At 47.0% G+C, this 115,343-nt stretch carries 116 protein-coding genes and 1 rRNA gene (1 of these 117 running past the window's edge); 56 read left to right on the top strand and 61 right to left on the bottom strand.

Annotated features, from left to right (window positions below):
- From F458_RS0104740 to proB, 3 genes are all read right to left on the bottom strand, one after another.
- Positions 1-809, bottom strand: the 5' portion of a protein-coding gene (locus F458_RS0104740) for a D-2-hydroxyacid dehydrogenase (RefSeq protein WP_018982236.1). It extends 127 nt beyond the left edge of the window; only the first 809 of its 936 coding nucleotides appear in the window; it begins with the start codon at positions 807-809; the stop codon falls past the left edge of the window.
- Positions 806-1,246, bottom strand: a complete 441-nt coding sequence (locus F458_RS0104735) for an acyl-CoA thioesterase (RefSeq protein WP_018982235.1) — start codon at positions 1,244-1,246, stop codon at positions 806-808. The genes F458_RS0104740 and F458_RS0104735 overlap by 4 nt, the downstream gene beginning before the upstream one ends.
- A 65-nt stretch (positions 1,247-1,311) precedes the next feature.
- Entirely contained in the window at positions 1,312-2,436 is a 1,125-nt protein-coding gene (proB, locus tag F458_RS0104730) for a glutamate 5-kinase (protein WP_018982234.1), read from the bottom strand.
- A 205-nt stretch (positions 2,437-2,641) separates the two neighbouring features.
- On the opposite strand from proB, the gene F458_RS0104725 reads away from it, so the two are divergent.
- The 3 genes from F458_RS0104725 to F458_RS0104715 all read left to right on the top strand — a co-directional run bounded on the left by F458_RS0104725 (position 2,642) and on the right by F458_RS0104715 (position 5,978).
- Positions 2,642-5,116 (top strand): M1 family metallopeptidase, encoded by a 2,475-nt coding sequence (locus F458_RS0104725; protein ID WP_018982233.1) that lies wholly within the window; start codon positions 2,642-2,644, stop codon positions 5,114-5,116.
- Positions 5,097-5,636: a DUF6702 family protein gene (locus tag F458_RS0104720; RefSeq protein ID WP_018982232.1), complete on the top strand. Its 540-nt coding sequence runs from the start codon at positions 5,097-5,099 to the stop codon at positions 5,634-5,636. The genes F458_RS0104725 and F458_RS0104720 overlap by 20 nt, the downstream gene beginning before the upstream one ends.
- 78 nt (positions 5,637-5,714) lie before the next feature.
- Positions 5,715-5,978 carry a hypothetical protein gene (locus F458_RS0104715; protein WP_018982231.1) on the top strand — a complete coding sequence of 88 codons (264 nt, stop codon included), beginning with the start codon at positions 5,715-5,717 and terminating at the stop codon, positions 5,976-5,978.
- 6 nt (positions 5,979-5,984) lie between these two features.
- Here F458_RS0104715 and F458_RS0104710 read toward each other — a convergent pair whose 3' ends face one another.
- Positions 5,985-6,293, bottom strand: a complete 309-nt coding sequence (locus F458_RS0104710; RefSeq protein ID WP_018982230.1) for a DUF6482 family protein — start codon at positions 6,291-6,293, stop codon at positions 5,985-5,987.
- A gap of 300 nt (positions 6,294-6,593) precedes the next feature.
- Here F458_RS0104710 and F458_RS0104705 point away from each other — a divergent pair, with 300 nt between their 5' ends.
- From F458_RS0104705 to F458_RS0104675, 7 genes are all read left to right on the top strand, one after another.
- Entirely contained in the window at positions 6,594-7,466 is an 873-nt protein-coding gene (locus F458_RS0104705) for a DUF3014 domain-containing protein (RefSeq protein ID WP_018982229.1), read from the top strand.
- Positions 7,456-8,025: a DUF1285 domain-containing protein gene (locus tag F458_RS0104700; protein ID WP_018982228.1), complete on the top strand. Its 570-nt coding sequence runs from the start codon at positions 7,456-7,458 to the stop codon at positions 8,023-8,025. Before F458_RS0104705 ends, F458_RS0104700 begins: the two co-directional genes overlap by 11 nt.
- Positions 8,026-8,128: 103 nt before the next feature.
- Positions 8,129-9,418, top strand: a complete 1,290-nt coding sequence (locus tag F458_RS0104695; protein ID WP_018982227.1) for a metal-dependent hydrolase family protein — start codon at positions 8,129-8,131, stop codon at positions 9,416-9,418.
- 6 nt (positions 9,419-9,424) lie between these two features.
- On the top strand, positions 9,425-10,009 hold the full coding sequence (locus tag F458_RS0104690) for a YqaA family protein (protein WP_018982226.1): 585 nt from the start codon (positions 9,425-9,427) through the stop codon (positions 10,007-10,009).
- A 95-nt stretch (positions 10,010-10,104) separates the two neighbouring features.
- Positions 10,105-10,560 carry a hypothetical protein gene (locus tag F458_RS0104685; RefSeq protein WP_156824166.1) on the top strand — a complete coding sequence of 152 codons (456 nt, stop codon included), beginning with the start codon at positions 10,105-10,107 and terminating at the stop codon, positions 10,558-10,560.
- An 8-nt stretch (positions 10,561-10,568) separates the two neighbouring features.
- Positions 10,569-10,742 (top strand): hypothetical protein, encoded by a 174-nt coding sequence (locus F458_RS20640; protein WP_018982224.1) that lies wholly within the window; start codon positions 10,569-10,571, stop codon positions 10,740-10,742.
- Positions 10,743-10,829: 87 nt separating this feature from the next.
- Positions 10,830-11,627, top strand: coding sequence for a DUF1206 domain-containing protein (locus F458_RS0104675; RefSeq protein ID WP_156824165.1), 798 nt, complete (start codon positions 10,830-10,832; stop codon positions 11,625-11,627).
- A 73-nt stretch (positions 11,628-11,700) separates the two neighbouring features.
- Here F458_RS0104675 and tusA read toward each other — a convergent pair whose 3' ends face one another.
- The 3 genes from tusA to rph are packed head-to-tail and all read right to left on the bottom strand — an operon-like array spanning position 11,701 to position 13,320.
- Entirely contained in the window at positions 11,701-11,952 is a 252-nt protein-coding gene (tusA, locus tag F458_RS0104670) for a sulfurtransferase TusA (protein WP_018982222.1), read from the bottom strand.
- A gap of 2 nt (positions 11,953-11,954) precedes the next feature.
- On the bottom strand, positions 11,955-12,596 hold the full coding sequence (gene pyrE, locus F458_RS0104665; RefSeq protein ID WP_018982221.1) for an orotate phosphoribosyltransferase: 642 nt from the start codon (positions 12,594-12,596) through the stop codon (positions 11,955-11,957).
- A 10-nt stretch (positions 12,597-12,606) separates the two neighbouring features.
- Entirely contained in the window at positions 12,607-13,320 is a 714-nt protein-coding gene (rph, locus tag F458_RS0104660; protein ID WP_018982220.1) for a ribonuclease PH, read from the bottom strand.
- 188 nt (positions 13,321-13,508) lie between these two features.
- Between rph and F458_RS0104655 the strand changes: the two genes are divergently transcribed.
- Together F458_RS0104655 and F458_RS0104650 are read left to right on the top strand one after the other, a co-directional pair.
- Positions 13,509-14,372: a YicC/YloC family endoribonuclease gene (locus F458_RS0104655; protein ID WP_018982219.1), complete on the top strand. Its 864-nt coding sequence runs from the start codon at positions 13,509-13,511 to the stop codon at positions 14,370-14,372.
- Between the two features lie 255 nt (positions 14,373-14,627).
- The gene (locus F458_RS0104650; protein ID WP_018982218.1) at positions 14,628-15,524 is read left to right on the top strand and encodes a homocysteine S-methyltransferase family protein; all 897 of its coding nucleotides are present in this window, start codon (positions 14,628-14,630) and stop codon (positions 15,522-15,524) included.
- A gap of 75 nt (positions 15,525-15,599) precedes the next feature.
- Here the strand turns inward: F458_RS0104650 and F458_RS0104645 are convergent, their stop codons facing one another.
- The 4 genes from F458_RS0104645 to F458_RS0104630 form a co-directional block, all read right to left on the bottom strand.
- Positions 15,600-16,157 (bottom strand): DUF1439 domain-containing protein, encoded by a 558-nt coding sequence (locus F458_RS0104645; RefSeq protein WP_026294495.1) that lies wholly within the window; start codon positions 16,155-16,157, stop codon positions 15,600-15,602.
- 217 nt (positions 16,158-16,374) lie between these two features.
- Positions 16,375-17,016 (bottom strand): OmpA family protein, encoded by a 642-nt coding sequence (locus tag F458_RS0104640; protein WP_018982216.1) that lies wholly within the window; start codon positions 17,014-17,016, stop codon positions 16,375-16,377.
- Between the two features lie 170 nt (positions 17,017-17,186).
- Positions 17,187-18,362, bottom strand: a complete 1,176-nt coding sequence (locus F458_RS0104635) for an HD-GYP domain-containing protein (protein WP_018982215.1) — start codon at positions 18,360-18,362, stop codon at positions 17,187-17,189.
- 56 nt (positions 18,363-18,418) lie between these two features.
- Positions 18,419-18,757 carry an MGMT family protein gene (locus tag F458_RS0104630; RefSeq protein ID WP_018982214.1) on the bottom strand — a complete coding sequence of 113 codons (339 nt, stop codon included), beginning with the start codon at positions 18,755-18,757 and terminating at the stop codon, positions 18,419-18,421.
- A gap of 31 nt (positions 18,758-18,788) precedes the next feature.
- Here F458_RS0104630 and F458_RS0104625 point away from each other — a divergent pair, with 31 nt between their 5' ends.
- Positions 18,789-19,370 carry a tRNA-uridine aminocarboxypropyltransferase gene (locus F458_RS0104625; RefSeq protein ID WP_026294493.1) on the top strand — a complete coding sequence of 194 codons (582 nt, stop codon included), beginning with the start codon at positions 18,789-18,791 and terminating at the stop codon, positions 19,368-19,370.
- Here F458_RS0104625 and F458_RS0104620 read toward each other — a convergent pair.
- From F458_RS0104620 to F458_RS0104535, 18 genes are all read right to left on the bottom strand, one after another.
- The gene (locus tag F458_RS0104620; protein WP_018982212.1) at positions 19,365-20,306 is read right to left on the bottom strand and encodes a hypothetical protein; all 942 of its coding nucleotides are present in this window, start codon (positions 20,304-20,306) and stop codon (positions 19,365-19,367) included. The two genes, F458_RS0104625 and F458_RS0104620, sit on opposite strands and share 6 nt — an antisense overlap.
- Positions 20,307-20,531: 225 nt before the next feature.
- Positions 20,532-20,948 (bottom strand): F0F1 ATP synthase subunit epsilon, encoded by a 417-nt coding sequence (locus tag F458_RS0104615; RefSeq protein WP_018982211.1) that lies wholly within the window; start codon positions 20,946-20,948, stop codon positions 20,532-20,534.
- Positions 20,949-21,013: 65 nt separating this feature from the next.
- Complete coding sequence (gene atpD / locus F458_RS0104610; RefSeq protein ID WP_018982210.1) at positions 21,014-22,399, bottom strand: F0F1 ATP synthase subunit beta; 1,386 nt, start codon at positions 22,397-22,399, stop codon at positions 21,014-21,016.
- Positions 22,400-22,432: 33 nt separating this feature from the next.
- Complete coding sequence (atpG, locus tag F458_RS0104605; RefSeq protein WP_018982209.1) at positions 22,433-23,293, bottom strand: F0F1 ATP synthase subunit gamma; 861 nt, start codon at positions 23,291-23,293, stop codon at positions 22,433-22,435.
- Positions 23,294-23,346: 53 nt separating this feature from the next.
- Positions 23,347-24,888 (bottom strand): F0F1 ATP synthase subunit alpha, encoded by a 1,542-nt coding sequence (gene atpA, locus F458_RS0104600; protein ID WP_018982208.1) that lies wholly within the window; start codon positions 24,886-24,888, stop codon positions 23,347-23,349.
- A gap of 13 nt (positions 24,889-24,901) precedes the next feature.
- Complete coding sequence (atpH, locus tag F458_RS0104595; RefSeq protein WP_018982207.1) at positions 24,902-25,435, bottom strand: F0F1 ATP synthase subunit delta; 534 nt, start codon at positions 25,433-25,435, stop codon at positions 24,902-24,904.
- Between the two features lie 14 nt (positions 25,436-25,449).
- Entirely contained in the window at positions 25,450-25,920 is a 471-nt protein-coding gene (gene atpF, locus F458_RS0104590) for a F0F1 ATP synthase subunit B (protein WP_018982206.1), read from the bottom strand.
- Positions 25,921-25,968: 48 nt separating this feature from the next.
- Entirely contained in the window at positions 25,969-26,190 is a 222-nt protein-coding gene (gene atpE, locus F458_RS0104585; protein WP_012520222.1) for a F0F1 ATP synthase subunit C, read from the bottom strand.
- A gap of 88 nt (positions 26,191-26,278) precedes the next feature.
- On the bottom strand, positions 26,279-27,139 hold the full coding sequence (atpB, locus tag F458_RS0104580) for a F0F1 ATP synthase subunit A (protein ID WP_018982205.1): 861 nt from the start codon (positions 27,137-27,139) through the stop codon (positions 26,279-26,281).
- Between the two features lie 71 nt (positions 27,140-27,210).
- Positions 27,211-27,594, bottom strand: a complete 384-nt coding sequence (locus F458_RS0104575) for an ATP synthase subunit I (protein ID WP_018982204.1) — start codon at positions 27,592-27,594, stop codon at positions 27,211-27,213.
- Between the two features lie 194 nt (positions 27,595-27,788).
- Positions 27,789-28,673 (bottom strand): ParB/RepB/Spo0J family partition protein, encoded by an 885-nt coding sequence (locus tag F458_RS0104570; protein WP_018982203.1) that lies wholly within the window; start codon positions 28,671-28,673, stop codon positions 27,789-27,791.
- Between the two features lie 49 nt (positions 28,674-28,722).
- Entirely contained in the window at positions 28,723-29,517 is a 795-nt protein-coding gene (locus F458_RS0104565; protein ID WP_018982202.1) for a ParA family protein, read from the bottom strand.
- A gap of 13 nt (positions 29,518-29,530) precedes the next feature.
- Positions 29,531-30,115 (bottom strand): 16S rRNA (guanine(527)-N(7))-methyltransferase RsmG, encoded by a 585-nt coding sequence (gene rsmG / locus F458_RS0104560; protein WP_051085001.1) that lies wholly within the window; start codon positions 30,113-30,115, stop codon positions 29,531-29,533.
- A gap of 56 nt (positions 30,116-30,171) precedes the next feature.
- Positions 30,172-32,073 (bottom strand): tRNA uridine-5-carboxymethylaminomethyl(34) synthesis enzyme MnmG, encoded by a 1,902-nt coding sequence (gene mnmG, locus F458_RS0104555; RefSeq protein WP_018982200.1) that lies wholly within the window; start codon positions 32,071-32,073, stop codon positions 30,172-30,174.
- A gap of 488 nt (positions 32,074-32,561) precedes the next feature.
- Positions 32,562-33,335, bottom strand: coding sequence for a DUF4097 family beta strand repeat-containing protein (locus F458_RS0104550; RefSeq protein ID WP_018982199.1), 774 nt, complete (start codon positions 33,333-33,335; stop codon positions 32,562-32,564).
- A gap of 69 nt (positions 33,336-33,404) precedes the next feature.
- The gene (locus tag F458_RS0104545; RefSeq protein WP_026294492.1) at positions 33,405-34,229 is read right to left on the bottom strand and encodes an ATP-binding protein; all 825 of its coding nucleotides are present in this window, start codon (positions 34,227-34,229) and stop codon (positions 33,405-33,407) included.
- Positions 34,230-34,233: 4 nt separating this feature from the next.
- Entirely contained in the window at positions 34,234-34,896 is a 663-nt protein-coding gene (locus F458_RS0104540) for a DnaT-like ssDNA-binding domain-containing protein (protein ID WP_018982197.1), read from the bottom strand.
- Positions 34,897-34,899: 3 nt separating this feature from the next.
- Positions 34,900-35,337 carry a flavodoxin domain-containing protein gene (locus tag F458_RS0104535; protein ID WP_026294491.1) on the bottom strand — a complete coding sequence of 146 codons (438 nt, stop codon included), beginning with the start codon at positions 35,335-35,337 and terminating at the stop codon, positions 34,900-34,902.
- 274 nt (positions 35,338-35,611) lie between these two features.
- Between F458_RS0104535 and F458_RS0104530 the strand changes: the two genes are divergently transcribed.
- From F458_RS0104530 to F458_RS19030, 7 genes are all read left to right on the top strand, one after another.
- Entirely contained in the window at positions 35,612-36,112 is a 501-nt protein-coding gene (locus F458_RS0104530) for a hypothetical protein (RefSeq protein ID WP_018982195.1), read from the top strand.
- Positions 36,113-36,190: 78 nt separating this feature from the next.
- Positions 36,191-36,688, top strand: coding sequence for a hypothetical protein (locus tag F458_RS0104525; protein WP_018982194.1), 498 nt, complete (start codon positions 36,191-36,193; stop codon positions 36,686-36,688).
- Positions 36,689-36,759: 71 nt separating this feature from the next.
- On the top strand, positions 36,760-37,461 hold the full coding sequence (locus tag F458_RS0104520; RefSeq protein ID WP_018982193.1) for a fimbrial biogenesis chaperone: 702 nt from the start codon (positions 36,760-36,762) through the stop codon (positions 37,459-37,461).
- A gap of 3 nt (positions 37,462-37,464) precedes the next feature.
- Entirely contained in the window at positions 37,465-38,157 is a 693-nt protein-coding gene (locus F458_RS0104515) for a fimbrial biogenesis chaperone (RefSeq protein WP_018982192.1), read from the top strand.
- A 136-nt stretch (positions 38,158-38,293) separates the two neighbouring features.
- Complete coding sequence (locus tag F458_RS0104510; RefSeq protein WP_018982191.1) at positions 38,294-40,642, top strand: fimbria/pilus outer membrane usher protein; 2,349 nt, start codon at positions 38,294-38,296, stop codon at positions 40,640-40,642.
- Positions 40,632-41,516, top strand: a complete 885-nt coding sequence (locus F458_RS0104505; RefSeq protein ID WP_018982190.1) for a hypothetical protein — start codon at positions 40,632-40,634, stop codon at positions 41,514-41,516. The genes F458_RS0104510 and F458_RS0104505 overlap by 11 nt, the downstream gene beginning before the upstream one ends.
- A 332-nt stretch (positions 41,517-41,848) precedes the next feature.
- The gene (locus tag F458_RS19030) at positions 41,849-42,586 is read left to right on the top strand and encodes a helix-turn-helix transcriptional regulator (protein WP_018982189.1); all 738 of its coding nucleotides are present in this window, start codon (positions 41,849-41,851) and stop codon (positions 42,584-42,586) included.
- Between the two features lie 114 nt (positions 42,587-42,700).
- Here F458_RS19030 and F458_RS0104495 read toward each other — a convergent pair whose 3' ends face one another.
- Positions 42,701-44,902, bottom strand: a complete 2,202-nt coding sequence (locus F458_RS0104495) for an AAA family ATPase (protein ID WP_018982188.1) — start codon at positions 44,900-44,902, stop codon at positions 42,701-42,703.
- Positions 44,903-45,222: 320 nt separating this feature from the next.
- On the opposite strand from F458_RS0104495, the gene F458_RS0104490 reads away from it, so the two are divergent.
- The 5 genes from F458_RS0104490 (at position 45,223) to F458_RS0104470 (ending at position 50,391) form a co-directional block, all read left to right on the top strand.
- Complete coding sequence (locus tag F458_RS0104490) at positions 45,223-45,807, top strand: recombinase family protein (protein WP_018982187.1); 585 nt, start codon at positions 45,223-45,225, stop codon at positions 45,805-45,807.
- Entirely contained in the window at positions 45,804-47,633 is a 1,830-nt protein-coding gene (locus F458_RS0104485; RefSeq protein WP_018982186.1) for an HsdM family class I SAM-dependent methyltransferase, read from the top strand. Before F458_RS0104490 ends, F458_RS0104485 begins: the two co-directional genes overlap by 4 nt.
- Complete coding sequence (locus tag F458_RS0104480; RefSeq protein WP_018982185.1) at positions 47,578-48,669, top strand: BsuBI/PstI family type II restriction endonuclease; 1,092 nt, start codon at positions 47,578-47,580, stop codon at positions 48,667-48,669. Before F458_RS0104485 ends, F458_RS0104480 begins: the two co-directional genes overlap by 56 nt.
- A 251-nt stretch (positions 48,670-48,920) precedes the next feature.
- On the top strand, positions 48,921-49,994 hold the full coding sequence (locus tag F458_RS0104475; RefSeq protein WP_232362635.1) for a hypothetical protein: 1,074 nt from the start codon (positions 48,921-48,923) through the stop codon (positions 49,992-49,994).
- Positions 49,995-50,004: 10 nt separating this feature from the next.
- Positions 50,005-50,391 (top strand): hypothetical protein, encoded by a 387-nt coding sequence (locus F458_RS0104470; RefSeq protein WP_018982183.1) that lies wholly within the window; start codon positions 50,005-50,007, stop codon positions 50,389-50,391.
- Between the two features lie 50 nt (positions 50,392-50,441).
- Here F458_RS0104470 and F458_RS0104465 read toward each other — a convergent pair whose 3' ends face one another.
- From F458_RS0104465 to F458_RS0104425, 8 genes are all read right to left on the bottom strand, one after another.
- The gene (locus tag F458_RS0104465) at positions 50,442-51,275 is read right to left on the bottom strand and encodes a hypothetical protein (protein WP_018982182.1); all 834 of its coding nucleotides are present in this window, start codon (positions 51,273-51,275) and stop codon (positions 50,442-50,444) included.
- 13 nt (positions 51,276-51,288) lie between these two features.
- Positions 51,289-51,513 carry a hypothetical protein gene (locus tag F458_RS0104460; protein ID WP_018982181.1) on the bottom strand — a complete coding sequence of 75 codons (225 nt, stop codon included), beginning with the start codon at positions 51,511-51,513 and terminating at the stop codon, positions 51,289-51,291.
- Between the two features lie 27 nt (positions 51,514-51,540).
- Positions 51,541-52,047 (bottom strand): hypothetical protein, encoded by a 507-nt coding sequence (locus F458_RS0104455; protein WP_018982180.1) that lies wholly within the window; start codon positions 52,045-52,047, stop codon positions 51,541-51,543.
- 130 nt (positions 52,048-52,177) lie between these two features.
- Positions 52,178-53,605 carry a hypothetical protein gene (locus F458_RS0104450; RefSeq protein WP_018982179.1) on the bottom strand — a complete coding sequence of 476 codons (1,428 nt, stop codon included), beginning with the start codon at positions 53,603-53,605 and terminating at the stop codon, positions 52,178-52,180.
- Between the two features lie 201 nt (positions 53,606-53,806).
- Positions 53,807-56,917: a MobF family relaxase gene (gene mobF, locus F458_RS0104445; protein WP_018982178.1), complete on the bottom strand. Its 3,111-nt coding sequence runs from the start codon at positions 56,915-56,917 to the stop codon at positions 53,807-53,809.
- Positions 56,914-58,890 carry a type IV secretion system DNA-binding domain-containing protein gene (locus F458_RS0104440; RefSeq protein WP_018982177.1) on the bottom strand — a complete coding sequence of 659 codons (1,977 nt, stop codon included), beginning with the start codon at positions 58,888-58,890 and terminating at the stop codon, positions 56,914-56,916. The genes mobF and F458_RS0104440 overlap by 4 nt, the downstream gene beginning before the upstream one ends.
- On the bottom strand, positions 58,877-59,233 hold the full coding sequence (locus F458_RS0104435) for a hypothetical protein (protein WP_018982176.1): 357 nt from the start codon (positions 59,231-59,233) through the stop codon (positions 58,877-58,879). The genes F458_RS0104440 and F458_RS0104435 overlap by 14 nt, the downstream gene beginning before the upstream one ends.
- A gap of 430 nt (positions 59,234-59,663) precedes the next feature.
- Complete coding sequence (locus F458_RS0104425) at positions 59,664-60,209, bottom strand: hypothetical protein (protein ID WP_018982174.1); 546 nt, start codon at positions 60,207-60,209, stop codon at positions 59,664-59,666.
- Positions 60,210-60,406: 197 nt separating this feature from the next.
- Here F458_RS0104425 and F458_RS0104420 point away from each other — a divergent pair, with 197 nt between their 5' ends.
- The 5 genes from F458_RS0104420 (at position 60,407) to F458_RS0104400 (ending at position 63,877) form a co-directional block, all read left to right on the top strand.
- A complete protein-coding gene (locus F458_RS0104420) occupies positions 60,407-60,727 on the top strand; it encodes a hypothetical protein (protein WP_018982173.1) in 321 nt (106 codons plus the stop codon).
- 158 nt (positions 60,728-60,885) lie between these two features.
- Positions 60,886-61,236, top strand: coding sequence for a hypothetical protein (locus tag F458_RS19025; protein ID WP_018982172.1), 351 nt, complete (start codon positions 60,886-60,888; stop codon positions 61,234-61,236).
- 320 nt (positions 61,237-61,556) lie between these two features.
- Positions 61,557-61,691 carry a hypothetical protein gene (locus tag F458_RS21145; RefSeq protein WP_018982171.1) on the top strand — a complete coding sequence of 45 codons (135 nt, stop codon included), beginning with the start codon at positions 61,557-61,559 and terminating at the stop codon, positions 61,689-61,691.
- Positions 61,692-62,223: 532 nt separating this feature from the next.
- A complete protein-coding gene (locus F458_RS0104405) occupies positions 62,224-63,126 on the top strand; it encodes a helicase RepA family protein (RefSeq protein ID WP_332307918.1) in 903 nt (300 codons plus the stop codon).
- Positions 63,113-63,877, top strand: coding sequence for a hypothetical protein (locus F458_RS0104400; RefSeq protein ID WP_018982169.1), 765 nt, complete (start codon positions 63,113-63,115; stop codon positions 63,875-63,877). The genes F458_RS0104405 and F458_RS0104400 overlap by 14 nt, the downstream gene beginning before the upstream one ends.
- Before the next feature lie 339 nt (positions 63,878-64,216).
- Here the strand turns inward: F458_RS0104400 and F458_RS19020 are convergent, their stop codons facing one another.
- Entirely contained in the window at positions 64,217-64,858 is a 642-nt protein-coding gene (locus tag F458_RS19020; protein ID WP_018982168.1) for a hypothetical protein, read from the bottom strand.
- A 238-nt stretch (positions 64,859-65,096) separates the two neighbouring features.
- On the opposite strand from F458_RS19020, the gene F458_RS0104390 reads away from it, so the two are divergent.
- The 5 genes from F458_RS0104390 (at position 65,097) to F458_RS0104365 (ending at position 69,718) form a co-directional block, all read left to right on the top strand.
- Positions 65,097-65,543 carry a DUF7673 family protein gene (locus tag F458_RS0104390; protein ID WP_018982167.1) on the top strand — a complete coding sequence of 149 codons (447 nt, stop codon included), beginning with the start codon at positions 65,097-65,099 and terminating at the stop codon, positions 65,541-65,543.
- Between the two features lie 276 nt (positions 65,544-65,819).
- The gene (locus F458_RS0104385) at positions 65,820-66,431 is read left to right on the top strand and encodes a hypothetical protein (RefSeq protein ID WP_018982166.1); all 612 of its coding nucleotides are present in this window, start codon (positions 65,820-65,822) and stop codon (positions 66,429-66,431) included.
- A gap of 433 nt (positions 66,432-66,864) precedes the next feature.
- Positions 66,865-68,964 carry a fimbria/pilus outer membrane usher protein gene (locus F458_RS0104375; RefSeq protein ID WP_018982164.1) on the top strand — a complete coding sequence of 700 codons (2,100 nt, stop codon included), beginning with the start codon at positions 66,865-66,867 and terminating at the stop codon, positions 68,962-68,964.
- A 125-nt stretch (positions 68,965-69,089) separates the two neighbouring features.
- Positions 69,090-69,317, top strand: coding sequence for a YgiT-type zinc finger protein (locus F458_RS20635; protein ID WP_156824164.1), 228 nt, complete (start codon positions 69,090-69,092; stop codon positions 69,315-69,317).
- A gap of 2 nt (positions 69,318-69,319) precedes the next feature.
- Complete coding sequence (locus tag F458_RS0104365) at positions 69,320-69,718, top strand: hypothetical protein (RefSeq protein ID WP_018982162.1); 399 nt, start codon at positions 69,320-69,322, stop codon at positions 69,716-69,718.
- On the opposite strand, the gene F458_RS21140 is transcribed toward F458_RS0104365, so the two are convergent.
- Positions 69,703-69,837, bottom strand: a complete 135-nt coding sequence (locus tag F458_RS21140) for a hypothetical protein (protein ID WP_018982161.1) — start codon at positions 69,835-69,837, stop codon at positions 69,703-69,705. The genes F458_RS0104365 and F458_RS21140 overlap by 16 nt on opposite strands.
- A 155-nt stretch (positions 69,838-69,992) precedes the next feature.
- On the opposite strand from F458_RS21140, the gene F458_RS0104355 reads away from it, so the two are divergent.
- Positions 69,993-70,364 carry a helix-turn-helix domain-containing protein gene (locus F458_RS0104355; RefSeq protein ID WP_026294483.1) on the top strand — a complete coding sequence of 124 codons (372 nt, stop codon included), beginning with the start codon at positions 69,993-69,995 and terminating at the stop codon, positions 70,362-70,364.
- Here the strand turns inward: F458_RS0104355 and F458_RS0104350 are convergent.
- The 7 genes from F458_RS0104350 to rpmH form a co-directional block, all read right to left on the bottom strand.
- Entirely contained in the window at positions 70,354-71,574 is a 1,221-nt protein-coding gene (locus F458_RS0104350; RefSeq protein ID WP_018982159.1) for a site-specific integrase, read from the bottom strand. The two genes, F458_RS0104355 and F458_RS0104350, sit on opposite strands and share 11 nt — an antisense overlap.
- 204 nt (positions 71,575-71,778) lie before the next feature.
- Positions 71,779-73,173 carry a tRNA uridine-5-carboxymethylaminomethyl(34) synthesis GTPase MnmE gene (gene mnmE / locus F458_RS0104345; protein ID WP_018982158.1) on the bottom strand — a complete coding sequence of 465 codons (1,395 nt, stop codon included), beginning with the start codon at positions 73,171-73,173 and terminating at the stop codon, positions 71,779-71,781.
- 2 nt (positions 73,174-73,175) lie between these two features.
- Positions 73,176-73,658, bottom strand: coding sequence for a YajQ family cyclic di-GMP-binding protein (locus tag F458_RS0104340; RefSeq protein ID WP_018982157.1), 483 nt, complete (start codon positions 73,656-73,658; stop codon positions 73,176-73,178).
- Positions 73,659-73,709: 51 nt separating this feature from the next.
- Positions 73,710-75,365: a membrane protein insertase YidC gene (gene yidC, locus F458_RS0104335; protein ID WP_018982156.1), complete on the bottom strand. Its 1,656-nt coding sequence runs from the start codon at positions 75,363-75,365 to the stop codon at positions 73,710-73,712.
- Positions 75,366-75,375: 10 nt separating this feature from the next.
- The gene (yidD, locus tag F458_RS20385; protein WP_211213189.1) at positions 75,376-75,624 is read right to left on the bottom strand and encodes a membrane protein insertion efficiency factor YidD; all 249 of its coding nucleotides are present in this window, start codon (positions 75,622-75,624) and stop codon (positions 75,376-75,378) included.
- Positions 75,612-75,968 carry a ribonuclease P protein component gene (gene rnpA / locus F458_RS0104330; RefSeq protein WP_018982155.1) on the bottom strand — a complete coding sequence of 119 codons (357 nt, stop codon included), beginning with the start codon at positions 75,966-75,968 and terminating at the stop codon, positions 75,612-75,614. Before rnpA ends, yidD begins: the two co-directional genes overlap by 13 nt.
- 18 nt (positions 75,969-75,986) lie before the next feature.
- Positions 75,987-76,121, bottom strand: a complete 135-nt coding sequence (rpmH, locus tag F458_RS20380) for a 50S ribosomal protein L34 (RefSeq protein WP_049791785.1) — start codon at positions 76,119-76,121, stop codon at positions 75,987-75,989.
- Between the two features lie 622 nt (positions 76,122-76,743).
- On the opposite strand from rpmH, the gene dnaA reads away from it, so the two are divergent.
- The 6 genes from dnaA to F458_RS0104295 all read left to right on the top strand — a co-directional run bounded on the left by dnaA (position 76,744) and on the right by F458_RS0104295 (position 88,250).
- A complete protein-coding gene (dnaA, locus tag F458_RS0104325) occupies positions 76,744-78,300 on the top strand; it encodes a chromosomal replication initiator protein DnaA (RefSeq protein ID WP_026294482.1) in 1,557 nt (518 codons plus the stop codon).
- Between the two features lie 34 nt (positions 78,301-78,334).
- Positions 78,335-79,438, top strand: coding sequence for a DNA polymerase III subunit beta (gene dnaN, locus F458_RS0104320; RefSeq protein ID WP_018982153.1), 1,104 nt, complete (start codon positions 78,335-78,337; stop codon positions 79,436-79,438).
- Between the two features lie 74 nt (positions 79,439-79,512).
- Entirely contained in the window at positions 79,513-80,601 is a 1,089-nt protein-coding gene (gene recF, locus F458_RS0104315) for a DNA replication/repair protein RecF (RefSeq protein ID WP_018982152.1), read from the top strand.
- 9 nt (positions 80,602-80,610) lie between these two features.
- Positions 80,611-83,031: a DNA topoisomerase (ATP-hydrolyzing) subunit B gene (gene gyrB / locus F458_RS0104310; RefSeq protein ID WP_018982151.1), complete on the top strand. Its 2,421-nt coding sequence runs from the start codon at positions 80,611-80,613 to the stop codon at positions 83,029-83,031.
- 1,541 nt (positions 83,032-84,572) lie between these two features.
- Complete coding sequence (locus F458_RS0104300) at positions 84,573-87,074, top strand: excinuclease ABC subunit UvrA (RefSeq protein ID WP_018982149.1); 2,502 nt, start codon at positions 84,573-84,575, stop codon at positions 87,072-87,074.
- A 135-nt stretch (positions 87,075-87,209) separates the two neighbouring features.
- Positions 87,210-88,250, top strand: coding sequence for a hypothetical protein (locus tag F458_RS0104295; protein ID WP_018982148.1), 1,041 nt, complete (start codon positions 87,210-87,212; stop codon positions 88,248-88,250).
- A gap of 90 nt (positions 88,251-88,340) precedes the next feature.
- Here the strand turns inward: F458_RS0104295 and F458_RS0104290 are convergent, their stop codons facing one another.
- The 3 genes from F458_RS0104290 to glyQ form a co-directional block, all read right to left on the bottom strand.
- Positions 88,341-88,793, bottom strand: coding sequence for a hypothetical protein (locus F458_RS0104290; RefSeq protein WP_232362634.1), 453 nt, complete (start codon positions 88,791-88,793; stop codon positions 88,341-88,343).
- Between the two features lie 70 nt (positions 88,794-88,863).
- On the bottom strand, positions 88,864-90,936 hold the full coding sequence (gene glyS, locus F458_RS0104285) for a glycine--tRNA ligase subunit beta (RefSeq protein WP_018982146.1): 2,073 nt from the start codon (positions 90,934-90,936) through the stop codon (positions 88,864-88,866).
- Between the two features lies 1 nt (position 90,937).
- Positions 90,938-91,843 (bottom strand): glycine--tRNA ligase subunit alpha, encoded by a 906-nt coding sequence (gene glyQ, locus F458_RS0104280; protein WP_018982145.1) that lies wholly within the window; start codon positions 91,841-91,843, stop codon positions 90,938-90,940.
- A 122-nt stretch (positions 91,844-91,965) separates the two neighbouring features.
- Here glyQ and F458_RS0104275 point away from each other — a divergent pair, with 122 nt between their 5' ends.
- The gene (locus F458_RS0104275; RefSeq protein ID WP_018982144.1) at positions 91,966-92,550 is read left to right on the top strand and encodes a DNA-3-methyladenine glycosylase I; all 585 of its coding nucleotides are present in this window, start codon (positions 91,966-91,968) and stop codon (positions 92,548-92,550) included.
- A 2-nt stretch (positions 92,551-92,552) separates the two neighbouring features.
- On the opposite strand, the gene F458_RS0104270 is transcribed toward F458_RS0104275, so the two are convergent.
- The 4 genes from F458_RS0104270 to F458_RS0104255 form a co-directional block, all read right to left on the bottom strand.
- Positions 92,553-93,005, bottom strand: coding sequence for a DUF2489 domain-containing protein (locus F458_RS0104270; protein WP_018982143.1), 453 nt, complete (start codon positions 93,003-93,005; stop codon positions 92,553-92,555).
- A gap of 11 nt (positions 93,006-93,016) precedes the next feature.
- Complete coding sequence (yihI, locus tag F458_RS0104265) at positions 93,017-93,490, bottom strand: Der GTPase-activating protein YihI (RefSeq protein ID WP_018982142.1); 474 nt, start codon at positions 93,488-93,490, stop codon at positions 93,017-93,019.
- A gap of 24 nt (positions 93,491-93,514) precedes the next feature.
- On the bottom strand, positions 93,515-94,075 hold the full coding sequence (locus F458_RS0104260; RefSeq protein WP_018982141.1) for a class I SAM-dependent methyltransferase: 561 nt from the start codon (positions 94,073-94,075) through the stop codon (positions 93,515-93,517).
- 432 nt (positions 94,076-94,507) lie between these two features.
- The gene (locus F458_RS0104255; RefSeq protein WP_018982140.1) at positions 94,508-95,134 is read right to left on the bottom strand and encodes a c-type cytochrome; all 627 of its coding nucleotides are present in this window, start codon (positions 95,132-95,134) and stop codon (positions 94,508-94,510) included.
- 172 nt (positions 95,135-95,306) lie between these two features.
- On the opposite strand from F458_RS0104255, the gene yihA reads away from it, so the two are divergent.
- Positions 95,307-95,909 carry a ribosome biogenesis GTP-binding protein YihA/YsxC gene (yihA, locus tag F458_RS0104250; protein WP_018982139.1) on the top strand — a complete coding sequence of 201 codons (603 nt, stop codon included), beginning with the start codon at positions 95,307-95,309 and terminating at the stop codon, positions 95,907-95,909.
- Between the two features lie 376 nt (positions 95,910-96,285).
- On the opposite strand, the gene polA is transcribed toward yihA, so the two are convergent.
- Positions 96,286-99,036, bottom strand: coding sequence for a DNA polymerase I (polA, locus tag F458_RS0104245; protein ID WP_018982138.1), 2,751 nt, complete (start codon positions 99,034-99,036; stop codon positions 96,286-96,288).
- Between the two features lie 413 nt (positions 99,037-99,449).
- On the opposite strand from polA, the gene elbB reads away from it, so the two are divergent.
- Both elbB and F458_RS0104235 read left to right on the top strand, forming a co-directional pair.
- Positions 99,450-100,103 (top strand): isoprenoid biosynthesis glyoxalase ElbB, encoded by a 654-nt coding sequence (gene elbB / locus F458_RS0104240; protein WP_018982137.1) that lies wholly within the window; start codon positions 99,450-99,452, stop codon positions 100,101-100,103.
- A 122-nt stretch (positions 100,104-100,225) separates the two neighbouring features.
- On the top strand, positions 100,226-101,677 hold the full coding sequence (locus tag F458_RS0104235; RefSeq protein WP_018982136.1) for a TrkH family potassium uptake protein: 1,452 nt from the start codon (positions 100,226-100,228) through the stop codon (positions 101,675-101,677).
- 11 nt (positions 101,678-101,688) lie between these two features.
- On the opposite strand, the gene trkA is transcribed toward F458_RS0104235, so the two are convergent.
- Genes trkA through def form a run of 4 tightly spaced genes read right to left on the bottom strand, consistent with a single transcriptional unit; the run spans position 101,689 to position 105,883 of the window.
- Complete coding sequence (gene trkA / locus F458_RS0104230) at positions 101,689-103,068, bottom strand: Trk system potassium transporter TrkA (protein ID WP_018982135.1); 1,380 nt, start codon at positions 103,066-103,068, stop codon at positions 101,689-101,691.
- A 9-nt stretch (positions 103,069-103,077) separates the two neighbouring features.
- Positions 103,078-104,412 carry a 16S rRNA (cytosine(967)-C(5))-methyltransferase RsmB gene (rsmB, locus tag F458_RS0104225; protein ID WP_018982134.1) on the bottom strand — a complete coding sequence of 445 codons (1,335 nt, stop codon included), beginning with the start codon at positions 104,410-104,412 and terminating at the stop codon, positions 103,078-103,080.
- A complete protein-coding gene (gene fmt / locus F458_RS0104220) occupies positions 104,409-105,365 on the bottom strand; it encodes a methionyl-tRNA formyltransferase (protein ID WP_018982133.1) in 957 nt (318 codons plus the stop codon). The genes rsmB and fmt overlap by 4 nt, the downstream gene beginning before the upstream one ends.
- Before the next feature lie 8 nt (positions 105,366-105,373).
- Positions 105,374-105,883 (bottom strand): peptide deformylase, encoded by a 510-nt coding sequence (def, locus tag F458_RS0104215; RefSeq protein WP_018982132.1) that lies wholly within the window; start codon positions 105,881-105,883, stop codon positions 105,374-105,376.
- A gap of 195 nt (positions 105,884-106,078) precedes the next feature.
- On the opposite strand from def, the gene F458_RS0104210 reads away from it, so the two are divergent.
- The 7 genes from F458_RS0104210 to F458_RS0104180 all read left to right on the top strand — a co-directional run bounded on the left by F458_RS0104210 (position 106,079) and on the right by F458_RS0104180 (position 111,703).
- Entirely contained in the window at positions 106,079-107,167 is a 1,089-nt protein-coding gene (locus tag F458_RS0104210) for a LysM peptidoglycan-binding domain-containing protein (RefSeq protein ID WP_018982131.1), read from the top strand.
- A 57-nt stretch (positions 107,168-107,224) separates the two neighbouring features.
- Positions 107,225-108,352, top strand: a complete 1,128-nt coding sequence (dprA, locus tag F458_RS0104205) for a DNA-processing protein DprA (RefSeq protein WP_018982130.1) — start codon at positions 107,225-107,227, stop codon at positions 108,350-108,352.
- A 1-nt stretch (position 108,353) separates the two neighbouring features.
- On the top strand, positions 108,354-108,830 hold the full coding sequence (locus F458_RS0104200; RefSeq protein WP_026294480.1) for a DUF494 family protein: 477 nt from the start codon (positions 108,354-108,356) through the stop codon (positions 108,828-108,830).
- Positions 108,831-108,854: 24 nt separating this feature from the next.
- Complete coding sequence (locus tag F458_RS21135; RefSeq protein WP_018982128.1) at positions 108,855-109,391, top strand: DNA topoisomerase family protein; 537 nt, start codon at positions 108,855-108,857, stop codon at positions 109,389-109,391.
- Between the two features lie 19 nt (positions 109,392-109,410).
- Complete coding sequence (locus F458_RS0104190; protein ID WP_018982127.1) at positions 109,411-109,974, top strand: Sua5/YciO/YrdC/YwlC family protein; 564 nt, start codon at positions 109,411-109,413, stop codon at positions 109,972-109,974.
- A gap of 1 nt (position 109,975) precedes the next feature.
- Positions 109,976-110,890 carry an oxygen-dependent coproporphyrinogen oxidase gene (gene hemF / locus F458_RS0104185; RefSeq protein WP_018982126.1) on the top strand — a complete coding sequence of 305 codons (915 nt, stop codon included), beginning with the start codon at positions 109,976-109,978 and terminating at the stop codon, positions 110,888-110,890.
- A gap of 138 nt (positions 110,891-111,028) precedes the next feature.
- Positions 111,029-111,703 (top strand): OmpW family outer membrane protein, encoded by a 675-nt coding sequence (locus F458_RS0104180; RefSeq protein WP_018982125.1) that lies wholly within the window; start codon positions 111,029-111,031, stop codon positions 111,701-111,703.
- Positions 111,704-111,759: 56 nt separating this feature from the next.
- On the opposite strand, the gene F458_RS0104175 is transcribed toward F458_RS0104180, so the two are convergent.
- The gene (locus tag F458_RS0104175; RefSeq protein ID WP_018982124.1) at positions 111,760-112,194 is read right to left on the bottom strand and encodes a group II truncated hemoglobin; all 435 of its coding nucleotides are present in this window, start codon (positions 112,192-112,194) and stop codon (positions 111,760-111,762) included.
- Between F458_RS0104175 and aroE the strand changes: the two genes are divergently transcribed.
- Positions 112,193-113,005 carry a shikimate dehydrogenase gene (gene aroE, locus F458_RS0104170; protein ID WP_018982123.1) on the top strand — a complete coding sequence of 271 codons (813 nt, stop codon included), beginning with the start codon at positions 112,193-112,195 and terminating at the stop codon, positions 113,003-113,005. The two genes, F458_RS0104175 and aroE, sit on opposite strands and share 2 nt — an antisense overlap.
- Before the next feature lies 1 nt (position 113,006).
- Here aroE and F458_RS0104165 read toward each other — a convergent pair whose 3' ends face one another.
- A complete protein-coding gene (locus F458_RS0104165; RefSeq protein WP_018982122.1) occupies positions 113,007-113,543 on the bottom strand; it encodes a gamma carbonic anhydrase family protein in 537 nt (178 codons plus the stop codon).
- A gap of 277 nt (positions 113,544-113,820) precedes the next feature.
- Between F458_RS0104165 and F458_RS0104160 the strand changes: the two genes are divergently transcribed.
- Both F458_RS0104160 and F458_RS0104155 read left to right on the top strand, forming a co-directional pair.
- Positions 113,821-114,777: a CDP-glycerol glycerophosphotransferase family protein gene (locus tag F458_RS0104160; RefSeq protein ID WP_018982121.1), complete on the top strand. Its 957-nt coding sequence runs from the start codon at positions 113,821-113,823 to the stop codon at positions 114,775-114,777.
- 427 nt (positions 114,778-115,204) lie between these two features.
- Positions 115,205-115,343 (top strand): 16S ribosomal RNA (locus F458_RS0104155); the annotation flags it as partial.

The following is a 115,343-nucleotide window of genomic DNA, read 5'->3' as shown; positions in this document are numbered from 1 at the left end:
AGTAGCGGATTATCGGCGCTGGGCGGCTCTTCGCTCAATACATCCAGGCCGGCACCGGCAATGGTGCCGTTTTTCAGTGCAGTTGCCAATGCTGGCTCATCTACCAGTGCGCCCCTGGCTGTATTGATTAAAAAAGCTGTGGGCTTCATGTTCGCCAGTGCTTTAGCATCAATGAGGTTTTCGGTCTCTGGTGTAGCCGGACAATGCAGGCTGAGCACATCAGCCTGCGGCAACAGTTCTTCCAGCGGCGGTCGAGGGTCATCGGTGCTGCCGGGCCGGGCGCTGAAAGTAACCCGCATGCCCAGCGCCTGGCAGACTCGCGCAAAGCCTGTGCCCAACTGGCCGCTACCCACAACGACCAGCTGTTTACCGCGCAATTCGCGTATCGGATAGTCAAGCAGGCTAAAGTGTTCCGACTGTTGCCAGTCGCCATTTCGTACCGCGTTATCATAGTGACGAAACGATGTGGTCAGTGTCAAAAGCAATGTCAGGGCATGCTGAACCACAGAGCCGGTGCCATATCCTTCTACGTTGTTAACGGTAATATTGTGCGCGTCGCAGTATTGGATATCGACATTATTTATACCGGTTGCCAGCACCCCGACATAGGCGCAGTGACTGTCGCGAAGCGACGGTGCATCAAGAACCACTTTGTTCGTCAGCACGATATCTGCCTGTTGAATGCGCGACGCTGTCTCCCTGGCAGCCGTGGTATCATAATATGTCCAGGAAACTGGCAATGCCTCCAGCGCCGAAAGATCCAGATCATCAGGCTTCAGAGTGCTCATATCAAGAATAACGCCTTTCATGTTAACTCCCCGGCTAGTTTGTCCAGCTCTGTTTTGATATGCCCGGGTATGGGCACGGCTTTGTCGGTACTGCGCTCTACAAAAACCTGCATGAGCTGGCCGTGGGCGGCACGCCTGCCGTTTTCACCGGCATAAACCGAAACACCAAATGTCACAGTGCTGCGTGCAATCTTTATCACCCGTAACCCGACAAAGACCGATTCAGGATAACTGACCTTTGACATATACTGGCATTGTGAACTGGTGACAAACGGAACAATGGTATCTGAGGCCACAGACAGATTGCAGCGCTCATTTAAGAACTGATTTACCACTGTGTCGAAAAAACTGTAGAAAACCACGTTACCGATATGACCCAGCGCGTCGCAATCTTGCGCCCGAGTGGTTAGCTCGATGTGATAAGGATAATCGGCCAGAGAAGGCGCAAAATCAGTCATAATCAGTCTCTGTCAAATAAATACAGCATACGTCGGCCAGGTCTTAATTCCCACCCTGTAACGCATCAATCTGATTTTTTTTTAAGTGATATTCCGGTCAGCGCCATATCATCGCGGTGAACTACCTCGGCCCCCCGACTGAACCCAAGCGCCGCTTCAAAATCACCACTCGAAAGACCTTTTATAGTAAGTAAGTCTTTACTTGTGTAATTTGTCAATCCTTTCCCAAGCAGTTTTCCCGACGCATAGATTTCTACCGCGTCGCCGCTTTGAAAATCGCCGGTCACACCCACAACCCCTTTAGCAAGCAGCGATGCCCCATGCTGAACCAGCGCATCCATTGCCCCTGAATCAATGTGCAGCGCGCCTCTGACCGTTACGGTATGCTGCAGCCAGAGTTTGCGGGCCTGCGCAGGCGAGCCGCTGGCAGAAAATAACGTGCCATCGGGATTATTGGTCAACAGCGTATTAAAAACTGCCTGCCGGCGACCATTAACGATACAGGTAGTAATACCGCTACTGGTGCAAATACGGGCCGCCTGTAGTTTGGTTACCATGCCGCCGGTACCTACAGATGAGCCAGCGCCTCCAGCCAGCTTCATGATCGCCTCACTGATATGGTCAACCCGCTCAATTCGCGTTGCGCCAGAATGTTTACGTGGATCAGCTGTATACAATCCATCGATATCAGAGCAGATAATCAGTGTATCTGCCTGTGCCACCAAAGCGGTGTACGCAGCCAGGTTGTCATTGTCACCCACCTTCAGTTCATCGACGGATACCGTATCGTTCTCATTTACAATAGGAATCGCTCCGTGTTTTAACAGCTGGTTCAGTGTATTTTTTATATTTACATACCGGGTTCGGTTACGCAGATCGTCGGCGGTTAATAGTACCTGGGCACAGGGTCTGCAAAATAACTGCTGCCAGTTAGCCATCATTTTCATTTGACCAATCGCTGCCATGGCCTGTTTTTCTGCAATGGTCGGGCGGTGAGCCACCGGGATGTGTTGGCGCCCGGCAGCAACACTGCCGGAAGACACCAGAATGATTTCTTTACCAACTTGCTGACACTGACTAATAAACTGCGCCACAGGGGCCAGAAACTCTGTGCTGCATGTTCTTCCGTCCGGAGCTATTAAAGCGCTGCCAATCTTTATGACAGCCCGTTGCCAGGTATGTTGGTTCATATTCGTACGATCAGATCTGCGGGGTGTAACCAGAATACGCCAAAACAGCACTGCTTAAAAAGTATTCATCAAGTTTTTTACTGGCAGTAAGGGTTTGCGGTGAATTTTTAACTTATTGCGGCTAAAACCTGCAAAATTAATTCAAGTAACGATAGAATGGCATATTCGATGCCTCTAACTTAGCAAATATTAGCAAGGAATCTGCATGAGTAAACGACATAACCGTCTGTTCTGGTTGGTGTCTGCCGTATCAGTGATGCTGCATTTACCGGTTGCTGCCAGTTCAGCGATACAACAAACAAAAGGCGACTTCGAAGACAAGTTCCGGCAATTGGATGAAACTTTCCCAACGCCTAACGTTTACCGCAATGCAGCGGGAGCGCCAGGTTATCAATACTGGCAACAACAAGTTGACTACAAAATTGATGTCAGACTCAATGAAAGCGAGCGCCGGATTGAGGCCTCGGAGAAAATTTCTTATAAAAACAATTCTCCGGATACGCTGACTTACTTATGGATTCAGCTTGACCAGAATAAATACCGTGATGACTCCATGTCAGCGCTGACCACCACATTCGGTGGTATCGGCAACCGCGGACCGGCCACCCAGTCAGCTTCTGCAGATGCCCCGGCCAAGCTAAGTATGGGCGCATTACGCCGCCAGCAGTTTGTAGATGATAACGAACTGGGTTACGAGATTAAGCGAATCGCCAACGGTAATGGCCAAAAACTTCACCATGTCGTGGTGGGCACCCTGATGCGGGTGGATCTGGACAAGCCGCTTAAGCCAGGTCAGCGTACCGACCTGGAAATTGATTTTGCATTTAATATTGTCGAGGAAGATGCTGTCAGAGCCCGGGCGGGATATGAACATTTCCCGGATGATGAACGTGAAGGCGGCAATGATATTTTTCTGCTGGCACAATGGTTCCCACGTCTGGCTGCCTACACAGACTATGAAGCATGGACAAATAAAGAGTTCATCGGCCGCGGCGAGTTTACCCTGGAGTTCGGTAACTATGATGTGAATATCACTGTCCCGGCTGATCATATTGTCTCTTCTACGGGAACACTGCAAAACCCTCAGAAGGTTTTAACGAAAACGCAGCGTGACCGTTTGAAAAAAGCAGAAAGTGCTGATCGTCCGGTCTTCGTAGTTACCGCGGAAGAAGCATTAGAAAACGAAAAAGCTGGCACCTCAGACACCAAAACCTGGCGCTTCAAAGCCGAGAATATCCGTGACTTTGCCTGGGCATCTTCGCGCAAATTCATGTGGGATGCACGGGGCTTCAAACAGGACAACGAAGACACGCCACTGGTTATGGCAATGTCTTTCTATCCCAAAGAAGGTGGCGATCTGTGGAAAAAATACTCCACAGAATCAGTGATTCATACACTTGATGTGTATAACCGCTTCACTTTCGATTACCCCTATCCTACTGCGCAGTCTGTCAATGGCCCTGTCGGCGGTATGGAATACCCCATGATTTCATTTAACGGCCCGCGTACTGAACTTCAGGACGATGGCTCACGGACGTATTCTCTGGCAGAAAAACGCTTCTTGATTGGCGTGGTTATTCATGAGGTAGGTCATAACTATTTCCCCATGATTGTGAACTCTGATGAGCGCCAGTGGACCTGGATGGATGAAGGCTTAAACAGCTTTCTTGACGGTGTTGCAGGTCGTGAATGGGATCCTAATATTCCATGGGGTGTAGAGCCTCGGGATATCGTCGGCTATATGAAGTCATCTTCACAGGTGCCAATTATGACACAGTCCGATTCGGTACTGCATTTAGGCCCTAATGCGTATACCAAACCAGCTGTTGCGCTAAACATCCTTCGCGAGACCATTTTAGGCCGTGAGCTGTTTGATTTTGCATTTCGTGAATATGCCCAACGCTGGATGTTCAAACGTCCTACCCCAGCAGATTTTTTCCGCACGATGGAAGAAGCATCAGGGGTCGATCTCGACTGGTTCTGGCGCGGCTGGTTTTACAGCACAGACCACGTAGATATTGCGTTGGAGCGCGTTTATAAACTGCGCCTGGATACAGAAGATCCGGATATCGATTTGCAGCGTCGCCGCGAGGCGGAAATGGAAAAACCGATGTCATTAACCGTAGAGCGTAACGAGCAGGAAGGTCGTAAGCTGTGGGTTGATCGTTTTGACGATATCAAAGATTTCTACGACGAAAATGATCAGTACACGCCGAACAATAAAGATCGCAACAGTTATCGCAAGTTCCTCAAAGACCTGGAGCCGTGGGAACGCAAAGCGTTTGAGCGAGCGGTGCGGGAGGATAAAAATTACTACGTGATGGAGTTTGCTAATAAAGGTGGCCTGGTCATGCCCATTATTCTTGAAATGGAATTTGCCGACGGCACCAAAGAAACCATGCGCATCCCTGCTGAAATCTGGCGCCGGACCCCTAAGTCAGTCTCCAAGCTAATTGTTACCGATAAGGACAAAGAGCTGGTAAGCGCTGTGGTTGACCCGCGTTGGGAAACGGCTGATGTTGATGTAGAAAATAATTACTATCCGCGTCGTATCATTCCTTCGCGCATTGAGGCTTATAAGTCGAAGAAAAGCAGCAGCCGCGTCTCCAGAGATCTGATGCAGGAAAGCAAAACTGAGCTGAAAACCGACGATGACGACGATGACAGCGAAGATGACTAAGAGGTTGTTTAAGCGTACCAAGCAGTGGAGCCTTCTGGCTCTGCTGCTAAGTGTCTGTGCCCAGGCGCAGGCGCATCAGATAAAGGCAGCTATCACTACGGTGCTGTTTAATCCACGCACTGAAAATATCGAAGTGATGCACCGGTTCAACCTGCATGATGCAGAACATGCGGTTAAACGCCTGTTTGATAAGCAGGCTGATATCCTGGACAGTAAGGACACGCAGCTCAAGTTCGCCGAATATGTGGCAAAGCGCTTTGCAGTGCTCAATGCTCAGGGCGAAAAACTGACTTTGAATACTGTGGGTTTTGAAACAGAAGGTAAATTTTTCTGGGTCTATCAGGAAACTGATCAGCCACCGGCTCTAAAAGGTCTGCAAATTCGCCATGATGCATTAAGAGACTTGTGGCCTTCTCAGGTAAACACCCTGAATGTAGAAGGCAAAGGCGATATCCAGACACTGCGATTTGAAGGTAATACTACTCTGCTTAAAGTTGAATTTAACGGGCATCACCACTAAAGTCTTATATTAACATGATTGCAACATCAGCCCGCATTAGCCATGATATCTTTATTATGGCTAACGGGCTGATTTTTTATGAGTGAAGCTGATAGTTTTTCTAACCGAAAAAATGTTATCTGGGTGTATTTATCCGGCGCAATGGCACTGACATTTGTGGTAATGCTGTTTTTGCCGGAGACAGGGACCGGTGGCGCGACCTTATCGCTGTATTCTGCAATGCTGTGGTGCGGAATTTTCGGCGCAGCACTGTTTCGGTATTTGCTGAAAAATACCTGGGTTGGCTTTGCCATTGGCAGCGCAACCGGAATGGTCATTCAGATTATTTCACAACTTTTTTAATATCGATTAGTACGGAAGCTGCATGGTGAACGGCAGCGCCATTTTGCTCTCGGATTTCGGAGGATTGCCGATCATCTCTTCATAAGGTGTATCATGCACCATCACTGACTGGGCAACGACGCATTCTGCAAAAGCCTCGCGGATATGTCCGGCGCTGAAGAAGCGCATAGGGCGGTCTTTTTCGTCATACACAAAGCCGCACTTTTCGCCAATAGTTATTTGTACCAGATAGATATTCATTTCAAACGACTGAACTTCCAGATAGTCAATCGCCGGTGTTCGTTGCATCAAATCCTTATACATAAACTTGTGCATGCTTTATTCCGCCCAAATAATGTTTTGCGTGCTTAAAATATACACAAAGACAGGTGATCCTCGCCATTAAATCTGTGCAACAGTATAGGTAACCTAAGCAAAAGATGTTACGACTGAGAAACCGGGCCCAAAAGAATTTTGACGGTAAAACGATCAAATTCTTCAATTTCTATGTAGGAAAATGAATCAATTATGGAAATTTGCGTTTGTTCGCCCGGCGCTCTTTCGCAACAAGCGCATAGCAAGTATGATTCTTATAAGACATTGTTCTGAGGATTAATTTTATATGGTGGATATGTTATGAGTGACCCGTCAGAAAAACGCAAGGTAGCCCCGCACATTGTGCTGATAGCCATTATTGTCATCGTTATTTTGGCAGTGTTATTCTGGCCTTCTGATGATTCTTCAGATGAAGCAGATGATGCACAAGCCACTGTTGAGCCACAGGAAGCAGCGCCCCCCGTAGCAGATGGCTCGCTGGATGATGAGACCGAAGAATTTGAAGGCGCGCCGGAACCTGAGCCGGTGCAGATCGACCCCGATGCTGAACCTGAGCCAATGCCCGAGCAGGAAGCGCCCGCACCAGAACCAATGGATAGCAGTGATACAGGTATCAAAGAATCAGTTGCCTCGCTGAGCGAGCAGGAAGATATTAATACGTTTCTAGTGGATGAAGGTCTTCTACAACGTTTTGTCGTGTCGGTTACTAATATTGGCAATGAGGAGATGGCTAATCAACAGCCACTGAAAGCCCCTGAGCAGACATTCCGCGTCTATGAACAGGCTGGTAAAGAATGGATTGATGCGGCCAGTTACAAGCGGTACACACCTTATGTAAATATGCTTGAATCCATGGAGAACCAGGAGCTTATTGAGTTGTACCAAAACTATAAACCGCAGATTCAGGAAAAGTATCAGGAAATTGGTAACCCGGATATGCCGTTTGATGAAGTGGCCGTTAAGGCAATCAATGAGTTACTGGATACGCCTGAAGTGCCTGTACCGGTAGAAGTTTACAGTGACTCGGTCGCCTACAAGTATGCAGACCCGCAGCTGGAGAACCTCAGTGCGCCGCAAAAACAATTACTGCGGACCGGCCCTGACAATATGCGTCGTATAAAAGCCAAATTACGGGAAATAAAAGCGATGCTTGAGGATGGTAATGGATCTTAACAGGTTCAGTCAGCAAATTTCGGAGGCTACGGGCGATAAAGCCCGGGCCATCCCTCCGGTCGATAAGTGGGATCCGGAATATTGTGGCGATATGAATATGACTATCAAGCTGGATGGTAGCTGGCATTATGAAGGCAGTCCAATCGGCCGGCAGGCACTGGTCAGGTTGTTTGCTTCTGTTATCAAAAAAGAAGACGACAGCTATTTTCTGGTAACGCCGGGTGAAAAGCTGGGTATTACGGTGGAAGACGTGCCGTTTCTGGTGACTCAGTGGGCAGAAGAAGATGACAGTATTATCTTCACCACTAATGTCGGTGACAGATTTGCGTTATCCTCTAATCATCCCCTTGAGTTACGGGAGCCTCCGGCTGAGCTTGGCGCGCCAGACAGCACACCCATCCCGTACGTTTGTGTCAGAACAAACCTGTGGGCACGCTTAAACCACAATGTTTACTATCAGCTGGTAGAACATGCTCAGCGTCGGCATAAAGACGGAAAACAACAACTTTATGTTACCAGCGAATTTGAACCGTTCGTTATTGGTGAATTGCCCGAATAAATCGTTTTGAGGCGGCTGACCAGTCCGCCTGATCACAATATCTTTACATCTTCCCTGTCTCTCACCTATTGTATCACTACACTCACAACCGGATTATGCATCTATGAAACGTAACCTTTCTCGTCTTTGCCTGTGTTTTGGCAGCCTGATAAGCAGCTGTGTTTATGCAGATACCTTCATCCACGCTGGCCACTTGTTTGACGGTACCAGTGAAAAGCTTCGCAGCGATGTCACCATTGTAGTTGACGATAATAAGATTGTTGAAATCAGAGATGGCTTTGCCCGGCCTGGGGATGAGGACGAGGTTATTGATTTGAAAAACAGTACCGTGCTACCGGGGCTGATGGATATGCACGTTCATCTTTCCTCACAGAGCGAGCAGGGTGCTTATTTAGACCGCTACACCAAAAATGAAGCTGATTATGCTCTGACAGCGGCTAACTACGCTAAGAAAACGTTGCATGCAGGCTTTACCACGGTAAGAAACTTAGGCGACAGCTACAACGAAACCGTAGCTTTGAGAAATGCTATTGATAAGGGGTTGCTGGAAGGCCCGCGTATTTTCACCGCGGCCAAGTCAATCGCCACTACGGGCGGTCACGCGGACCCCAGTAACGGGATGGCTCGCGCTATCAGACCTGATACAGGTCCCACCCAGGGTGTGGTAAATGGCACAGCAGAAGCGCGCAGGGCTGTTCGTCAACGCTATCAGGATGGCGCTGATGTTATAAAGATCACAGCAACCGGCGGCGTACTAAGCGTGGCTAAGAGTGGGCAAAACCCGCAGTTTATGAATGATGAATTATCAGCCATTGTCGAGACAGCCAATGATTACGGTATGACAGTGGCAGTACATGCTCACGGAAAAGAGGGCATGGACCGTGCTATTAAGGCGGGCGTGACTTCCATTGAGCATGGTACATATATGGACGATGAAACCATGCAACTTATGCAGGAGCATGGTACTTACTATGTGCCGACCATCATGGCAGGAAAGTTTGTTGCCGAAAAAGCAAAAATCGATGGTTACTTTCCTGAGCTGGTTCGCCCTAAAGCTCAGAAAATTGGACCACTGATTCAAAATACGTTTGAAAAAGCACACAAAGCAGGTGTAAAAATCGCGTTTGGCACCGACTCAGGCGTTTCCGCCCATGGTGATAATGCCGAAGAGTTTGTTTACATGGTAGAGGCAGGTATGTCACCGGCTGATGCGTTACTCAGCGCGACCCGACATGCCGCAGCACTGCTCAATGTTGAAGACACACTGGGCAGTATTGAAAAAGACAAACTTGCAGATATTGTTGCAGTGCCTGGAAACCCTCTGGAAGATATCAGCGTAATGAAGTCTGTTACCTTCGTAATGAAGGATGGAAAAATCATAAAACAGAAGTAGGAAAAAATGGGAATCAGCGCGCGCTTAAAAGAAAGAACCCGGAAGCTAAAGAATTCAGAGAATATGCTTTCTGGTGTCACTATTGCGTCCATGCTCGAATCTACAATAGTGCCTATTCCTTTAGAAGCAGTGCTGGTTCCATTGATGCAGGTCAGGCGCGACAAGCTTTGGCTTATCGCGCTCATGGCGACTCTGGGTTGCTTGCTGGGTGCTATTATCGGATATGGTATCGGCTATTTTCTGTTCGATCTGCTGGGCGACTGGGTCATAGAGACATTTTCAGACCAACAGCAGTTTGAAATGGTGAAAGAAAAAATGCAAAACCAGGGGTTTTGGTTTGTCTTAACGCTGGGAATTGCACCGATCCCTTTTCAAATTGCGATGTTGGCAGCTGGGGCCACCAAGTATTCAATATTCATGTTTGTGCTGGCTACTGTTATTGCCCGTTCAATTCGTTATTTTGGTCTGGCCATTGTGGTGTATGTTGCCGGTAACCAGGCTGAGGCGCTTATCAGACAATATAAGACGGCAGCGATAGCCACGCTGACAGCCCTTGTACTGCTGCTATGGTATTTAAGTACATTGTTCTAAGCAGTATCTGAAGGTTGTGTTGACTGGAGACTGAAACCACCCTATTATTGATAATAATTCTCATTTACATATAGCGTAATTAAGGAGAGGGGGCAGTGCGGTCGAGTTTCTTAAGTAATAAATACAAGCAGTGGTTGCAGGCACACCCTGACGATGCCCGAGTGCAAAGAACACAAATGCAACAGACTGCCAACCGTTTTTCAGAAGAAGGTGATGAAGCCAGTGCCCTTCACTGTAGCGGCCAGGCGCTTGAAATTGCACAAGCGATTATTCAGGCTCTGCGTGCGCCAGGTGAAAGTACAAATTTGATATCTCAGGACTTTATCGCATATGGCGCACTGGCCATTTATATGGCTAATCATTATAAAGCCACTGGCGAAAAACAGGCTGCTGTACAGATAATTGATGATGCCCAACAACAGCTGATGGCACTTACCCCCCTATATGCCTGTGAGCCGAAAATCGCCCGCTTAATTCAGGCGATTGTACAATCCCTGGGTGACGACCACCAAATACCAGTCACCGGCCCCGACGGACACTATCTGCATTAGGGGGAGATATGGAAGCGCCAGCAAAAAACACCCCGGAAAATGTTGTCCATATCGCCATTGGACTGGAAACTATTCAAGCGCTTTTGGCGCGCCACGCCCTGCATGTCAGTGACTTCTCCTGCGATTCAGAACAGTCAAAAGCGCTCATTCATGAAGCACTTCTTAAGTCTTTAAGAAGTTAATTTATACTTATTGAATATAAAGTAATCATGAAAAGCTAATGCGCCGTAAGTAATTATCTAACGACAATAACTTAACGGAGTATTATTTTGAAAGATAACTGGAAATCCATGCTGGTTTTTGGTGGCTACGCGGCCAAGACCGTCGTGTATTGCTTGCTCGGTCTGCTTATTTTGCAAGCAGCCATCGGCGCCGTAGGATCAAGTACTCCTTCTCAGAAAAATGTGTTTACATCGATTCTTGAGCAACCGTTTGGCCGTATCATGCTTGGCTGCGTCATCGTTGGGATGGTGTGCTACGTAATATGGCGCTTTGTTCAGGGCGCCACCAATATTGATCATCTTGATATGAGTTCAGCCAAAGATGTCATTACCCGCATCTTCTATTTTGTATCAGGTGTTATTTATGCGTTTGGTACCTATCTGGCAATTAAGGTTTTTCAGGGCGTGGGGGGCTCATCAAGTGGTGGTCAGAGCAACAGCGAGCAAATGTCGTCAAGCCTCATGCAACAGCAATGGGGAATCTATCTGGTAGGTGCCGTCGGCCTGATTATTATTGCTTTTGCGTTTATTCAGTTCAAACATGCCATCAAAACTGATTTTATGGATAAGTTTGATGTGCATCGGATGTCAGCAAAAGTCAAAAAAACAGCCCAGGTGGTTGGACGTTTAGGTTTTCTGGCCAGAGGCATTGTTTATATTCTGGTGGGAGGATTCTTTGTGCAGGCGGCTATACAAGCTGATCCACAAGAAGCTGGCGGCTTACAGGAAGCGCTTAGCACTATCACACAGCAAAGCTACGGGCAGATTGGGCTCATGGTCGTAGGCGCCGGCATATTCTTATTCGGTATATTCTGCGCCATTGAAAGCCGCTACCATAAAACCTGAGAGAAAAATGCGTAGCGACAGTTTTGGTACTACGCACTAAGGTTTTGAAGTTTACTTAAATAAAAAAAGGGGCTCATGCCCCTTTTTTTATCAGATACTCGTACGGCAGCTCATCGGTCTGGGCTTTTAGCAGGGTATGCTGCATAAACCGGCAGAAACTGGGCACATCCCGTGAGGTAGAAGGATCATCAGCAGTTATGTAAACCGTTTCACCGTCGGCCATTTTACGAACCTTCAGCCGAATCATCATCACCGGCTCAGGACAGCGCAGGCCTTGTGCATCCAGTTGATAGTCAGCCTGTTGAAAATCGTTGTTTTCGGTCACGCTCAGATTCCATACTCTTCACGATACGCATTTATCGTATTGATACGGGTTTGTTGGGCTGGCTGCTCAGTCAGGTAGCTTACTACATCGGCGAGTGTCACTATCGATATAACTTGGGTAGTAAAATCACGCTCTACTTCCTGAATTGCCGATAACTCGCCCTGCCCGCGCTCCTGCCGATCAAGAGCAATTAACACGCCAGCCAGAGACGCATTGTTCTGCTCGATAAGTTGCATTGATTCACGAATAGCCGTACCAGCGGTAATTACATCATCCACCAGCATAATGCGACCTTCAAGGGCGCTGCCCACCAGATTTCCGCCTTCACCATGAGCTTTGGCTTCCTTACGGTTAAAACAGTAAGGAACATCCAGATCATGGTGGTCAGCTAATGCAACAGCGGTCGTGGTGGCAATAGGAATACCTTTATAAGCCGGCCCAAAGAGCACATCAAACTCAACACCAGCATCGGTCAATGCTGCAGCATAAAACCGGCCCAGCTTAGCCAGATCGCGACCACGATTAAATAAGCCGGCATTGAAAAAATAAGGGCTTTTACGCCCGGATTTTAACGTAAACTCACCAAATTTGAGTACACCACGGGCAATCGCAAACTCGATGAATTCTCGCTGAAACGGTTTCATGCGCATCTCCTTATGCCAGGGCAGCTTTTTGCGCGTCGAACAGTTCACGCAAACCGTGCCTGGCTATCTCAAGCATTTCGTTCATCTCTTCAAAAGAGAATGGTTCACCTTCGGCTGTTCCCTGCACTTCGATCAGTTTGCCGGTTTCTGTCATGACAATATTCATGTCAGTTTCGGCAGTCGAGTCTTCGGTATATTCCAGATCGGCGATAGCAACGCCATTGTGAATACCGACTGAAAGCGCAGCAATCATATGCTTTAGCGGGTTCGCTTTGATGATGCCCTTGGTACGCATATAGGTAAGCGCGTCGACCAGCGCCACACAGGCACCAGTGATAGAGGCAGTCCGCGTACCACCATCAGCCTGAATCACATCGCAATCCAGAGTGATGGTATTCTCACCCAGCAGCTTTAAGTCAAGGGCAGCACGCAGTGAGCGGGCGATGAGACGTTGAATTTCCAGGGTTCGACCACCTTGCTTTCCTCTGGCTGCTTCACGTTGACTACGAGTATGTGTAGAGCGAGGCAGCATGCTGTACTCAGCGGTAACCCAGCCTTTTCCCTGCCCTTTCATAAACCGCGGCACACCCTCTTCCACCGTTGCATTACAAAGTACTTTGGTATTGCCAAACTCAATCAGCACAGAGCCTTCGGCATGACAGGTAAAGTTACGGGTAATGGTAACCGGGCGGATTTGACTGGCAGTTCTGCCACTTGGACGCATAATGTTCTCCTAAGGACGGGCGCAATAAGGCGATAAATTGAGTTGTTAATCAGCGCGAAGTATAACGTATTTGTACCTCAGAGTTGAATGAAAGAAGCGCTAAGTCTATTAAATGCTGGGCAGAAATTGATAACTTCGCGTATGATCAGGATAATCACTTATGCATCAACCAACCATGGATGTCATCTATGATCTACAGTATGACCGCGTTCGCCCGTAAGGAAATTAAACAGGACTGGGGTTCCGTTGTGTGGGAAATCCGCTCGGTAAACCAGCGCTTTCTGGAAACCTATTTTCGCTTACCCGAACAGTTCAGATCATTAGAGCCGATGCTAAGAGAGCGTTTTCGTAAACGTTTGAACCGCGGCAAAGTAGAGTGCAGCTTGCGCTTTACTCCTGCCGACAATGCAGAAGCCACTTTGACTCTGAATGAACAGCTAGCTAAACAGGTTTTGCACGCCGCTGACTGGGTTCAGTCACATGGCCAGTCGACCGGTGTAAATCCAATGGATGTACTGCGCTGGCCAGGTATTATCGCCTCTGAAGAAACAGATATGGATGCGATTCATAATGACAGTCTAAGTGGCTTTGATACGGCGTTGGACGAATTTATCGAAGCCCGCGAAGCCGAAGGTAAGACGTTGAAAAGCCTTATTGAACAGCGCCTGGATAGTATTGAAAGTGAGGTCTCATCGGTAAAGGAAAAAATGCCCGAGATTCTTCAATGGCAACGTGAGCGCATTCAAACCCGCTTTGAAGAAGCGCAGATCGAGCTTGATGAAGGTCGCTTCGAGCAGGAAATGATTATGCTGGCGCAAAAAGTAGATGTGGCCGAAGAAATTGATCGGCTTAACTCACACGTTCAGGAAACCCGCAATATACTTAAAAAAGGTGGCGCTTGTGGTCGCAGGCTCGACTTTATGATGCAAGAGTTCAACCGTGAATCTAACACGCTAGGCTCAAAATCAATCAGCACCGCCATCACCCAGTCAGCAGTAGAGTTAAAAGTGCTTATTGAACAAATGCGCGAGCAGATCCAGAATATCGAGTAAGTCGCGATTATCTCAAGGTAACGTTTAGCTTTTAAAACAATAAGCAGGTAGCCGATACCAACTATCTGACTTTTTATCTGATATTGCTGTTGGAGCTGTTTTCGCAGTCCAATAGCAATATCCACGCTCCATGTTCTCTTCTTAGTATTTTTTGTCCATTTTGCATACCTTATTGCCAATTTATAGGTGTATATACATTTTCAGCGCAGCCGGTTTGTTCTATGGTGAGCGGATAGTGTTACCATCGAGAAGCTAATGCCAAAATTTACTTTGCTGGATGGCGGAATGGGCCGTGAACTGAAACGTTCTGGTGCACCGTTTTGTCATCCTTACTGGAGCGCTCAGGCGCTCATGGAAGCGCCTCAAACCGTCATGGCTACCCATCAGCGGTTTGTGGATGCTGGCGCTGAAGTAATCATAACTAACAGTTATGCATGCGTTCCTTTCCACTTGGGCGAAAACTTGTATAACCAACGTGGTTCTGCACTGACAAGACTCGCTGGCAAGCTTGCTCGCGAGGTGGCAGATAGCGCGTCTTACAACATTAAAGTGGCAGGTTCATTACCGCCGCCAATGGGTAGTTACCGCCCTGATTTATTTGACTCAGCGCGCGCGGTAGAGATTTATCAGATGTTATTGGATGAACAGGCTCCGTATGTTGATCTATGGATAGCAGAAACGATTGCCAGTCTGGAGGAGCTTAGAGCCATTATTCCGGTCGTGACGCAATCCGCCCGACCCTGTCATTATGCATTCACACTTTCAGATAATGCTGAGAAGGACCCACAGTTGCGCTCCGGCCAGTCAGTAGAAAGCGCTGTGGCGCTGGCGTGTGCAGCTGGGGCTGCCGGTATTATGTTCAACTGCTCGGTACCTGAGGTCATGCATAAGGCAATAGAGAAAACGCTCGCCTATTGCCAGGATGAAAGGTCGAACATCGTAGTGGGCGTTTATGCCAATAATTTTGCACCTATTGGTAAAACTCACAGAGCCAACTCTGATGATCTTGCCACTCGCGAACTGAGCCCCCAGGAGTATCTGCATTATGCAAAGCAATGGTATGCTCTTGGTGCTCGTTTTATAGGCGGCTGTTGTGGTATAGGTCCTGAACATATCAAGGTACTGGCAGACTGGAAAAAATCGAACATATAAGCTCACCGTTCAAGTCGATGAGTTAACGCGTTGATATTTAATCATAAACATCTCTTTTTTTAACAGTCAACCTATTCAGGACTTAGGTTGTAACACCAGACGGCCTTGTTCAACCATAAGCTGGAGCGGTACGGTAGAAAGAAAATTGATGGCTTTGTTAGTAGTATCCAGTTCATAAACCGGGTTAGTGCTCAGGTAACTGTTAATCAGCTGCATAAATTCACTGCTTATTGGGGCCAGATTACCTTTGTAGCCACCCGCATTGATGGTGCTGTCGAGTAAAGAAAGCGAGCGCACAAAAATCGCTTTTTTCTCACTGTCATAATAAGGTGTACCTTGTAATTGCAGACTTATTTTTGCCGGGTAACTAAAACCAAAAGCACTCACACTCGCCGTTGCTTTGGTCCCCAGGCGAACAACATCTTTCCCATCTGGCCCGACAGCTACAGTCATCTCATCGACATTGAGGACTAAAGGGATCCCTGCCAGGGATGATTTTTTCTGCAATTTGCTCACCTGTTCATTCAATACCTTCTCAAGCTCGGCATCAGAGACGGTGTAGGATGACAATTGTGAAAGCGTAGCACAGCCACTCAACAGAAAAGCCAGTAATCCGGCAACAATAAATCTCATAGTCATTACTCACTTGGTGTGATTTACACCACAGTGTAACCTGAGGTTAAAGATCAAGTAAAAGCCTTGATGGCTGCTATTTCTAAACGGTATTTATTGGCGTCATCAGGACGCTTACAAATTGTTCTTTCTGGAGGCGAAAGATAGGATTGCACATACAAAATAGTATTCATTATGCAAATAACAAAAAGGGCGGTAGTAGACCGCCCGACTCTGCTTACGTGTTGTTTTGTGTTAATGGTTGAATCTGTAGCTCTACGCGGCGATTTTGCTGACGATTTTCAGCGCTCGTATTAGGTACTTTGGGCTGAAACTCACCCATTCCCACGGTGGTAATTCGCTGTGGGTTGACATTGAATGAAGTCAGCAGATTTTTAACTGACTGAGCACGCCGTTCTGACAAAGCCTGGTTATACTGTTCGGCACCGGTATCATCGGTGTGCCCCTTGATCATCAGTACAGTTTTTTCGTATTCGTTGATAACCTTGGCAACATCCCTTAGTACCGGGTTGAACTGACCTTTAATCGCAGAGCTGTCAGTGGCAAAGGTAATATCACCGGGCATTATAAGATTTAGGTTATCGCCCTGGCGTTCCACTTGTACGCCGGTGTCAGAAAGCTCTTCACGCAGCGCTTCTTCCTGGCGGTCCATATAGTTACCAATAGCACCACCGGCTATTGCACCTACCGCCGCACCCCAGGCGTAGCGACTTTTATCATTATCGCCGGTTGCTTTACCAAGTAAAGCGCCGGCAACAGCACCAATTGCTGCACCTTTTTGTGTATTAGAAGGGCTGGTTGCACATCCTGATAACGTTACTGCGGCAGCGACTACGCCGGCGATCAATGTTTTTTTCATAACTTCCTCGTTTTTTCACCGTGAAATAATTACCTTAAAAAAAGGGTAACATATTGTATTTCTTAGTAAGTGCAAAAGCTGTTCCATACCACAGACCCGGGTATGGGTGTAGATACCCGGTTTAGTCTCGGTTAAATCCGGGTTGATGCATTATGAGCGTAGGTGATTAGTTACACTGTGACTGAACGTTGGAAAAATGCGTTGAAATCGATATCGTAATCACTGGCGAGTGCTGCACTTTCTATACTGACACGATCATCCTGCGATAAATCGATATCTTTTGGCTCCAGAAAGTGACCGCCACCCAGTGAGTAAAATACTTTGACAACGGGCTTTGCCAGCGACGCATTTTGTTTAACCACCATGGCCAGCTTTTTATTGGAAAGTTTAACCAGACTGCCCACCGGGAAAATACCCATGCATTTAACAAAATTTTCCAGCAAATTTTTATCAAGTTTTTCCGGCGCCTCGCTTAATAAGATTTTTATGGCCTTCTGGGAGGTCATACCGGGTTTATAGCATCTGTCTGCTGTGAGCGCATCGTACATATCAGCAATGGCAAGCATTCGCCCATGCTGGGAAATCTCAGCGGCAGTCTTACCATGTGGATAGCCCAATCCATCTAAACGTTCATGGTGCTCACTCACAATTCGAATGAGGTGGCCGTCCATGTTCGCTTCTTCCAATACGTCAATGCCATACTTCACATGATTTTTCATTTCATCCATTTCTGCATCAGTGAGTTTTCCCCGCTTGTGCAAAATCTCATCCGCCACCTGAATTTTACCCAGATCATGAAGAAAACCTGCGTGAGCAAGGGCTACCACCTCTTCGTCATTCATTCCCAAATAGCGAGCGAAATGCGCCAGTATAATCGCCACGTTTAACGAATGTTCCAGCAGATAATCATCTTTTTCTTTAATTTTTGTTAAACACAGCAAGGCGTCAGGATTTCTGTTGATAGAAGCAACAAGCTTTTGTGAAAACTCTCTAGGAATTTGTTCATCAAAAGAAAGCCCATTGCCTACTGCTTCCAATAGTTCCGACTGGAGTGTTTTGCCCTGCCGATGCAGTTTTTCCGCTGTAATTATCTCGGTGTTGAAGGACGTTTTGTCATGCTTATGTGTGTGGGGGGCAGCCGCGGGTTCAGACTCTGGAGGGTCAACCGGAACGCTGACACGAAGTTTTTTAACGCCCTTTGCCTTTAGGCTATCTACCATGGACTGGGAAGTAACCCGGCCACTGGACGTTACTTTGACAGCACCGGATTGCTCGATAATTTCGATAACCACCATACCCGGACGAAGACCGTTGATTGTGATTGTTTTAGTTATTGACTGATTCATTTACTACACATGTTCACAATGAATAAATTCCCATCAGGCAGAGTAGCTCAACTTACTTAGCCAGACAATTCATGCAGCATTAAATATAACGAAGGTTGCCATTGATACTTGCTCATTTTCACTCGCATACCTTCCACCACCACACCCTCACTGACCAGACGTAAACGCTGTTGCTCACCCTGTTGACCCTGTATGGCGATATGTCCGCTGGCACGCAGTATCCGATGCCAGGGAAGGTGTTGTGAAGCATCTGCTGCTTTTAGCACTTTCGCCACCAGACGCGCCCGCCCGGGTAAGCCTGCCAGATCAGCAACCTGACCATATGATGCGACCTGCCCGGCAGGGATAAGTGAAGCCACCCGATAAATTTGCTGCCACTGTGGATTTTCCTGCATACTTAATCGCTTTGTGTTGGGAGAAAAACTCATGCGACAATATTGCAACGTTTGCAGCTACCCTACATCAACCTGTTTGTGTGAATTTGTAAATTCACAACAAGCGCCGGCTGATATCATTATTTTACAACACGAGCGCGAGACGCTGCATGCAAAAAATACTGCAAGACTGGTCTTGCTTACGCTCAGTAATAGCACGATGGTAAGTGGCAAAACAGCCAGCGATTTTGATAAGATAGCAGAGACGGTGACAAACTCGAAGGCAGCGCTGATTTATCCCGGTGACAATAGTCAGCCGTTGGAAAGCACAGCATTTACTGCTGGCCAGTTTAATACACTCATTTTTTTGGATGGCTCATGGCGTCAGGCCTATGCATTATATTCAATGCTTCCCTGGCTTTGGAATCTGCCTCAATGGCATTTTCGCCACGCGCCGCAATCTGAATATCTGATCCGTCATACCTCGGTGGATAACAGCTTATCTACGCTTGAAGCCGTTGCCTACTCGCTGCAAGCGGGTTACAACGCGCAGACAAAAAATCTTCTAAGCTTACAAAACGCCATGCAGGCCAACTGGCAGGGTCCGACACAGCATCGCCGCAATAGGTTATAACGCCCAATACCAAACCATCGCCAGACCACCAGATGTCGTGACCAATATTTTCATGACGGTATGGCTCAGCACTTCGCAGTTGCAGTCCAGTAACATTCTGCGCTGATCTACCAGCTTATTTATCGCAACCTGCAACGCCTGCTCAGGATATCTTGCGCTGTGTTTTAAAAAGTGCAGCTTGCGCTTATTGCTTTTTAAAGCCTCAGCTTTATAGCGCTGCATTTGCACCGACACTTTAAAATGTCCGATAAACTGATAAAACAGTACCACCAGACAAAGAACAGTCGCTAGCAAAAAAAACAAGGTAAAACGTGGCAGGAAAACAGCACCGACGCTAAATGCTAAAAGCGCGGCACAAATCATACCAATACTTAAGGTATGAATTTGGTAAAAATGGCAGGCAGCATGTAACGAGCTGGCAGAAAATTCACTCTCACTGAAAAAATGGCTGCGCAAAAATCCCGGCACCGTGGCAGATTGCACGATAAAAACTATCGCCACTATAATAAAAGTCAGCAGGACAAGATTAAATCCAGGCTCATCGGGATAGAGCGCTAGCTGAGGGTTCTGTAAACCAGCGATTAGCAGGCAAAGTGCTATTAGCGCGGCAACGCTTGCCTGGTTGCGCAATTGTACGAGTGCTTTTCTGCGATAATAGTTAAGTTTGCACAGCTGACTAACACTTAAAAGGTAACTTACTAAGGCTCGATGTGCTCTACCATGCACATATCGGAGCCCCGTCCACAGCAGGGCTGTGGTTACAAGTAGTACTAACGGCTCTTGTAAGGCACGCAAATGGTCAATACCAGGGATTGAGGGACGGCTATAGATAAATTGCACACTTGCCTGGATGACAAATCCAACAATAAGATAGCAGAAGGGCGGCATCCAGATCCGACTGGTTGCCGGTTGAGGAAGCGGTATTGAAAAATTCATAAGGGCATATTCTACAAACTACGTGAAAATCCCTGATTTTTACGTCGAACTACTTGTGTCCCGTAAGTAGCCTTTACCCGTTGGGCCTGAGCGTGCTGAGATATTTTAGTACGCCCTATAAACTAGCGCCAGGTAATCTAACCTTTTTTTATGACAATTAAGTGATTTTTGGGTAATAAAAAACCCGGCGGACGCCGGGTTTTTCTACTAATCATACTTGCTGACTTACTTTCGCAACTTTTTAAGTAAGCGTAATTGCGCAATGGCCTCGGCCAGTTCCTGCGCAGCTTCTGCGTAGTTGAAATCAGCGCCTGGGTTGGCGATGTGCTCTTCAGCACGACGTTTTGCTTCTTCTGCGGCTTGCTCATCCAAATCTTCTGCACGAACAGCCGTGTCTGCCAGCACGGTTACGTTACCAGGCTGTACCTCTAGTACACCACCTGCCACGTATATGACTTCTTCATCACCGTGTTGTTTTACCAAACGCACCATACCAGGTTTAATTGCAGTGATCAGAGGCGCGTGACCCGGGTGGATACCCAGTTCACCTTCGCTGCCTGTCACCTGTATAGTTTCTACGCGACCAGAAAATATCTCTTCTTCTGCGCTTACTACATCCAGATGAACTGTCATTGCTGCCATTTAAACCTCCAAAGTCGGTAGTCAACGTAATCGAATCAGGCGGCCTTTACAAACCGCCGATCAATTTACGCTTTCTTGGCTTTCTCTGCAGCTTCTTCAATCGAGCCAACCATATAAAAGGCTTGCTCTGGAAGCTCGTCGTACTCACCATCCAGGATTGCTTTAAAGCCACTAATTGTGTCTTTAAGCGGTACATATTTACCTGGTGCACCTGTGAATACTTCTGCTACGAAGAATGGCTGTGACAAGAAACGTTGAATTTTACGAGCACGGGTAACAACCAGTTTGTCTTCTTCTGACAATTCGTCCATACCCAGAATCGCGATGATGTCTTTCAGTTCTTTATAACGCTGAAGAACCGTCTGAACACCGCGAGCAACATCGTAATGTTCCTGACCAATTACCAATGGATCCAACTGACGTGATGTAGAATCAAGAGGGTCTACCGCAGGGTAGATACCAAGAGACGCGATATCACGTGAAAGAACTACCGTTGCATCCAAGTGAGCAAAGGTTGTCGCTGGTGAAGGGTCAGTCAAGTCATCGGCAGGTACATAGACCGCCTGGATTGACGTGATTGAGCCCGTCTTGGTTGATGTAATGCGCTCTTGAAGTACGCCCATTTCTTCAGCCAGTGTAGGCTGATAACCTACCGCTGATGGCATACGTCCTAAAAGTGCTGATACTTCGGTACCGGCCAGAGTATAACGGTAGATGTTATCAACGAAGAACAATACGTCACGTCCTTCGTCACGGAATTTCTCCGCCATCGTCAGACCGGTCAGTGCTACACGCAGACGGTTGCCTGGTGGCTCGTTCATCTGACCGTATACCAGAGATACTTTATCCAGTACGTTGGAGTCATTCATCTCGTGATAAAAATCGTTACCCTCACGGGTACGCTCACCAACACCAGCAAACACGGAATAACCACTATGCTCGATGGCGATGTTACGGATAAGCTCCATCATGTTGACGGTCTTACCTACACCGGCACCACCGAACAGACCAACTTTACCACCTTTTGCGAAGGGGCAAACCAGGTCAATAACTTTAATCCCGGTTTCCAGAATTTCCTGGCTGTTGGACTGCTCTTCGTAACTGGGTGCGGCGCGGTGAATAGACATACGCTCTTCTTCACCGATGGGGCCCGCTTCATCGATAGGGTTACCCAACACATCCATGATGCGGCCAAGCGTTTTGGTGCCTACCGGAACCATGATAGGTCCATTGGTATTTTCAACCGCTAAACCACGCTTAAGCCCGTCGGTGGTACCCATTGCGATTGCCCGCACGATGCCACCGCCTAATTGCTGTTGCACTTCCAGGGTCAGCCCGGATAAGTCACCTTCGGTAACTCGTAGTGCGTCGTATACACCAGGAACCGCATCTTGTGGAAATTCGATATCCACAACGGCGCCGATGATTTGGACGACCTTACCTTGACTCATAATTTGTCCTCATTATCTCTTATAAACCTTTGCCTACACCGCTGCGGCGCCGCTAACAATCTCACTGATTTCTTGTGTGATTGCAGCCTGGCGTGCTTTGTTGTATACCAGTTGTAGATCGTCAATAAGATTGCCGGCATTATCTGTCGCGGCTTTCATTGCTACCATTCGGGCAGCTTGTTCTGACGCAACGTTTTCAACAACGCCCTGATATACCTGAGACTCAACATAGCGAACCATGAGTGATTCCAAAATTTCTTTTGGATCAGGCTCGTAGATATAATCCCAACGGTGCTTATATTCATCGTTTTCTGACTTTGGCAAAGGCAGTAGCTGATTGACCACAGGCGTCTGTGTCATCGTGTTCACAAAGTCATTAAACACTAAATAAACTTTATCCAGCTTACCTTCGTCAAATGCTCTGAGCATGACACGAACAACACCAACAACGTCGCTCACAGATGGTTTGTCGCCCAGCCCCGATTCCGCTGCAAGCAAATTGCCGCCGAACCGATTGAAAAAGGCACATGCCTTAGAGCCCAAGGCTGCAAAATCCACCTCGACCCCTTCATCACGCCATTTTTTGACGTCCTGGGTAACACGCTTAAATTCATTAGTATTTAAGCCACCGCAAAGACCGCGGTCTGTGGAGATCACAATATAGCCAACCCGTTTTACCTCGCGCTCCTCAAGGTAAGGATGACGATATTCCAGGTTACCATTTGCGATATGACCAATCACTTTAAGCATGTTGTGTGCATATGGACGGCCAGTAGCCATTCGTTCCTGCGCCTTTTTCATTTTAGACGCAGCAACCATTTCCATAGCACTGGTAATCTTTTGAGTATTTTTGATACTCCCAATCTTACCTTTTATCTCTTTACCGCTAGCCATGACTATCTCCCGTTAACCCAACAATGTGCTGACTTAACAGTCAGCACCCGTGATTACCACGTTTGTGTCTCTTTGAATTTCTTCAAAGCTTCATCTAACTTGGTAGCAATCTCGTCGTTGTAGTTACCAGATTCATTGATAGTCTTCATCAGGTCAGCGTGCTCACTGTTCATATATGAATGCAGTGCTGCTTCGAAGTCCAGAATCTTGTTAAGCTCAACGCCCTTCAGGAAGCCTTTTTCAACAGCAAACAGTGATACACCCATGTCAGCAATTGACAATGGTGTATATTGCTTTTGTTTCATCAGCTCTGTTACGCGCTCACCGTGCTCCAATTGTTCACGGGTCGCATCGTCAAGGTCAGAAGCAAACTGTGAGAAAGCCGCCAGCTCACGATACTGTGCAAGGGCAAGACGAATACCACCGCCCAGCTTTTTGATGATCTTTGTTTGCGCAGAACCACCAACACGTGATACTGAAACACCGGCGTTAACAGCAGGACGAATACCTGCGTTAAACAAGTCAGTTTCTAAGAAGATCTGACCATCGGTAATTGAGATTACGTTAGTTGGTACGAACGCCGAAACGTCACCAGCCTGGGTTTCAATGATAGGTAACGCGGTTAATGAACCGGTTTTGCCTTTAATCTCACCATCTGTCAGACGCTCAACATAGTGTTCGTTAACACGTGCCGCACGCTCTAGCAAACGAGAGTGTAGATAGAAAACATCACCCGGATAAGCTTCTCGGCCCGGTGGACGCTTTAATAGCAATGAGATTTGACGATAGGCTACTGCCTGCTTAGACAAATCATCATATACAATAAGCGCGTCTTCACCACGGTCACGGAAGTACTCACCCATAGTACAACCAGAGTAAGGTGCAAGGTACTGCAGCGCCGCAGACTCTGATGCAGACGCAGCAACTACAATGGTATGCTCCATCGCACCATGCTCTTGCAGCTTGCGTACTACGTTAGAGATAGTCGATGCTTTCTGACCGATCGCTACATAGACACACTTAATGCCGGTGCCTTTCTGGTTAATAATGGCATCGACAGCCATCGCCGTTTTACCAGTTTGACGGTCACCGATAATAAGTTCCCGCTGACCACGACCAACTGGGATCATTGAATCAACAGACTTATAACCTGTTTGTACTGGCTGATCGACTGATTGACGGTCGATAACGCCAGGTGCAATTTTTTCAACAGGTTCAAAAGTTGCTGCATCAATAGCACCTTTGCCATCGATAGGCTCACCCAGTGTGTTTACAACACGACCCAGCAAACCATTACCAACCGGTACTTCAAGGATACGTCCTGATGATTGTACCTTAGTGCCTTCTGTCAGGTCCGCGTAAGGACCCATTACAACTGCACCAACTGAGTCGCGCTCAAGGTTTAGTGCAATCGCATAACGACCGCCAGGAAGCTCAATCATTTCACCCTGCATGACATCTGCAAGGCCATGGATACGGATAATACCGTCTGTAACAGCAACGATTGTTCCTTCGTTGCGTGCTTCACTGCTTACATTGAACTGTTCAATTCTTTTCTTGATCAGTTCTGCAATTTCAGTGGAATTAAGTTGCATGCTCTTATCCCCGTTATGCTTGCAACGTGTCTGCCAGACGTTCCAGTTTTGCTTTCACTGAGCCGTCGATAACTGTATCGCCGGCCTGGACTACAAAACCGGCAATCAGGGCAGGATTCACATTGCAATTAAGCTTCACTTTACGTGCCAAACGTTCTTCTAATGTTGCCTTAATGTGTGTCTGTTGCTGCGCGTTCAACTCTGTAGCCGAGGTTAAGTCAACCTCTACTTCTTTGTCGTATTCCGCTTTAAACGCAGTAAACATCTCACTAATTTCAGGTAAGGCAAGCAAACGTTCATTTTCTGCCAGAACCTGTAAAAAGTTCTGACCATGTTGATCGAGTTGTTCACCGCAGATGTTGATAAACATCTCTGCTACAGTCTCTGCCGCAACGGCACCAGTTAAGTACTGATGCATTTCATCGTTGCTGGCTACCTGACCGGCAAAACTCAACATCTCATGCCACTTAGGCACGGCGTTGTGCTCGACCGCAAAATCGAAAGCAGCTTTAGCGTATGGACGAGCAACGGTTGTCAATTCAGACATGGCTCATCTCCTCTTTAAAGCTCAGCGACAAGTTTTTCAACAATGTCGTTTTGTGCTTGAGCATCGATTTCACGTTGAAGAATGCGCTCAGCACCGCGCACTGCCAAAGCAGCGACCTGTTTGCGTAATTCTTCTTTGGCACGATTGCGTTCAGCTTCAATTTCGGCATAACCGGCAGCGACAATTTTTTCGCGCTCGGCCTGACCCTTTTGCGTTTCTTCATCAACAAGTTGATTACCACGCTTCTTGGCCTGTTCGATAATTTCAGCTGCTTGCGCTTTCGCCTCTTTTAATTGCTCGGTGGCTTTTTCCCGGGCAAGTTCAAGGTCTTTCTCAGCACGATCAGAAGCCTCCAGGCCATCGGCAATCTTCTTCTGACGTTCTTCGATCGCGCTCAGCAATGGTGGCCATACGTACTTCATGCAGAACCACACAAAGACGATGAACGCGATTAATTGACCTATTAGAGTGGCGTTAATATTCACAACCGCTCCTCCTCATAATGTTCGCTAATAGACTGTAAGTTTAAGAAATTAAGCACCAACAGCGAACAGAAGGTAAAGAGCGATACCAACACCAATCATCGCGATGGCGTCAATAAGACCCGCTACGATGAACATCTTAACTTGCAGTTGAGGAGCCAGCTCTGGTTGACGTGCAGCAGATTCTAAGAATTTACCACCCAGCAAACCAAAACCAATAGCAGTACCCAGGGCACCCAGACCGATTAATAGTGCAACAGCGATGTATAACATTTACGTCTCCGATTTAAGTTAAATTTAAAGTTGAAAGTTAAACTTGATGGTAACAGCAGGCAATTATCCCGCTGTTACCGCTACTTCTTTAATGATCTTCGTGAGCCAGACTCAGATACACGATGGTTAACATCATGAAAATAAAGGCCTGGAGAACGATAACCAAAATATGGAACACCGCCCACGGGAAGTGCAGTGGTAATTGCCAAAGACCCAGGGTCGCGATAAGAATAAAAATAAGTTCGCCGGCATACAGGTTGCCAAATAAACGCAGAGCCAAAGAGAACGGTCGTGCTAACAGGGTAACAGTCTCTAGCACAAAGTTTACCGGAATAAACGCCCAATGATTAAACGGTTGCATGGTAAGCTCTTTAGTAAAGCCACCAATACCTTTAATCTTAATGGAATAAAAGAGAATTAGCGCAAATACACCTAAACCTAACGCCAGTGGCAGGTTGAGATCTGTAGTGGGAACCACTTTCATATATACATGGTGGGGATCGACGCCGGTAGTTGCCGCACCAATCTGACCCGCTGCCCACGGCAAGAAGTCAACTGGCACCAAGTCCATGAGGTTCATCAAAAACACCCAGACAAAGATGGTGAGGCCCAGTGGCGCTACCATTTTACTTTTACCATGAAAAGAATCACGCACGTTGTCATTGACAAATTCTACTGTCATTTCAACAAATGCCTGTGTTTTGCTTGGTACTCCGGTAGTTGCATTCTTACCTACGCGACGGAAGAACCACAAAAAAATCACGCCTAATAGAATAGACCAGGCCAGGGTATCAATATGCCATACCCAAAACCCGGCTTCCTGACACGCAGTCGCTGCTTCTTCCAATGCCATACCATAGTTTGTCTGCAGACCATCGTCTGTCATACACATGGTGGCATTGGTCAAGTGATGGACAATATACTCTTGTGTTGTTTGCTCAGATGCCATGTTTTAACCCAAAGTTGAAAGTGTAAAATTGGTTCAGCGCTTCATGGCCTTATCGGGCCGGCAACTTTTTTTTATTGTTTGTGCTGCTGAAGCAAAGCCAGCCAATAGCTGACAGTTGCTATTGCAAAGCCGCCGAATAAGGCGAGGGGGGCGACATTTAGCCCTTTAAATGCAATAACAAACAAAATAAAACTTATAGCCAGTTTGATCTTCGCTCCCTGACTAAAACTCCGGGCAACCTGTTGATTTTGTCGGGCCCCGGCGTATCTAAATGCAAATACGGCAAAAATACTATTTGGCAGAATACTTATTAACGCCCCCATCATCAGCGAAAGTGCCTGATGTGAACCACTTGCCAGCCAGACGAGCATCGCCATTATCGTTGATACCAGAAGCTGCGCCGCAAATGCTTTTTTGGCCAGGTTTTTACCCTCTCGGGCCAAGTCATTTTGCACGGCGAATCTCTTTTGCTTCTGCTCAACCGAAAAGCGTCAGAAGTATACTGTTTTACCGATATTTTTCAACAGCACATCGCATTTTGAAAGTGATTATGAAAATTTTCTGTCTGAATTTCGTTACGCAGTTCAACAACGCATAATTTTTTGTTCACTTTACATACAGATAATTAAACATTGTTGCGCACTGGATACTAGTGGATTTTTGATAAAATTCCGTCCAGCTGTTCCAGGTCACTGAAACTAATAGTTATTTTTCCTTTGCCCCGGGCGTTGTGGTCGATGTTTACCGGTGTGCCCAAATTCTCAGACAATTTGGTCATCAGATTCTTTACATCGGGGTCTATTTTCTTTTCTGGTTTCGGTGCGACGGGTTCTAAATACCTGCGCACCAGTTTTTCAGTATCACGCACGGTGAGTGCTTTTCCTGAGACTACCTGCGCAGCTTCGGTTTGCTGTTCACCGTCAAGAGCAAGCAGAGCTCGCGCATGACCCATCTCAATATCACCATGTTCAAGTAACAGTTTCACATCATCATTGAGATTATTTAAGCGCAACAGATTGGTAACCGACGTGCGGGATTTACCTACCGCTTCAGCAACTTCGGCATGGGTTAGTTCGAACTCTTTCATGAGCCGGCTAAGAGCCTGGGCTTCTTCCATTGCATTAAGATCTTCGCGCTGAATGTTTTCAATCAGTGCAATTGCTACGGCCGCTTCGTCAGGTACATCTTTAATCAGACAGGGCACCGTGTCGAGCTGTGCCATCTGCGCAGCGCGCCAGCGTCGTTCACCGGCAATTATTTCGTAACTGTTAGTATCTAGCTGACGCGCAACAATAGGCTGAATAACACCCTGAGAGCGAATCGATGAGGCCAATTCTTCCAAAGCATCCGGTGACATATCTTTGCGAGGCTGATATTTGCCCGGTTTGAAATATTCAATGGGCAATTTTCTCAGTTCTGATTCCACGGATGTCAGGTCTGACGCTTCTTGCTGTTGGTGTTTCTGTGTTGAAGACTGACTGGTCGCCAACAGGGCATCCAGTCCTCGCCCAAGTCCTCTTTTTTTCGCTGACATAGTTTCCTCAATAACTCACAAAATACCGCCAGTGGCTGACAGTATCAAATCAACAGGCCTTGGCGGCCTGCATACCAGCTTTGTCCCGCCGCCGAAGTATTTCTCCGGCTAGCGCCAGATAGGCTTTTGCACCCGTTGACGATTTATCATAATACATTGCTGGTGCGCCGAAACTCGGCGCTTCAGCAAGCCGGACATTGCGTGGAATTACAGTACGGTAGACCTGCTCACCGAAATGCCGTTTCAACTGTTCTGACACATCGTTGGCCAACCGGTTACGGGGGTCATACATGGTTCTTAACACCCCCTCTATTTTCAAATCCGGATTGACCACCGAAGCCAGCTTGGAAATTGTATCCATCAATGCGGTCAGGCCTTCCAGGGCATAATACTCACATTGCATAGGTACCAGCACTGAATCGGCTGCGGCCAATGCATTGACGGTTAACTGGTTTAACGAAGGGGGACAATCAATGAAAATAAAATCATAATAATCCATGACCGGTTTCAGTGAGTTTCGCAACCGCACTTCCCGTGCAAACATCTCCATCAGCTTTATCTCAGCCGCGGTGACATCCCCATTGGCCGGAATAATATCGTACTTACCAGTTGTATCTTTAACGATGACCTCTTCAGCAGGACGTTCTTCAATCAAGAGTTCAAAACAGGTTGCAGGTACATCGTATTTGTCGACGCCACTACCCATGGTGGCATTGCCTTGTGGATCGAGATCGATAAGCAACACTTTGCGCTTTGTTGCTGCCATAGACGCTGCAACATTGACTGCCGTAGTGGTTTTCCCCACGCCGCCTTTTTGATTCGCTATTGCGATAACCTTAGCCACACTTAAATCCTGTTTATGCTTTTTGAATCATCACCAAATGGCGCTCGCCCACAAGATCCGGCACTTCCAGCGACAACACAGATTCAATACGAAAGTGATCACTCACTTCATCAATCTCATTTTGCGGGAATTGACCTTTCAGCGCAAAGTATTTGCCCTCTGAATCTACCAGATGTTCGCACCAGTGCAACATATCTTTCAACGATGCGAAGGCACGGCTTAATACAATATCATATGGCGCATGATCTGTGTGTGCTTCCACACGTTCATGCACACATTCTACATTTTCAAGCTTAAGCTCGTGAACACATTGCTTCATAAATCGAACGCGTTTACCAAGACTATCCAGCAGCGTAAAACGGGTTTCTGGCAGCACTATAGCAAGTGGCATTCCCGGCAGACCGGGGCCCGTTCCCACATCAATGACAGAATGAGCAGTGATATGCGGCATAATACTCAGTGAATCCAGTAAGTGTTTAACCACCATCTGCTCAGGATCGCGAACTGAGGTTAAGTTATACGCCCTGTTCCACTTATGCATAAGTACTACATAATCAATAAGTTTTTGCTGACGGGGCTGAGGGATAACCAACCCCATACTTTTAATGCCGCCAGCCAGAATGCGGGCAAGTTTATCAGTATCTACGGCTGTACTCACGCGCTGATACGCTCCTGTTTACGCAATAATCCATGTTTTTTGAGATAAACCAGCAACAGTGAAATAGCCGCTGGCGTAATGCCAGAAATCCGCGATGCTTTACCAATCGTTTCAGGGCGGGCTTCCGTTAGCTTAGAAACCACCTCATTGGAAAGACCGGATATTTTGCTGTAATCAAAATCACGGGGCAGCAAGGTGCTTTCATGACGTTGTGCTTTGGCAATTTCATCCAGCTGGCGGGCAATATAACCGGCATATTTGATCTGGATTTCCACTTGTTGCGCGGCAATCGGATCCTCAATCCCCGGACCAAGCTGCTGGATTTGCATGAGCTTTTCATAGGTCATTTCAGGCCGACGAATAAGCTCTTCAAGGGAATGTTCGCGGCTTACCGGATTTTTAAGCATTGTGTTTAGCTCCTGAACAGCCGGATGCTCAGGATATACCCACTGACCGCGTAGCCGTTGCTGTTCAGTCTGGACTGCTTCCATTTTTTGATTAAACGACGCCCAGCGAGCATCATCCACCAGCCCGATCTCACGACCTAACGCTGTAAGACGCATATCTGCGTTATCTTCACGCAATAGCAGACGATACTCTGCACGGCTGGTAAACATCCGATATGGTTCCTTGGTGCCCATGGTCGCCAGATCGTCAATCAACACCCCCATGTAAGCCTGATCCCGTCGCAAAATCAGTGGATCTTTACCCGCCACCTGAAGTGCTGCATTAGCGCCGGCGACAAGCCCCTGGGCACCTGCTTCCTCGTAGCCCGTAGTACCATTTATCTGTCCGGCAAAAAACAAGCCGTTGATATATTTTGTTTCCAGTGTTTGTTTCAAATCACGGGGATCGAAAAAGTCATACTCAATGGCATAGCCGGGTCTGACAATATGCGCATTTTCAAAGCCCCTGATAGATCTGACAAGCTCGATTTGAACATCAAAAGGCAAACTGGTGGAAATCCCATTGGGATAAACCTCCATACTGTTTAGTCCTTCTGGTTCCACGAAGATCTGATGCGAATTCTTGTCAGCAAAACGGGTAATCTTATCTTCGATACTTGGACAATAACGCGGGCCGGTTCCTTCGATAACACCGGTAAACATCGGGGAACGATCTAAGCCACCGCGGATTATGTCATGGGTTTTTTCATTGGTATGCGTGATGTAACACGGGATCTGAGTAGGGTGCATTGCCCGATTTCCCATAAAGGAAACCACGGGCACCGGATCATCACCCGGTTGTGCCTGCATTTGCGAAAAATCCAGGCTGCGCGCATCTAAACGTGCCGGGGTACCGGTTTTAAGACGATCCACTCGAAACGGCAGTGCCCGTAAGCGATCAGCAAGCGCGATGGAAGGCGGATCCCCGGCCCGGCCGCCGCGATAGTTTTCAAGTCCGATATGGATCGTGCCACCCAGGAACGTGCCGACTGTAAGTACCACCGATTTAGCCTTAAACTTCAGGCCCATCTGAGTAACCACACCGGTGACCTGATCATTCTCAACAATCAGATCATCGCAGCTTTGCTGAAATAGTGTGAGGTTGGGTTGTTGTTCAACCATGGTTCTGATCGCCTGACGGTATAGCGTCCGATCAGCCTGAGCTCGGGTGGCACGTACTGCCGGACCCTTGCTTGAATTTAACGTTCTGAACTGGATACCCGCCTGATCAGTTGCCAGCCCCATAACGCCGCCCAGAGCATCGATCTCTTTTACCAAATGTCCTTTACCAATGCCGCCGATCGCCGGATTGCAGGACATTTGTCCGATCGTTTCGATATTGTGAGTCAGCAACAGGGTATTTGTCCCCATGCGTGCAGATGCCATAGCGGCTTCCGTGCCTGCATGACCGCCACCAACTACGATGACGTCAAATTCTTGCTGATAAAACATGATAAACCTCACAGATGCAAAGGATATAAATAGATCCGGACCTTTGGTAAAAAGGGCGCGTATTTTAGCTGACTTGGAGCATAAAGAAAACGCTTAAATTTTCCTCACGGCAATGTGAAAAGTGAGATGGGGCAAGGCTTATATATAATATGATCTTTTAAGATCTTATTTATTTTTATTACTATTAGGATCGACAAGATCTGTTGATAAGCGATCATTCTTCATAGATCACAGGATCTTACGCCAAGGATAACTCATGTATGGGATCGATCATAACGGGTCTGGATCTTGTGTATAAACCCCCTATTTATCCACACCCGGGATTTTCAAAAATTTTGTTCCTGTTGCGATCAGAGCTTATACACAGGGCTTTTGGGGATCATATCCACAACCGTGATCAAAGTGTGATCGACATGGGGATAAGTTGTCAATGAGATCGGGATAATGATCAAAAAAAGGCCGCTTTTAACGGCCTGTAGAGCGATCGGTCAAAACCTCTGGATCTTTTCCACATAGATCGAACCGCCCGAGGTATTTAGATCTACTTCTGGTCCACCGTCATTAATTTTTCCGGCTATTTGTTGTTCAGATTGTGACCCATCAACCTGCCACTGACTGCTAACTCGACCGCCACTAGTATTCGCTTTCAGATCTATACGGCTATTTTCCGCAAATTTTGCCATTATTGAACCACCTGAAGTATGTAAACGGATAGCTTGATCAGGCTGACTATGAAGCAGAAGATCTATGTTGCCACCTGATGTATGTCCATCGATCCGGCCTTGAACATTTACGAGCTCCAGCGAACCGCCTGAAGTTTTTATATTAATGTTTCCTGTTATGTCTTTTGTACTAATTTTGCCGCCGGATGTGCGGGCTTCTACCTGGCCATTAAGGTTGGCTATCTGAATATCACCGCCTGCGGTATCAAGATCAACGTTATATTGACTGGGCAGGGTGATTTGATACTGAACATCCAGAGAGCTGCTGTGCCAATTGCCATCACGTTCACCCTCAATGGAAAGGCCGTCGTCGTTATTCTCGAATGATACCGAAAATTCGTTATCGGTATTATGTATATCAATCTCAATGTTTATCGTGTTTTCGGCGTGTGTAGTAACTTCAACGGACCCCGCTTCAGTGCGTAGTGTCAACGTGCCATTGGGACGGGTATCAAACGTTTTTGAAATGTGTTCGGCAAGCACATTTGTGCTTAATAATGAAAGGCCTAATGCTGTGCAAAAAGAGCGTCGTGTGATCATAGTGTTTACTCCATCAAGGTTATAAACACTATGTCGTATACAAACGGGAAAAGGTTTAAACGAGCAAAATTATCTAACCTGATTTGGCTGATAACGTGAGCCGGATGCGCTGGAAGGTTCCGCATCTTCTGCTACAAGTCCTTTGCGTCGGCTGGGCCCGGAAAAACGTACCCGGTAAGTATCGTACTCACGAATACTTTCAAAACAGTAGCGGCCAACGGCATGCTCCAGCTCCGCGAGATTGTGGTTGGTTATTAAAATACAATTCTTTTTGTTCACCAGTCGCTGTCTAAGCAAGTTCCCCAGCCAGCTTTGCGTGTTCTTTTTAAGCACGGTTTCATTTACACAGACTTCATCCAGAATGAGTAGGTCGACTTCTAACAGCTCCTGATGCGCTTCCCTGAATTTTTGACCGACATTATCTTTTGCGCTGAAATCGTAAGAAAAGTAACGCATCTCAAGCAGCGTAGATAACTGGCGATAGAGCACACTGATTTCATACTGCTCGATAAGCTGATGGGCAATAGCGCCGGCGATATGAGACTTGCCACGCCCGTAATCACCATAAAATAACATCATGTGCGAACCCGCCTGGCGCCAGGACGGATCATCATGAGCAGCAATGAAAGAATGAGCAATGCTGACAGCCTCAATAACATCCTCACTGTCTTCTACTAAGTTAGCGAATGTCCAGTGAGGGTTTAAATCAGAGCGTCCGTGAATGGCCGCGATCCGATCTTTCTTTGAAGCGCTTTGCAACTGACGGATCTCCGCATTTGCTTGTTGCTCATATTGTTTTCGCAGCGTTTTATAGTCAATATATTCACTTTCCTGAACAGCTGCTTTGCCCATCGCGCGGGCGAGATTATTTATACGATCTTTTATCGATTCCATAAGGTCAGGACTTCTTTTGGCCGTGATATTTTTCAACCAGTTTGCGGGCATTATCGTCTGCTTCAATACCCGGTGCAACTGGCACCTGTTGATTACCTACCCGAGCCTTAGGTGCAGCGCCACCCGCCAGTCGTTTAAAACGCATAGCGTAAGCAAATTTCTGGGTCCACTGAAAATGACTAAATACTGTATTGGGGCGACCCAGCCAGTAAGCGATAAACTCCCCAACATCATCTTCATCATAGCTTTTGTCTATTAAACCGAGCAGGCTGGCCATCTGCTCGAACAGCGCTTTATCCGGTTTCCAGGAAGGTTTCATTGGCTGATGCTGACGATGAAGGTGGGCAAAGTCATCCTGGGCCTCATTACATAGCGGCAAAAGAATTGTCTGACCGTTGAGTGTTTGCTCAAAACTAAGATGCTGGGGCAGAGCGACGAGGCCCGCTTGTTCTAAGTGCCGCAAAAGGCTGTTTATCTGCCGGCCTCGGGTAAACACTTTTTCTTCCTGATTATCAGCATTTAACAGCAACAATAAAAATTTATAATTGAGTGGATCACTGGTGGTAGTGGCCAGATTTGCTGTGGGTCTGAGTCCCAGACAGTATAGTACTCTGGCCTCGTTATTGAGCCCCGAGCAAAGTGCATGATATTCGGCCTGGGTAAACACGGATTATTGATCTGCCAGAATATTTTCAAACCATACCACCGCCTCATCTTCAGGAATGGGATGGTTTAATACATCTATATGAAGTGGTGGAGCCAACAGCGATGCGCCTGCCTCCAGAATAATCTTTTCCATCTCGATGGCGCCGTAGCAATAAGTGTCATAGCTACTGTCACCGAGCCCTATGATATAGGCCTGGGTTTGGTCTAAATTAGCCTGTTTGACCTGCCTTGCAAATGTCTGGATATTGTCTGGCAGTTCGCCAGCACCATGGGTCGAGGTACAAATTACCCATCTGCTGTCTACAGGGATTTCAGCCAGATCCGGCTCCAGATGAATAACTACCGTATATCCGGCTCGTTTGGCCACATCCTCTAAGGCGTCAGCGACATATTCCGCCGCGCCAAGCATTGAACCTACGATTACGGAGAGATGCTTAGACATAAACTTACATTCCAGGTTAGAAGCCGGGCGTTGCCAACAGCTAGCCCATAAGAAGATGATAAAATACCACGAGGTGAAATACGGGTACAGCGCGGTACTCTTTTCTTCCTGCTTCTGTCGCTACCAAAAGTGTATTTTCACCTAGATTATTACTTACAACTTTTCTACTACTTATCCTCCTCACTTTAAGACTTCAATTACTACTCTGACATCTGATTTAGCGACTACAATCTTTCTACCTTGAAGATTAAAAATAATTTATTGATCAATTAATATGGTTCTTCAAACAGGAAGATATTTTTGCTTTATTTTTCTTCTCTCAGTTATAGAAAATGTTACTTGTTTTGCCAACTCACTGACATTGGATATATCAGGAAAAATAAACGACCAGTGTCAAATTAATCTCTCTGCGGGAAATGAAATAGATTTATCTAATGTGAAAGAAAAATCGCTACCTATGGATATCTACTGTAATCAGCCAATGAATATACGAGTTTCATCTGTAAATGGTGGTCTTGCTATAAAAGGAAGAGAAGACATAGAACCTCATATCTACACATTAGAAATTGATATTGGCGATTTAAATTTAAATTATAAGAATAAAAGCGATGCATTAACTATTGCTAAAGAAGTAAAGAGTTCAGGTGTCATTCCTTTTTCTACGTCAGGAACGCTAAGGGTGACGCTGGAAGAAAGCCTGCTTTTCGCAGGTTATTATGAAGATGTTGTTCAAATAGATGTTTTTCCATCTATTCACAATATCTCAACACAATGATCTGTCATCAGACAGATTAACAGCTCAGCGGTTTCGGGCAAACTTAATGTTGTAAAATGATAAACAAGGAATATTAAGATGAGAAAGTTAACACTTTGTGCAGCAGCAGTCACCGCGCTTGTAGCATCAGCTTCACACGCCGGACCGGGTGATGTACAGCTGGTTGGTTATGTCTCTCCCGTATGCGAAGTAAGTGGTCTGAATACCCAGTTACTTGATTTTGGGGATGTTACATCATCGCATCAATCAGTTAACATTGGAATGCATTTTAAGTGTAATGATGTGGATGGTGCCACCGTTACACTTATCAGTGCTGAAGGCGGTCTGGAGTCAGATGACGATGAAGATTTTGCCCTAACTTATGACGCGGTATTTACGCCAACTGGCCTAACGCCCTTAACACTGAATGCGCCAGGCGGCCCCGGCCAAAATGATGTACCTGCCTCACAGATATACGGGGGCTCTAGTGCTCTGGCTTCCGGAGTTGGAGCTTCATTAGTTGTTACTACAACAGAAGCAGCCACCTGGGCTGGAGGGTATTCTGATACACTGACTGTCAATGTAACCTCTAACTAATTACCATATAAAAAGGTGATTAACGAAGGTCTTATTTAAAATAATAATTAATGTAAAAGATGGAGCTTAAGATGGTTCGCTACTTATATTTGATCGCAACTATTATGTTTTGTCACAATGCACTTGCGTATAAAGTAGAGCCAATGGTTGCAGAATTAGAGCCTATTGGTAATCGCTCGCAAATGACCATGCGTATTGATAATACATCAAATAAAGTGCTGACCGTCGAGCTCTATCCTTTTTCTATGACAATGGATGAATATGGAAAAGAAACCCGAGAACCCGCTGACGGTGAATTATTAGTTATTCCGGTTACCGCTGTTATTCAGCCCGGTCGCTCTCAGTCTGTTATCGTTCGTTATTTAGGTGATCCTTCTATCACCCAGTCAAAAGCATATCGTATCTCCGTAAAAGAAGTTCAGTTAGAAAGCAAAAAAAATAATAGTGGGATGATGGGGCTACTATTTCAATTCAACACACTTATAAATGTAAAGCCAAAAAATACATTTTCTGAACTTAATGTCGAAAAAATATCACAAAAAGATGATAAATGGTTGCTGGAAGTTATTAATTCTGGCGATAGTTATGGTCGTCTTACACAAACAAGATGGCAGGTTTCTGATGGCGCGAACTCTTTGATGCTCAAGGGTTCCGATATTAGTAAATATATTGCTGGTACATTAGTATTGCCACAATCTAAACGTGTGTTTGAGATGACACCTATTGAGAACTACAACGCATCGACTGTATCTATAGATATCCTGCAGGATTAAGATATGGACCGGGTAAAGTGGTTCCTGCTGTGTTGGTTATTGGTTAGCTATCCACTTACAGCAAACAGTGTAATTATATCTCCCACCGTGCTAACGCTTAATACACAAAGTCATCGCGTAGCTCAGCTGGTTGTGACAAATAATTCCACTCAGCGTTTGCCTCTGGAAGCCCTAGTCATGAACCTGGTTTTTCAGGATGACGGCAATTATAAGACGCAAGTAGCATCCGACAGCCCGCTAAAAATTTTTCCACCAGCGGCCATTCTGGCGCCGGGCAGCAAGCAGACATTTCGGGTTCAATGGTTAACGGATAGCTCGCTGGATGAATCAAAAAGCTATTTTGTTCGATTTGCACAACTTCAATTAGCGAAGAACAACTATGATCCTGTTAATCAGTCTGGAATCAGCAGCGGTGTGAGTGTCCAGGTCAACTATAACGCTCTGATTCATGTTTATAACAGCGCTCAAGAGCCCGGTGTCCTTTTGATAGTTGATGATGACGGGCAGGGTATTCTCAAAAATAAAGGAACCCGCTTCACTTACTCCAGTTTGCTGCACTTTAATGGTATAGCAGCGGAGACTCAGGAAGCAGTGTTAAGCACTATCGGCGATATATTTATACCCCCAAACTCATCGCGGGATATTATTGTCGGCAGGTTGTTACCCGCAGGTGAGTATCATGGGCAGGAAAGATAATGGACAGATTTTTCAATTACATTGCCTGACATGGACAATCCAAACTTGCTTAGTATTAAGCTTGTTACTTATTTATTGTCAAAGTTCGATGGGGCAGGAGGTCACACTTAACCCCACGGGGCGGGATATACAACTCATGTCGTTACTTAAGATAAGCGATACGGTGCTGGGCGAGGCTGAAGTAACCATCACCGCCGAGAATAAGATACTGTTACCTAAAGCCAGTACGCTTGCGTTGCTTTCTGATGTGATAATAGAGGAAAAAGTTTCAGAGCTTCGCGATACTGGTGGAGAAGCGATGCTGTCTCGCAATGATTTCAAGCAGGCGGGCCTAGAACTTATTTTTGATATGTCCACATTAGAATGTATTGTTAAGGTGCCGCGCGAATACAGTCGTATCCATCGACTTTCACTGGGTAACGATGAAGACCATAGCAATTACACCAGCGCCAGTCCCATCAGCGGTTTTATAAATTTAAATGTCGCTGCCAATGATAATCAAACCATATCTGAACAGGATAATACTTCCAGAGTGTATGGCGCGAGAATAGCTTCTGCGCTGAATTTGGGATGGGCCAACTTTGAATACGAATCAAGATACGAAAAATCAGACGACCAAACCGGCAGTTATTTACGCGAAGGTACTCGATTAAATATAGATTTTGCAGAACAGGGTACCCGTTTAACTGTGGGGGATATGTTTAATATTGGTGACAGTTTTCAAAACAGCGCTGATATTCTGGGGATCGGCGTGACCCGGGACTTTATCAGTATTCCTACCCGCAATGTCAGGCCCCGGGCAAACCAAATATTTACTCTGATGCGAGGCTCAAATGTTGACGTGGTCATAGATGGTGCGGTGGTACAGCGGCTTTCCCTGGGCGCCGGTACTTATGATCTCAGCGATATTCCGTTGGCACAGGGTACCAACGATATTCAGTTAGTCATTACCGATTCGGCAGGCGCTGAGGAAATTATACAGTTTTCCGTAGCAACAGGTAATGATCTGCTGGATGCCGGAGAGTTCGAATACTCGGCGATGTATGGAATCCCCCGAGAGTTTGGCACCGATGAAATAGACTACGTATCAGATGAACGTGTTGTAAGCGGTTATTTGAATGTAGGCGTCGCGCCCTGGCTTACGCTTGGTATCAACGGGCAAAAGCGGGAAGATATTTATCAATACGGCGGCACCGTACTATTTGCCAATGCCATCGGTGTGATGGAATTATCAGCAACAAAAAGCGCTCATCCCCTGCTGGGAAAAGGAGAAGCCTATCGGCTGGCGTTGGATGCGGATTTTGATAACAACAATATCTGGCAACCGCAACTGAGTGCGATTTACGAATATTCGTCTGATAATTTTTCAGGTATTCAGGATGGCGTCACAGACATTGTTCAATTAAGTACTACTGAGCATTTTTTTTCAGCATTTGGTTCTGTTTACATCAATGATACTTTGCGCGCTGCCATGACTATTGATCACCGTTCAGGTAGTGATAAAGATGCAAATTACTGGCGTTTCAGTCCTGGTTTATCAGGCCGCTTTTTCAGTACTCCAGCTACCTGGAGTGTGCGTGTTGGTTTCCAGTTAAATGAAACTCAGGATAATGAGTGGAATACCTCCCTAACCCTGAGCTGGCCTTTTAGTAGAAGTACCAGAGCAATTGGTCGTTACGATTCTCAGCTCAATCAATACGCTGTAGATACCACTTATCAGGACAATATCGGTAATACCGGTGGGTTGTCAGCGTATGCATCAGTTGTCACCAATAAAGAAATTGATACGGATGTAGACGCGGGCGTAAGTTATACGGGAAATCGGTTCGAAGCCCTGGCAGGGCATACCACACGTTTGGAAGACATCAATGACGATATTCGTAGTCATAACACTCGTGTACAGTTAAGTAGTGCAGTTGCCTTTGCTGGCGATAAAGTCGCTATTGGACGACCGGTACGCGAAGCGTTTGCGCTGGTTTCTCAGCATAAAAGCCTGAAAGACAATAAAGTCGCCATTTCACCTGCCGCAGAACAAGGCTACGCCCGTGCATATGGGTATGGTGCAATGCCCGCCCTGGTGCCTGATTTAGTGGCTTATAATCCACAAATGCTTAGTTATGAGGTTGAAAATCTTCCTCCAGGCTATGATCTGGGTGATGGCGCATTCTGGGTCAATCCGGCATATCGACGCGGCTATGACTTACAAATTGGTTCTGATTCTGTTTATACGGTTATTGGCACGCTGCTGGATACAAGCTCTGACGAACCTATTTCGTTAGTCGCTGGCGTGGCCAGATACCTTGGCGATGAATCTCAAAAAGAGGTTGAATTTTTCACTAACCGCAATGGTCTTTTTGCTATTTCCGGGGTGCGACCGGGCGACTATGAGCTGGTGTTGGAAAATAAAGCCCAACAGAAAACAACACTAACGTTAGCTGAACAAGATGATTTGCTTATTCGGTTAGGGAACATTTATGTGGACTAAACCGGCTTTTTATTGTTGCGGCGTGCTTTTTTTGTTAGCCAGCAATACTGCTATCGCGCAGTCCTGTGAGTTCGGCTCAATTCACCTACAACCGCTATCTGGGCAATCAGGCTATGATGTACTTGCCGACGGTAATTACGCGCTCACAATGAGTTACAGGCTCGGTGTGCAGATCTCGGGTGAAGATTGTCAAACTGCAATTCGCTTACGATTAAAAGACGGAGGGCAGGCGTTACAGGGACAGGGTAATGGTGTTTTAGAATTCGACTGGCACGGAAGTAGCGGCTATGCGCAGACTGACAGTTGGATAGCGACCCTTTCGACCCAGCAACCTATGACTACTATCGCGTTGCGCTTCAGGACTAAGCAATGGCTTTCTGCCGGCCCATATGCTGGTCAGCTGGAGGCAACGATGGATGATGATGCATTGGTTTATAACGCAGCTGCATTACCTGAAACCAGGGATATACAGGTGAATGTTCTACCTATAGCGCAAATCCAGTTTTATGGCATGACCCAGCAACATTATGATTTTGATATGGGGGTATTAACCTCTAATAAGCAAATTTCCGGCGCCCCGCGGCTTTGGGTTCAAAGTAATACGGGTTACACCATTCGCGTGGCCTCCGGTCATCATGGCAGGCTGCGACACCAGTCAATGAACGAAAAGTGGGATATTTTTTATCAGATGCTGTTGGACAATAATTTTCTGGATATTACGAATCCGGTTGCTGAAGTTGCCTATGACAGTCTGTCTACGGGTCATATTATCCCTATCGGTTTTGTCATTGGCGATACTGCACACAAGCCAGGTGGTATTTACAGTGATTCCCTGCAGATTTCGGTGGAACCAGATTTAGCTATAAAACCTTAAGCTTACACGTTCGTTAGTATGAATTTGCTGACAAGAGTGACTAATAATGGAAAAAAGCAGGTTTTCTGTTACTATTTGTGTAAATTTTAATCAATTCGGAGCAGTTACTGTTCATTAGAGGGAAAGTTTCACTACTTCCGCAGCAGGGTTGAATGAGGTTCTTTGCTTTAACGATTTATGCAATAGACAGCGCGTTATTCCAGTCTTTGATAGTTGCAGAGATGTCATCGCTTTTGTTTGTTTTTGGTATCAGCGGGGCTAGTTGACAGGGTGTCAGCAAAACCTGATGTGGTTTACACGTGCTTTATGGAAAAATAAAAACAGGACTATTTATGCATAACGCGACAGATGATAAGTCCACTTGCACCTCTATTTTGCTAGTGGGCGAGTATTGTATACAAACACAGTTTATTCAGCGGGAATTGGAAAAAGCGGGCTACGCATTTACCTGCCGTTCAGTATTGCAGGCTTGCGAATCAGCATTTGATTTTTCTTCCTTTAGGGTCATTTTAACCTCTTACCGTATTGCACAAACCAGCGCCCTGCGAGAGCGGCTAAACCATACAGAAAACCCCATCGACATCGTTATTTATGATGTTCCTGAAACGACTACTAATGCTTTGCTTTTATCGTTGCAGAATTTAAAGGGTATGCTTTATGAACATGCCCCTATAGAACATCTGACCTGTTGCCTGGAACATGTGGTAAGCGGAGACTACTGGCTACCGCGCAAACTGATGGCCGAACTCCTGTCCAGTTATCAACCCTATGCAAAAAACACCCACAAGAAAACAAATGTTTTACACAACCTCACTAAACGAGAGCAACAAATTATCGAGCGTGTGGTTCAGGGCAAAAGCAATCTGGAGATAGCAGAGGAACTATTTGTCGCTGAAAGTACGGTAAAAACCCATATCTACCGCTTGTATAAAAAGTTGAATGTAAGCAGTCGAAAAGAGGCAATCAGCAAATTTGGCCATAGTTCTATTGTCTATAGCCCTAAAAAGATTAACAACCACCACAATCCAGTTACCATACCGGTAAGTAAACGGGACGCCCTGGAGCGGTAGACGGTCATTTCCCGATGCAGAATGTGAAATATAATTATAAAACAAAAGGTTACGATGCTTAGGGAGTAAATGTGGATCAAGTTTATTAAGATCCAGGACTCACAGTACCCAGCCTTAAGCACCAGTGAACGTGAGCGCTTTAACATCTTTAAACAGCGCAATTAGATGGTCCATGGCTAAATCAATTAGGGGCTCGTACATGAACGAATTAAGGTGAATATTTTCAGGTGTCATTAATGTAACCTGAGATAGCACCCTTTCTAATTGCTCAAAATCACTGTTGCCTGACTGCTCGTTCACAATTCTATTGAACAGCCGCCCGGTTTGTGAACCCTTGATGGGAGTTTTATCGTTCACATGATCCCACATAAACTCCTCCGCTTTTAGGCGTATAGCTATGGAAAGCGCTATTTTTCGCTCTAAAGCTATTGTGTCTGTAGGAACTTGAGCATTTGCTAAATCATCAGCAGTTCTATAAATAAGATCTAGGACCGGCTCATCTTTATCGAAGTTTTGGCTAACATCTCTTCTTTGTACGACCTTGGCAATAATATTTTCTAAATCCTCTACTTTTAATGATCTTGTTTTATAATCGGGCTCATCATCATTGTCTTTGATATGAAGCATTGATGTTAGCTTTTTGTAATCTGGCGAAAACCCATCTCGGTACTCGATAAGATTTCTTACAAAGGGTATCATTGAAATTAACATTTCAGCATTTGAATCGTAACTCTTTTTCCAGAGATCAAATGGGCTGGATACATCTTTACTTCCCCCTTTAAGAAGTAAAATCTTCCCCTCGCTCTTTTGAGCTATGAAAGAGTTGTCCCATTGAGCCGTATCGAGGACTCGTCCTTGAACTGTCCTGTAAAAATCAAAGTTATGCGTCAGTATAATTAATCTAAACAGGTCCTCTCCGGCCATCTCCCTCAGATACTCGACAATCGCATACTTATTTTTATAATCAAACGAATCTGCAATATCATCAATAATGATTACTGACCTTTGACCTGATTTTAATCTTGCTTTGAACTCGAAAATCACATAAAGCAAGTACATAGCTCTCCGCTCACCTAGTGAGAGACAATCAAGAGAATCTAGTTGACCTCTGTCGAATCTCACCGGTTCACCATTTTCCCTTGGAAAGGTGAAAACCATGTTTGGTGCTGATGTTCCTAGAATTACATTTTTATGATCTTCAATATCGACTCCAAAGGGAACGTAAAAGCGCCTTTTAAAAACTTCTTTTGATTCGTGCCACAATGTGTTTTCTAAGCTTGCCTGCCTTTCTATTTCTGCAAGCTCTGATTTTTTGCTTTGGAATAAGCTAAGTAAGCTGTCAAATCCTGACTTGTCAGTCGCATAATAAGACGACCAGAGCAATTTTTTAAGGTGCGCTAGGTCTCCTAAATACGCGGTTACTGTTGGGCTACTCTCAATGATCTCTTGAAATGCTTTAACTGGTGCGACGCCAGAAATTATTTTATTTGATATGGTTTGTAGTTGACCGTCGCCAAGAATAGACTCACTTTCTTTTTTTAGCAGCTCATCGAGACTCTTTTGATCACATATAGGTTCATCATTCCCCTTCATCAAAAGTTTATGCTCGGCATTAAAGAACTTCTCTTTCTTAAGAGACTTCGAAACTGACGCGGCATTTATTGGGTTGAATTTACCCCTAGAAAATAAAGGAGATTTATCGACGAGTTCATTATAGCGAGTGCTGTATTCATCTATATTATCGCGAATAGACTCATCATTTAGCAACTCAATAACTTTCGGGTCGAATATCTTTGAATATGGAATTTTTGAGAGTTCTGAATTTCCTTGATCAAAATTTTGGACGGCTTCAATCGCTTCAAAAATATTATCAACTTCGAAATCGTCAATTAATTGCTGTTCGACTTTGTCCTGGGAGACTTTTGATAGCTTATTCAACCCTTTTGAGAGTTGATTTCGTGCGCTTAATATTTCTTTATAAATAGAATCATAAGTGGCTTTTTGCTCGCTATTAACAAGCAATGTAGATAAATTATCTGAGTCAAACTCTGCATCAAAGGGCTTAACTACCAATATCTCATCTGGCAGTATTTCTTGGTCATCAATCTTAATGCTCCATTCAGGCTCAAGATTATAGAGAACTTCCTTTGGCTTTCCGCCGTCCACACTAAGGCAATCAAATGTTTTAGCTAAAGAAGTTTTCATGACCCCATTAGGAGCATATATTAAGTGTGCGTTCGATTTTTCAAAGCTGAACGTCTCATTAAAATCCGATATACCAAAGCAATTTTTCAACTTAATAGATAGCTTTTCCATAACCCGTTCCCCTGAACCTACAATTCGCTTTGGCGAATCCTCTTTCTATGTAATGAGCTGAGAGGATTACCTTAAATTTTTACTAAATTTAATAACTTAGTCTGCCTTAGCTAGGAGCTTGCAGCAAGTACAGGAGAGTCTGCTTTCTTGCGACCAGATCGATAGGCAATATCTATGATATGCGAACTTATCAATTAATATTGTCTACGTCCATAAAACCACCGTTTTATGAACACCTTCAGAAGGTGCCATTTCGCATGGATTCTCGGTGTGCAATTTGTTAAAATACTTGTATATTTTTCTATGTAAATTAATTGTGCATGAATCAACGTATTGGCTATGCCCGCGTTTCAACGGATGATCAAAACCTGCACCTCCAAAGGGACGCTTTGGAGAAAGCGGGCTGTCAGGTCATCTATGAAGACAAAGCCAGTGGGAAGAACACTGAAAGGCCGGAGCTTGAGGTTTGCCTGAAAGCTCTGCGTTCAGGCGACACGTTGGTGGTTTGGAGGCTGGACCGTCTGGGACGAAGCTTGGGTGATTTGGTCAAACTCGTGACGACCCTGGAAGAACAGAAAATCGGATTTGAGAGTCTTCAAGAAAAGATCGAAACGACAAGTGCCTCTGGAAAGCTGGTTTTTCACGTATTTGCTGCACTTGCTGAATTTGAGAGAAACCTAATCAGCGAGAGAACACGAGCTGGATTGAAGGCTGCGCGGGCGCGTGGCCGACTTGGTGGGCGTAAACCAAAGCTGAAACAGAAAGACATTCGCGAGATTAAAGCTCTACTCAAGGATCCAAATATACCCGTCTCTGATATTGCCAAGCGATTTGGAGTCTCAAGAACAACTATTTACAACAGGGTCGGGGTAGTTAAACCTGACCGCGAGGGTACGAAGGCATGAATGCGTATCACTTTCAGGATATTTTAAGCGAATCGGAAGAGCCCCTTGTCAGGTATGACGCATGTAAAAGCATGGCACGAGGGTATGCCAGCTCTATCTCAGATGATGAGCATCGTCTGGCTGTAGCTCGATCATATTGTGCCGTTCTGGTGACTTCATATTGGAATGAGGTTAATTTGCGCCACGGCTCTAAGCTTAAAATTTTTCCGGTTCCCCATGATACATTTCTCGCTGATGTTGCATCAGACGCTGAAGACGTTGCAAAAAGTACAGGGCGAGTAATCGCTCAGTTTCCCGATATTGATGCGGGATTTTTGATTGGCTCAATCTATACAGCGATGTTACCAGTGGCTTTCCGCTCAAAGCTGGGAGCTTACTATACGCCGCCTCCTTTAGTTTCCCGTCTACTTGATTTATCCGAAGATGCTGGGGTTGATTTCAGTAAAGCGTCCATAATAGACCCGGCCTGTGGTGGAGGGGCATTCTTAGCACCTGTAGCAACAAGAATGCTTGAAAAATCGAAAAACACATCAGCAGAATGGAAGATTCGGCAGATAGGTAAGCGATTGAAAGGGGTAGAGATAGATCCCTTTGCCGCCTGGATGACGCATGTCCTTCTTGAATCGGTACTCATTGATTTGTGCATTAAAGCGCGGAAGAGGTTACCAAAAGACGTAATAACTGTTGGTGACGCACTCGCATATGAGTCATCGACAAAATTTGATTTGGTAATTGGCAATCCTCCATATGGGAAAGTTACGCTTGATGCAACGTTAAGAGACAAGTACGCACGTTCATTGTTCGGTCACGCCAATCTTTATGGCTTGTTTACCGATCTTGCATTGAGAACTGCCAAGGAAGATGGAGTCATCGCCTACCTCACGCCGACATCATTTCTGGGCGGTCAGTATTTCAAGGCGCTACGAGAATTGCTACTTACTGAAGCAGCACCACGAGCTTTCGACTTCATCTCTAACCGAGAAGGGGTATTTGATGATGTGCTCCAAGAAACATTGTTGACAACGTTTAAGAGGGGAGCGCGACGCAGCCCCTCTAAAGTGTCACTTCTCGTTCCACAGGGGCTTAATGAAGCCAAAGTAGAGCACATTGGTAAAGTGGGCATAGTTAAGGGCGATGGGCCTTGGCTAATCCCTAGGGTGTCAAAGGACGCAGCTTTACTTAACCGCATTAAGAAGATGCAAACACGGCTTCCTGACCTTGGATATGTAGTATCCACTGGAAAGTTGGTTTGGAACCGGCATAAAACTCAGCTCAAATCAGAAAAGACGAAAGATTCGTTACCGTTGATATGGGCCGAGTCAGTTACAGCTCAAGGATTTAAATTCTCAGCAGTGAAACGGAATCATGTCCCCTATATCGAGGTGAAAAGCAACCAACAACACCTTATTACACGGGAGTCATGTGTTTTAGTCCAGAGGACTACATCAAAAGAACAGAGTCGTCGGGTTTTGGGCGCAGTCATCCCCCAAGACTTTATCGACCGAAACAACGGCGTTGTAGTTGAGAATCATTTGAATATTGTTTACTCCGACGGTCTGATCAGAGAGGTGACTGTCGAAACGATTAACGCTCTCCTCAATTCAGAGGTCTTCGACCGCATATATCGCTGTATAAGCGGTAGTGTTGCGGTCTCTGCCTATGAGCTGATGTCGGTTCCTCTACCTACGATTGAAGGCTTGACAAAGCTGCAGAAGATCATTTTGGCCGGTTCTGATAGACTCACCATCGAGAAATGTGTAGCCAAACTGTATGGAGAGAACAAAGTTGAGCTGGCCGAAAGTACCAAAACTGGAGGTAATCGCTGAGCGATTGCCACAGATCTTCCCAGATGGGACAGAAAATCGTAACTACGTTACCCGCGAAATGGCGGCCCGCACGCTTTATGTAATGTTCTATGCAGGAGCGATTGACGGACAGGAGCGCTGGATTCGTCCGAGCCAAGTTACTGACATGTCGGATGAGCAAGCAGTGCTGCTGTCGGACGAAGAGCGCAACGCTTGGGTCGAACAAGCCCTCTCCAGCAAGAAGGAACGTCCAGCTAACACTTGGTACGCTCCGAACTCACGAGAACCCGTCAGGGATGAGACTATACGATACGGGTTCATAGCTTTGGGGGCGGTTTTGGAGAGAGCTGGCCTGCCAGTTACTACGCCACTTCCAAAGTATGCGATGACTCAAAAATTTGCGGCTCTTTTTGATGAGACCTTAGTCGGCCAGCAATTGGAGGATGCGATTCTTGCCTGGCAGAAAGCACACCTCAATCCGGCGGCACTCAGCCGGATAAGATTGTTGGGAGCGAACGCGGCAGCGGCCAACTCCGATACCATCACAGCCACGTTACCCAACGCCGGTGTGGTAACCCTTGAATCAGGGCCTTCTGGCGTCATTGGAAAGTGCGTTATCGAGGATTTTGCGCCCAAGTTCCTCAAGAATCCCGCTGTCTTGTGGTTATCACAATCCGGTGAAAAAGTGGGGATTGATCTCGCCAGTAGGCTGAAACTGAAGATCGACCCATCAAAGACACTACCAGATGTCATATTGGTTGACTTGGGGACTAAGACAGATGGCAGCGATATGCTTTTCGTATTCATTGAGATCGTAGCCTCTGATGGTCCAGTAAACTCTGTGCGTAAAAAGAAATTAACTGAGATTGCGGTGGAAGCGGGATTTAGCCCTGAGCATTTGGCCTTTGTTACTGCCTTCCAGGATCGCTCCGCACCAGCATTCAAAAAAGCGATGTCAGAGCTAGCATGGGGAACATATGCTTGGTTTTGCTCAGAGCCAGATAATATTATTAGTCTGAAAGACGGAAAGTCCCTTAGTCTATCTGAGATAGTCTAGTCCGTAGGAAAATAAGTTTATAAGAAACTTCTCTTCCATACGCGCTCTAGCAATTATCCTCAAAGATACCTCTTTGCGCCCAAAACGGGCAAGAACACACCCTCCGATTTGACTGGTTCCAGGAGAGAATATCCTGGAATCGTTCAGCTATGGAGGTGTGTATGAATGTAAAAAGTCGATCCATTGGGATGCTCATTGGCATCGTTGCCCTAGCGGTCGGCAATCAAGCCGTCGCTCAGCAAAGCGCAAGTGTGAGCGAGAAATCCGCCCGGGAAAACCGCTCTCAGCTCGAAAAATCCATCAACGAAGAAAACTCTAAAGAGATTCAGCGACAGAACGGCCAAGAAGAGCGTACCGGTCAGGAATCTCGAACGACAGAAACGGATTCCCAAAGGGATGCCACGGAACTATCGAATCGCAAGCAGGCGCAAGATACTGACCGGTTGTCGGTAAAGACAGCGCCGCTCGCACTTATGAATGAGCTATTTGCCTATGTTGAGCAGGGCCGCTCAACGCATGGACCCACCGCGTCTGCCATTAAGAGTTGTTCTCTTGTCACAAAGCCCCGCGCGCCTCAGTTTCCCCGTAGGGAGCCGAAACCGGTTTTAACCAGTGCTCAAGCTTGTATGGCCTGGAACAAAGAAAAAACGCTTGGTCAGTGTCAGCTTGAGGTAGAACAAGCTGCCTACAACTGGGCAACTACCGGCATGCCCTCGACGATGCGTATCCCAGCACAGTACCTCCTCGATGATGGGGCTTGCTGGGCATTATATGGCTTGGTCGCTGAGGCAACTATGGATGAGCTCGCCTCGGGGCAGTCCATTCCTATAGGACAGAGCGTGAAAGTTGGACTTGCGCAGGCTATGAGCCATCAACTAGGTCGCGAGGACCTCCCTGAAGCAGCTCGAAAGATAGCCAAGAGGCAGTTTGGAGAGAATTGTGTTGTCCCTACCAGCAGGGGCTATCGCTACGAGGGAAAGTATGACTGGAGCTGTGGAGCGTTCAGTGTGGACCCTAAGAGCTTAACCGCGTCGGTTGGCGAATTAACGGTTTACGGTCGGGGCAATTCTATTTTCGGTCAAACCTGGGATCTAGAAACATCACGGTCACAAGATGTGCTTTATTCACGATCCCGCTCAATTACTGATAGCTCTGAGCAGTCCGCGTCCGACGCACAGTACGCAAGCCTAGATAACCGGCAGAGTCAGTCTAAGAACCTTTCTATGCGCATTTCTGAGCGCCTTCAGACTGAACGTGCGGCCAATGTAACGAATTCGGCTGAAACCGGATTCTCGGTTTCTCAACCAGGTATTAAAAATAACTAAGGGGACTACTATGAAATCTATACTCTACGGCATCGCTATTTCTATGCCACTTACCGCAATAATTGTGTATTTTGCTTTATCTGGACGGCAAGAGGTCGTGGTTCAACAGAAAGCCCACGAGGTGCAGCAGCAGATCCAGTCTGAAGAATTCAGACGCGATTTCGCGCAAGCGTGGCATGATTTCGACAATCCGCCAACCGCTGAAGAGCAAGCAGCGCAAGAGAAGACCTTTGCTGCTCGGCAAGCTGAACGAGAAGCTAGAATTTCGCGCTTGGAACAGCAGCGAGAAGCACTTTCTGGTGATATGGATTTGATGTTTGAGCAGCTCGATAGCGACATGGAGGACATGCGAGCCGCCTTGCGTGAGGCTGAAGTCAATCCTCCTAAATCAAACTAATCATAAAAAAGCCCCGGATGTACCGGGGCTCTCTGATACCAGACTGACTGCTACAAGCTCAACCCTTTGTCCCGGTCACGTTCTTTCTGGTGACCAATAGTCGCATCTTGGGCTTTTTCTGCGAGTTTTGCTCGCTCCTTCTCCCGACCCTCGGCCTGCGATACTACCTTCCGATGCTCTGGGCTTGGTTCGTAGTGCATGAACTGCTTTCGAGCGCTTTGAGTTAGCTTGTTATGGGTTTGAACAATGAGCTTGTCTGCTTTTTGCTCCTGCCCGCTTTTCCAAAGCTCACGAGCCTGAGATATTGCATGGGACATAACCTGATTCCGCTCCGCTGCCGCATCCCTGATATGACTATGAGCAAGCTGCTTCTCAGCGGCTTTGCTAATTTTCGTGAGCTCACCTTTGATTTCGGAGACTAGTTCGCTCTTCAGGTCAGTTTTTTGCTCCTTGTCAGGGCTTATAAAAGCTTTCTCGACTAGCTTCGCGGCCATCCAAACGAGACCTACAGCAGCCTCTGTGAAAATGTCATTCTGTAGGTATCCTCGTTGATGGTTGTTCAGCATTTCGCTGACCCAGTTTTCCTTTTCTGGTCGTTGAAATCCAGCCGATTCGAGCCGGTGAACCAGTTCCGCAGTTTTCTCGATGGCCTCTAGTTGCTCTCTCGGTAGAGCGGACTCCTCGCTGAGCTTGCTAATATCGAGAGAAGATTGCTTCAGCGTTGGTTCGGGCTGACTATTCGCAAATTGCTTTATATTGGCTTGATCTAGGGAAGATTCTGCCGCCTTGTTTATCTCAGACAAAAACTTATGCGGGTCCGACTGATCTGACCTAGATAATGAGTCCAAAATACTGACTACTCGTGCTTTATCTTTAGTATCCATAGTTTATTCCTTATCAATATCGGTGAGTTACCGTCAGGATGCCGTTCTCTAAGTTGGCGCTGACATAGTTATCCGGATGAAGGATATGTTCGAGATGCGCTAGCGTTTCCCGCATGTTTTTGTCATGCTGATCAATAGCTTCCCGAGCGGACGCTAGCTGTTTTTTTAGCATCCGGTCGGCGTTTTCTGCATCGGTGTTAATAGAGTGGCGATGAAGTAAACGTTTTAAGATTCCCATGGTGAAACTCCTTGATTAGTTTCTTTGTTACACAATACTGCTTTGGTACTGAGGGCTGACGATTGATCGAAGACTGTTCGCCTCATTCCAATCGGAAAGCTCGGTCCTGGTGAGAAAGTGGGCCGTGGATTCGCCTGAAATAACCTTTGCCCGGCAGACTGTCTTATCTTCTAGCTCATGACACCCAATTCGAAATCTTACTTTTTTGTATGATTCGCTGTGCTTATTCGACAAATCGGTTTCCAGATATACAGACTCTTTAAGAGTTATTTCGGATAATCCTTGATGATAGATTGACGTAGCTCGTACTTTGTCGTTTTCTCCCTTTCTTCCAAAGTGATCAACTTCGCTGTAGCCGTCTGGCAGAAAGACTTGGCTGATCGCCTGAGAGGAAGCAAGGGACTTCCCAGTGGGGACGGTAATCTCATATCCTTGTACGACCAGGGGAACTTCTTCGGACGGCCCCATAAGCGTTTGACAGCCAGAAACCGATGCTACCGAAAGAATCGAAAATAAAAGTACTGATTTGTTCATGAGTCATCTCCTGTATAAATATGTTCATGCAAGAGACATTATTTCGCGTTTTTTATTATGAGCAGCGGTCGCTAATTGCCCGTTTGGGGCGCAACAGTCAAAAAAAGGGGCCAATAGGCCCCGAGGTAGACTAAAAGGAAGTAACTTTATGTATTCCGCTCTCCATAGAAGAACGAGGGAATACTGAAGGGCATTTTGATACATCTGGTGCGTACGAGCTGGCAGTGAGGTCGCGGGAGCATGTAAAAGCATCAGCTCGGCCTGCGGCGCGCATCAACTCAGCCCTGTTGTCGAAGGCATTTGCTAGGTCTTCGAGGGTACTGCAAGCCGGATACAACCAGGTCATGAGGTTGGAGTTCTTCGCTGCATAAGTGTTACAGGTCTCGCGTTCGTGAACGGTTGACTGTGAACTCATGCCGCTGTCCCGCTTCAGATCCCGACGACGCGTATAGAATTTCTGATCTTTCTGATTCGGCCCAGGATAAGCCCAGCTCGGAACGGAGTACCCGTTTGAAATGGCCGAATACTCGATCATGTATTCCCTGAGTAGCTTGGACTCATTCAAGACCAATTCAGCTACCTGTTCCCAGTTATAGTCGGACCACGTGAGGCAATGCCAGCCTCCGTCTGCTGGGCGAGGCTCAAAGCCGAGGGCTACCGCGATTTCATCGACTGGCACAGGTTCATTGTTCCGAGACCTGGAGCCGAAAGGTGAGCACATGCCGCCCAAGTGCCATGGCAGGATTCCCTCAGAACGACCAACAAAGGCTGGCAAAGGCGCAGTGGGAGTGCGCCATTCACCTTCATCTGATAGCTTCCAAAGTGCTTTGGTGACCTCATTCATCGAGCCAACCTGCTGTTGCATGGCTTTAGTGGCCATTTCCAGCGCTCTATGCGCACCTACACGGTCAATAGCCGCCGCGAATAAGGAACCCTTTACATCGGCGAAATGTACGTTTAGAACATAGTGAGCATGGTGTGTTGGTGTCCCGATGGTGCATTTACTACCATACTCCCTAAGCGCTCTCTGACGATGCTGTTCGAGAACTTCGTCATTTTCTCGCGCAATCTGCCACTCCACAAAGTCATCGAAGTCCATCTTCTTACCCGCTTCCAGTTCGGCTCTCTGCCATTCCCCGTTCTGTAGATCCGGGGTACTTGCATAGGTAACCCGGCGCTTAACCTCTTCATCAGCGTACTGGGAGTAGGTCAGGAGGTTTCCAGATTCTCCAAAGCATTCTGAGAAACCGATTTTTCCTTTGAGTTCGGCCTGGCGCTCGAAAAGCTCTTCTGTCCATGCATTAAATGCCTGCCATTCCTCACCTAGGGCTGACAGCATGACTGCGGCAGAGCGCATCGCTGCTGGTGAACCAAAATCACTTTCCACGAAGCCGACTGATTGCAGGGTAGTTAGCGCTCCTCCAGTGTCTATTGCAGTGGCTTGTGCTTCAGGGTGAGGGGCTTCACCGGTTAGGCTAGAGACAGGGTTGGACATAGACGCGCAACCGCCTAGAAGCGCGACACAAACAGCCGTCGCAAATGGTTTGATATTTTTCATGGGTTATCCTCCGTATTAATGAAACGGAGGTATTGTCGCGCGTGTAACGTGGGACTCGCCCATGTGTTTCTGCCCATTTGGGGCGCGTAGGGGAATTGACTGTGAAAAACTTTCACATGTGAAAGAGATGGGATTTCCGATTACCGTAATTATGATAATTGCAGTTATGAGGTTCACCGCCGTCCGTGGCAGTTATCGTTGTCAGCGAGACAATTCTATCCCTCCACGGTCGCGACCTTGACCTTGATGCTGCTGTGAGGATTTCTGCCGCTTCTGTTGTTCCCTCTGAGGTGTTACGGGATCCCAGAGCTTGTCCATCAGGTGGTCTAGCGGTGCAAGATTCTGGAATCGGCTTTCCTTAGCTGCCTGCTTCTGACCTGTGCGTTGCTCTACGGCCTTGATAAGACCCTCTCGGGAATCCGTATAGAGGTAAACTCCATTCCGTGTCCGTGAGATCTGGACATAGAACTGCTCGGTATTCAGTAGTGTCTTTCTGTTGGTCTCAGCATGTACAAATACGTTTTCCGCTGTTTTACCTTGGGCTGCGTTGACTGTCATTGCATAGCCATGATCCCAAAGAGAGTTCCTCAATTGCGACATATCAAATTTTTCAACCTTTCCATTGGCTAGCGTGAATGTGACAACCGTACCTTCAATATTTTTAACAGTGGCAGTTTCACTGTTAAACCGACCTGTCGCATGATCGTTATCACGCCAAACTACTTTTTCGCCAACGGCTAACTCGCTCTCCGTCAGACCGAAGATCTGGACATTGTTGGCAGAATAGCGCTCAGGAGTGAAGCGAATTAAGGTTGCCTGATCATCCGAACCGTGTAGCTTCAATAGGACACTCTGGTCCTCACGACCAACGACCTCGTAGTACGCTCCTTGCTTGATACCCTCTCGCTTAAAGTTGCGGGCAAACCTGACGATCTGACCATCCTGGTAAGTCTCTACAAGTCGCCGTTCGGCTTCAGTTGAATCGACAGGCGACAACCGATGAACCCAAATTTCGTCGCCAAGGGTGCCTTCTTCCTTCAACGCACTACGAACCAGTTCATTGGTACGCCCCCTTCCTTCGCGGCTAGGCTCTAGGATGATGCTTTTGGCCCTCTCTTCTGGTGCGAGAGCCATGTAATCCTTCACAAGCTCTTTCCTACGCAGTTCACCGCTTTTCTCAAGATCGATTTTGCCATTTGCTTTATGGGCAACCATTTCCTTGATTACACTACCGCTCTCTTGGATTCGGTCGAGTGCCTGCTTGGCTTTTTTCATCAAAGAGAGGTAAACCGCATCCCGAGTGCCTCGGTTCGCCTGCCGAACGATTTCTTCTAAATGGTAGGTTTCCATCCCCTGGTTTTGAAGTTGCCGGAAGGCGGCTCCAGCCTCGACCGAAGCTAGCTGACGAACATCACCGGTCAGCACGACACGAGCCCCCGATTGTCCTGCACGTTGCAAGAGATCTCGCATTATTCTGGTGCCGACCATGCTGGCCTCATCCACGATCCAAAGTTGGGGTGTTTTTTTCAACATTTTTCCAAGGCTTTCACGCTCTCCCTGCAACTCCGCTTTTTCATAACGGAGTTCGTCTAGCCGTCTCTGATATAGTGGAGAGCTCTCAGGAATCCGAACCCCCGTTTTTTTGTCCACACACGGATTGGAGAGGGCTTTTTCAACTAGCTCTAACCGCTTATCAATTTTGTCGATCTGGGCACGGTTTTTCCGTTCTTGAACCCACTCGTTTCGGCTTTGTGCTAGAAAAGACTGAATGGTTCCAGACTGAATTACAGCACCATCAGTCAGGCTCTGACCGGCAGTGTTCGTAGGAGTAAGCCCCCTCACCTCATAGCCCATCTCCCTAGCTGTCTCGGCTAGGGTTCGTAGGACGGAGGTAGTTTTAGCTGTTCCGGCGAAGCCCTGAACACCAATAATCCGGCTTTTCGAGGTGAGAATTCCCTCGGCAGCACGCTTCTGGTCAGAGTTCCACTCGTAACCGGCGGCATTGGCCTTCTCCTCTGCCTTGGCGATGGCCTCTGTCGCTCTCTCCTTACTGCAAAGAGACCCGGCGCGATTTCTGCCGATGTACTCCTCCTTCAGCATTTCGTCTTCGATTACGATGGCCGCTTTTGAGGTGTAACCTCGGACATCTATCTCCTGCTGACTCACCTTGTCGTACATGCGGACGGACTTTTCTTGAAGCAATCCATCACTTGCCGCTGCGTCGATGGCGTTCTGGACATCAGTAAGAACAACCCGAGAACCAGCGTAACGGCTGGCTTCTTTGAGAAGCTCCTGACGAGACCAAGAGGTGTCGCGTTCGCCAAGGTGTTCGGCAGCCCACATCACAGCCTCGTTAGCGATCTGAACTCGTTCTAACAGTGCCTCTGTTGTCTTTTCGAGTGATGGGCGGTTTGCTTTTGATTGGGTAACGGTCTTATTTAGTTCGGCCAGCTTTTCTTGGCCTATTTCGGAGTGCCACCGTTCAAGAAGTTCTCCGCGCTCTGCATGAACCTTTCGATCTCGTGTGTCGAGGGTTGCAGTCTCTTTCTCGGCGGCTGTTGCTGTGTCGCGGTTTTTCCCCCGCGCCTCTAAAGCATCACCGACAGCCTCTGAACGCTTTGAAAACTCACGGATGACTCCTTTATCAAGAGCGGCAATTTCCCAAGTTCCATCTTTTCCATGGTCGAGCCGGTATCCCAATGACTGCACTTCTTCGGCCAAATATTGCCTATAAACAAGGCCCAAGTGCTTCTGATCAATAAAAAGGGACTTGTTCTCGGTAGAACGCCACTGTCCATCTGCTCTCTGAGTCAGGTTCATGATCACTGAGTGCGTATGGAGCTGGGGGTCAAGAGCGCGGCTAGTTGTGTGCTTGAAAGTTGCCGCCACCATCGAGCCTGTTTTCTCGTACTCAACAGTATTCTCGGTCTGGTTACGGTTCCTGGTAACAATATACTCCTGCTCTATATAGCGCAGAGCAGCCTGCACGGCCTTGTCGTGGGCGTTTAGTAGTCGCTGGTCACCCGCGACCTCGGCCAGAACAGAAACGCTCTTGGGAGCAGAAAAGGTTATATCAGTACCCGGCTGATGCTTCCACTCGCCGTCTCTTACGGTTCCAACTCGCTGACCATCCGGCAGTTCACCTTCAAGAAGAGACTTGAAGGTTTCTCGATCCACGTCTCCTGACAGACCTAGCGCTGTCGCACCCGAGCCGACCCAATCGGAAGGCGAGAGGCCATCCACATAATAATCGTCATGCTCAAAATAGTGGCCTGCTGCCCCGGCACTTTTTATAGCTGATACTGACATCATGACTTTTTATCTCCCAACATACTCAAATAAAGGGAATCGTTATCCATCCCTACGGAGTCAAGAATCTTCTGAACTTCTTGTTGGGCATTGCCAGAAGGTTCTTCCTGCGATTCTTCACGAGCCCCTAAACCTTCGGTTTCGATGGTTTGTTCGTTAGGTGCAGACTCAGTTGGCACCGTGCCCTTCGAGGCGCGAGCCGCATTCAGGAGGCGCATACCTACTGTTTCGTTCTCATCACCCTGGATAAAACCTTCAGAAATCGGTGGTAAAGGCAGGAACGGAACGTCGATACGAGCTTTACCCTCTACCCCCCAAATCTTTGCGTAGCAGGACAGATCCGGAAGGTCCATGATCTCGCTGGGCAGCACGATCTTTCTGCTTTGGCGTTTGGACGAGACTCTCACGCCATCGCGGATGTCGTCAGCGGAGTAATTGAGATCTTCGTCTATCTCCTCTCGCTCAGCCTCGCCAAGCACCTTGGAAACCCATTCAGCAGTATCTGCGTTGTTTAGACGGAAGTGGAGCTGGGTAGAGCACAGACCAAGAATGGTTCTGGACGTATTCTTCCCAAACTCCTCTTCGAGCTGATTAATTTCCTGAATACCTAAGACAACTGCTGCCCCAAATCCACGCCCCTCAGCCATAAGCATGGAGAGAGCTGGAATTCTCTTCAACGAAGGCAATTCATCCACAATGAGCCAGAGAGTTCGGTCGTTATTAACTCCACGAGCCATCAGTCCCTTAGCCACTGACTGGATCCACGTTGAAATCAGAGGCTTCTGAATCTCAATGTCAGATTCTCGTACCGGCAGGAACAACCATGAATCGTCAGCACCTTGTTCGTCGCCTTGAGCAATCCAATCTCGGATTGAGAAAAATCCACGGGAGTCCGACTCTTTCAGTAATCGGAGTGGCAAGACACCATTTACGAGAGTTGACCGAATACTCGCCAATGTCTTTTCATTGCCTTCAGAAAAGTGGGTTTCAGCCGGTGTCCCCGCGACTAATTCGGTTAACAGTTCCAAGTCACTCCAAGCAGTAGCCTGCAAGAGTGTGGATAGAGAACGGAATCCGTCCAGATAGAGTTTCTGTAATGCAGCGGAAAACACATGACGAGGGGAATCTCTGAAGAACGGGTCTCCGCCGTTGGACTTGTTCTCTGGGATAAGAGTTTCTGCGATCCAGTCAGCATCAAATGGAGAAGCCATTTCCTCCCATGGCGTCCATTGGTGGGACCGGCTGTCTGATGGATTGAGGATGTGATCAACTCCGTCCCGGTAGAACTTTTCAACAAACTCTCCTTTTTTGTCATAAACCACAGCTCTATCACCACGCGCACGAATCGCTTTCAGCAAGTGGGTTAAAGCTGTCGATTTACCCGCGCCGGTAGTACCGCTGATCAGCGTGTGCTTCTTGGCAAAACCAACAGGTAGCGGAAAATCACCAATGGTAAGATCAGAGAGGCCATGCTTATCGGCAACCTCTTTCTTTAACTCTTCAACTGATACCAGCTTGGCCCCACGGATAAATTTATCCTCCTTAATTTCCTTGCCTCGTTTCGCTGCCTTGATAGCAAGAAAAGCACCTAGCGGGGTATATAGAATAAAGCTCGCAAGAAACGCCCATCCAAATTGACCAGAAACTTGGCTCGCGGCTCCCTTAAAAAACTGTTCTTCCATTACCAGTTTCAGTGGTATCGAGCTGTTGCTTCCCAATGGAACACACTCACCTATAGCTATTGATGAATATGGATGTATTAGTCCTTTCAATTGTGCCCAGTAATACGTAGCACTATTACTCAAGGTACACTTATCCAAAGATAACCAGATGTATATAAGAGATAATGCAGTAGCCAGGAGAAGTCCTAATAGAACTAACCAGGCGAAACTAAAGAAAAACATTTGCTGTCCATGGAGCCAAGTATCGGCTCCACGAATAAAGTTACCGATCTTTCCTTTTCTAATTTCCGGCATTTTCATTTCCTCCCGAAAAGTGCTCACGAATCGCCTTGGCTCCATTCGAAATAGCCTGTCGTGCTTCCACCATTTCTTCCGGTTTGTATGACTTTTTCAGCATGTATTCGACCGTGGCGGCATTGATTGAAATGAGTTCAACTAACCGTTGATATATGTCCACCTGCTCTTGTTTGACGAGTCTGACTTCACTCAAAACGGAGTCGCTGTTGAGGGCCTGCTCAATTAAAGAAACTGCCGTTTTGCTGATGGTCTGGCCCGACTCTTGGGCCAGCTCCTTCAGTAAAAGGTGAACAGCTCGGCTCGGATAGATCTGGATTCGATACGCCTTAGAAACTCCCATTAGTGTCCCTCCTGCACCCTGTTTCTGCGTTCCTGACTCCCTTGTAACTCCGAATGTTCGGGGGTGCAGGGAGTCCCCTCAGACGGCGCGAGAGCGCCGGATGAGACAGCCCACTCGCGGTGAGTGGGGTGTGGAGAAAAATCAGGACGAAGACCTGATTTTACGACCCCGTTCTGGGGTCCCCGAGCCGCTAGGCTTGGGGTGGTGTTTGGAGGGAAGTCTGCAAGTCTCTGGAACTGCTCCGCGAGCTTTTTTATGGCATATTCGCGCCGCTTTTCACCCAAGATTGAGAGCCGGAATACTACTGTCCGAATCGCTTCTTCGGCAGTTAAGTTATCGGCTGCCTCCTCCAAGATCCGAAGGTATGAACTACCACAACACTGGTAACAGGTATGCGGACTGTTAACGTCAAATATGGTTCGGCGTGTCATTACTCAGCCTCCCCTTTCTTACTCTTCGCTTTAAGGTCGATAGTTCTTATGCGATTGCAGTCTGGGAAGAACTGACGTGCTATTTCTTCCAGTGCCTGAGCTTCGGCAGCAGACTTAGGGGCGGATTTTGATTTCTCGAAACCAACAGATACGCTGCACACGGTCTCGGTTTTTGATTTTTCGAAACCAAGAAATAGATCATGTTCCCTCAATACAAATTCGCCATCAGGAGAAAATCTGAATTTTCCGCAGTTATTCTTCACATCATGGCGGGCAACCACATTACTCAATACGCTCAATATATCTTCTAGGTCCGTCTGATCGCGGCTATATAGCGCACTACATGAAGTTGGGTAATCTTTGAATTCACTTTTGATAAAAAAGTAATCTTTATATTCATAAATGGTTGCCTTCTCCCCGCTATCAAAGTTTTGAATATGATCAGGAAATGGGGGTAGCAGGGAACAACCTGTTAAACCCAATCCTATCGCGGCCATACCGATTGCAAATGCGCGCTTAGCCTGCTTACTTAATAAATGTTTCATGTCATATCTCCTCTTTGTTGATGACGAAGATAGGCTCGCACGGGACTCCCAGGATCGACCCACGTAGAATTGCCCGTTTTGGGTGCATAGCAAAAAAAGATAAATTTCTTATCAGAAAGACTTGCTGATAGGCATTATATGCCTATAATGAAGATGAGGGCCGGGCATTCTGCCAAGGCCAAAACCAGAGGAATCTGATGATGAATACAGCAACTAACTTAAACGCTGATAACTTTGTTTTCGCGATGATCTGCGACGTTCTTGCCGATCTGAAGGTAGCTGACCCGCTATCTACCGCTATGGGTTGGGAGGAGTATCAGACCAGAGAGGGAGACATCTACCTTGCTCCCGAGGGGTTCGCTCCTGTCATGGTTTACCGCACTTTCGAGCACCACTGGGAGATCGCACGGGGCGACCAGCTCGGCCTTGAGGTCACCAAGGAGGCTGTTCGAAGAGCAATTCATGGCTTCGGTCTAAGCGAACTAAAACCGTTACTGGAACGGCTACAGCAGGCGTAACAAATTCATTCGCCCCGGCCTACCGGGGCCTTCCTATTTGAGGTGAAGTTGCTCCAAAAGGACTCTCAAGAGACCTTGCAGCACTACCCTCCCTCATCCTGGAAAGTCTTGAGCCCCAAAGGGCCTCATAAAAGACCCAAGTACACAAAGGAAGAAAAATGTCACAACAAAACAAAATAGGGGTTCGCTCAGAAACACTACGTCCATTTCCTGAGTGGGAGCCACCTTCGCCAGATGAAATAAGACAAGTTTTCGTCCTTGCAGGTGAGCGACGTGGTTTAAAGAAACTAACTGGAGCACAGGTAGCGGATCTGGTTGGCGCTTCATCTACCGGTGCTGGGGTCGGCAAAGGCTCTCGCACTGTGAGGAAGTGGGTCGGTGGTGAGTCTCGGATTCCCTACGGTGCGTGGGCAATTTTGTGCCACGAAGCAGGCTTTGGATTGATTTGGCGCTCAGAGGGTCTCGAAAAAGACCCGAGCGGTTCAGGTTCTGGTAATCCGGAGATATAGGGTCTCATAAAAGTCTTTTATGAGGCCTGATTCTTTACCCCTGATTATATCTGACCCTACCCAAGTGGGTTTGAGTCCCGAAAAAGTCCTTTGCGAGACCTTCAATGGAACGCCGAAAGGAAGACGCGGGTAGTTCGGGTCTCGCAAGAGACCTTTGAGAAGCCCTGTTCGGCGTGAAACGATTATTTTTACTATGCACCCCAAATGGGCAATTAGCGACCCGTGCTTAGGAAGAGAAATACGGCAAAATGGGTTCAATAATATTGATAAATAGGCACTAAGTACCTATAATAAAAATGAGAGCAACAGGAGGGTTAGATATGACCGAGCAATTTGAAATGAAGATCATCGGTGTATTTGCAGGACTGGCGATTCTGGAGGCGGTCGGTATCGATCTGCTGGGATTTGCACACAAAATACTTGGTGCGCTGATTGTTTCAGGTTTCGCTGGCTAACAAGTCAGGCACAACGAATAAGTGGGTAGCTGGCCCCTGAAAAGAAGCAGCAAGTAAAAGCAACCTCGGGTTCACTAACTTGCAAGGTGACTGGGCCGGAGGCATCTCCTTGGGGAGAATTTTTTGGAAAGCGGAGCATTGTCCACCGCGAGTCTGCACATCTCATAAAGTGCAGGCGGCCTTTCGGGTCTTTATCTGGCCTGTCTGGTTAATGCGTCTCGCCATTAACCCTCGCTTTCTGGCACGAGCGGGGCCGAGTGCTGTCACCAGCCGCGAGCGCAGTGCCTCAACAATGTCAAAAGTTGAGGTTTTTCATGAAAATACAAAGCAACCCCCATTCTCTTCGTGTCCGGCAGTTTGTGTCGTCGGAACTTTTCTCTCTCATGCTAGATGTTACAGCGGCATACGATAGCCCAGGTTACCGGTCGTACTGTGTCCTCGTACTAGCTCGCCATGCTCGACTCTCCACATGTCAGGCGCTACTCATCGTAGATCGCGAAATCCAACGCCGTAAGTCAGCGTCTGCTCGCTCATGGACAGTTTCCTTAGCGTCTGTAGGTGGTGCGGCATGATCGACATTCGTTCAGCTTTTGAATGTGAACCTGCACCTATCGACTATGTATTGCCTGGTATGGTGGCAGGAAGCGTGGGAGCTATCGTTAGCCCAGGTGGAGCTGGAAAGTCGATGGCCGCTCTACAAATAGGTGCAACGTTGGCCGGTGGTCCCGATTTGCTTAACTTGAGCGACATGCGTTCGGGGCGAGTGCTATACCTGCCAGCGGAAGATCCGATTTGTACTATTGAGCACAGGCTGCACTACTTGGGCAAACATCTTGCTCCCAATGAACGGGAGTTGGTTGCTCAGAATCTTCTAATCGAGCCGCTTGTTGGCCGCGAACCGAATGTGATGGATGGCCGTTGGTCAGATGCGCTGGTCCGAGCTGCTGACGGCACGAGACTATTAATCCTGGATACACTTCGCCGATTTCACTCATACGACGAAAATGATTCTGGCGCAATGGCGGCAGTGGTCGGTCGTTTAGAGAGTATTGCCCAAGCGACCGGATGCAGCATCCTGTTTCTTCACCACACCAACAAAGGAGCCGCATTTCTTGGGGCTGGTGACATGCAACAGGCTAGTCGCGGATCCTCAGTTCTGACAGATAACATCCGGTGGCAGGCATACCTGTCATCTATGACTCCCAATGAGGCCGAAAAATGGGGCGTAGATGAGGCAATGCGGAGCCACTTTGTGCGACTGGGTGTATCAAAGGTCAATTATGGACCTCCTCTCCCTGAAAGATGGCTACGACGCCATGAAGGAGGGGTTCTCAGTCCCGCAGTCTTAGAAAAGCAGGAACCAAAGCGCAAACAGTATGTAAAGCAAGCAACTAAAGCGGAAGCAGCAATAGGGGGTGACGATGAAAACTGGTAATAGAGTCACTCCTACCAGCACAGCTTTACAAGCTAGAGTTGTATTGTATCAGCCGACTCAGCGGCCCCGCGAGAGACAAGGCGACTGGGTGGAAACCAAATTCGGTCGTTGCCGTGTAGCAGGCAGGCTAGGGCAGCGACACGCAGACGTTGTTGAGGCTCTCATGTATGTGTCCGAACGCAAGCGCGAAGTATCGGATGGAGGTATTGAGCTATTGGTTGATCCCGCTAAGGTGCGGCGGACTCTATCTGATCACAATTACAGCCTGAGCCGCATTCAGGCCCTACTTCGGGATCTGAGAAGCGCAACCGTTGAAATAATTACGCCGGAGCTGGAGGGTTCTGGCGACCGGATTATTGGAGGGTTGATTGATCATGTGATCCCGTCTCCTAAGACTCGGCATAACCCGCTCACAGGGGGCCAACGTAACCTATGGCGGGTGAGGCTAGGAATAGCTCTGGTAATGTTGCTGGAACGCGATCTCAACCTTTACTACTCACCAGAACCGATTGCCCGGCTTCAGCATGGCGTGAGTCAGGCAGTGGCCCGGCATGTACTTACCCATCAGCACGATCCTAGTGGTGGTTGGCACACCGACACCCTGCTTCGTGCCGTATATGGTCAGGACATTACCAGCATGGCGCTTCGCAATGGGCGACGGAGACTGAAGGAGGATGCCGAAGGTCTAATGAAGGTAGGAATTGAGCTATGCGAAACGGCAAAGCGAGTAATACGTGCCACAGCGGCCTGATTGGATTTGTAGTGACGGGAAAAACGTGCCACACCGGCCTGATAGCGTGCCACACCGGCCTGATAGCGTGCCACAACGGCCCGACAGTGTGCCACAGTGGCCCGAATGTGTGCTACAGCGGCTCGGGTTTAGCAAGTTATTCAGTATATTCAGGATGTTCAGGGCGGCACAGCCGCCCGCCTTTAGAGCGTGCGGCTAACCGCCAAATTCTCCGGCCCTTCGGGCCTGCGCGGGCTTCGCCCTTACCATACTGGCCAGTAAAAGGAGGCCGTTAGGCCGACTTCTCCTGCGTGGTAGAAGCAGTGTCCAAGTGGGCGAAACTTTCACATGTGAAAGTCTTTACTCACTGTCCATGATGTCAGCCAACCATTCAAATTCGCGGCAACACACTGTTCGAAGATTTCCAGCAATAGCGTCGTCGCCGTGCTTGTGGCTAGAGATGCACAGGTAGTAATTTTGATCACGGTGCTTGGCGTATACGATCCACTCTCCAGTTAGCCGCCCCTCATCACTGCGTTTCTGGAAAGGCTTTTCTACTATTGCACTTACCAAGTCGCTGATCATTTCCGGGGTAACCCTGTCTCCTTTACTGGGATGGAATGCCGTCTCAACAGCCTGACGAACACCACTTCGTCCAAGTTCATTAGACAGATTATGTGCTACGGTTGAAGGAAGAGACGCAAAGAAGTGTTTGTGCCACAAGCCCCTGAGTGGTTTACGTTTATACGGAGTCTCCGGTTTCATGTACGATTGGCTGCCTTGTTCCAGGGATTTAATCTCTTGGGTCACCAGATCGGGAGGAATTCCTTGGTGCTTCTCCATCGAGTAAAGGTTGAGGAGAAATAGATGGCTATAGCGCTCAGGTATCAACCGGTCAATACCGTATAACTCGGCGAAGCCGTTTAGTTGGTCTGCTGTTACGGTCTCGGAATTATCCCCGAGATGAACTTGGAATTCAGTTTTTGGATAGTTACCGGCCATTAATAAAGTTCTTCCTCTGAGTTATATAAAGAACGTTAGCATGTGGTTGAGGGGCTATAAACTTTCACATGTGAAAGATTTTGTTGTCATGTCACAACAATAGGTTACCCGTCTCGGTCATCATTTTGGGGTACGCGTTAAAATATATTGCTGTTGCGCCCTAAATGGTAAATTTCACACCCGTCATTTTCATTCATGCTGTTGGACAATTCACCTGTACTAACTACAGGAGAAACTCATGTCCTCAATGTTCGACAAATTCCCACTGGACCAAGAAATCCCAGGATTCTTTAATGGCTTCGACTCTCGTCGTGAGATGGAAGAGGCGAATCGTGAAGCTACAGATCGACTTTTAGAAGAGATGTCCCGACAGGACAAAGCAAGAAAGCAGCGTGTGCAAGCTGGGCTACCAGCTCTCCAGCGACTTTTGGAGGTCGCACCCGGACACCACGGACAGGCCAAGCATATCAGGCGTTTTCTTTTATCTCTCTACAATGGTTTCGAGTGGCCGCTCGACATGCGTCGTTTGCGTGGTCTGGACACTGATTTACAACAAGCGGTTTTAGCTGTCATTGAGTTAGACTGGTGTGGCAGAGAAATTCACTCATATATTGATGATGGGGATGAGCTATTTCAGAGATTCTGGGAGTTGGAATCACCCATCATGGAAGACCAAGACAACTAATCGCAAATTATAGCTACAGCTAATAACGGGGGCGCCGCCCCCTTTTTTATTGCCTGAAATTTAGAACTCGAATCCGAATTACCGTAATTGCGATAATTATCATAATCAATACATAAAGGTCGCTTTCCGACTTTCACATGTGAAACTTTTCATTTCTTCTTTTAAAAGAAAATCGCTTGTACGCCCAAAATGGACAAATAGCGACCCGTGCCTCCGACACTATCTACGAAATAATTGCTCCTGCGTTAAACACCGTAATTAACAGGAGAAAATTACATGAAGATCAAAACTATTCCTTTTGCTATGGCCTCTGTTATTGCTCTGGTCGGAACGTCCGGGGCGGTTATGGCTGAAACTGGGTCTGCTACCGCAGAAGTAACCGCCATGCCTCCGGCTTTGAGTATCCAAGAAATTCAGCCTTATCAAATGCAGATTGAGCGTGCTCCAGGTGCGACCATGCCCACCGGCTCCATCAACCTCAAACAATGGTCCTCGAATGGCATTCTCAAAGATCCCGCAGAGAGTGTGATTCCTGGCTGTCTGCAGGTTGCTGGTGATGTAGACAAAGCAGTCTCAATCACAATGACGGGGTTCAGTGTTCTGACTGCACCAGGTGGAGCAGAAATTACCTTTATGGGAGGTGCAAGCGAGCCGAAATTTGAGGTCGCAACATCGACGGTTGACTGCTCTGATGCTGTGGCTGGTTCGTTTACTCCGACGACTCTCGCTGGTACGCCTATCGCCAGTTCAACGAGTGCAACAGGCGAACTGTATCTGGCGTGGCGCTATCAGGAACCGACGAAGGCTACCGCTGGTTATATGAGTATGAGCGCGTGGGAGGAAGGCGCATTCACTGGGACCGTCGATATCACTGTTGATTATCAGTGATTCCGACAGATAAGGGCTGGCCGAAGCCAGCCCTATTTGTTGTTTGGAGGTTCCTTATGAAAATTCTTATATCATTTTTTGTTGCCCTGACACTGGCAGCTTCCGCTCACGCAGTTCAGTTGCGACAGCACGAGATTCTGATTTCGTCCAGCTCTACGGCCGAGATCCCCCTTACCAACAACCAAGAAAATCCAATACTGGTCCGTGTCACGCCGCCTGACGGAGTTCAGGCTTTCCCACGACGTATTCGACTTCTTCCCGGCGAACGCCAGGTCATCAAAGCCCGGATGATAGGAGACTTATCGGAAAACAGCAGGATGGCATTTAGCTACGCGGTCGAACGCCATCAAGAGCGCGGCTCCCATGCTCGGATTACGCTGAGGATTCCGATTAGGGAGGTGCGATAGTGTTTCACCTCCGACGACTTTCACATGTGAAAGTTTTAGCGCTTGCCGGGGCATTGGTTACTTCTTCTCCTGCCGCAGTAGCGGACGATTATTTGATGGATTTCATAGTGAACGGCCAACTGAAAGGGGAGTTTCTGGTTTCACGTGATGGTGACGTAGCGACTGCTGAAGTGGCTTTGTGGCGGGCGGTAGGTGTGAATGCCGAGGCGGCACTACCACTTGAGCGATTGAACGGATTGGGGAGGGTCAAAACTGTTTGGTCTACACAAAAGATATACCTCTACCCACACCGATTATCAAAGAAGCTTGAACGCCTGGAGCCGGAGGCGTTCATTGAGCCAGAGGTTTCATCACTCGATGTGAAATCCGTCGATTATAACCTTACGCATCATAGCCAGGCTGAGCAATCACTAGCCGGCTCAGTCATTGGAACGGGCCGCGTTGGAGATTTCGACCTAGACGTACGTGCCGGGATCGGAGGGCATGAGTCGTATTTTTCATCTCAGTGGCATAATGAAGACAACCCCTATGTCAAAGATGTTGAGCTGGGACGCGTACAGCGGCACGGCTTCGATGGTATCTCCCTTACCAACGAGACCTACCTAGCTTCTGGCTCTTTTGCTACTGACCAGATAGAGCTGTACTGGCCCAGAGGCACCCGCGTTGATGTTTATCGTGACGGGGCGTATATCGAATCACTGGTTCTGGAGAGCGATCCGTTTCCGTATGAAATCGAGTTGGACTATAGCAACAACCGGTACGAATTCCGCGCTGTGTTGCCGGATGGTCGTACCGATACCCGAACGGTAGAGAGGGCTATTTCCGGTCGGCTGGCTCCTGTGGGACAGTTAAACTATCGGTTAGCTGCTGGTAGGTCGCCGGAGTCCGGAGAGTCTCTGGCAGCGGGTTATTTATCTTATGGCCTGACGAACGAGCTTTCCCTATTCGCTGGTCAGGACCACCAGGAGCGCGGCTACCTCTCGGCTCTGTATGTACGAGACAGTTTCTCTTTTGAACCAAGCTGGTTCGGAGGCAGCGGCTATACCGTCAACGGTTCTTGGCAGAGCGATGATTTTTCAGTGTTTGGCCGCGTTAGTGACCTGGATGACTACAATCAACAATCTGTGAGTCTTTCATACCGTTCTCTTTTCCGGCCTTCGCTTCAGTATTCCTCTCGCTCGCACGATGGTTATGAAGTACAAGAAATATCGCTACGCACCTACCACAGTGCTTACCTGCGACAGCTTCGTTCATCAGTGTCGTTCTCACCGTACCTCTCCATGCGCGAACGTAACGGCGTTGATACCGAAGTTGTCGGAGGTCGGCTACTGGCGAATATGCCCCATGGATGGCAGGCTGTGGCGTCCTATGAGCGCGAGAGTTACGATTCCACGCTGGATAGCATGCAGCGCTTTCAAGGGGAAATATCCAAGCGGTTTGGTCTGGGAAGGCTGACCTACCGTCATACTGCCATAGACTATGGCCGAGGCTGGGCGACGCAGCAACAAAGTATTCGAGCAGACATATGGAATTGGAAGTTCGCCGCTCTGTCTGCTGCCGTAAATCGCTCGTCTACTGGCGAGAAGAGCTTTGCGTTTTCGATCAGCGGATCTTTTGGACGCTCTGGATTTACTCGATTTCCCCAGCGGAATCAGGCCACACTAGAGTTGACTACTTGTCGTGATGAGAACGCAGATGGTATTTGCCAATCTGATGAGCCAGAGGTTACTGGTATCACAGCTCGGGTAGGCGAACGAAGTGTAGTCACACCTGCAATTGTGGATTCACTAACACCCTATCGTCGATACGATGTCGAGGTTTCCGGCGATTTTGGGCTGTCTCCTCGGTATAGGGCGGTTGAGTCTGGTCGATTAGTTCGGGGAGGTGTCAACCGCCTGCGACTTCCGTTGTCCGAAATTCGTGAAGTGGAAGGGCAATTAGAGAATGATGGTATTCGCGTCGCATTGATAGACAAATCCACTGGAAATGTTCTGAGCGAACAAACTACCAACTTTGGTGGCTGGTATCTGTTCTACGCGCCTAAACACAAAGAGGTTGAGGTTGTCCGGGCTGATGATATAAATCTTTCACATGTGAAAGAAAATGAATCTGGAGCAAAGTCATGATAGCTGCACTTACTGGATACAGCCTGTTCATTATAGGTGTACTGGCAATTTGTGGTGCCGCGTATTTTTGGTCAGAGCCTCTTGAGAAGTGGTTCCGCAAAACGTTTAAATAGTTGAGATGAATTATGAACGAAGAACAATCGCCAGTATGCCCTAACTGCAAGTCTGACAACCTTTCATTTGAAACGAAACATGTCCAGTACAAGGGGATAGAAGTTCAATGCGTGAAAGGGTGGCACTGCCTCTGCGGAAATGTAGTGCTGGATGCCGATGAAGCAGCCCGGGTGAAAAATGAGTACCAGGATTGCCAAGCATTCTGGAACGCTGTTGATCGGATTTCTACAGGAAGATAAATATGTTGGTTACAGTGCCCAATCCCGACGACTTGCTCGATCTACAGCTCTTTTCTCTGGAAAGTCTCCGTGCGGAGCACGGCAAAGAGGTTGTGATGCACCTCCGAAGGCTGGCGATTCGCAAGATCTTCAAAGGACTCAGGCCAGAGGAGGAGGGCTTTCGGTCGGTCCAAGGCCCCATGGTCAAGCCTGGTGCTGAGATAGAACTTCCCGCTAATGGAATCATTGTTGGACTCGACTATCTCCGTGCCAACTATGATCAGCGAGCTGCTCCAGCGATGAAAGTTCCGTCATTCCAAGTTGAGCTTACTGCTTGGACTATCGTGAGGGGGCTACTGCTTCCCGCCTACAAGTCCGCAAGTATTGAACAGATGAGGAGCTGGCTTCAGGCATCGTCCTGATCCTCATCATGTTTCTCGACGCACGCTATCTCTTTGAGCATCCTTTCAGCTTTGACCTGTGCAGCCTCAACGATTTCGGGCTTTTCAGTTTCCAGAATTTCTTCTAATGTCCTCGCCATTTCATTGCTCCCAATATATCTGCGAATGCTACACAAAATTATTGTAGCATCTGGCTCTTTGCGCCCAAAACGGACAGAAACGCATGGGGGCTATCCAGGTCTGAGACTGCATCATAAACCCATCAGAACGAAATCAACGCAGTGTGGGTAGAACGATGTCCGAAGCAGAACAACTTTCCTTCGTCATGAGCGAACTGGCTGAGATAAAGCAGTTGCTGGCTCAGTTCGTTGATAATGCAGTCAATGAAAACGAGAGGCCAGCTTTACCGTTGCCCGATAAAGAGTATCTGACAGTTGATGAAGCCGCAGCTTTAATTGGGGCAAAACGAAGTTACATTTATCGTCTTACCCATGAAAAACGCATTTCGTTCACAAAGCCTGGTGGAAACCGCGTGTTGATCAAACGCTCAGACCTTCTCGCTTGGGTAGAAGGTAACCGTGTGAAGTCCCAGGGGGAGATCAACGATGAAATATCAAACTTTATGGCAAACTCCCGGCGTCGTGGCCGCCAAACCACTAGACGGTAGTTCCGATGGTCGATTGCCCGCACCGAGGGCAAACGTCACCGTCATGTTCGCGTTCCGAGAAGATGTCTGGAAAGCTCCTCATGGCAATCACTCGGCGGCTTTCGAGAATGTCTGCATAAATTTCGGTAGTTCTGAGTTCGCTATGGCCTAGTAGCCTGGACAGTGAATATATGTCCACCCCTCGATTGAGTTGTGCTACGGCAAATGTATGTCTCCCAGCGTGGAAAGTAACGTGTTTTGTTATCCCAGCTCTCATTGCCCATTGCAGCAGCGCCACGTTGAAGTAGCTATTGTATTTGAGGCCGGTAAACACTCGATCTTCCGGTTTCTCCCTCTTCTCTACATCCAATAACCTAACGGCTGAGTCCGGGAGGTCCAGATACACCAGGGAATTCCCTCCATTTTTGAGCTTCTGTTGGTCAAAAATAACTCGATAGTGCCCAGGCTCAAACTCCTCGATTTCGCTCCACGTAAGTTTGTTGATGTCGCTCCATCGGAGGCCCGTAGTACAACTGAACAAAAAGGCACGTTTAAGAACATCATAACGACATTCTGCCTTTGTCATGGCACGAACCTCATCCAACGTTAGGTAGGTTCGCTTGGTGTTCTCAGCTTTGACGCTTTTTACCCGTTGAACCGGGTTGTCCCTGATCATTCCCTCTCGAAATGCTTCATTCAGAGCAGCCCGGATCTTATTGAAGTAGCTCGATGCAGTATTCTTTGCGAGCCGGGATTTCGATTTGGTGAGCTTTTCCTCCAGTAAATACTTCCGGAACCCTTCTAGGAACGGCTTATCAATCTCCTCAAAGGTGAGTTCGGCTCTGCCGTGGTAGTTTCTGAGATGCTTACCTGCCGAGATCCAGATTGAATAGTTAGATGCGCTTCCGGACTCTTTGGTCGAGGTTAATTGGTCATAGTAGTCAAAGAAGCTTGAGGCCAGCTTCACGCGGTCTTCAAGCTGGAATTTGTTGGAATGCGATTCAACGAGGCGTGCAGATTTTGCAGCTTCGGCCTGGCGCATCATTTCCTTGTTGTGTTGCCGCTCAGCCTGAGTCTTAGGGTTGTGATAAACGTACAACCCAAGAGGCTCGTAATCCCGCTTAGGTCGCTTCTTGCCATCCTCCCCTTCGACCACACCGTAGTAGTACACCAGGCGAAGCTGCTGAAGCCCTTTCGAGTTGGGGTTTCGCTTGTTAACAGATACTTTCATTTTTTGGTCCGATCTTGATCCCATTGCTCCAGAATTCTAACCTTGGAGCAAATAGGGATCAATTTATAGTGAAACGGAGCAAACTAGAAGAAAACGCGGTAAAAGTATCTCTGAGGTAATACTAAATATAATCTTTATAAAACAATAATTTAGTTTGATATGTTTTGATGGATTTCACCGGGCTTTACCACTTAGAAATAAGGTTCACTTCCCGATGCAGAACGACGAAAATATGCGACCTAGTAAATCATCCGACGTAAACTCTCCGGTAATTTCAGTGAGCGCCTGATGAGCTAATCTGAGTTCTTCGGCAAGCAGCTCACCTGCCATATTTTGTTCCAGTTGCTCTTTGCCATTATTTACGTGTAACTGGGCGTTATCTAATGCATCAAGATGGCGCCGGCGGGCAATGAACTGGCCTTCGTTGGTAGTATCCAGCCCCATGGTCTGGGCCAGATGATCACGCAGTATATCGATACCTTCACCGGTTTCGGCGGATAAACCGACCACAGTAACTTCACCATGCGCTGTATCCAACTGATTGGTACCGATACGTTCACCCGATAGGTCGGCCTTATTGCGAATGACCGTTGTGGGGATACCGCCTGATAAACGCGCCATAAATTCTGGCCAGATTTCGTAGGGGTCAATAACGGTAGTCTGGGTGCTATCAACCACAAATAAAACACGGTCGGCTTGTTCGATAGCGCTCCAGGCTCGTTCAATGCCTATTTTTTCTACTTTATCGGGACTGTCTCTGAGCCCGGCCGTATCGATGATATGAACCGGCATCCCATTGATATGGATATGCTCTTTTAATATATCCCGTGTGGTACCCGCTACATCGGTGACTATGGCGCTGTCCCGTCCTGCCAGTGCATTAAGCAGACTGGACTTGCCAGCGTTGGGGCGCCCGGCGATAACCACCTGCATACCTTCGCGAAGCAGGGTACCCTGACGGGCATCAGATTTGACCCTGGCCAGAGAGTTAACAATTTTTTCCAGATCGCCGGAGACTTTCCCATCCGACAAAAAATCGATTTCTTCGTCAGGGAAATCAATGGCTGCCTCAACATACATCCGCAGGTGAACAATCTGGTCAGACAATGTATTAATCGCATCGGAAAACTGGCCCTGCAAAGAGCGTAAAGCGCCTCTGGCTGCCTGTTTAGAACTCGCATCAATAAGATCAGCTATGGCCTCTGCCTGCGCTAGATCCAGTTTGTCGTTCAAAAACGCCTGCTCACTGAATTCCCCCGGCCGCGCCAGTCGGGTACCCTCTACTTTGAGTATTGCATCAATGAGCATGTCCATCACCACCTGACCACCATGCCCCTGGAGTTCAAGAACATCTTCGCCAGTAAAGGAGTTAGGCCCTCGAAACAAGATGGCAATACCCTGGTCGATTATTTCCCCTTTTTCGTCCTCAAAAGGCGTATAAGTCGCATAACGAGGTGTTAGCGACTGGGGAATCAAACGGTTTGCCACCGTTTCGGCCTGCGGGCCAGAAACTCGCACAATACCAACACCACCGCGGCCTGCTGCTGTTGCCTGGGCGACGATAGTGTCGATATTTGAAGGACTATGAGCGGTCTGCATAATTAATCGCGAAAGTTAGTGAACTGAAAGGGCTGACCAAAATCTTCGGCTTTAACTAACGCCATTGCCTGCTGCAAATCATCACGCTTCTTGCCTGTGACCCGTAACTGGTCACCTTGAATAGCAGCCTGGACTTTGACTTTTGACTCTTTAATCAGTTTGGTAATTTTCTTAGCCACAGGTTGTTCAATACCCTGTTTAAAAGCAATGGTTTGACGGCAGGTTCTGCCATGCTGGTCCATAGATTTTACATCCATAGCTGACGTATCCAGGTTACGTTTAGCACAGGCACTGCGGAACATGGATTCCATTTGTTGTAGCTGAAACTCTGCCTGCGCCGTCATGACAACGGTTTTGTCTTTATATTCAAAACTGGCATCCACACCACGAAAGTCAAAGCGGGTGGACAGTTCCCGATTTGCATTTTCAGTAGCATTACGTACCTCTTCCATATTGATTTCTGACACAATATCAAATGATGGCACTGTACAATCTCCTCAATGACAAATCAGCCCGCTAAGGCGGGCTGAATTAAACTACTTTGTTTTTATACCTCTTTTTTCCATTGAAGCATAAATAAGCTTCGCCTGGATGAGCGTAATCACATTACTGACTAACCAGTACAGGACCAGCCCTGCCGGGAACCAGAGGAAGAAAACACTCATCGCTACAGGCATATACTGCATAATTTTTTGCTGCATAGGATCGGTTACCGTAGTGGGCTGCAGTTTTTGCAGTAACCACATGCTGGCACCGGTCAATATGGGCAACACAAAATATGGGTCTTTCACTGACAAATCTGTGATCCACAGGAAGAAATCAGCATGACGTAACTCGACACTTTCCAGTAATACCCAGTATAGCGCAAGGAAGATAGGCATCTGCAGAATTAGCGGTAAGCACCCGCCCATTGGATTTACTTTTTCCTTTTTGTACAACTCCATCATTGCTTGCGACATTTTCTGTCTGTCGTCGCCGAATCGATCTTTGAGTTGTTGCATTTTGGGCGCGAGGTTACGCAGACGGGCCATTGACTCATACTGTTTCTTCGTTAACGGATACATAATCCCTTTAACAATCACAGTAATAAGGATAATGGCCACACCCCAGTTACCCACCAGGCTATGCAGGAATTTCAGCAGACCAAACAGTGGTTGAGAAATCCACCACAAAATGCCGTAATCTACCGTTAAATCCAGACCACGAGCCAATTCTGCCAGAGTTTCCTGATCTTTCGGGCCCATGTAAAGTTCAGCGGAAATTGTTGCGCTTTCACCGGCGGCAACGGAGACCGGCTGGCCTTTAAACCCGATAATGGCATACTGATTGGCTGACAGTTTTGAATACAATGCATTGGTCTGGTCCTGAGGCGGTATCCAGGCAGAGACAAAATAGTGTTCAAGCATACCGACCCAGCCAGCTGGCGTAGTGATATTCAGTTTATCGTCTTCAATATCACCAAAATCGTATTTTTCGTAACGATCTTCCTCAGTACCGTAAGCCGCACCACGGTAAGTGGGCATAAACATATTCCCCCCATCGGGTATCACGGTAGTTTGTTTAAGCTGAGCAAACTGTTGCAGGCGAATGTCACTGTCTGACTGGTTACTGATGGTGTAATTAACATCTACGGTATGAGAATTTTGTGTAAACACAAATGTTTTAGTGATCGTAACGCCATCGGCACTTTGCCAGGTAAGCGGTACTTCCAGTGTCTGAGACTCCATAACATAATCGGTTTGGGGCGCAGTATAGCGAGGGCGTCCTTCACGACCACTATCCGGACCATTTCGACCAACTAACCCACTTTGCGCAATATGCACGCCGTTCTCCGGGCGTAGTAAACTGTAGGGTTCGTCTGACCCCTGCTTCACCGGAAAGTCAGGCAAATCGGCAGAGATAATGTCTCCACCACGCAAATCAATGATGACATCTAAAGCATCGGTGCGTACGCGTAGGGCGCGGTCATTATTAATGTCGGGTTGAGCGATTGCGCCTGGAACATCTGCATCGCTTGACGGCATATCATCAAGTTGGTCAGTTTGTGCGGACGGCACATCAGTGTCCTGCGCGGACTGTTCAGACTGAACTGGCGCCACTGGCTTAGGACCATAATCTTCCTGCCACTGTTGCCACAGCAGAAAGCTGACCAAAGCCAGGCCAATTAACAGAAAACTACGTTGCGATTCCATATAGGTCTCTTTATTTTGAGTGTTTAGTATCGTGTTTACTGGGTACCGGATCGTATCCACCCGGATGGAAAGGGTGGCATTTTATAATGCGTTTAAACGATAACCAACCACCAATTAATAAACCATGTGTTTTTAATGCTTCTATGGCATAAAACGAGCAAGTTGGATGAAATCTACAGCGTTGTCCCAGCATCGGTGAGATGCACCACTGATAGAACGTTATCAGTAGCAGGGGAATGGCAATACTTATTTTGCGCAACGCTTGACTAATTTTTTCCATTGCTTGTCTAACAAGGCGAACACTTCTTCGTTGGTTAACTTATCAGCACCTGATTTTCCCACCACAATAATATCAATATCTGGAAGTTTGCCGGTACGATGACGAAAGCTCTCGCGAATAAGTCGTTTTAACCGGTTGCGGTCATGGGCTTTACGAATGCGTTTTTTGGCTAAGGTAATACCCAGGCGCGGATGGCCTAACTCATTGTGACGTGCTAGAAGTGTAAAGGCAGGGGAAACAGCTGGTGTGGCGTCGTTAAACACATAAGTAAAGTGGGAAGGAGTTAACAGACGTAACTCCCTGAAAAATTGATTTTCACCCACTTTGAAGTATTTCTTTATTTAAGCAGAAAGGCGAGCGCGACCTTTAGCACGGCGAGCTGCTAGTATTTTGCGACCATTTTTAGTCGCCATACGAGCACGAAAACCGTGTGAACGCTTGCGCTTTAAGTTGCTCGGTTGAAATGTTCTTTTCATGACCAAAGTCTCACTTATATAGTTAAAACACAGGCGGTAACGAAATAACGCATTAGCGAAAAGTCACGTTGACTTTTAAAATGCTGTTAGGTAACGAACACTGCCTATACAAAAGGATGCCGAATTCTAGAGATCCCGTGGCCTCCTGTCAATGGATAATGGTGTATTGAAGGTATATTTCAAACAAAATTTGAACAACTGCCGACTAACTTGCCCTGAGCGTGTAGCTACAGCCTTGATTGCTGTGAATAAAATAAATTATTGTTGCATTTTATCCACAGATGATTGTGTAAAGGCCGTGTTTAACGCATGTTCCAGCGGCCATCGATCAGCCCTGATCGCTTGTACAGGGGTCTGGGTTATTGAGATCCGGCCAAGAATAGATAAATAAAATAGTTCATATAATTCATAAGCATAAAATTTTGATCCGCGTGATCTGCGAAGATGATCGTTTACTTTATGTTAGTAAGATCAGATAATCCACAGCGATAAGATCAAATAACAAATTTCCTGCTCATCATCTAATGCCAATGTCTGCGCTCTGTCTGTTTTTTCTTTAGACGGGATTTATGACATACACATTATTGTTGGTGTCGTAGCGACTATCGGAGCTATTGTATACATGTCCCTATGGAACCATTGTCTTGACCGTTTGCGTCAGGAATTGCCGACTCAGCAATTTAGCATGTGGATAAGACCCCTTAGTGCTCATGAAGAGGTAGAGGCCGTCACGCTTTATGCACCTAATCGCTTTGTGCTGGATTGGGTTCGCGATAAATACCGCGACAAGATAACGGCGCTGTTCAGTGAGTTTTGTGGGCCAGAGGCACCACAGTTGCGTCTTGAGGTCGTTTCCAGAGATACACGTTCGGCGGCACCGTCTGAACATCCCGCTCCAGTGCAGCAACAGCATCAGCACAGAGCGCCAGCGCCCTCGAGACAAGACAACCCTCATTATCAGTACAACGGTCAACCTAACGAAACTGCTCATAGCAGGCCTGCTAATAGTTCCGGTTACAATCAGCAGACTGATGAACATAGGCCAGACACCGGGCAGCACTACACAGAACAGGCTCAGAGTTCGCAGCCACATCGGGAATCCCGGCCTGCGCCAAATCGTGCACCTAATGTTATCCCTATCCCTGAGGGGATGAAGCATAAAAGTAATATTAATCCTAACTACCAGTTTGACAATTTTGTCGAGGGTAAATCCAATCAGTTGGCCCGGGCCGCTGCGACGCAGGTGGCCAACAATCCCGGTGGATCCTACAACCCTTTGTTTATTTACGGCGGCACGGGTTTGGGTAAAACCCACTTGTTGCACGCGGTGGGTAACGGCATAGTGGCAAACCGTGAAAATGCAAAAATTGTGTATATGCACTCTGAGCGCTTTGTTCAGGATATGGTTAAAGCGCTGCAAAACAATGCAATTGAAGATTTTAAAAAGTTTTATCGCTCTGTAGATGCACTGCTTATCGATGATATTCAATTTTTTGCTAATAAAGAGCGTTCCCAGGAAGAGTTTTTCCATACGTTCAACGCCTTACTGGAAGGTAACCAGCAAATAATTTTAACGTCAGATCGTTACCCTAAGGAAATTGATGGTGTTGAGGATCGGCTTAAGTCACGGTTTGGCTGGGGGCTGACTATTGCTATCGAACCGCCTGAACTGGAAACCCGTGTTGCTATTTTGATGCGCAAGGCGGCGGAAAATCGTATGAATCTTCCCAACGAAGTTGCTTTTTTTATTGCAAAACGTTTGCGCTCAAACGTACGCGAATTGGAAGGCGCTTTAAACCGGGTTATCGCCAATGCTAATTTTACCGGACGGCCTATTACCATTGATTTTGTTCGCGAAGCATTACGTGATTTACTGGCGTTGCAGGAAAAACTGGTCACGGTAGATAATATTCAAAAAACCGTGGCAGACTATTACAAAATCAAAGTGTCTGATATTTTATCTAAACGCAGAAGCAGAAGCGTGGCCAGACCGAGGCAGGTTGCTATGGCGCTGGCCAAGGAACTGACCAACCACAGCTTGCCTGAGTTGGGTAATGCATTTGGTGGGCGCGACCACACCACAGTGCTGCATGCGTGTCGTAAAATAGAGCAGCTTAGAGAAGAAAGTCATGATATAAAGGAAGACTATAAAAATCTAATACGGACATTGTCTTCTTAACCTGACAGCCATCACGACGCGAGAAGAAAAATCGATGAAATTTACTATCAGCCGAGAAAATTTTTTACAACCATTACAAATGGTTTCAGGCGCCGTTGAACGCCGGCATACACTTCCGATACTCTCCAATGTGCTAATCAAGGTAAAAGATGATGCTGTCTGGCTTACCGGCACAGATTTGGAAGTTGAGCTGGTATCCAGTGCTAGCCTTGAAGGCGATCATACCGATGGTGAAATTACGGTTCCAGCTAAAAAACTGTTCGACATTATCCGGGGGCTGACTGAAGGCACTCAGATACATTTCCTGGTTGAAGAAAATAAAGCCTTGATCCGCGCCGGAAGAGGGCGCTACACCTTATCCACACTCTCAGCCAACGATTATCCTAATCTGGAAGACTGGGAGTCTGAGGTTGAGCTGGATCTTACGTGTCATGATATAAAGCGTCTGATTGATAGTACAAACTTTTCTATGGCGCAGCAGGATGTGCGGTACTACCTGAACGGTATGTCTTTAGAAACTGAAGAGAATGTGGTACGAACAGTCGCTACAGATGGGCACCGCTTGGCCCTTTGCCGCCAACAATATACTGATACTCCCTTATCTGCCCGCCAGGTAATTATTCCGCGCAAAGGTGTAATGGAAATATCTCGCCTGATTGGCGATGACGATAGTCTCATCAAAGTGCAAATTGGGTCGAACCATATCCGCCTGCAAACCGGAGCATTTATTTTTACCAGTAAATTGGTAGATGGACGGTTCCCGGATTATCGGCGTGTATTACCTCGTGATGGGGATAAAACAATAATTGCAGATAAGGCTACTCTCAAGGATGCCTTCTCTCGCGCGGCGATCTTATCCAACGAAAAGTTTCGCGGTGTGCGTTTAAACCTGTCTAACGGGGAACTGAAAATTACCGCCAATAATCCTGAGCAGGAAGAAGCGGAAGAAATTGTTGATGTTGACTACCAGGGTGAAGATTTAGAGATTGGGTTTAACGTTGCGTATCTAATTGACGTTCTTAATGCATTACCTCGCGATAAGGTCAAGCTGACACTTTCAGATTCAAATTCAAGTGCTTTGATTGAAGATTCAGAGGACGACGCTGCATTGTATGTCATTATGCCAATGCGCTTATAATTGTTTGTATTAACGAGGCCGGTTCGCCGGCCAGCCGCCTTCATTATTTATTCTTATTCTTTGAGTATCGATTTATGAAACTGAGCAATCTTCAGCTCACACAGTTTCGGAATATCGATAAAGCCCAGGTAAGTCCCTCCCGTCAGCTCACGATGATCACGGGCAGAAATGGCAGTGGTAAATCATCCTTACTGGAAGCCATTTATTACTTGGGGTTTGGTCGGTCATTCAGGACCAGAAAGCATCAGTCTGTTATTCAACATGCAACCTCCAGCTTTAGTATATTTGCCGGTGGTGTGGATGAACAAGGTAGAGAGTTTAAACTTGGCTTGCAGCGGACCACCGATGATAATTTTACCTGCTCGGTGAATGGAGAACATTCACACCGATTAGCCGATATAGTCAGCTTGATTCCCGTGCAGCTTTTTACACCACAGAGCACCGACTTAATTCTTGGTTCACCATCAGAGCGTCGTCGATTTTGTGACTGGGGTTTGTTTCACGTGGAACAATCATTCAATTCATTATTTCAAACCTATACGAAATTACTCCGTCAACGTAACGCATTGCTCAAGCAAAATTCGAATCTTACAGCCTCCCAGCACGGATATTGGCAGGAACAGCTGGTAGCAACCGGGGAAAAGCTAAATTTAATGCGAGAAAGCTATGTAGACGGGTTAAAACCGCTATTTAATGACATTTGTAGTGAATTTTTACCTGAGTTTTCGGTAGAAATCTCGTATTATAAGGGGTGGGAAAAAGACGCCTCATTATCTGATGCGTTAGAGAAAAAGTTAGAGTATGACACAAAAATCGGTCATACCTCTGCAGGTCCGCATAAGGCAGATTTAAGATTTAGAGTAAATGGAATAAACGCTCAGGAAATACTATCCCGCGGCCAGTTGAGAATGGCTGTAGCCGCATTGCAATTATCCCAGACAGCACTTTTTTCAAAACAGACGTCGCGTAAAAGCATTTTTTTGTTGGATGACGTAGGTGCTGAATTGGATCTTGACAAGCGAGAGCGATTTATTGATGGGTTGCTAGCTATGGATACGCAGGTATTTGTTACTGCAATAGAAAAGCAGCAACTTGAATTTGTAGATAAATACAATGAAAAGAAGATGTTTCACGTGGAACATGGGCACGTGACAGAGGAGTAAAAGCTAATTATGTCAGAGCAGAATATATACGACTCGTCCAGTATCAAAGTCCTTAAAGGGCTGGATGCGGTGCGAAAACGTCCCGGTATGTATATCGGAGACACTGATGATGGCACCGGCTTACACCACATGGTATTTGAGGTGGTGGATAATTCTATCGACGAAGCGTTGGCAGGCCACTGCTCAGAGATCGTTGTTCAAATTCACGTAGATGGTTCTGTATCAGTCTCAGACGACGGTCGCGGAATACCTACTGAACTGCACGAGGAAGAGGGCGTTTCAGCTGCAGAAGTCATTATGACTGTGCTACACGCTGGCGGTAAGTTTGACGACAACTCATATAAGGTGTCCGGCGGCTTGCATGGTGTAGGGATTTCCGTGGTAAATGCATTGTCTTCTAAGCTGAAGTTGCGTATACGCCGCGGTGGCAAAACTTACGAACAAGAATACCAGCACGGCGTACCTCAAGCTCCACTTGAAGTAAAAGGTGAAACTGATAAATCAGGTACGGCAATTCGGTTCTGGCCCAGCGGTGACACTTTTACCAACCTTGAATATCACTACGATATCCTGGCAAAACGCTTACGCGAGTTGTCATTTCTAAACTCAGGTGTATCGATCAAGTTGCTTGACGAGCGCGACGATAAAGAAAACCATTTTAAGTATGATGGGGGAATCCGAGCGTTCGTTGAATACCTTAATCAGAAAAAGAACCCAATGCATGAAAAGGTATTTCACTTTGCTATCGATCGTGATGATGGCATTTCAGTTGAAGTCGCTATGCAGTGGAACGACAGTTTCCAGGAAAACATATTTTGTTTTACCAATAATATTCCACAGCGAGATGGCGGGTCTCACCTGGCCGGTTTCCGCGGTGCGTTAACGCGTACGCTGAATAATTATATGGAAAAGGAAGGCCTTAACAAAAAGGCAAAAACCAATGCCACTGGTGACGATGCAAGAGAAGGCCTTACGGCTGTAGTATCGGTAAAAGTGCCAGATCCTAAATTTTCTTCTCAGACCAAAGATAAGCTGGTGTCTTCTGAGGTTCGTCCCGCTGTTGAGTCGTCAATGAATGAGAAATTAGCGGACTTTTTGTTGGAGAACCCAACTGAAAGTAAAATCATCGCCGGTAAGATTTTAGATGCGGCCCGAGCTCGGGAAGCCGCCCGGAAAGCGCGCGATATGACGCGCAGGAAGGGCGCCTTGGACTTGGCAGGCTTGCCAGGCAAACTGGCAGATTGTCAGGAAAAAGATCCAGCACTTAGCGAACTTTATATTGTGGAGGGAGACTCTGCGGGTGGTTCTGCTAAGCAGGGGCGCAACAGAAAAAATCAGGCTATTTTACCGCTTAAGGGGAAAATCCTGAACGTTGAAAAAGCGCGCTTTGATAAGATGCTTTCTTCACAGGAAGTCGCAACGCTTATCACTGCACTGGGCTGTGGTATTGGTCGTGATGAATATAATCCGGATAAATTACGGTATCACAGTATCATTATCATGACTGATGCGGACGTAGATGGCTCGCACATCCGAACGTTGCTATTGACGTTCTTCTACCGTCAAATGCCGGAAATTATCGAAAGGGGCTACGTATATATTGCTCAGCCTCCTCTTTATAAAGTGAAAAAAGGTAAGCAGGAGCAGTATCTTAAAGATGATGATACTCTGACCGAATACCTTACCAATATCGCGCTCACCGGTACCTCACTGCACACCAGTGAAGATGCCCCGGGCATTAGCGGTCCAGCCCTCGAAACACTTGTGAAGCAGTATCAGGGCGTTGAGAAAATGATTGAGCGACTGTATCGGGTAATGCCACCGGATATTCTTTATCGTTTAATTTATTCACCCACACTAAATCTTGAAGATTTAAAAAGTGAGTCGACACTGAATGATGTTGCGGATAAATTTATCCAAAGCATGAATGACAGAGAAAATAGTGGTGCGACCTATCGGTATGAAATCAGGCGTGACGAAGAGCTAAGCGAATTTTATATTGCCATCATCATGCGTATGCACGGTATTGATTATGAGTATAAAATTGGTCACGATTTTATTGAGTCCAGTGAATATGGTCGTATACGAGCGTTGAATGAATCCATAAACGGCATGATGGCTGATACTGCTTACGTTCAGCGAGGTGAGCGTAAGCAATCTATCGACTCGTTTAAAACCGCCATCGACTGGCTTATGAACGAAGCGAAAAAAGGCCAGTATATACAGCGCTATAAAGGGTTGGGAGAGATGAATCCCGACCAGTTATGGGAAACAACAATGGACCCTGAAGGCCGCCGTATGTTGCAGGTTACTATTGAAGATGCCATAGGCTGTGACCAGTTGTTCACCACATTGATGGGCGATCAGGTCGAGCCGCGCAGAGAGTTTATCGAAGCCAATGCGCTGAAAGTAGAGAATCTCGACGTGTAGTTGCTAAGTAGCTTTCCTAAAAAATTCAAAACCACATCGAAAGGTGTGGTTTTTTTTTGCGTTAAATTAATCATTATTTAAGGTTGCTAATCATAGCCGCCACGCTCGACCACCCATTAGTAGACCTTTCCTAGTTTGAAATAATCAGGACATCTCCCTTTTATTCAATACGTCGAATAACAGCCACGCCTGTAAAACAGTTTCACGGTACAGTTTTTACTCCCTAAATAAGCCAATAATTTAAGCCTGCCAGCAAGAAATTTGGGAAGAGTGGCACGCAACAAGGAGTATAATGAAATGGAAACTATAGATTTAGGTGGCGAGAGTGGACCTGATTTCAGATGGAAGTTTTGGCGATTGGTCCATAAGTTGTTGTAGTGTACATATGGCGTCGAGCTTTCACTCGAAATGTTTATACACTTAGTCAGCTATAACTCAAACACAGCACAATATGGTTTCGGTCGCATGTCTGCTTACAATCGTCGGTAATGTATCAGGGGCTGGCTTGAGTCCCTATACAATATGAATGTTTATGATCTAATTGCAGTCACGATTTGGGTCGTCTTTTTTTTGTACCCACTTTATTGCCTTGCGACATTGTGTAGTAGCAGATTAGTGGCGTGTGTTGTTTGCTTTTTTTGGCTTTTGCGCGACGATGTTGATCGCCGGTACAGTCCCCGTGTTCGATATGGATACGATAAGAAATTCTCACGGCTATTTGTCTTTATTTTTTCGTTCAGTTATCGAAGAAACTTCGAAAATAATAGCGTGTTATATTGTATTTGAGACACTCAATAAACAGAGAGTTAAATTTTACACTCGCTTTTTACTCACTCGTTGCGTCTTATGAATCTGCAATACCTATAGTCTCAATTATAGCTGCTTTAACAGAAGGGCTAATTTCACTGGAGTCAGGTAATTTGCCAACCTATTTGAATGATTTCGACAAGATGGAGCGTAGCTTGCCCATAGGCGAGTTGGCTCTATTTTTTCTCAGAGATGGTACATGTTTTTATACATTTTTATTTAACCTACAGCGGTATCTGCTTCTTAATGTCGCACTGAGATAAGCTGCTATTTTTTACACCTTTGTTTGCGCACGGTTTGTTAAATGTGCTTATTTTGTATGTTTATACAACTATAGAAAGTAACTCGGTTTCTATTTTATTAAAAAGCATAAGTGTGCTGCTTGTCGTAGTTCTGCTTATTTTTTTTTTTACCCAGAAAAAAAGTATACGAGAATGTATTTGCAGTGAGACAAGCGTAGCGTGGGCCAATTTTGCTTTAAACGATAGTGAAGGAGAGAGCGTGTTGCTGCCCGTGCTACAAAATGTTCGGTATTGATTACTGTATGTTCATTGTGACCAAAGTTATAAATCTTAGAGGATGCGCCACAAGCTCTATATGCACTACAATTAAATGACGAAAAGCCGATAAACGACACACTATTCTAACTTTATTCACTATTATACTTACATTCTGATCGCTCCTGGCAATCTACATCTACAAAAGATATTGCCGACTCGACAACAGCAGGGTGAATGAAAATTAAAATATCAGAGTGCGTTCAGGTTCGCGGATCTCGGGTTCATAACCTACGGGATATCAATGTCGATGTGCCCAGAAATAAAATTGTCGCATTTACCGGTATATCTGGATCGGGGAAGTCCTCCCTGGCTTTTGGTACTTTGTATGCTGAGGCCCAGCATAGATATCTCGACTCTGTTTCGCCTTATGCCAGACGGCTGATAGAACAGATTGAACAACCTGATGTGGATAGCATCGAAGGATTACCTCCGGCTGTCGGCTTGCATCAGCAACGTGGTGTTGCTTCCGCACGTTCTTCAGTAGGCAGCATAACTACCATATCAAATAGTGTGCGAATGCTATATTCACGGGCGGGAGACTACCCTGAGAATCAACCAATCATCTATGCCGACGGGTTTTCGCCTAACACACCTCAGGGGGCTTGTGAGACCTGTCATGGCATAGGGAAAGTGTTTGATGTAAGTGAGCACACCTTAGTGCCCAATCCGCGCCTGACTATCAGAGAGGGCGCTGTAGCTGGGTGGCCAGGTGCGTGGCAGGGTAAAAACCTGGTGCGGATATTACTTTCACTGGATGTTGATGTGGATATTCCCTGGCAGGAATTGCCCGCAGAGACCCGGCAATGGATTTTATATACTGACGAAACCCCGCAGGTCTCGGTTTACCGAAATTACAATTTAGCCGAAACGCGTCAGGCACTTAAAGATGCAGAGCCCGCCAGCTATAAAGGCACCTTTATAAGCGCAAGATCCCATGTTCTAAATACATTTAAAAAATCACAGAAAGAAAAGGCCAAACAGCGGGTTGCCCAATATGTTGATATTGCAATGTGCCCAGCGTGCGAAGGCAAAAAGCTGAAACAGGCAGCGTTAGCGGTAACCTTATGCGGGTTGGATATTGTAGAATTTTCCAACCTTTCATTGGAAGACGCTACCAATAGGCTGGAAACGTTGGTCCGCGCTGCATCTGACGCTAATCAATATAGTCATGACCGTTCACTGGTTATTCAAAATATTGGCCGGGATATTATTGCCCGTATAAAGCCGGTTCTGAATCTTGGATTAGGTTATCTCTCGCTGACACGCAGCTCGACAACATTATCGCCCGGCGAACTTCAGCGCATCCGTTTGGCAACTCAAATTAAGTCTAAGCTATTTGGTGTAGTGTACATTATGGATGAGCCATCATCCGGTTTACACCCTTCAGACATTCAGGCGCTGCTAAATGCTTTTGATGAGCTCGTTGATGCAGGTAATTCGGTATTTCTTGTAGAACACAATCCGCGAGTTATTAAACACGCTGACTGGTTGGTAGATATTGGACCGGGCGCAGGCGTTAATGGTGGCAACCTGGTTTACAGTGGCCCGGTAGAAGGGGTGGCGAATGAAAACTCGTCAGTAACGGGAAAGTATCTTTTTGATGAAGGTGAAAAGGTCGCTCGTCCTTATCGAGAACCAGATGAATGGCTGGAACTAAAGAATATTACCAGAAACAATCTATCAAAATTGGACTGTGCGTTTCCACTGGGCGTTATAACCACTGTAACAGGCGTGTCTGGCTCAGGAAAATCAAGCCTTGTTAGCCAGGCGCTGGTCGAACTTATAAAAAAAGCGCTGGGCGTCAAAGACAAAACTGACAATAGCAATCTCAGTGAAGCTGAACTACTAGAGGCGGATAGTGAGAATGCAATTTGTGGCAGCATTGTTGCTGGAAGTGAAAAAATAAAGCGGATGGTGGTTGTTGATCAGTCGCCCATAGGGCGCACCCCCCGTTCTAACCTTGCGACTTATACAGGCTTGTTCGATCATATCAGAAAAATTTTTGCCTCCACAGAATATGCCAATGCCTGTGGGTATGATGCAGGCCAGTTTTCGTTCAATGTTGCGAAGGGCCGGTGTAATAACTGCGAAGGTGTCGGCTATGTTTCTATTGAATTACTGTTTATGCCCAGCGTCTATTCCCCTTGTCCGGTATGCCACGGTCAGCGTTATAATGAGGATACGCTAGCGGTTAAATGGCAGGGGCTGTCTATTGCCGACGTGCTTGAGCTCAGCGTAGATGAAGCTTATACATTGTTTAGTGATGAAGCGCCGGTACAAAGAGCATTAAGGGCTTTAAAAAAAGTCGGGCTGGGCTATTTGCGGTTAGGACAGCCTGCGACGGAGCTTTCAGGCGGAGAAGCCCAGCGGGTCAAACTTGCCTCTGAGCTTAGGCGAAATGAACGTAGCAATACCCTTTATGTCTTAGACGAGCCGACCACAGGACTGCATCCTGCTGATATTGATTTATTGCTAAAACATCTCAATGCGTTGGTAGATTCAGGCAGTACGGTGGTGATGGTGGAACACAACATGCGCGTTGCTTCTGCCAGCGATTATATAATTGATATTGGCCCCGGGGCGGGTGATGAGGGCGGCAAGATTGTTTCACGTGGAACACCTCACGACGTGGTTCTTAGCAAAGACAGTAAAACCGCACCGTTTATTCTCTGCTAAACAACTACGTTGCTGTGAAATAATGCTAACCATCATGAAGATATAAAAATAAAGCGCTAACATGTTAAAGAGAAACGAATAGCTTATATTAATAGTTATTCGTTCTCCTTCGTTATTTTTTGATAGGGATATCAAATGCGTAAACTCAAAACAATACTACTCATTAGTTTCTCAGCGTTTTCTCTCAATGCCTTTGCGGTAAAAAGTGCGATATTCTGCAGGGATTGTGACACGCTCCCCAAAGCATCAGAATTTGCGCAATATCTTGCTGACTTGCCCATTTGTGAAATATCCGTTCCTGAGTCTGCGAATTGTGTATCCTCACAGTGGCAGTCAACAACGATAGTCGATATTGAAAGCGGCAACGCATTTAATTTTAGCTTTCACGAACCTCATACTGAGAACGCCAGCCCGAAAATTAAATATTTTCGATTATCCGCCCAGGACATAGATGGTTACAGGCAGTTAACAGGCTTTGTCCGGGCTGCTGAAGACTCGGTAAGAAAAGCCTCTGGTAAACTGATAAAAATATCCAGCGGGATGCAGCCCAAAACCGCGCAAACAACTACTTCGGTCGCTGTTGAGCGCTGCCCAACTGATACAGCACTATCAGCGCTGCTAAACGCAAGTCAGATGGAGCAAATACACCATGCGGCGTTCATCAGAATTAGTACAGAACTGTCGCAGCGTTCAGGTACTGAAAGACTGGAAGGAACAATAGGGCCTGAGAAGGCAGCCGTAACGATAAACGATAACCGTTATCTTGGCAGCTTTGCACACACCACGCCGCCTCACGTTTATTACATTTACTTTGAAAACACAGAGCGATCTTCACCTATACAGGATTATCTGGCCTATCACGTTGAAATTATCGCCCCGGGGATGAACAAATTGCCCACGATGACTTTTAATCTTATCGATGACTCACGCGTGGCAGGCTACACACTTGGCGGTTTGAAAGGTGAAAATGGCCCGCTGTTGATTGAGAATGATTGTATTGTTGAAAAGTTCAAAGGTGCTGTCTCTAGGGGGCAACTGTTAGAGACTAAGACGGCCCTTGCACACAACGACCTGTGCCTTAGTAAAAATAACCAATCGGATACACAGGCGAACCTGGTGAAACTGGCAACCCGGCGCAGCAAAAACCTAAAATATACTTACCGCACGTGCCTTTAAAAGAGCGTAACTTTACAGAAAGTAGCTTCAGAGAAAAGGCGTTGTATTAAAATGAACACCGAAGTTGGAAGCAACGTTCGCCTACAGGGGTCAGGTAGCCGGCGCGGGAGTTATATCCAGACGAATTTCATCACCACTGGCGCGGGCGAAAGAAAAACGGTACGTATCGGTAGTGGAGGGCACAAACTGAATGTTTTCAGCGTCGCTACCACACACCAGATAAGTGGTCTGATTCAGTGTTGCTGGCTGGCCTTTGTACTTACCACCACAGGTTTGTGAGGCAGTCCACACCTTGTCCGCCAGCTTAAAGTCATACGGCTGACCATCGGCTATCAGTTCCACATCCACATACCAATTAGTACGACCTTCATTTAACCGATAGGCCGGGGTTGCTTCCCACCAATTAAAGACGCCGCGCAAGTACATGTCATCAAAATTGATATCGGACGCTGCATTGCTGCCGGGCAGACTATTTATTACGCTATTACTGGAGCAACCACTTAGCAGGGTAAGGGCGAATACCACTATGGCTTTTTTCAACACATTCACCTTAAGAAAAAAATGCCCAACAACATGCCGGGCATCATTATTATTTTTACTGAATGACTAAGTCTCAGGATTTGGCTAAAAGCGAAATATCTGCTGTTTTTAAAAACATACTTCTTAGCATCAACAGAATAGCAAGACGATTTTGACGAACTGCATCATTCTCTGCCATAACCATAACATTATCGAAAAACGCATCAATAACATTTCGCAGAGTGGCCAGTGTGCTTAATACTGAGCCGTATTGTTGCGATGCGGCAGATTCCTCTACCTTGTCTTTAACTTGCTGCAGCGCGTTATACAGGGCCTTCTCTGCATCATCTTCCAGCAGCTTCTCATCGACAGGTAATTCACCGGTAACATTTTGTTTATTCAGAATGTTGGCCACCCGCTTATTGGCGGCTGCAAGTGCTTCGGCTTCCTCACGCTGCTTGAACTGCGCCACCGCCTCTACCCGCGCCGCATAATCTGCAGGTTGAGTAGGTCGGCGGGCGGAAACCGCCTGGATAACATCCATGGTGACGCCTTCTTCCTGAAACAACGAAACAAACCGACCCAGCACAAAATCCACCACCTGAGTTTGCGTCTCCGGATTACTGACCTTATTGCCGTATACATCAACAGCTTTGGCGACCAAATCCTCTAGATCCAGAGCCAGGCCTTTTTCAGAAATAATCCGTAAAACACCGATAGCTGCACGTCTTAATGCAAACGGATCTTTGTCGCCTTTTGGCAGTTGACCAATACCAAAAATACCAACCAGCGTATCCAGCTTGTCTGCCAGCGCCACAGCGGCGCTCACATGCGAAGAGGGCAATACATCGCCGGCAAAGCGAGGCATATACTGTTCGTAGAGCGCTTCGGCCACCGCACTGTCTTCACCGTCGTTAAGGGCATAGTACTTGCCCATAACACCCTGAACCTCGGTAAACTCCATAACCATTTCGGTCATCAAGTCAGTTTTACTCAGCAAACCGGCTCGCCGGGCTTTCGTTGAATCAGCATCAATTTTCTCGCCGATAAAGCCTGATAGCTCGGCAATACGTTCTGATTTATCTTTAAGGGTTCCCAGTTGCTTTTGAAATAAGACTGTGGAAAGGCTATCCAAACGACTTTCCAGGGTGGTCTTTTTATCTGTTTCAAAAAAGAACTCAGCATCAGCAAGCCGGGGCCGGATTACTTTTTCATTACCACTGATAATGGCAGTTTCATCACGACTTTCGATATTAGTTACAAACAGAAAGGTATTAGACAATGACCCATCAGCATGTAACAAAGGCACATACTTCTGGTCATCCTTCATGGTGTAAATAAGGGCTTCTTTTGGTACCTCCAGAAACGCTGAATCAAACGATGCGGTGAGAACGACCGGCCATTCTACCAAGGCTGCAATTTCCTCAAGCAACGCAATATCATAATCTGGTTTAAGGGATAACTGCTCAGCAGTTTGCTCAAGTCCATGCTTAATAGCATCCGCGCGCTCTTCAAAGTCAGCAATAACATACTGTTCTTTCAACGCCTGGGCATAAGTGTCAGCGTGGGCAAGCTCAAATGTTTTTTGACCGTGAAAACGGTGGCCCTGAATGACGCGATCGCTGGTTTGACCCAGTACCTTAACCGGCAGTACCTGGGCCCCATATAAGACCGCCAGTGTGTGCACTGGTCGTATAAACTGGGTGGCAGAGCTGCCCCAGCGCATGGGTCGCGGAATAGGTAGCTTGCTGACCGTTTGATTAAGTAAATTCTCCAGCAGCGTAGCGACTGGTTGCCCGGGGACATTGGCCTTATACAACAGCCATTCACCTTTATCAGTAACCAGTCGTTCTGCCTCTTCTACTTCAATGCCGTTACCCCGAGCCCAGCCTAACGCCGCTTTAGTAGGGTTACCCTCTGCGTCAAAAGCAGCACTGACAGCCGGGCCGCGTTTTTCAGTTACTTTATCCTGTTGAGATTCAGCTAAAGCGGTGACGTGTAACGCAAGACGGCGAGGGGAGGCAAACCAGTTTACTGAGTCAAATTGTAATTCCGCACCTTCCAGCGCCAGTCGAAAATTATCGGCAAAGCTTTGGCCCAATTGTTTTAGTGCTTTTGGGGGGAGTTCTTCTGTTCCCAGTTCAATTAATAGATTCTCTGTGCGCACCTTACTGCTCCTTCTGACATAAAGGGAAGCCCAGCTCTTCACGGGACTGGTAATACGTTTCTGCACAGCCTTTTGATAGCGCCCGCACTCGCAGAATATACCGCTGACGTTCGGTGACAGAGATCGCGTGACGGGCATCAAGCATGTTAAATGCGTGAGAGGCTTTCATCACCTGTTCATAGGCTGGCAGCGGAAGATTGTTATCAATTAGCTTTTGTGAAGTGGCTTCACATTCATCAAAAGTTTTGAACAGGAAGTCGACGTTGGCATGTTCAAAGTTATATTTAGACTGCTCCACCTCATTTTGATGGAAGACATCACGGTAGGTGACTTTGCCCATAGGGCCATCGGTCCAGACTAAATCGTAAATACTGTCTACGCCCTGAATATACATGGCAAGCCGCTCAAGGCCATAGGTGATCTCACCAGTAACCGGTTTACACTCTAAGCCCCCAACTTGCTGGAAGTAAGTAAACTGGGTGATTTCCATGCCGTTAAGCCATACTTCCCAGCCTAATCCCCAGGCGCCCAGTGTAGGGGATTCCCAGTTATCTTCTACAAACCGAATATCATGCACTAACGGGTCAAAGCCCAGCTCCTGCAGCGAGCCCAGATAAAGCTCCTGAATATTGTCCGGAGATGGTTTCATCATCACCTGAAACTGATAATAATGCTGAAGACGGTTCGGATTTTCTCCATAGCGACCGTCAGTAGGTCGCCGGCATGGCTGGACGTAGGCGCTATTAATGGGCTCCGGGCCCAGTGAGCGAAGAAAGGTCATAGGATGAAAGGTGCCTGCGCCAACTTCCATGTCTAAAGGCTGGATAATGACACAGCCCTGACGGGCCCAGTATTCCTGTAGCGCCAGGATTAACCCCTGAAAGGTTTTACTATCGTAATTGTGCATACAGTCGCTGCTTTGTTATTCACGGTTCAAAGGTGGCATAGTATACAATTTGTCAGGCAGTGTATGTAGGCTTTGGCCGGTAAAAGCTTACAAAAATAAGGTGCGAATGCTATAGGAAGTTTATGAAAAGTCATTTAAAACGGTGTGGATGGGTGACCGACGATCCCGTGTATGAACATTATCACGATACTGTATGGGGGCGGCCGGAAACAGACAGCCAGAGTTTGTTCGCTAAATTATGCCTGGATGGTCAGCAGGCGGGGTTATCCTGGCTGACTATTTTAAAAAAGCAGGAGAACTATGAAAAAGCGTTTCATCACTTTGACCCCAACAAAATTGTCCGTATGTCAGATGATGAGCTACAAGCGCTAAAACATAACAAAGGCATTATTCGCAATAAGCTAAAGATTGCGTCTGTTGTGGCTAACGCCCGCGGTTATTTGGAGATTGAAAAAGAGCAGCCCTTCAATGAATTTATCTGGCAGTTTACTGATGGCAAAACCATTGTTAATGCATGGGATGACCAGTCTCAGGTGCCTGTAAGTTCTCCAGCGTCAAAAGCGATGGCTAAGGCGTTAAAGCAGTATAAATTTACCTTTGTGGGAGAAACTATCTGTTACGCATTTATGCAGGCGGTGGGAATGATAAATGACCACGAAACAGGCTGTCACTGTTATGAAGCAGCCTGCCGTGAGGCGATTGGGTAGCGCTAGGTCAGGGTTTCACAATATTGGCGGATATCTGGTAATTCTGCCAATACTTTGCTCTCGTGCTCGGACTCAATTTGCTCGCGTGCTTTATCTTGCTTATTTTTCTCTTTAGGCGACAGTTTTTTTCGCTCTTCCAGCACGGCGAATCCGCTGACCTCAACAAACAACGTATAAATATGGGGAAATTTGCTTTTATAATCTGGCGGCGAGCTCAGCGGCAGTGCTTCTAGCAAATTACATATACGAATGGCTCCTTCAGATAACTCACATTGCTGCTGTTCCATTGCCTTGGCAATAAGAATAATACTGTCAGTGATAGTAACCGTACGTTTTTCTCTGGCCGCTGCCTGGCGGGCATTTTGTTGTTTAAGTGAAAATAGCAACCTGCCGGCATAAATGCCCAGGGCAAGAATGATGAGTACGCCGAACGCTGAAACAATAGCCCATACCATTACACAACTCCTTACTGTTTATAGTCGTCGGGATTAAGCGCGTCGAGCTTATCAAACGGATCGTCGCTGTCATCATCCTCTTCCAGGTCGATACCCAGCAGATCACACAACACGCGGTGCCTATCGAGTTTTTCATCAACATACTGTTGTTCACTGACTGAAATAGTATCGCCGTTATCCAGTTTATCCAGAAGGAGTGCCAGTTTGCTGTCCGCTTCAAGTGCTGCAAGCTCCTGCGTGGGTGTGGCGTATTTTTTTGGCTCGGACTTGATTAATGCGATAGGGCGTTTGCTACCAACCCGCGGATCACGTTTGGCTTTATTGCTTTCACTTTTATTTGGCGCTTTTTCGCCGGCATTACGGTGTCCTGGTTGTTTACCTTTACCGGGTTTTTTTCCGGTTGGCACATTAGGACGCGGCTTTCTTTCCGGGTCTTTGCGGACGCCTATCTGACCGACTTTTCTCGATTTCTTCTTACGAGGCATAATTCCTCTGTCTGTTGATTTAGGTTAGGACTGGGTATTATAACTTTGCTTGCACATTAATACGACATCCGGGGCTACCAGATGTACAGTATAATTAAACATTTGTCCTATTACGTTGAACGTATGATCGCTGAAAAAGCTCACGTGAGTCTGATCATTTTTATAGTGCCAATTGATAAACCGTTGATGGTTGATGACCCGCTTCGTCATGATGCACAGCCAGCCACCCGGTCGTAATAAGTTATCCAGTAGCTCGAGTTCTGTACCCGGGGTGTGAAAATGCTCAATGGCCTCGGTGCAGGTAATAAAATCATAACTATCCTTCAGGACCCAGTCATCAGGATAATAAAGTGGGTCGTAAATAGCCATAGTATGCCCATGGTCAGCTAACATCTCAGCTAAAACCGGCGCAGGGCCGCAGCCAAAATCCAGCCCGTGGCTGTCTTTAATAATGCGTGCTAACAATGGTTCTGCCGCTTTATTAAGAAACCGGCGATACCCTGGATCGTGAGTATCATTTTGATGTAACGAGTATTCGTGGTGCTCAGTCGCTTTGGTAGGCAGGTGAACCGGATGTACAAACACCAAAGAACAATACGGGCATTGCAAATACGTTCGTTGGTTATCCTGATGATAAAAGTATGTGGAAGAATTGGCGCAAAGAGGGCAATTGGATAGCATCGTAGTTTCTTAAAAGAAAAAAGGTGATGGCTTTTGGCCATCACCTCTATATTTTAGTGTCAGATGACACTTCTCCCGTTTGCACCTCATGTGCTTGTTGTTGCTTCCAATGCTAAAGTGCTCCCCTTTTTTTTATTTTTCGCAGAGCTTTATTGTTGTTCTAGGCCTTCCTGACGCTTTTTCCGTTCATCCGTGTATTCGTTATTGTTATTATTAAGTTTCTGGTGCACTGAAACGATGCATGCCCGAAACGTGTGGAACAGCTTACACGATCCATAAATGATTACAATACCATTCTTAACAGGAAATTAACATGTGTATGTTGTTAAAGGCTTTTTAATTCAAGCCAGCCAGATATTTCGACAGCACTTCGATGTCTTCATCTGTTAGTTTCATCGCAATATCACGCATCATACCATTCATGTCATTGTGGCGCTGCCCACTGCGAAATGCTTTTAACTGAGAGGCAAGATATTCAGTATGCTGGCCACTAATGTTCGGGAAACCTGCCAGTTGCATACCATTACCGCGAGGGCCATGACACGCCATACATGCTGTAATACCCCGCTCAAGGTCACCACCTCGGTAAAGCGCCTCACCAGGTTCAATCACTTCTTCAGGCGTCGTCCCGATGTTTAAGTCCTGGCTTGCATAATAGGCAGAAATATCCTGCATGTCCTGCTCAGACAGTGCGGCGGCCATACCATTCATAACCGCGTTATTTCTGCCTTCCTCGCCACCTGTCTGCGAAGCCAGTTTAAATTCTTTCAATTGCTTGACTAAGTAATTAGCATGCTGCCCGGCAAGTTTAGGATTCATAGGAATCGCACTGTTACCGTCAGGCCCGTGACAAGCTGCACAGGTTGTTGATTTTTGTTTTCCTGCTTCAGGGTCACCGCCTGAAGTTTGTGCTCCTGTTGTCAAACTAAACGTTAAACACGCTAACAAACACAGTTTTTTCATAAGTAATCTTCCGTAAAGGATCCAGCGGATTTGCGGATATACGTGGTATTATCGGTATTTAGCACATTTACTATGCCAGAAAATCCTCTTTTATACTAAAGGGAAGGGGCAAAAATGTACAATTCTGGTGATAAATTAACAAATTATTTAAGTTGCTCAGGCGGAGACGACGATGACGTATTTTACTAAAGCCACTTTTTCTACCAGTGCACCCGACATCCGTCATCTTAAAGGAGATGATGGTGTGGAGGTGGCATTCGCCGGTCGGTCTAATGCGGGTAAGTCCAGTGCGCTCAATGCATTGACGCGCCAGAAAAGTCTTGCCCGAACCAGTAAAACCCCCGGTCGGACGCAAATGATCAATGTTTTTGAACTGGACGAGGGCAGACGCCTCATTGATTTGCCCGGTTACGGCTTTGCCCAGGTGCCACTGGCCATGAAAAAAAAGTGGCAGCAATCGCTGGGTGAGTATCTTCAAAAACGCAAAAGTCTTAAAGGGCTGGTGGTGTTAATGGATATTCGCCATCCCTTTAAGGATTTAGATCAGGATCTTATTTACTGGGCTGTGGATGCCGGTATTCCAGTGCTGGCCGTATTGACCAAATCAGATAAACTCAAGTCGGGAAAGCGGAAAGAAAAATTGATAATGGCAGAGGAAGCTGCGCTGGCTTTCATGGGCGATGTAACGGTACAAACATTCTCTGCTACGTCAAAACAGGGATTGCCTGAACTGGAGCGAATGTTAGAAAAGTGGTTCTCACTAAATCAGGACTAAGCGGAAGACGAAAAGCAATCTGCAGATAAAAGAAAGCCCCATCAGACGATGGGGCAAAAATTACTGAGAGAAAACACATAAAAACCATAAGTAAGAGTGGCTGCTTTCCCGATAAGTTCCCGAAGATATGAAAAAATCCGAATGATTTTATAAGTCATTAATTATCAATGGCTTATACTTTTTTTTAAGCATAAAAAAACCCCGGCAAAATTGGCCGGGGTTAAAGCAAAGGTTTGAAAACAGCTTTCTCACCTCTGTACCCTACATTAATAAGGTTACAATACACGCCTTAAAACGCAAGGATTTTATGTAATTTAATTACCAAAAAGGTGGTGCTATTTTTCGTTTTAACCTAAATATGTAATATTATTACTATTTAGTGAGCTTCGTCCCAGTTTTTACCTTCACCGGCTTCTACATCCAGCGGCACAGACAGGGTGGCAGCGTTCTCCATGAGCTCTACTATCTTTTTAGAGGCGTCTTCTACTTTGTTTTCTTTTATTTCAAAAACAAGCTCATCGTGCACCTGCATCATCATATAGATATCGTCGTTTTTATTTGATTGGATCCATTCATCGACCTTGATCATAGCCATTTTGATAATATCAGCAGCCGTGCCCTGCATGGGCGCGTTGATGGCCGCCCGCTCCGCCCCTTTGCGACGGGCCCCGTTGCTAGCTTTGATATCCGGTAAATACAGACGGCGGCCAAAAACAGTTTCCACATAACCTTTTTCTTTGGCTAAGGCCCGGGTGTCATCCATATATTTCAAAACACCAGGATAGCGTTCAAAGTAAAGATCCATGTATTGCTGAGCTTCGTGTCGGGGGATATTTAATTGTTTGGATAGCCCATAGGCTGACATTCCATAAATTAAACCGAAATTAATGGCTTTGGCACTACGGCGTTGATCTGCTGTGACGTCCTCCAGTTTTTCACCAAAAACTTCAGCTGCGGTAGCCCGGTGGATATCTTTACCCTCAGAGAAAGCATCCAGCAATCCTTTGTCCTGAGATAAGTGAGCCATAATGCGCAGTTCGATCTGAGAGTAATCTGCTGCAACAATTTTGTAGCCTTCCCGAGGCACAAAAGCCTGGCGGACACGACGACCCTCTTCATTTCGAATTGGAATATTTTGCAGATTAGGTTCTGTGGAAGATAGCCGGCCAGTGGCCGTAACCGCTTGGTGATAAGACGTATGAATGCGGCCGGTTCGCTGGCAAATCATTTTGGGTAGCTTATCAGTATAGGTACTTTTAAGCTTGGACAAGCCGCGATATTCCATAATCATTTTGGGTATGGGATATTCTAACGCCAGCTCCTGTAAAACCTCTTCAGAGGTAGAGGGTGCGCCTTTGGGCGTTTTCTTTATTACCGGTAGTTCCAGCTTTTCAAAGAGTACTTTTTGTAACTGCTTGGTGGAGCCCAGGTTGAAACTTTCGCCGGCTTCCTCGTGAACTGTTTTTTCAAGCTCGTCGATACGCTTAGCCAGATCCTGGCTGTGTTGCGCCAGTCGCTGACTATCAATATATACACCTAATTGTTCCATCCGCGAAAGCACGCTGGCCAGAGGCACTTCAATATCTACCAGAATGGATTTCAGCTGCTCTTGCTGGGTCAGTTTTTCCCACAGTATCTGGTGCAGTCGCAGCGTGATGTCAGCATCTTCTGCTGCATAAGGGGCTGCCTGCTCCAGATCAATCTGATTGAAAGTTAGCTGTTTGGCACCCTTACCGGCAATATCTTCAAAGTGAACCGTTTTATGGTCCAGATGCGCCAGCGCCAGGCTATCCATATCGTGCCGGTTGGCGGTACTGTTCAATACATAGGATTCGAGCATGGTGTCAAAGGCGATGCCATTGAGTGTAATATCGTAATTGGCCAGGATGTTTTTGTCATACTTGATATGCTGGCCGACTTTTTTGATATTTTCATCTTCAAGTAACGGCTTGAACTGCTCCAGCACATAGTCCCGTGACAGCTGTTCCGGTGCATCAGGATAATCATGGGCCACCGGAATATAAGCGGCCTCGCCGGGCACCGCACAGACACTGATTCCCACGAGCTCGGCTTCCATATACTTAAGGCTGGTGGTTTCAGTATCAAACGCAAATAATGGTGCTTCTTTTAATTTTTTCAGCCATGCAGATAAGGTGTCCTTGTCAAATATCGTTACATACTGGCTGGTATCTATCTGTTGCTTTGCCGGAGTATCAGCGGTTTGCTGCGCCTCATCTGCAGCAGCTTGCGATGAAACTTCATTAAGCCAGCGCTTAAACTCATATTCGGTGAACAGGGTTTCAAGTGCAGTATTGTCTTGTTCTGTGGGGGTCAGCGTTTCGGGGCAATAATCCATCTCCACATCACATTTTATAGTAGCCAGCTCATAAGATAAGCGGGCCTGCTCTTCGTAGTCCTGCATTTTCGCGGCCATGGACTTACTGCCGCGAAAGTTCAGCTCAGCAATTTTATCCAGATTTTGATAAATCTCGTCGATACCGCCAATACCATTGAGTAAAGCTTGCGCGCTTTTGTCACCTACGCCGGGTACGCCGGGAATATTATCGACTTTGTCACCTTTAAGGGCCAGAAAGTCGATCACCAGCTCAGGAGGGACGCCGAATTTTTCCTTTACGCCTTCAATATCCATCACCTGGTTGGTCATGGTGTTGATTAATGTAATATGCTGATTAACCAACTGCGCCATATCCTTGTCGCCGGTACTGATAACGGTATCGATACGTTTTTCTGTCGCGATGCGGGCGAGGGTACCGATAACATCATCGGCTTCTACACCTTCTTCGACAATTATCGGTAAACCCATGGCGCGGATGATGTCATGCAATGGCTTGATCTGGGCGCCGAGCTCCTGAGGCATAGGCGGACGATTTGCTTTGTAGTCTTTGTAGATTTCGTCACGAAATGTTTTACCTTTCGCATCAAAAACAACGGCAATATTTGACGGATTATATTGCTTGATAAGGCTGCGTAGCATATTGATCACACCATAGATCGCGCCCGTATCCTGACCTTTGGAGTTTGTTAGTGGTGGTAGGCCGTGAAATGCTCTGAACAGATAAGACGATCCATCTACCAGTATAAATGGAGGTTTTTGAATAGTTGCCATATGCCTTCGTTATGTAGAAGAGAATAGACGCAAGAATGCCATAGGCTTTGGCGGATCGCCACAAAGAGGCTAAATAACTTATGATCGCTTGTGGATAACTTTGTGATCTAACAAACAGACGCGATCAATACAACCCTTATCGGAGGTGTATGATCATTAAACGGAGATCAGAAATTTCTTAGCTTGTAGAGGATTTTGTGATCCGCGGCCCTGCGTGAAATTTAATCCGAATAAATGTGGATAACTCAGTGATTAGTATTGTTCACAGCTTCGTCTTTTGACGAAACGGTGGAGTAATGTAGCATACTGAATCAGCTAGTCTAAGCGTTATTTCAGAACTTTTTTTAACCGTTTTGTTCGTTTTTTAATCTGAAACGATATAAGTCAATAATAGTAACGGGTAGGAGGCACTAATGAAAAAAGTGGCAATTATTTTAAGTGGTAGCGGTGTATTTGACGGCTCGGAACATTATGAAACTGTCATCACGCTGCTGGCAATTCGGCGTGCCGGAGCCCAGTATCAATGCTTTGCGCCGGATAAAGAGCAACTGCATGTGTTTAATCATCTTACCGGTGAAGTTGCCAAGGGCGAAACCAGAAATGTTCTGGTTGAGTCTGCCCGGTTGGCCAGAGGAGATATTAAGCCAGTCACCCAGTGCAATGCCGATGATTTTGATGCTTTGATTCTGCCAGGTGGGTTTGGCGCGGCCAAAAATCTTTGTACATTTGCTGTAGATGGCGCTGCTAGCAAGCCAGATGAAGAAGTATTTAAGGTCTGCCAGGACTTTGCTAATGCTGGGAAGCCTGCGGGTTATGCGTGCATCGCTCCGGCTCTGGCTGCATCTGTGTATGGTAATAAAGTTAAGCTCACCATTGGCAATGATGTCGCCAGTGCGCAAGGGATAGAGGAGCTTGGCGCACAGCATGTCGAGTGTGCTGTTGATGAGATCGTGGTAGACTCCGACAGAAAGCTGGTGACGACACCGGCCTATATGCTTGCCGAGGACATTCTGGAGGCAGAAGCCGGCCTTAATAAAATGGTCGAGACAGTATTGTCTATGCAATAAAGCCTTTTTCGGGCGAAATACACTTTTCCTTTCGCCCGGATCTTCGCATAATAAAAAGCGCCGTAGCGGTAAGTTTTGCAATGGTGTATTTTTACTAATAATAACAAGGCTTTTGAAAAAACATGCACTATCGTGCGATCGTACGTATTCTCGGACTGCTGGTTGCGCTATTCAGTGTCACCATGATTCCGCCAGCATTGGTTTCCCTGCTTTACCAGGATGGTAGCGGTGTACCCTTTATTATGGCATTTATCCTGTGTGTCTTAACGGGTACGGCGATGTGGTATCCCAACAGGATTCATCGACAAGATCTGCGGGCGAAAGAAGGCTTTCTTATCGTCGCACTGTTTTGGGCGGTGTTAGCAAGTTTTGGTGCCATTCCCTTTATATTGCTGGAACAGCCCAGCATGACCGTGACAGATGCGTTTTTCGAATCCTTTTCTGGTTTAACTACCACCGGTGCCACCGTTATAGAGGGGATTGAGTTTTTACCTCATTCCATCCAGTTTTATCGTCAGCAACTGCAATGGTTTGGCGGGATGGGGATCATTGTTCTGGCGGTGGCTATTCTACCTATTCTGGGGGTAGGGGGCATGCAGCTATATCGCGCCGAGATGCCGGGGCCGGTAAAAGATTCCAAGATGACACCACGCATTGCCGATACCGCAAAACATTTATGGTACATCTATTTATCGTTAACAGTGGCCTGTACGGTAGCCTACTGGTTAGCCGGGATGAGTTGGTTTGATGCAATTTGCCATGCTTTTTCAACGGTCGCGATTGGCGGTTTTTCTACTCATGATGCCAGCATGGGTTATTTTCAAAGCCCCGCGATAAATGTGATTTGTGCCGTATTTTTGCTTATCGCTGCGCTAAATTTCTCTTTGCACTATACCGCTGCTACCGGACGTTCTTTCAAACACTATTTCAGCGATCCAGAGTTTAAAGCATTCTTCAGTATCCAGGCGACGCTTATTTTGGTGTGTTTTTTAACCCTGGTGCTTACCGGTTATTACACCTCAGCTGAAGAAGCATTGGATCAAGCCTTGATTCAGGCAGTGTCCATAGGCACTACAGCGGGCTTTGCCACTACGGATTTTGCCTCCTGGCCAACCTTTCTGCCTATCCTGCTTATCTTTGCCAGTTTTATCGGCGGGTGTGCCGGTTCGACGGGCGGGGGACTTAAAGTTATCCGGGTGTTTCTTTTGTATTTACAAGGCAAGCGGGAAATTGACAGGCTGATTCATCCTAAAGCCGTTTATTCAGTCAAGCTGGGGGAGCGTGCCATGCCCGATCGTGTGGTGGAAGCTGTTTGGGGGTTTTTCTCAGCCTACGCCATTGTTTTCGTGGTTATTATGTTAGGTATGATCGCCAGCGGGCTGGATAATATCTCGGCCTTTACCGCGACAGCGGCGACGCTGAATAACCTCGGTCCGGGTTTGGGCAGCGTGGCAGGAACCTACTCTGAGGTATCCGATCCAGGTAAATGGATTCTGGTTTCGGCTATGTTATTCGGCCGGTTAGAAGTATTTTCACTGCTGGTGCTGTTTTCTCCTACCTTCTGGCGAAGTTAAGGTACTGTTGTCTAGCCAAAAAAGAATGCGCTTGGTTGGAAGATCTTTTCAACATCGTTGATATATTTTTTATCGACCAGGAACAGAATGACATGGTCATTCGCCTCAATGACGGTATCGCTGTGCGCGATGATGACCTGGTCGTCACGAACTACAGCACCGATTGTAGTGCCCGGCGGAAGCTTGATATCACCAATTTCACGGCCGACTACCCGCGATGTATTCTCATCACCATGTGCGATAGCTTCTATAGCCTCCGCAGCCCCGCGGCGAAGTGAGTACACATTAACTATGTCGCCCCTGCGGATATGTGTGAGCAGGGCTGAGATGGTGGCCTGTTGAGGTGAAAACGCAATATCGATTTCGCCGCCCTGAACAAGATCAACGTACGCGCCGCGCTGAATTAGCACCATTGCTTTTTGGGCGCCCATACGTTTAGCCAGCATCGCCGACATAATATTGGCTTCATCGTCGTTGGTCACGGCGATAAATGCATCAACATCTTCTATGCTTTCTTCGGTGAGTAACTCAGGGTCAGAAGCATCGCCACAAAACACGATCGTCTTATCAAGGTGGGCAGACAGATACTGCGCGCGCTCCCGGTCAAATTCTATTAACTTAACATTATGATTGTGCTCTAACCGCTTAGCCAGGCCTGCGCCAATTAATCCGCCACCGGCAATCATGATACGCTTATAGCTTGATTCCAGCTTTTGCAGTTCGCTCATCACCGCGCGGATGTGTTTGGTAGCAGCGATAAAGAAAACTTCATCATCTGCTTCAATGACCGTTGTACCCAGCGGACGGATAGGACGTCCGCGCCGATAAATGGCCGCAACCCGGGTTTCCACGTTAGGCATATGTTCTTTTAGCGCTGACAGGGCGTGGCCTACCAAAAGACCGCCATAATAGGCTTTTACGGCCACCAGGCTGGCTTTCCCTTCTGCAAACTCCACCACCTGCAATGCGCCAGGATAGTCAATGAGCCTTTTAATAGCTTTGGTCACCAGCTGTTCAGGCGCAATAATATGGTCAACAGGAATATCCTGCTGTTTATACAATTGCTCCTGGTAGATAATGTATTGCTCAGAACGTACCCTGGCAATCTTGGTAGGGGTTTTAAACAGACTGTAAGCCACCTGACAGGCCAGCATATTGCTTTCATCGCTATTGGTTACCGCGATCAGCATATCCGCGTCTTCGGCACCGGCTTTCTTAAGAATGTCAGGGTGAGAGCCAACACCTACCACTACCTGCAAGTCCAGCCGATCCTGCAAAGAACGTAAGCGAGTATGATCCGAGTCAATGACGGTGATTTCGTTTTTTTCGCCAACCAGATTTTCTGCGAGGGTACCGCCCACCTGTCCGGCGCCAAGAATGATAATCTTCATCTGACTCTGTTATCGTTCTACTGATTGATTTCGAAAAGACTTTAACAGTCTGCAATAATAGAAACCATCCATTTGTTGCTCTCCGGGCAGAATTTGCCGGCCCGGGTTATCAGGGGTTTCACCCGCGATAATTGGAACAAGCTGGGCATCAGCATGGGTGGATAAAAAGTGCTGCATCTGTTCACTATTCTCTGCCGGGAGTAAAGAGCAGGTGGCATAAAGCAGTGTGCCGCCTTCTTTTAACGTCGGCCACAATGCCGTCAGAATCTGGTTTTGTAATATTACTAACGCATCAATATCGCTTTTCTTGCGCAACCACCGAATATCCGGATGGCGACGGATAACCCCGGTCGCAGAGCAGGGCGCATCCAGCAAAATCCGGTCAAAATGTTGGCCGTCCCACCACGTATCAGGAGCAGAAGCATCGCCCTGTATTATCGAAGCAGTATGCCCCAGGCGCTGCATATTTTCTTCAACGCGTATAAGACGCTTTTTGTCACTGTCCAGTGCGATGCACTGCGAAATAGCTGGGGCAGTTTCGAGAATGTGGCCGGTCTTGCCACCTGGTGCCGCACAACAGTCCAAAATACGCTCGCCTTCCCGAGGCAACAAATATGCTGCCGCAAGCTGAGCAGCACCGTCCTGAACGGCAAACCAACCTTCATTATAGCCGGGCAGGCTAACCACATCGGTACGGGTTTGAACAATAACCGCATCAGGGTGCTCTTCGCTGAGTGTAAAACGAATATCAGCCGACGTCAGAGCACTGGTAAACGTATCCATCGATACTTTCTGTCGGTTGACTCTCAACCATAAAGGCGCAATTTCATTGGCTTGGGCAAGGATTGTCCCGGCAAAGGATGGGTAACAGGTGTGGATAGTTTTATATAGCCACTTTGGCATACCACTTTGTATTATGGGGTCGTCACTGCGCTGTAAGTGCATGTCCTGACGCTGAAAGTTTCTCAGCACAGCATTTACTAAGCCTTTAAGGCCATCGCCGCCCAGTACTGAAGCTGCGTGGACAGTTTCTGCCACTGCTGCATGGGCCGACACCCGGCTGAACGCAAGCTGATAAAAACCCAGCATTATCAGATGCTCAAGAATCTTTTTATTGCCTTTTAACGGCTTATCCAAAAGTGCGCGAAGCCACAGCTGTAGTTGCGGAAGCTGACGCATTGCGCCCATGGACATTTCCTGAAGCCAGGCACTGTCTTTTGGTAAATGACGCTGCTGAACAGTGCTTAAGCATTCACGTGAAGACTTGCCGTTTTCAAGAATCTGATAGATTACCCAAGCAGTATCGGCACGCAGATTTTTGGCGCGGGGAAGTGGGGCATTCATGCCGGTTTTTTACTACCTATAATGTGATTAACTTTAAACCAGTCTTTTCGTGCATTGAGAACTTCTGCTGCACTGAGCGGTTTCTTGCCCGGCAACTGTAAGCTGGTAATTTTTAACCGGCCCTCTCCGCAAGAAACAACAATGCCGTGTTTATCGGCCTGAGTAATCATGCCGGGAGAACTTGCACCCTCTTCGTCGATGACTTGCGCGGCCCATATTTTGACTTTCTCACCCGCGATTTCAGTCCATGCCACCGGCCAGGGATTAAATGCCCGGGTATTGCGCGCTAACTGCGATGCCGACTGCGACCAGTCAATCTCAGCTTCTTCTTTAGATAGTTTCTTTGCGTAGGTAGCCTGACTATCATCCTGCTTTTGCGGCTGCGCTGTATCCAGATTGTCCAGCACATGCATCAAGGCTTTCGGTCCCAGCTCTGCTAGCTTGTCGTAAAGCGTAGCACTGGTATCTTCAGGCTGAATTGGAATAGCCGCAGTATGCAGCATATCACCGGTGTCCAACCCCTCATCCATCTGCATGATGGTAACCCCGGTTTGTGTATCTCCTGCCCAGATAGCTCGCTGGATAGGGGCCGCACCCCGCCACAAAGGAAGCAGTGAGCCGTGCACATTAATACACCCAAACGGTGGTGTCTGTAACACTGTCTGGGGCAAAATCAACCCATAGGCAACCACTACCATTATATCTGCTTTAATATTTTGCAAGGTTTGCTGGGCGTCTTCATCTTTCAGTGACTGAGGTTGGTGCACCTGAATATCATTAGCCAGAGCGAGTTGCTTGACCGGGCTGGCAGTCAGTTTTTTGCCACGTCCTGCCGGGCGGTCTGGCTGTGTGTAAACAGCCACCACCTGATGCTCTGAATCCAGCAAGGCGCGAAGATGATCAGCAGCAAAATCCGGGGTACCTGCAAAAATAATACGAAGAGAATTAGCCACGATTATCCTTACGCTTTTGCAGCCAGACGAGCTTCTTTCTCAAGCTTCTTACGAATACGCTGACGCTTTAACGGTGACAGGTAATCTACAAAAAGCTTGCCTTGTAAATGGTCCAGCTCGTGCTGAATACAAATGGCAAGCAAACCGTCCGCATCCAGCTCGAAGGTCTCACCGTTTTCATCCTGCGCTTTAACTTTCACCGTTTCAGCACGTTCAACTTTTGCGTAGTTACCCGGAACAGAAAGGCAGCCTTCCTCACTGATAGTGTTGCCTTCTTTTTCAACAATTTCCGGATTGATGAACACGCGGGGTTCATTTTGATCCTCTGATACGTCCATAACCACAACCCGTACATGGCGATCAACTTGCGTAGCGGCAAGCCCGATGCCTTTTTCATCGCGCATGGTTTCGAACATATCTGAGACTAGTTGTTTGATTTCATCGTTTACCTCGTTAACCGGCTTCGCTACATTGCGCAACCGCTCATCGGGAAAACGTAATACGTCTAAAATCGCCATCTGTCGTTATTACACTCTCACTGTATGAATTAATATACGATCCAACTGCCAGCATTATTTACACCTGGATAATGGGTACTATTCTACCGTATAACAGCTATACGTGCAGTTTTTTATCCGGCAACTGAATTTTCTAATGTTATAGCCGATATAAAGGCAGTGCGTGAAAAATCAACAATACAAAGGTAAATAAGCATGACAGGTCGCCGGCAAAACATAAAAGGGGTTCGTGCATGGCGTCACTGGCTGGTGGCGCTATTATTCGTGCCTCTGTCTATGGTACAGGCTGCGGTAACCCTTAAAGAGACTGCACCGAAAACTTACACAGTGAAAAAAGACGACACGCTGTGGGATATTGCCAATCTGTTTTTGGATAAGCCCTGGCTATGGCCGCAGCTATGGCGAACCAATACCCAAATTGTGAACCCCCACCTGATTTATCCGGGAGATGTTTTGCGCATCCGTATGGTAAATGGACAGCCTGTGCTGGAAGTGGCCAGAGAAAAGAAACGACTTACGTTAAGCCCCAGCACAGTAAAGCAAACTAAGCCCTCACCAATAAACACCTTGCCCTGGTCAGCTATTGCCCCGTACGTCAATCAGAATGAAATTATCGCTGAGGACAAGTATGAAATACTGCCTCATCTGCTGGGTAATTCGAGCGGTGGCATCCGATTCATTACCGATGATCTGGTTTTAAGCAGAAGTTATGGCCGTCCTCAGGATCAGTATCGGGTAGTAAGAAAGCAGTCTACTATCACCGATATGAACGGCGCTGTGCTGGGAATTCAAATTCATCATATAGCTAATGCCAATATGGTGGAAAGTAAGATTCCCACCCAGTGGCTGGTAAAAGTAAATGAATCAAACCTGGAGGCTCGTCGGGGCGACCGCCTTTTTGCAGGTGAGTTACCTGAGCCTCAGGATATGATTTTACAACCCGCCACCACTCAACGTGCGCATGTAATAGGTAATCTTCATCAGCACCAGTTACTGGGCAAAAATGATGTGGTGGTTATTGATCTTGGTCATGCTGATATCCAGCCTGGAACGGTTATGGGGATCTATGCCCAGGGGCCCGCTATTATTGATGGCGAAAACCCCAGATACGCCAGTGAAGCCAATGCTGTTAGCAGCCCGTTCAAAGATGGCTCAACCATCATTCAACCTGCGTTGAAGGTAGGAGAGCTGATAATTTTTAAAACCTTTGAAAAAGCAAGTTACGGCATTATTACCCGTGCCCGGGAGATGGTGAAAAACGGTGATATTGTGGCAAATCCGTAATCCGGCACGGTAATCAGTCAGCACGCAAGGCATGCTATCTTGCTTACAGGAGATCACATGTCTGCGTCAGGTTGCTCTAGAGATTTGGCGGCGTTACTGGCTCTGGCTTCAGCCCAGGGAGTGGGGCCGGCCACCTGGCTGAACTTGCTCAGTACTTTGAAAATTAGCCCCAGTGAACTCGTCGGGGGGAACTGGTCGCCCATGACCGCCGCTCAGCAAGACCAGATTAATACTCTGCTAGGACGCATTGACCAGTCTAAAATCGACGCTGCGCATGACTGGCAAAAAAGCGATCCAACTCATCATCTTATCGGTTATACAGACGCTCATTACCCTGCAATGCTCAGACATCTGAGTTCACCGCCGCTTGTTTTATTTGTAAAAGGTGAGCTCGAATGTCTGACAGTGCCCTTTATGGCTCTGGTGGGAAGCCGCCGTGCCTCACCTAACGGATTATCGCTGGCCCGTTATATAGCAGCTCAGCTAAGCCAGGCGGGACTTGGCATAATTAGCGGTATGGCGGCCGGGATTGATGCTGCAGCTCACCAGGGGGCGCTGGATGTAAGTGGGCCAACAGTGGCAGTGATCGGCACCGGCGCCGACCAGATATACCCACGCCGCAACCGCTCGTTACACCAGAACATCATAGCCCGGGGCGGCGCGATAATCTCTGAGTTTTGGCCGGGGACGCCACCACGCCCCCGGCATTTCCCACAGCGAAACCGAATAATCGCCGCTATGGCGCTGGGAACCCTGGTTATCGAAGCTACAATTAAAAGTGGTACCTTGATTACTGCAAATATGGCCGCAAATATGGGGCGGGATGTTTTTGCTATTCCCGGCAATATCGACAACCCACTGACAGCAGGGTGCCATCATTTGCTTAAGCAAGGGGCTATTTTGGTTACCGGTGTTAATGATATTCTTGATGAGCTTCAGTTGCCTGAACAAAAAATCTCGAATACAGAAGACCTTAAGACAGCCAGTCAACAAAAAACTCATGAGGAAAGCTTGGCAACCGATAAATTATTAGCTAGTGTGAACCATGATGTCACCGGTGTAGACATCATCTGTGAGCGCAGCAATATGCCAGTATCACAAGTGCTGGCAACATTATTACAATACGAACTGCGTGGCCTGGTAGCCGCTGTTCCTGGTGGTTACATAAAGTTGAGGGGGAAATAACATGTTCGACATCCTCATGTATCTGTTTGAAAATTTTATTCACAGTGAAACGGAAATTCGGGTTGATCAGGACGAACTCACCGAAGAACTTGTGCGTGCAGGTTTTCATCACGATGAAATATATAAAGCGCTTGCGTGGCTGGAAAAGCTCGCAGCGCTTCAGGAAACGGATATTAAACCCTATTTTTGTAAAGGGATTTCTTCTAGCCTGAGTCGTATCTACACGCATGAGGAACAAATGCGTCTGGATGTAGAATGTCGCGGGTTTTTACTGTTTCTTGAGCAGGTGGGGGTACTGGATGCCAGCACCAGAGAAATGGTTATTGACCGCGTCATGGAAATCGATTCAACAGAATTTTGTCTTGAAGACCTCAAGTGGGTCGTGCTCATGGTGCTATTTAATGTACCAGGCAAAGAGAATGCATACGCTCAGATGGAAGATTTGCTATTTGAAGAATCAGACGGCGTACTGCACTAAAGCGGAGGGTCATTTGACCTTGTAATGTCGAAAATTGATCATTCCCTATTTGACGGGCCGGCACATGACTTTGGGACATGTCCGGAATGCGAAAACTCTTTACAGATTCGCAATGGCAAAACCGGTCCTTTTATAGGCTGTTCAGCCTACCCAGATTGTACTTTCAGTAAGCCCCTACACGATAATCAAACCACCACATTAAAAGAGATGCCCGACGTAAACTGCCCAGCGTGTGGGTCGATCATGGCGATCAAGAACGGCCGCTACGGAATGTTTCTTGGCTGTACAGGGTTTCCAGACTGTCATTATATAGAGCCTATCAATACCCAGGAAGATACGCAGCTTACCTGTCCCAAGTGTAAAAAAGGGCACATCGTTGAGCGAACAAACAAGTATGGCAAACGGTTTTTTGCCTGCGATAATTATCCGACTTGTCGATATGTGGTAAATTTCACGCCTGTGCAGGGCGCTTGCCCGGCGTGTGGTTGGGAGCTGATGGTAAAGAAAAAAGGAACCATTTGCTGTCCTCAGCCCACATGCGATTTTAAGCAAACCGATTAAGTAGACAGAGACACAAAAAATGCAGAACGAATCATCTGGTGATGATCCTATTGTTGCAGCGTTTGCAGCAGGTGAATTATTGGTATATCCAACCGAGGCCGTTATGGGTATCGGGTGTGATCCTGATAATCAGGATGCGGTATTGAAACTACTGACACTCAAAGCGCGCCCGATAGAAAAAGGCATGATACTTATCGCTGATAGTTATTCCCGTTTGCTGCCTTATGTCAACGATAATGCTATCAGAATGGATAAGCGTACCGAAATCTTTTCCAGCTGGCCCGGGCCGAATACCTGGCTATTGCCCAAATCTGCTCAGGCCCCAGCGTGGATCACGGGGGAGCATGCCACTATCGCAGTTCGGGTTACAGATCATCCGGTAGTGAAGCAATTATGCGAAAAAGTGGGTAAACCACTGGTATCAACCAGTGCGAATCCAGCTGGTGCTGCACCTGCCAGAACTATCGGCCAGGCCCGTGATTATTTTGGCGAAGACGTAACCTACGTGAGCGGAGAAGTCGGTGGACATGATCGTCCAAGTACAATTCGTGATGGTGCCACCGGAAAAATAATAAGAGATTAATATGTCCAGCAATACAGATACTGCCCAGGTAGAAAAGGTAAAAGCTTATTTATTGGCGCTTCAGGATTCTATTTGTCAGACCCTGGAACTGGCGGATGGACAGGGTCACTTTAAAGAGGACTCTTGGAGAAGGCCTGAAGGCGGTGGTGGTCGTTCAAGGGTAATAAAAAACGGCGCTATCATCGAGCAGGGGGGCGTCAACTTTTCTCATGTCCAGGGTGAGCAGCTGCCTGCTTCAGCAACCGCGTCACGGCCCGAGTTAGTGGGTCGTAGCTTCCAGGCCATGGGCGTTTCCCTAGTTATTCATCCCCATAACCCTTATATTCCGACCTCCCATGCGAATGTACGTTTTTTTATCGCAGAGAAGCCGGGTGAAGAACCTATATGGTGGTTTGGTGGTGGTTTTGACCTGACACCTTTTTATCCCTTCAAAGAAGATATACAACATTGGCATGCGGTGGCTAAAAAAGCCTGCGCACCATTTGGTGAAGAGGTTTATCCCACTTACAAAAAATGGTGTGACGAGTATTTCTATTTAAAGCATCGAGAAGAAACCCGTGGTGTGGGCGGGCTGTTTTTCGATGATTTGAATGAATGGGACTTTGAAACGTGTTTCGCTTTTATGCAAGCGGTCGGTAACGCTTATCTTGATGCCTATGTCCCCATCGTTGAGAAACGAAAAATGCAGGCCTACGGGAAACGTGAAAGAGAATTTCAGTTATACCGCCGGGGTCGCTATGTAGAATTTAATCTGGTGTGGGACCGGGGCACCTTATTTGGTTTACAAACCGGTGGCCGCACCGAGTCCATTCTAATGTCTATGCCACCTTTGGCGCGCTGGGAATACGGTTACGAACCAGCTGCGGGCAGTCCAGAAGCCAGGCTGACTGAGTGGCTCAAACCTTGTGACTGGTAACCGAACCTAAGCAGACTTGATCCAGGTCAAGTTTGCTTGAGGGTTGCTGCCGTTCTATATTATAAAATTGTTTCAGATCAACTTTTTTCTTGCCAAAAGGCGTAAGGTGCTCGTAAGTTCTTAAACGAGATAAACACCATGAAAACCGCTATTCTTTCCTCTTTGCTCGTACTTTCTGCTGCAGCCTCCAGTGTGGCTATAGCGCATCAACAAGGTGAAATTATCGTGCGCGGTGGCGCCACTACAGTCGCACCTGACGAATCTACATCGACGATTATCGCCGGTGGTGAAGATCTTGGCGTTGGTTTGTCTATTGAAAGCAATACGCAGTTGGGCCTGAACATCGCCTATTTTGTTACCGACAACCTCAACATCGAATTGCTTGCTGCAACGCCCTTCAAGCATGATGTTGATTTTGGTGTGACCGATCCGCTGGGTACCGGTAACAAGCTGGGGGAAGTGACACATTTGCCTCCCACATTGACGCTTAATTATTATTTCAACGATGCCAGTTCAGTTTTACAACCTTATGTAGGTGCCGGCGTTAACTATACCTTTATTTATGACGAGGAATTCACCGGTGCTAATCGTGAGGCTGGCTTGTCTGACTTGTCTCTGGACAACAGTGTTGGTTTATCAGCCCAGTTGGGAATGGATGTGATGTTGGATAATAACTGGCACGTAAATACTTCAGTAAGATGGATCGATATTGACACTGAAGCGTCATTTAACGTCGGAGAAGCTCGGGGCGCCGTCAATTCAATTGAAATCGACCCCTGGGTCTATACGTTGGCAGTAGGTTACACTTTTTAACGATTTGCTTGTCCTGGCATTGCCACTTGGCGCTCTGTGTTTTAAGAGCGCCTTTTTTATTTGTCGTCTGGCTGATTAATCATATGCTCGGCCAGACTGTCCAGCGCGACCAGTAGCCGGTTGGCTAGTTTTATATCACTAACATTTTTCATCATTGCTTTGCGCATGCAATACATCCACTGGGCCTTTAGGGCAGGGGTTACGGTAAAAGGCAGATGTCTCGCCCGTAATCTGGGGTGACCAAACTGCTGTTCGAAGTCATTCGGTCCTCCCATCCACATCTTCAGATAAAGAAAAAAAACATGCCGAATACGGGTCAGCGGCATGGGGTGAATTGCCAGTAGCTCTGAGGCAAAGGGGTCGTGTTCCATAACATTATAGAAATCATTAGCAATAGCCTTGACAGCGGGCTCTCCTCCGATAGCCTCGTACACAGTTCCAGGCGCAGCGGCTTGCTGCTTTTTTTTACTTAGAAAACTGAATATTCCCATGAATAAATTTGCCGTATTTGGAAACCCGATAGCCCATAGTTTATCACCAACCATTCATCAAATGTTTGCCAGGCAGCATAACCTGACAATCAGTTACGAAAAGATTGGTCCGGAGGAGGCTGACTTTGAACGTAGTCTTCACGTATTTTTTGCTGCTTCCGACGCAATTGGCTGTAATGTTACCTCGCCGTTCAAAGGCAGAGCCTTGCAGCAGGCCGATACATTGAATAATGCAGCTAAACTGGCCAGGGCGGTAAATACTTTACACAGAACAGACACCGGGCAGCTGCAAGGATATAACACGGACGGGATAGGGCTGGTAGCAGATATCCATAATCAGGGCATTACGCTGGCGAATAAAAAGGTGTTACTTATTGGCGCTGGTGGTGCAGCAAGGGGCGCAATCCATCCGTTGCTGGATGAAGGTATTAACACTTTGGCGATTACCAACCGAACCATGAGCCGCGCCGAGCAAATCGCCAGTGAGGTTAGTCACCCAGCGTTTATGGCCCTCGATAAGCCCGGACTGATGTCGTTTGATGCTGATATCATTATCAATACAACATCAGCAAGTCTGCATAACCAATTACCTGACTTACAGCATATTTCATTTGTGAAGTGTGAATTGGCCTATGATATGGCCTACAGTAATGAGGCAACATTATATATGGAACGGGCCAACCAAGAGGGCGCTGCACAGAGCGCCGATGGATTAGGCATGCTGGTAGAACAAGCGGCAGCCGCGTTTACCATCTGGACCGGTAAAGTTCCCCAAACCGGCCCGGTGATAGATGCGCTACGTCAGCGCTAGCCTACTGTGACAAGTATTCGTTTTTAAGCTCGACATAGTTAATCGCTGACTGTTTCAAAAACTTGATTTCGGCGTCTTTGAGTGGCCGTTTTTTCTGCATGGGGTTTCCTACATAAAGATAGCCACTCTCCAGCGTTTTGTTAGGAGGCACAAGGGTGCCTGCGCCGATAAATACGTCATCCTGGACAATAGCGCCGTCCATTATAATAGCGCCCATACCAACAAGTATGCGGTTGCCAAGCTTACAACCATGAAGCATGCATTTATGGCCAATAGTGACATCATCGCCGATAGTAAGAGGAAGGCCCGCAGGCAAATGCTCTGAACGCCTGGTGACATGTAAGACTGTACCATCCTGAATATTAGTGCGTGCACCGATGCGAATATAGTTTACATCGCCTCTGGCGGCGACCATGTGCCAAACGCTGCTATCCTGGCCAAGGGTTATGTCGCCCACAAGACGCGCAGAGTCAGCGATATATGTGTTTTCCTGTATGGTAGGGCTGACGCCCTTAAATGCAGATAATGCAGTTTGCATACAACATTCCTCGCGTTATTTGGAAAATTAACTGGCATAACCATACCATATCTAACTAAGTTGCTATTTACGCAGACTACAATATGGTTGCTTAACCTGACACGCTACATGTTGAGTTTAGAATTACCAGAAAATTCAAACCTGATAAACTCAGTATCAATTTTAAAACTGCCAGCTTATTTTTATGACAAAGCGCTATCTATTATTCGTTAATCTGCCTTACGCCTATTCTATCCTCCGTCCTCTACAGGAGGAAATCCACAGGAGGGGGGCGGACGTGGCGTGGTTCATAGAGCAAGAATGTGAAAACTGTCTGTTAGAAGGGGAGAAGCGATTAGTAACTGTGGATGAAGTGAAGAGCTTCAATGCTGCAGCCACGATTACGCCTGGTAATTTTATCTATGACTTTTTTCCAGGAATCAAAGTAGCCGTTTTCCACGGTTATTTTATTGGTAAGCGGGGCGAAAAAACCTATGAGGAAGACTCTCATTTTCGCATTCGGGGCTGGTTTGACCTTTATTGCACACAAGGGCCAAGCAGCACCGGTCCTTATCAACATCTGGAAAAGCTGGATGGCAGTTTCAAGGCCTACGAAACTGGATGGTGTAAGGTAGACACTTATGTCAACGGTAAAGCTGCGCCTGCCACTAATCCTCCCACAATTTTATACGCGACAACTTTTACTAAAAGCGTAACGTCTGTTGAAGCCGTTTACGAAACAATTGAAAGACTAAGTGAAACCCGAGAATGGAATTGGATATTAACTTTTCATCCCCGGCTCCATGGTTCAGCAATAGTGGATAAGTATAAGGCACTGGCTGAGCGCAGAGGCAATGTAAGGTATGTCCACAATATTGATTTACACAGCGTGAATGAAGCGAGTGTGATGCTGTGTGACAGTTCATCAATTATTCTTGAATTTATGCTGCAGGATAAACCTGTAGTGACTTATAGAAATACCAACCCCGGGCCACACCTTCTGGATGTGCAAAGCATAGAAGAGATTGAACCGGCTTTAGATAAAGCGCTGACCAGGCCACCGTCACTTATAAAGGGGATACAAAATTACGTGGCGCACCATGAAAAATACAGGGACGGGCGAAATAGCGCGCGGGTTATTGATGCAATAGATGATTTTATTCATTGCTATAAAGACAAACTGAAACCGAAAAAACCAGGACTATGGCGTAAGCTACAGGTAAGAAAACGCCTGGGATACTGGAAATTGAACTAAAAAACGTCAGATCGCACAGGAAATAAGCAAACAAACCTAATATGACACTTTTTTGAAATTAAGTGTTGACGGTGTGGCTCAGATCGCTAGAATGCGCACCACTTCGACGGGACAGGCCAACGGCTAGAACGGAACAAGGGTTTATCAGACCGGCTCAGGCCAGCGTGATAAACGGTTTTTACAACGCTTCAAAATTAACTTTCAAAAAAGTGTTGACAATAAAAACCAACGGCGTAGAATGCGCCTCCCGCTTCGGGGTAAAGCCTGAAGCCAACGCGAAGTAAGATTGCTTATAGCAAGTACTGAAAAGCGTGTCAGGCAACAGTGTTGACTGACAAATTGCTCTTTAACAATTTATAACAAGACAATCTGTGTGGGCACTCGTTAAGAGTGTCAACCGACGATTCATAGATAGATTTTCGATTTTTAATTGAAGAGTTTGATCATGGCTCAGATTGAACGCTGGCGGCAGGCCTAACACATGCAAGTCGAGCGGTAGCATTTCTAGCTTGCTAGAAGATGACGAGCGGCGGACGGGTGAGTAATGCTTGGGAACTTGCCTTTGC

It is taken from the genome of Salinimonas chungwhensis DSM 16280, assembly GCF_000378185.1.
GTDB lineage: Bacteria > Pseudomonadota > Gammaproteobacteria > Enterobacterales > Alteromonadaceae > Alteromonas > Alteromonas chungwhensis.
The sequence above is the reverse complement of the archived record's forward strand: the minus strand, read 5'-3'. Positions and strand labels throughout refer to the sequence as shown.

Coding starts and splice junctions, on each gene's coding strand:
- F458_RS0104650 (WP_018982218.1), top strand. CDS start 14,628: ATGCCAAAATTTACTTTGCTGGATGGCGGAATGGGCCGTGAACTGAAA.
- pyrE (WP_018982221.1), bottom strand. CDS start 12,596: ATGAAACCGTTTCAGCGAGAATTCATCGAGTTTGCGATTGCCCGTGGT.
- F458_RS19025 (WP_018982172.1), top strand. CDS start 60,886: ATGTCACAACAAAACAAAATAGGGGTTCGCTCAGAAACACTACGTCCA.
- F458_RS0104485 (WP_018982186.1), top strand. CDS start 45,804: ATGAATGCGTATCACTTTCAGGATATTTTAAGCGAATCGGAAGAGCCC.
- mnmE (WP_018982158.1), bottom strand. CDS start 73,173: ATGCAGACCGCTCATAGTCCTTCAAATATCGACACTATCGTCGCCCAG.
- F458_RS0104465 (WP_018982182.1), bottom strand. CDS start 51,275: ATGGATACTAAAGATAAAGCACGAGTAGTCAGTATTTTGGACTCATTA.
- F458_RS0104255 (WP_018982140.1), bottom strand. CDS start 95,134: ATGAAAAAACTGTGTTTGTTAGCGTGTTTAACGTTTAGTTTGACAACA.
- F458_RS0104525 (WP_018982194.1), top strand. CDS start 36,191: ATGAGAAAGTTAACACTTTGTGCAGCAGCAGTCACCGCGCTTGTAGCA.
- F458_RS0104635 (WP_018982215.1), bottom strand. CDS start 18,362: ATGAATCAGTCAATAACTAAAACAATCACAATCAACGGTCTTCGTCCG.
- F458_RS0104490 (WP_018982187.1), top strand. CDS start 45,223: ATGAATCAACGTATTGGCTATGCCCGCGTTTCAACGGATGATCAAAAC.
- F458_RS0104495 (WP_018982188.1), bottom strand. CDS start 44,902: ATGGAAAAGCTATCTATTAAGTTGAAAAATTGCTTTGGTATATCGGAT.
- F458_RS0104425 (WP_018982174.1), bottom strand. CDS start 60,209: ATGAAACATTTATTAAGTAAGCAGGCTAAGCGCGCATTTGCAATCGGT.
- F458_RS0104640 (WP_018982216.1), bottom strand. CDS start 17,016: ATGAAAAAAACATTGATCGCCGGCGTAGTCGCTGCCGCAGTAACGTTA.
- F458_RS0104470 (WP_018982183.1), top strand. CDS start 50,005: ATGAAATCTATACTCTACGGCATCGCTATTTCTATGCCACTTACCGCA.
- F458_RS0104645 (WP_026294495.1), bottom strand. CDS start 16,157: ATGAGATTTATTGTTGCCGGATTACTGGCTTTTCTGTTGAGTGGCTGT.
- yihI (WP_018982142.1), bottom strand. CDS start 93,490: ATGCCTCGTAAGAAGAAATCGAGAAAAGTCGGTCAGATAGGCGTCCGC.
- F458_RS0104405 (WP_332307918.1), top strand. CDS start 62,224: ATGGACAGTTTCCTTAGCGTCTGTAGGTGGTGCGGCATGATCGACATT.
- F458_RS21145 (WP_018982171.1), top strand. CDS start 61,557: ATGACCGAGCAATTTGAAATGAAGATCATCGGTGTATTTGCAGGACTG.
- F458_RS0104440 (WP_018982177.1), bottom strand. CDS start 58,890: ATGCCGGAAATTAGAAAAGGAAAGATCGGTAACTTTATTCGTGGAGCC.
- F458_RS0104390 (WP_018982167.1), top strand. CDS start 65,097: ATGTCCTCAATGTTCGACAAATTCCCACTGGACCAAGAAATCCCAGGA.
- proB (WP_018982234.1), bottom strand. CDS start 2,436: ATGAACCAACATACCTGGCAACGGGCTGTCATAAAGATTGGCAGCGCT.
- rpmH (WP_049791785.1), bottom strand. CDS start 76,121: ATGAAAAGAACATTTCAACCGAGCAACTTAAAGCGCAAGCGTTCACAC.
- F458_RS0104200 (WP_026294480.1), top strand. CDS start 108,354: ATGTTCGACATCCTCATGTATCTGTTTGAAAATTTTATTCACAGTGAA.
- F458_RS0104715 (WP_018982231.1), top strand. CDS start 5,715: ATGAGTGAAGCTGATAGTTTTTCTAACCGAAAAAATGTTATCTGGGTG.
- aroE (WP_018982123.1), top strand. CDS start 112,193: ATGAATAAATTTGCCGTATTTGGAAACCCGATAGCCCATAGTTTATCA.
- elbB (WP_018982137.1), top strand. CDS start 99,450: ATGAAAAAAGTGGCAATTATTTTAAGTGGTAGCGGTGTATTTGACGGC.
- atpB (WP_018982205.1), bottom strand. CDS start 27,139: ATGGCATCTGAGCAAACAACACAAGAGTATATTGTCCATCACTTGACC.
- F458_RS0104630 (WP_018982214.1), bottom strand. CDS start 18,757: ATGCAGGAAAATCCACAGTGGCAGCAAATTTATCGGGTGGCTTCACTT.
- F458_RS0104295 (WP_018982148.1), top strand. CDS start 87,210: ATGCGTAAACTCAAAACAATACTACTCATTAGTTTCTCAGCGTTTTCT.
- F458_RS0104175 (WP_018982124.1), bottom strand. CDS start 112,194: ATGGGAATATTCAGTTTTCTAAGTAAAAAAAAGCAGCAAGCCGCTGCG.
- F458_RS19030 (WP_018982189.1), top strand. CDS start 41,849: ATGCATAACGCGACAGATGATAAGTCCACTTGCACCTCTATTTTGCTA.
- rph (WP_018982220.1), bottom strand. CDS start 13,320: ATGCGTCCAAGTGGCAGAACTGCCAGTCAAATCCGCCCGGTTACCATT.
- F458_RS0104735 (WP_018982235.1), bottom strand. CDS start 1,246: ATGACTGATTTTGCGCCTTCTCTGGCCGATTATCCTTATCACATCGAG.
- hemF (WP_018982126.1), top strand. CDS start 109,976: ATGTCCAGCAATACAGATACTGCCCAGGTAGAAAAGGTAAAAGCTTAT.
- F458_RS20635 (WP_156824164.1), top strand. CDS start 69,090: ATGAACGAAGAACAATCGCCAGTATGCCCTAACTGCAAGTCTGACAAC.
- F458_RS0104535 (WP_026294491.1), bottom strand. CDS start 35,337: ATGTCTAAGCATCTCTCCGTAATCGTAGGTTCAATGCTTGGCGCGGCG.
- F458_RS20640 (WP_018982224.1), top strand. CDS start 10,569: ATGGAAGCGCCAGCAAAAAACACCCCGGAAAATGTTGTCCATATCGCC.
- rsmG (WP_051085001.1), bottom strand. CDS start 30,115: ATGGGGTTGGTTATCCCTCAGCCCCGTCAGCAAAAACTTATTGATTAT.
- F458_RS0104385 (WP_018982166.1), top strand. CDS start 65,820: ATGAAGATCAAAACTATTCCTTTTGCTATGGCCTCTGTTATTGCTCTG.
- F458_RS0104520 (WP_018982193.1), top strand. CDS start 36,760: ATGGTTCGCTACTTATATTTGATCGCAACTATTATGTTTTGTCACAAT.
- F458_RS0104180 (WP_018982125.1), top strand. CDS start 111,029: ATGAAAACCGCTATTCTTTCCTCTTTGCTCGTACTTTCTGCTGCAGCC.
- F458_RS0104550 (WP_018982199.1), bottom strand. CDS start 33,335: ATGATCACACGACGCTCTTTTTGCACAGCATTAGGCCTTTCATTATTA.
- F458_RS0104655 (WP_018982219.1), top strand. CDS start 13,509: ATGATCTACAGTATGACCGCGTTCGCCCGTAAGGAAATTAAACAGGAC.
- F458_RS0104505 (WP_018982190.1), top strand. CDS start 40,632: ATGTGGACTAAACCGGCTTTTTATTGTTGCGGCGTGCTTTTTTTGTTA.
- F458_RS0104515 (WP_018982192.1), top strand. CDS start 37,465: ATGGACCGGGTAAAGTGGTTCCTGCTGTGTTGGTTATTGGTTAGCTAT.
- F458_RS0104700 (WP_018982228.1), top strand. CDS start 7,456: ATGGATCTTAACAGGTTCAGTCAGCAAATTTCGGAGGCTACGGGCGAT.
- atpH (WP_018982207.1), bottom strand. CDS start 25,435: ATGTCTGAATTGACAACCGTTGCTCGTCCATACGCTAAAGCTGCTTTC.
- F458_RS0104355 (WP_026294483.1), top strand. CDS start 69,993: ATGTCCGAAGCAGAACAACTTTCCTTCGTCATGAGCGAACTGGCTGAG.
- dnaN (WP_018982153.1), top strand. CDS start 78,335: ATGAAATTTACTATCAGCCGAGAAAATTTTTTACAACCATTACAAATG.
- dprA (WP_018982130.1), top strand. CDS start 107,225: ATGTCTGCGTCAGGTTGCTCTAGAGATTTGGCGGCGTTACTGGCTCTG.
- glyQ (WP_018982145.1), bottom strand. CDS start 91,843: ATGCACAATTACGATAGTAAAACCTTTCAGGGGTTAATCCTGGCGCTA.
- recF (WP_018982152.1), top strand. CDS start 79,513: ATGAAACTGAGCAATCTTCAGCTCACACAGTTTCGGAATATCGATAAA.
- atpG (WP_018982209.1), bottom strand. CDS start 23,293: ATGGCTAGCGGTAAAGAGATAAAAGGTAAGATTGGGAGTATCAAAAAT.
- F458_RS0104570 (WP_018982203.1), bottom strand. CDS start 28,673: ATGTCAGCGAAAAAAAGAGGACTTGGGCGAGGACTGGATGCCCTGTTG.
- F458_RS19020 (WP_018982168.1), bottom strand. CDS start 64,858: ATGGCCGGTAACTATCCAAAAACTGAATTCCAAGTTCATCTCGGGGAT.
- F458_RS0104435 (WP_018982176.1), bottom strand. CDS start 59,233: ATGGGAGTTTCTAAGGCGTATCGAATCCAGATCTATCCGAGCCGAGCT.
- F458_RS0104450 (WP_018982179.1), bottom strand. CDS start 53,605: ATGAAAAATATCAAACCATTTGCGACGGCTGTTTGTGTCGCGCTTCTA.
- F458_RS0104615 (WP_018982211.1), bottom strand. CDS start 20,948: ATGGCAGCAATGACAGTTCATCTGGATGTAGTAAGCGCAGAAGAAGAG.
- F458_RS0104270 (WP_018982143.1), bottom strand. CDS start 93,005: ATGGTATGGGCTATTGTTTCAGCGTTCGGCGTACTCATCATTCTTGCC.
- yidC (WP_018982156.1), bottom strand. CDS start 75,365: ATGGAATCGCAACGTAGTTTTCTGTTAATTGGCCTGGCTTTGGTCAGC.
- def (WP_018982132.1), bottom strand. CDS start 105,883: ATGGCGATTTTAGACGTATTACGTTTTCCCGATGAGCGGTTGCGCAAT.
- F458_RS0104420 (WP_018982173.1), top strand. CDS start 60,407: ATGATGAATACAGCAACTAACTTAAACGCTGATAACTTTGTTTTCGCG.
- trkA (WP_018982135.1), bottom strand. CDS start 103,068: ATGAAGATTATCATTCTTGGCGCCGGACAGGTGGGCGGTACCCTCGCA.
- F458_RS0104300 (WP_018982149.1), top strand. CDS start 84,573: ATGAAAATTAAAATATCAGAGTGCGTTCAGGTTCGCGGATCTCGGGTT.
- atpD (WP_018982210.1), bottom strand. CDS start 22,399: ATGAGTCAAGGTAAGGTCGTCCAAATCATCGGCGCCGTTGTGGATATC.
- F458_RS0104710 (WP_018982230.1), bottom strand. CDS start 6,293: ATGCACAAGTTTATGTATAAGGATTTGATGCAACGAACACCGGCGATT.
- F458_RS0104365 (WP_018982162.1), top strand. CDS start 69,320: ATGTTGGTTACAGTGCCCAATCCCGACGACTTGCTCGATCTACAGCTC.
- atpE (WP_012520222.1), bottom strand. CDS start 26,190: ATGTTATACATCGCTGTTGCACTATTAATCGGTCTGGGTGCCCTGGGT.
- F458_RS0104620 (WP_018982212.1), bottom strand. CDS start 20,306: ATGAATTTTTCAATACCGCTTCCTCAACCGGCAACCAGTCGGATCTGG.
- F458_RS0104695 (WP_018982227.1), top strand. CDS start 8,129: ATGAAACGTAACCTTTCTCGTCTTTGCCTGTGTTTTGGCAGCCTGATA.
- F458_RS0104625 (WP_026294493.1), top strand. CDS start 18,789: ATGCGACAATATTGCAACGTTTGCAGCTACCCTACATCAACCTGTTTG.
- F458_RS0104510 (WP_018982191.1), top strand. CDS start 38,294: ATGTCGTTACTTAAGATAAGCGATACGGTGCTGGGCGAGGCTGAAGTA.
- F458_RS0104705 (WP_018982229.1), top strand. CDS start 6,594: ATGAGTGACCCGTCAGAAAAACGCAAGGTAGCCCCGCACATTGTGCTG.
- mnmG (WP_018982200.1), bottom strand. CDS start 32,073: ATGTTTTATCAGCAAGAATTTGACGTCATCGTAGTTGGTGGCGGTCAT.
- F458_RS0104725 (WP_018982233.1), top strand. CDS start 2,642: ATGAGTAAACGACATAACCGTCTGTTCTGGTTGGTGTCTGCCGTATCA.
- yihA (WP_018982139.1), top strand. CDS start 95,307: ATGACGTATTTTACTAAAGCCACTTTTTCTACCAGTGCACCCGACATC.
- F458_RS0104545 (WP_026294492.1), bottom strand. CDS start 34,229: ATGGAATCGATAAAAGATCGTATAAATAATCTCGCCCGCGCGATGGGC.
- gyrB (WP_018982151.1), top strand. CDS start 80,611: ATGTCAGAGCAGAATATATACGACTCGTCCAGTATCAAAGTCCTTAAA.
- F458_RS0104190 (WP_018982127.1), top strand. CDS start 109,411: ATGCAGAACGAATCATCTGGTGATGATCCTATTGTTGCAGCGTTTGCA.
- F458_RS0104720 (WP_018982232.1), top strand. CDS start 5,097: ATGACAGCGAAGATGACTAAGAGGTTGTTTAAGCGTACCAAGCAGTGG.
- F458_RS21135 (WP_018982128.1), top strand. CDS start 108,855: ATGTCGAAAATTGATCATTCCCTATTTGACGGGCCGGCACATGACTTT.
- F458_RS0104400 (WP_018982169.1), top strand. CDS start 63,113: ATGAAAACTGGTAATAGAGTCACTCCTACCAGCACAGCTTTACAAGCT.
- F458_RS0104235 (WP_018982136.1), top strand. CDS start 100,226: ATGCACTATCGTGCGATCGTACGTATTCTCGGACTGCTGGTTGCGCTA.
- polA (WP_018982138.1), bottom strand. CDS start 99,036: ATGGCAACTATTCAAAAACCTCCATTTATACTGGTAGATGGATCGTCT.
- F458_RS0104530 (WP_018982195.1), top strand. CDS start 35,612: ATGGTTCTTCAAACAGGAAGATATTTTTGCTTTATTTTTCTTCTCTCA.
- atpA (WP_018982208.1), bottom strand. CDS start 24,888: ATGCAACTTAATTCCACTGAAATTGCAGAACTGATCAAGAAAAGAATT.
- F458_RS0104455 (WP_018982180.1), bottom strand. CDS start 52,047: ATGAACAAATCAGTACTTTTATTTTCGATTCTTTCGGTAGCATCGGTT.
- F458_RS0104690 (WP_018982226.1), top strand. CDS start 9,425: ATGGGAATCAGCGCGCGCTTAAAAGAAAGAACCCGGAAGCTAAAGAAT.
- F458_RS0104350 (WP_018982159.1), bottom strand. CDS start 71,574: ATGAAAGTATCTGTTAACAAGCGAAACCCCAACTCGAAAGGGCTTCAG.
- F458_RS0104210 (WP_018982131.1), top strand. CDS start 106,079: ATGACAGGTCGCCGGCAAAACATAAAAGGGGTTCGTGCATGGCGTCAC.
- F458_RS0104275 (WP_018982144.1), top strand. CDS start 91,966: ATGAAAAGTCATTTAAAACGGTGTGGATGGGTGACCGACGATCCCGTG.
- mobF (WP_018982178.1), bottom strand. CDS start 56,917: ATGATGTCAGTATCAGCTATAAAAAGTGCCGGGGCAGCAGGCCACTAT.
- F458_RS0104460 (WP_018982181.1), bottom strand. CDS start 51,513: ATGGGAATCTTAAAACGTTTACTTCATCGCCACTCTATTAACACCGAT.
- F458_RS21140 (WP_018982161.1), bottom strand. CDS start 69,837: ATGGCGAGGACATTAGAAGAAATTCTGGAAACTGAAAAGCCCGAAATC.
- rsmB (WP_018982134.1), bottom strand. CDS start 104,412: ATGAATGCCCCACTTCCCCGCGCCAAAAATCTGCGTGCCGATACTGCT.
- F458_RS0104480 (WP_018982185.1), top strand. CDS start 47,578: ATGGAGAGAACAAAGTTGAGCTGGCCGAAAGTACCAAAACTGGAGGTA.
- F458_RS0104165 (WP_018982122.1), bottom strand. CDS start 113,543: ATGCAAACTGCATTATCTGCATTTAAGGGCGTCAGCCCTACCATACAG.
- dnaA (WP_026294482.1), top strand. CDS start 76,744: ATGTCCCTATGGAACCATTGTCTTGACCGTTTGCGTCAGGAATTGCCG.